A 111,656-nucleotide genomic window follows, 5' to 3' on the forward strand; every position below is an offset into this window, starting at 1 on the left:
CCGTTTCCTGATGGACAACGACCAGGTGCAGGCGGCCAAGCAGCAGATCGACATCGCCGAGAAGCTGGATCCGACGTCCTACGCGGTTCTGGCTGCAAAGGGGCGCTATCTGCTGCGGATGGGCAGGACCGCCGAGGGCGAGCAGGTGCTGCTGCAGGCTTCCGCCGTCAATCCGACCTATGGCGACGCGCTGATCGGCCAGGCGATCGCCTCCTATCAGCTCGGCTCCGAGGTCGAGGCCGCCCAGGCGCTCGACAATGCCGACCGCTTCGACCCGGAGAACCCGTCGATCCCGCTGATCCGCTCCGGCATTGCGCTGGACCAGTATCGCGCCGACGAAGCCATCATTGAGGCGCGCAAAGCGCTGCGGCGGCGCATGGCCCGCGGCGGCTACTACGCCGGCTACGATCCCAACCGCCAGACCTCCTCGTTCCTGGGGATCACCCTGGAAAACATCGGCCTGGACGACTGGGGACGCTACTACGCCGACCGCGGCGCCGATCCCTTCATGGCCTCGACCTATTTCGACGAAGCCGCGAGCGGCCGCCTGAGCCCCTTTGTCCGCGAACCGTTGAATGGTGTGGAGCATGTGCAGTTGGGCGCCACAGACCGATCCGCCGAGATCCAAGGCCTGCTGCTCGATCCACTGGCGGTCGCATCCGAGCAGAAGCGCAACTCGCTCGAACGGCGCAGCTTCTTTGAGACCGCGCTTGGCGCCGGGCTGCTCTCGGACAGCGGCAACACGGGTTGGAACGGCAACATCCTCGTCCAGGGGACCAGCTATACCGGCTTTCCGGTCAGCTACTTCCTGCAGGCGGACATCTCGCGTCCAGAATACGAACGCGAGCATGACCGCTTCGATTTCGAGGGGGGCACCTTTCAGATCGGCCTCCGTCCGACTCTGGCGGACGGCATCGTGCTGTTCGGCGACACTGTGAATGCCGATCGGGACTTCCCTGGACAGATTTCGTTCCCGACCCCGTTCGATGAAGAAACAAACCAGGTCAGAACCATCGGCGGCGCGTGGAGCCATACCATATCCGACCACAACATCCTGCAGGCCCTTGCCGTGGCGGCGAAAACGGAAACCGAAACACAGGTCGATCTGGAAGATGATTGGGGCCCCTTTCGGGTCAACCAGGAAGACGACAGCGACAGCTTTACGCTCGGTCTGAGCCACCTTGTGGGCCTGGGTCCGGTGACACTTCGCTACGGTGCGGAGGCGATTGCCAACCGCAGTGAGTTTACCAGCGTCAACTACGACCTGATCCGCGACTTTTTCTTCAACCCAATCAGCGAATCAGACGACTCCTGGGCCGGCCGGACCTATGCCGACGCGATCTGGGACGTATCCGGCAATCTCCAACTCCAAGGCGGCGTCTACGTCAATTTCGACGGCGGCCGCGACACGGCCTGGGGACCGGTCGACCCACGCCTCGGTGTCGCCTGGTCGCCGGTTGAGGACCACTGGCTGCGCGCCTACTTCCGCCAGGACACGCAGCTGGGCAGCAACTACACGCTGTCCCCGATCTCCACCGTCGGATTGACGCCTCTCGAACTGCCGCTTTTCCTCGGCGGGCAAAGCCAGACTGCCGCCGTGCGCTGGGATGCGGAATGGAACGAGCGCTTTTTTACAGCGGTCGAATACCAGCACCAGCGGTTCGACGGCCTCAATCTGCAAGTCCCGGACCTGCTCGGCAGCTTCGATACGTGGAGCGGGAACCTCGATCGCATCCGTCTGAGCGCCAATTACTGGGTCGGCGACGGACTTGGGCTCTTCGGCTCCTTCAGCTGGAACGAGAGCCAAGACACGACGCCGTTCATCGGCCAGGACGAAGACATTCCGCTGGTCCCCGATTACATCGGCCGCATCGGCCTGACCTATGTCAGCTCGTGGCGCATCCAGACGACGATCGCCCAGACGTTCGTCGGTTCGCGCGTCGGCGCCCAGGGCCTCGACAGGAGCGGTGAGCGGATCATTGTCGACCTCGACCCGTACACGACGACCGATGCCTCGATTTCCTGGAAGTCGCCGAGCGGCCAATTGGAACTCGGCTTCCTTGCGCAGAATATCTTCGACACGGACATCGAGATGGCGCTCGATATTCCTGCGCAGGGTCGAACCTTTCTGGCGACGATGCGCGCACGGTTCTGAGGCCGGCCGCTGCGAAGGCAATCCGGAAATGAAAAGGCCCGGTGTTTCGACCGGGCCCTTTATTCATGATTTGGCAATCGAGCGTCAGACGAGCCGCGACTGTTCCAGCGCCGCCTCGATGAAGCTTGCGAACAGCGGGTGCGGGTCGAGCGGCCGGCTCTTCAGTTCCGGATGATACTGGACGCCGATGAACCACGGATGGTCGGGGTACTCGATCGTTTCCGGCAGAACGCCGTCCGGCGACATGCCCGAGAAGACCAGACCGCAGCTCTCGAGCCGATCCTTGTAGTCGACGTTCACCTCGTAACGGTGGCGGTGGCGCTCGGATATTTCGGTAGAGCCATAGATGTCGGCAATCTTGGTGCCCGCCTTCAGCGACGCACGGTAGGCGCCGAGCCGCATCGTGCCGCCGAGATTGCCGGAAGCGGTACGCTTCTGCAACTCGTTGCCCTTCACCCACTCGGTCATCAACCCGACGACGGGCTCCTCGGTCTTGCCGAATTCCGTGGACGACGCCTTCTTGATGCCGGCCAGGTTGCGGGCCGCCTCGACCACCGCCATCTGCATACCGAAGCAGATGCCGAAATAGGGAACCTTGCGCTCGCGCGCGAACTTGACCGCCTGGATCTTGCCTTCCGAACCGCGCTCGCCGAAGCCGCCCGGAACGAGGATGCCATGCACTTTCTCAAGATACGGCGCCGGGTCTTCCTTCTCGAACACCTCGGACTCGATCCAGTCGAGCTTGACCTTCACGTGGTTGGCGATGCCGCCGTGGTACAGCGCCTCGATCAGCGACTTGTAGGCGTCCTTGAGCCCCGTGTATTTGCCGACGATCGCGATCGTCACTTCGCCTTCCGGCGTCTTGATGCGATCGGAAACGTTCTGCCAGGGTTCGAGACGGGGCTTCGGCGCCGGCTCGATGCCGAACGCGGCCAGCACCTCGTCGTCGAGGCCTTCCTTGTGATAGGCGAGCGGCACGTCGTAGATCGAGGAGACGTCCAGCGCCTGGATGACTGCAGAGGCACGCACGTTGCAGAACAGCGAGAGCTTCCTGCGCTCGGCCTCCGGGATCTCGCGATCGGCGCGGACCAGCAGAATGTCGGGGTGGATGCCGAGTGCCTGCAGTTCCTTGACCGAGTGCTGCGTCGGCTTGGTCTTGAGTTCGCCGGCAGCCGGAATGTAGGGCATCAGTGTCAGGTGGACGTAGACCGCGGTACCGCGCGGCAAGTCGTTGCCGAGCTGGCGGATCGCCTCCATGAACGGCATGGCCTCGATGTCGCCGACCGTCCCGCCGATCTCGCAGATGACGAAATCGTAGTCCTCGTTGCCATCGGTGACGAAGTCCTTGATCTCGTTCGTGACGTGCGGGATCACCTGAACGGTGGCGCCGAGATAGTCGCCGCGCCGTTCCTTGTCGATGATGTTCTTGTAGATACGACCGGTGGTGATGTTGTCGGTCTTGGTGGCCGAGCGGCCGGTAAAGCGTTCGTAGTGGCCGAGGTCCAGATCCGTCTCCGCGCCATCGTCGGTGACGAAAACCTCGCCGTGCTGCGTCGGGCTCATCGTGCCCGGGTCGACGTTGAGGTAGGGGTCCAGCTTGCGAAGCCTCACCCGGTAGCCACGGGCCTGAAGCAACGCTCCGAGAGCGGCGGCCGCAATTCCTTTTCCGAGGGAAGAAACCACGCCGCCTGTGATGAATACATATCGCGCCATGGGAGTCACCGGATACCTTTTCACTAATGATTCCGCCACCGAAAAATCACCTTAGGGAAATTTTTCGTGGGGAACGCCTGGTTTTCGCACAAGAAGACGGCCGGCGGGCGAAGGCGCCGGCCGGCCGGATCACATCGTTCGCTCTGTTACTGACCGGTTGGAACGTCGGTCGACTGGCTCGGAGCTGCAGGCGCCTGGCTGCCGCCCGTGGCCGGAGCGGTAGCCGCGCCGCTATCGGTCGGAACGGCGTTGTTGTTTGCCGGAGTAGCGGGAGCGGCCGGAGCCGGGGTTTCACCACCGAGCGAGTCCAGAACGCCCGCGCCGTTGCCAGACGTGCCTGGGATCCGGTCAAGGATGTCCGTCGGCTTCGACTCGTAGCGGGAGAGAATGCCCATGGCGAGCGCCAGCACGAAGAACAGCGTGGCAAGGATCGCCGTCGTGCGGGTCAGGGCGTTCGCGGCGCCACGGGCCGACATGAAGCCGGAGCCGCCGCCGATGCCGAGACCGCCGCCCTCGGACCGCTGGATCAGCACGATGCCGATCAGAGCCACGACGACCATGAGATAAATGACAAGCAAAACGGTCTGCATTTTGATATCCCGCCCGAAGGCACAAGAAAGGAGAATGCGGCTCAATATACCAAGCCGCCGGTCATTCCAAGCCCTTGCCCGGCAAAAGCCGGCGTCAGGCCGTCAACGCGTCGTATGCGCGGTAGATGGCGAGAAAGTCTTCCGCTTTCAAGCTCGCCCCACCGATCAGGGCACCGTCGACATTGGCAATGCCCATCAATTCCTTAGCATTGCCCGGCTTGACGGAGCCGCCATAGAGAAGCCGCATCGTCGCGCCCTCCCCGCCGAACCGTGCCTTCAGTTCGTCGCGCATGAAGGCATGGGCCTCGGCAACGTCTGTAGCCGTCGGCGTCAGGCCCGTACCGATGGCCCAGACCGGCTCATAGGCAATCACCGTATTCTCCGCCGTTGCGCCATCCGGCACGGAGCCGGCAAGCTGAGCCTTCAGCACGTCGAGCGTCTTGCCCTCCTTGCGCTCGTCGCCCGTCTCGCCGATGCAGATGATCGCAACCAGTTCGGCCTCGTGGGCCCGTTCGGCCTTCACGCGCACCAAGGCGTCTGTCTCGGCATGGCCGGTGCGGCGTTCCGAGTGTCCGACGATGACGTGTGTTCCAAAGCAATCGGCGATCATTTCGGCGGAAACGTCGCCGGTATGGGCGCCGGAGACCTTATGATGGCAGTCCTGCGCGCCGATCATCAACGGGCTGTCGTCGCAGAGCGCGGTCGCGACATAGAGCAGCGTCGCCGGCGGGCAGATCAGCGTCTCCACTTTGTCCGACAGCGGCCCCTTCACCCCTTCTGCCATCGCCTTGATCTGGTCGAGCGAGGCCCGAGTGCCATTCATCTTCCAGTTTCCGGCTACAAGCGGGGTCACGTCCGGGGTCATGCTGCCTCCAAGGGTATCGATCGTTTCGAGCGACCTAGCAAATCCGCGCGATCAATGTAAGGGCAAAGCGCAGCCGCCGCGCGCGCCGCACTCTGGGACCTTACTGCGCCAGGATCCAGTTCAGCGTCTCGCGCCAGTCCGTCATTCGAACCGGCGTGCCGTGCGATCCGGTTCGAAACAGAACGAACTGCGTGGGGATGCCGGCTTTCAGGAGCCCGCGGAACAGTGCGATCTGGTCGTCCGCAGCGTAAACCTTGTCGCGGTCGCCGTGGGTGAAATAGATCGGCAGCTTCGCATTGTAGGCGGCACTGTCGGCATAGTTCGGATCGGCAGCCCCACCCATGATGACCATACCGGCCAAGTCCTGCACCGCCTCGGCATCGCGCGCGATCTGCCAGCAGATGAAGCTGCCCATCGAGGCGCAGGATAGGACGACGGGCGCGCCGGGCGAGTTTCGCCGCGCTTCCGCGATGAGACCGGCAATGGGTGCGGCTCCTTTCTCGTCGAAGCTTTTGACGGTTGCGGAGTAGTAAACGCCACCATTGCGCATCGCGAGGTTCTTCAGCCTATTGAAGTTGCCGCCAAAGCTCCAGTCGTTGTTGCCGAGCCTTCGGTCCCCGCCGCGGCCGTGGATGAAGATCACGGTGAAGGCGGCTCCGTTCTGCCGTCCGGTCACCGCCACGTCGATCGGCCCGCCCGGCGTATCGAGCGTCAGGTTTTCCTGTTCGCGCTTAACGGCGGTGGAAACGTAAGGCGCCTTGGCGCGTCGCTCCGGCACCTGATCGCGACCGTTGATGTCGCGCATTTCCTGGTAGTCGATCACGCGCAACGCACCGCCATCGGAGGTTTCGAGTACCGCGGGATAAGAGAAAAGCTCGTCCTTCCAGGGCTGCAATGCTGCCGCCATCGCCGTGTACGGTAAGGCGGAAAGCAGGATTGCGGCCAGAACAAGCCGTGCGCGGCAATGAATTGTGGACTGAGGCATCAAGTCTGGCTCCCTTGGGCCGGCAAGTCTTGCCATTCCGGGCCTCGCGGCGCAATCCTCGCCGGAAATTTGATCGGCGCGCGGAAACCTCGAAAGAGAACGAATCGCGAAACCAGTCAAGTTCTGGCAGACTTGCAGTGATTCGCCGGACCGATGCGAAGCCTTGCAATTGCCAGCCAACTCGGCCTATTTCGAGGCCAACCCGGAACAAAGTCTGAACGCCCGATGGACGATAACAACGATCTTTTCGCAAACGTCGAAAGCACGCCCAAACCTGCGGCAGCTGCCGCAGCACCACGTCCCGAGAAGCCGACTGCGGCGGCAGCAGCGCCAGCGGCAACGCGTTCGGCTCCGGCATCAGGCGACGGCGGAAACTACGATGCATCAGCGATCCGCGTCCTCGAAGGGCTCGAACCGGTCCGCATGCGTCCTGGCATGTATATCGGCGGCACGGACGAGAAAGCGCTGCACCACCTCTTTGCCGAGGTGATCGACAACGCGATGGACGAGGCCGTCGCCGGCCATGCCAACTTCATTGAGGTGAACCTCGACGCCGACGGCTTCTTGACCGTCACGGACAATGGTCGCGGCATTCCGGTGGAAAACCATCCGCAGATGCCGGGCAAGTCCACGCTCGAGGTCATCCTGACGGTGCTACACGCCGGCGGCAAATTCGACGGCAAGGCCTACGAGACCTCGGGCGGTCTGCACGGCGTCGGCGTCTCCGTCGTCAATGCGCTTTCCGACCACCTCGAGGTCGAAGTCGCCCGCAACCGCAAGCTCTACCGCCAGCGCTTTTCGCGCGGCGTTGCGCAGGGGCCACTGGAAGAGGTCGGCGACGTGCAGAACCGTCGCGGCACGAAGGTGCGGTTCCATCCGGACCCGGAGATCTTCGGCCCGCACGCCCATTTTGACCCGGGGCGCGTGTTCCGCATGGCCCGCTCCAAGGCCTATCTCTTCGGCGGCGTCGAGATCCGCTGGAGTTGCGACCCGTCGCTCTTGCAGGAGGGCTCGGAGACGCCGGACAAGGCCGTCTTTCATTTTCCGGGCGGCCTGAAGGACTATCTGCAAGCCAACCTCGGCAAGGAATACACCGTCACGCGCGAGATCTTCGCCGGCAAGACGGAGAAATCCGGCGGCCACGGGGCGCTCGAATGGGCGGTCACCTGGTATGGCGGCGATTCGCTCATCCACTCCTATTGCAACACGATCCCGACCGGAGACGGCGGCACGCATGAGGCCGGCCTTCGCATCGCCCTGACCAAGGGTCTGAAGAACTACGCCGAGCTGACGCAGAACAAGCGTGCATCCGTCATCACCACTGACGACGTGATGATTTCGGCCGTCGGCATGCTGTCGGTGTTCATCCGCGAACCGGAATTCGTCGGCCAGACCAAGGACAAGCTTGCCACAGTCGAAGCCCAGCGCATCGTCGAGAACGCGCTGCGCGACCCGTTCGACCACTACCTCGCCGACAACCCCGCCGAAGCAGCCAAGCTGCTCGAATGGGTCATCGAACGCGCCGAAGAGCGCCTTCGCCGCCGCAAGGAAAAGGAAGTCAGCCGCAAGACGGCGGTGCGCAAGCTGCGCCTGCCCGGCAAGCTGGCCGACTGTTCGCAGAATTCCGCCGATGGCGCAGAGCTCTTCATCGTCGAGGGCGATTCGGCCGGTGGCTCCGCCAAGCAGGCCCGCAATCGCGCCAACCAGGCGATCCTGCCGCTGCGCGGCAAGATCTTGAACGTCGCCAGCGCCGGCCGCGAAAAGCTTGGCGCCAACCAGCAGATCGCCGACCTGATCCAGGCTCTGGGCTGCGGGACGCGGTCGAAGTATCGCGAAGAAGACCTGCGCTATGAGCGCGTCATCATCATGACCGACGCCGACGTCGACGGGGCGCACATAGCCACGCTGCTGATAACCTTTTTCTACCAGGAGATGCCGGACCTGATCCGCGGCGGGCACCTCTATCTCGCCGTGCCGCCGCTCTATCGCATCAGCCAGGGTGCCAAAGTGGGCTATGCCCGCGACGACGCCCATCGCGAGGAACTGATGCGCACGGTATTTGCCGGCCGCGGCAAGGTCGAGATCGGCCGCTTCAAAGGCCTCGGCGAGATGCTACCGGCGCAATTGAAGGAAACGACGATGGATCCGCGCAAGCGCACGCTTCTCAAGGTCGAGGTCGATGACGTCGATTTCGAGGGCACACGTGAGGCCGTGGACAACCTGATGGGAACGAAGGCCGACGCCCGCTTCCGCTTCATCCAGGAACGCGCCGCCTTCGCCGAAAACATCGACATCTGAGCTCGTCCACCGTCACAGCGCGGCCGACGCGGTTGATCGAATCGCAACCAGGCGAACGATCCAAGGGAAATATGATCACCGCGCCATAACGAGGCGGTATAAAAAACCGGCGGAAGTCAGGCGGCGACTTGCGCCTGCAAGGCAAAGGCCCGCGCGGATTGACGCTGTTCGGCGCGCGAAAATCCTTCGATCATCTCCAGCAACTCCCGCGAGGCGCCGCTGCCCGCCTCACCGGCGCGAGCCGCAAGCCGCGCGGACACGGTGGCCGGCGCCGCGCCACGCCTGGCGTCCTTGCGCCAGAGCAGCACCGCATCGGCAAACAGGGCGCTGACATCACGCCCCAGGCCCGAGGCCTCGAACAAGGCCCGAATGGCGGCCTGACGGCCGTCGGCCAGGATCGACCGGACGCGACGTTCCTGCTGACCGGACAGGTTGGCGATGGCGGAGGCAAAGAACTCGATGCGCCCCGCGCAAAGGGCCTGCATCAGGAACAGCGGGGTGAGACGACCGCAGACGCGAAGGTGCTCCACCAGTTGGTCGACTTCCCCGGCTTCGGCTTGGGCCGCCAAACCGATCGTCGCGACATCGCAAGCCTCGCGCGTGACGCGTTGCACGCGGCTCGTTCCGATCGCGGCCTGCACCAGAAAAGAACCAGCCAGCGCCGTTCCGACCTTCTCGACAAGCGCGTGCCGGGCGTCGCTGGGAAGATCTTCCCGCTCCAGGAGCAGGGCCCGGACCTCCGCATCGTCGCCGTGCCGCTCGCAAATCCGCTTCAGGCTCCGCTTCGACAGCGGGGCGCCGTCATTCGCCAGTAAGGTCAGCACGTCGAACACGCTGCCGACCTCGATCAGAGCCGCGCAGACTGCCCGCGACAGTTCGGGGCGGTGGGCAATCAGCGACCGCGTGACGTCGCCGCCCTTGGCGGCAAGATCGACAAAGTCGGCCTCCGTCAGCACCTGCGAACGCAGAATGACCTGTGCCGCGATCTCGGGCTGGTCCTCCGCCAGTGGCACGATCACCGTGCGGGGCGCGTCTGCGCAGTCGGCGAGCGCCTCGGCCAGCGCCAGCCGCACCTTCGGCGCGGGGTCGTCGAGCAGGAAAAGCATCGCCATCTCGGCGGCTTTGCGCTCGTCATGGCCGATGGATCCGCTGGCATAGGCCCTGGCGAGCGCACCTGCAGCCCTCGCCCGGTCGCTGGTCTTTGCGGTTTGAGCCCATCTGAGAAAGGCGTGGATGATCACGTGGCGCCCCAATGATTCAGAGTCTATCTGCGATGGGTCAAGGCTAGCCACAAATGGTTTACGATTGGTTCACCATGTTTATTAACCGCCATCCCGCCCGAAACGCGGCGCCGAAGAAGCTGGTTCTCCGTCCAGTCCGTTCCGGGAAAACTCCGGCACATTGCAGACGACGGCCAGCGGACCTAAAAGGAAACATGCCAAAATCGTTTCACTCGTTGCTGCTTGTCGACAAAGACGCCCCACCAGACGGCGGCGGTGCCGATGCGGTGCTGTGCAGTGCGTCGCTGGCACCGCGCTTGCCCCCCGGAATCGGCATCTTCTTCACGCTGCCGGACGAGGATGAGCGGACCCTTCGTTCGCTCATCCGGCTCGTTCCGACCGGTGTCGTCCTGACGAATTGCCATGCAGGCGCCGATGTCCAGAGGCTGGACGTGCTGCTGTCCGTCGCCGAAGCCGAGGAAGGGGTAACGGAAGGAACGACGCGCATCTTGGCCTTCACCGACGGCCTCCTGCCGCCGCCACTTTCAGAAGCCGGTTTCTGCCGAAAATCGCAGCGACTGCACGGCCTGGTCTGGGACTGGCGCGCGCTGGCGCAAACACTGGGGGCCGCACGGCATCAGGAGGCGGACGGCCGCTGGACAGATGCGTTCGCCCGGGCCCGCGCTGCCACCTTGATAGCGGCGAAGGCGGCCGGTGTTTGTGCCTATGACGTCACCCCGAATCCTGTCGGCTGGGACTTTTTAAGCCAATGCCAGGCGGCACGAGCCGACGGCTTCGATGGCCGCGTAACTGTTGAGCCTGGACAAATTGCGGCAATCAATGCGGCGTTCAAGGCCTAGGCCTGACGGGCCTCGGCGCAAAAGCGCTATCGGCGTGTTGGACGCATCATCTCGAACACGTCGCCGGCATCACAATAGTCCATGTAGCCCATGCGTCCGATCGGCCGGGCGACCGACATGTCGAAACGGCCGTCCCGCACGGCTTCGTCCTTGATGTGGATGCCGACCACCTGGCCGAAGACAACCCAGTTTTCCGACGGCAGCCCATCCAAACCGCGCGGCCGCATCACCTCGGTCATCCGGCATTCAAGCGCGGCGAAGGCTTCGGCGACCAGGGGCGCGTCAACGAGCCGCGCCGGCATCGGGGTCAATCCAGCGATCTCGAATTCGCTCTCGCCGTAGTCTGCGGGAATCGATGTCATGTTCATCTGGTCGGCCAGGCTGCGACTGGCGAAACTGCAGGTAAAGACTCCGGTCTCCTCGATATTCCGAACGCTGTGCTTGTGGCCGCTCGAAGAGAACATCACCAGCTTGGGCTTGTCGCTGATGGCGTTGAAAAAGGAATAGGGCGCGAGATTCAGACTTCCGTCCGCGCCCTTCGTGCCGATCCAGCCGATCGGCCGTGGCGACACGATCGCCTTGAACGGATCATGGCTCAAACCATGTGCGTTGGTCGCCGTGTCGTAAAACATATCCCCTTCCCTCAGTCAGGCTCCCCGACCCAGGACACGATCTCCTTGAGATCCGGACGCGGCCGCTCGGTCGGCGGAACCATCGCGGTGCCGATGTGAATGAAGCCGGCAATCTTCTCGCCCGGCTTGACGCCGAGCACCGGATAGGCGCGCTCGTCGAAAGCGTACCATTCCGTCAGCCAGTTGGAGGCGAACCCATGGGCGTTGGCCGCCATCAGCAGATTGAGGCACACGGCACCGGCCGACATCAGCTGTTCCCATTCGGGGATCTTCACGTGTGGTGCCGCGGTGCTGACGACAGCCACCACGACCGGGGCACGCGAAAGCCGCGTGTTTTCAACAGCAATCATTTCCGCCGAAAGATCAGGCTTGTCCGCAATGGCTATCTTGAAGAGTTCGGCGCTTATGCGTTCACGTTCGCTGCCGCGATAGACGATGAAGCGCCAGGGCGCCAGCTTGCCGTGGTCGGGCACGCGCGAGGCAAGGCGCAGCATCGATTCGACTTCCGCTTGGCCTGGTCCCGGCGATGCCATCTGAAAGGCCGGGATGGAGCGACGGTTGGAAAGATAGTCGAAAAGTCTGATATCGGTTTTCATCTAAGGGAAGTTCCACTAACGTGCGGCCGTCGGGCGGCCATCAAATTGCCATGTGCCGGGCATTCAAGTGGAGCCAACGAGTCAGGAAGTCAACCTTCGCCATGCCCACCCAACGCCTTTCCGCTTTTGCCGGAACACTCTCTCTTTGCGCCTGCATGGCAGTGGCCAGCGCCGCGCTCGCCCAGGATACGCTGGAGAGTTTTTCGCAGATCACGACACCGAAGAAGAGCGGCAAGCTGACGTCCTTCAATCCCCTCGTCACCGGCGAGTCCGAGCCGCAGAATCTGCGCGACGTCAACTGCGACGCCCTGCTGACCGAAGACGGCTCGCCGATGCAGCACGGTCTTAGCTGGCGCATTTTCTCGCCCATCCCGGGTGCCGACGGCAAACTGCCGCTGCTGGCAACGTCCGAGGGCGGTTCGGCGGCGTTCCGGCTGGTTCCTGGCGAATACTTCGTCAATGTCGCGTTCGGCCGTGCCGCGGCCACCAAGAAGCTGCTGGTGCCAGAATCAGGCTCCGTTGAGAAACAGGTCATGGTGCTGGATGCAGGCGGCATCACCCTGAACGCCGTCTCCGGCTCGGATGTGCGCATTCCGCCGAACGACCTCACCTTCTCGATCTACGCATCGGAGGTCGGCGAGGACGGCGAGCGCAGCCTCATCGCACCAGATGTAAAGCCGAACACGGTGGTTCGCCTCAACGCCGGCACCTATCACGTCGTCTCCGACTACGGCACCGTCAATGCGGTGATTCGCGCCGATATCCAGGTCGAGGCCGGCAAGCTGATCCAGGCGACCATCCAGCACCGGGCGGCGCAGCTGACACTCAAGCTCGTTTCCGAAGAAGGCGGCGAGGCGATCGCTGATACGGCCTGGTCGATCCTGACATCCTCCGGCGACGTGGTCAGCGAAAGTGTCGGGGCCTTTCCGACACTCGTGCTCGCCGAAGGTCAATATACGGCCGTGGCCCGCAACAAGAAGCAGATCTACCAGCGCGACTTTACGGTCACGGCCGGGCAGAACACCGACGTGGAGGTGCTCTTGACGGAGAACCCCGACCAGCAGGCGCAGGTAATAACTGACTGATTGAGTGCGTCATTTCCCGCCGGATCGGATGGCCACCCGCGTGAACGACGCGGTCGTTTCCCGGAACTCTTGATGGATGCTCGTGTCCGATCCAGATCCTGCGGAACGACCTGAAATCCCAATAACGGCTGTAATCAGGCTCCACCTTCGTGACGAAGGCGGAGCCTGTACGCGTTGCTTCAGGCAATAACGCGGGTTGCCTTCCGTTTCAGGTCCGGCGCCGTCGCCTCGTCCGTCAAGGCTGCGATCGCCTCGTCGAGCGACAGCGACGTCTGGTTCTGCGAGCCGAGCCGGCGGATGTTGACCGTCCGCTCCTCGGCTTCACGCTTGCCGCAGACGATGATGACCGGGACCTTGGTCACGGAGTGTTCGCGGACCTTGTAGTTGATCTTCTCGTTGCGAAGGTCGGTTTCGACCGCCAGGCCGGCGTCACGCAACTGCTCGGCCACGTCGCGGGCGTAGTCGTCCGCTTCCGAGGTGATCGTGGCGACCACCACCTGCAGCGGCGAGATCCACAGCGGCATGTGCCCGGCGAAGTTCTCGATCAGGATGCCGAGGAAGCGTTCCATCGATCCGCAGACGGCACGGTGAATCATCACCGGCTGGCGCTTCTCGGAAGCCTGGTCGATGTAGAACGCGCCGAAGCGCTCCGGCAGGTTGAAGTCGACCTGGGTCGTGCCGCACTGCCATTCGCGGCCGATCGCGTCCTTCAGCGTGTATTCGAACTTCGGGCCGTAGAACGCGCCCTCGCCCGGCAGGATGCCGGTCTTGATCTTGCCGCCGGACTGCGCCTCGATCTGCTTCAGCACGTCCATCATGACGGCCTCGGCGCGATCCCACAGCTCGTCGGAACCGACACGCTTCTCCGGCCGGGTCGACAGCTTGACCACCACCTCGGAGAAGCCGAAGTCCTCGTAGACCGACAGGATCAGGTCGTTGATGCGCAGGCACTCGGCCGCCATCTGCTCGTCGGTGCAGAAGACGTGCGCATCGTCCTGGGTGAAGCCGCGCACGCGCATCAAACCATGCAGCGCGCCGGACGGCTCGTAGCGGTGGACGTTGCCGAATTCCGCAAGCCGGACGGGAAGTTCGCGGTAGGATTTCAAGCCATGCTTGAAGATCTGTACGTGCCCCGGGCAGTTCATCGGCTTCAGCGCGAAGACGCGGTCGTCGTCGGTGTCGTCGCCGGCAACGGTCACCTTGAACATGTTGTCGCGGTACCAGCCCCAGTGGCCGGAGGTTTCCCAGAGCGACTTGTCCAGCACCTGCGGCGCATTCACTTCCTGATAGGTGTTGGCGAGACGACGGCGCATATAGGCGACCAGCGTCTGGAACATCCGCCAGCCCTTGCCGTGCCAGAAGACCACGCCCGGACCTTCCTCCTGGAAGTGGAACAGGTCCATCTCACGGCCGAGGCGGCGATGGTCGCGCTTCTCGGCCTCGGCAAGGATATGCAGGTAGTTGTCGAGTTCTTCCTGGGTATGCCAGGCAGTGCCGTAGATGCGGGTCAGCATCGGGTTGTTGCTGTCGCCGCGCCAGTAGGCGCCGGCCACCTTCATCAGCTTGAAGGCGGTGCCGATCTGGCCGGTCGAGGCCATGTGCGGGCCGCGGCAGAGGTCGAACCAGTCGCCCTGATAGTAGATCTTCAGGTCCTGGCCTTCGGGAATCGCGTCGACGAGCTCGACCTTGTAGGCCTCGCCCTTGGCGGCAAAGACTTCCTTCGCCTTCTCGCGCGACCAGATCTCCTTGGTGAACGGCTTGTTGCGGGCGATGATCTCCTTCATCCGCTTTTCGATCTTCGGCAGATCGTCGGGCGTGAAGGGCTCGTCCTTGGCGAAGTCGTAGTAGAAACCGTTCTCGATCACCGGACCGATGGTCACCTGCGTTCCCGGCCAAAGCTCCTGCACGGCTTCCGCCATCACGTGTGCGGCGTCGTGGCGGATCAGCTCGAGCGAGCGCGCGTCGTCGCGGGTGACTATCTCGATGCGGCCTTCAGCGACCGGATCGGACAAGTCGCGCAGCTCACCGTCGAGCGCAATCGCAACCGCCTTCTTGGCCAGTGACTTGGAGATCGACTCGGCCACGTCGCGGCCGGTCGCGCCCGCGGCGAATTCGCGGAAAGAGCCATCGGGAAATGTGAGAGAAACAGTATTCGACATCATGAACTCCTATCCAGTCCCGCCAACGAATGCGGGTGGTTTCTGCGGGTCGGATCAACCGACGGATTCCTCGTTTACCTATTGTCTAAGTGGGCACAATGCAATCGCTGAAGTCCAGCGAGGACGCGTGAAGTAGACAGAGCGGCTCCTTGCGCCCAGGCGCCATCCATGATTGCATGTCGCGAAAATCGCAATCTACGCAGAAATCGATACCGGTCATGTGGAACACGATACAGAACTTCGTCACCGACTATTTCGTGCCCATCATCAGCTTTATAGGCACGGTGGTAGGCTTGGCTCTCGCGTTTTCTCCGTGGCTGCGCAACAAGCTGAAACCCGGACCTGGTCGGGGGCAAACGAGAACCGCTGCTGCAATCGTTTATCGCGGTAACGAAGTCCTTATGGTCAAGCGAAGGGGGCGTGGCGAACCGCTAAAGTGGTATTTCCCCTCCGGTCATGTTAAAGGTGGAGAAGCTCCAGCGATCAGAGCATTGCAGGAGGTTCGGGATGAAACCGGCATCGAATGCCGCCACGAAAAGGATCTCGGAGAACGCAGCCACCCCGACACCGGCGTTTACATGTACTATTTTGCCTGCTCCTATAGCTCTGGCAAGGCAGCCAATCTGGACCCAAAGGAAAACGAGAGCGTGGCTTGGGTTCCCGCCAAAGAAGCAGCGCAACGCATCGAGACCGACGTTTTTGAGCCAGTGAGAGAATTCCTGCAGGAAGTGGCGAATGGCTGATAACAAGAACGATAAACTTCACCCTGACGTGGCGCTGGCCGTCGTTGTGGACGAAGACCGCGTACTCGTTCTGAAGCGGCGCAACGACGATGAACTATCTTGGGTTTTTCCGGGTGGAAAAGTTGCGCCGGGAGAGACGCCGGAGAACGCTGCAAAGCGGGAACTCTTTGAAGAGGCTGGTATCCGCTGTGATGTGAGCCACGCCATCGGTACAAGGGTACATCCCGACACAAAACGGGTCGTTGAATATTTCCTCTGCGTTCCGGAAGATCCCAAACCTCAATTGCGGGAACCTCGTTTGTTCTCCGATATGTCGTGGATGACGGTGAACGAACTGGAAGCGTCCATCGACACGAATCTGTACCCGCCAATCAAGACCGCTATAGCCTGCAACGCCCGCAAGCACGGGAAATCCGGGCTGTCTTAATGCCACAGCCGCCATGGCGCCCACCAGGAGAGCCGCGCGGCCAGGTGCTCCGGAACAGGATCGAAGCCCGAGGTGCCGCCCGGTCCGCAGCGGACAACGCGAAAAAGGGTCATCCACCCGCCGCGCCAAAGGCCATGGCGGGCGATCGCCTCGTAACCGTATTCCGAGCAGGTCGGCAGGTGCCGGCAGGAATTGCCGATGAAGCCGGACAGCGTCAGTTGATAGAGGCGGACAAAGCCCATGCCGAGCAATCGTCCCGGGGTTTTGGCGAAGGGTCCGGACCAGTTGCGGCCGCGATATCGTGGGCGGTCGGAGGTGTGGTCGCAGTCGGGGGCGTTACACATGCCGCGACACCTCCGTCATGCCGGCCTCGAGCCGGCATCCAGCAGCGCCGCGCCGGCGGCGCAAAGGTCTCGTCTGCTTTCAAGGGCGTGAGCGCGCCGGATCCCGGCGCTCCGGCCGGGATGACGGAAAGGCAGGCTTGCAAAGCCCCCCTTCACCCCACTGTCTCCAGCCGCTTTGCCTCGATCTGGCCGATCGCGTCGACGACGGCATCGAAGGTCAACATCGTCGAGGCGTGCCGGGCCTTGTAGTCGCGCACCGGACGCAGGAAGCGCATGTCCTCGAAGCGTCCGTTCGGCCCCTCGCCGTCGGCCTTGAGCATTGCCAGCATATCCTCGCGCGCCTGGCGCACCTCCCCAGCGGTCGCGCCGATCACGTGGCGGGCCATGATCGAAGACGAGGCCTGGCCGAGTGCGCACGCCTTCACGTCATGCGCGAAATCGCTGATCCGGTCGCCGTCCATCTTCAGCCAGATCCGCACCCGCGAACCACAGAGTTTCGAGTGCGCGGCGGCCTCCGCGTCGGCGTTGTCCAGCGTTCCGATCCGCGGAATATTGCCTGCAAAATCAAGAATGCGGCTGTTGTAGATATCGTCCATCGGACTTTGCTATTTCCCTGCCTCGGTTGCTGTCTTGCGCGATTTTGCTCCAGCCGGGCACAATTTTCCAGCGCGGCCGTTAAAAAAGCACTCGGTGTCGCCCCTGGCCTCTTCCACAGCCATCGGCCGATACTATATGCTATGTCGTGTTGGGGCGACCGTTTTGCAATGCCGAAAGGTCGCCTGTTGTTTGGGAAACCGTGCCGGACGATCGAGTGCACTGAGAAGCCGAGATCTGAAAGCCCCGGAGCCCGCCAACGGAACCCAAGCCTGCAGGGTTAGGCGAATGGCCAGTGGCGAGTCCGACATTGACGCGAGTCAACCTGCAGAAAGGCCATGGATACATGGACGCCGTAATAAAGAATTTTCCGGTCGGCGACGACAAGTCCGGCCGCCCCTCGCAGAAGGAGGCGGAGGAAGCCGTTCGCGTGCTGCTGCGCTGGGCCGGCGACGATCCGGAGCGCGAGGGCCTGCTGGACACGCCGTCCCGCGTGGCAAAGGCCTACCGCGAGCTATTTTCCGGCTATGACCTCGACCCCGAGGAAGTACTGGGTCGCACCTTCGAGGAAGTGGCGGGCTACGACGACATCGTGCTCGTCAAGGACATCCCGTTCTATTCGCACTGCGAGCACCATATGGTGCCGATCATCGGTCGCGCCCATGTCGCCTATCTGCCGGCCGGCCGCGTGCTGGGACTTTCCAAGATCGCGCGCGTGGTCGAGATCTATGGCCGCCGGCTGCAGACGCAGGAAACGATGACGGCACAGATCGCCAACGCCATCGACGAGACACTTCGTCCGCGCGGCGTCGCCGTCATGATCGAGGCCGAGCACATGTGCATGGCGATGCGCGGCATCCAGAAGCAGGGTTCGACGACGCTGACGACCACCTTCACCGGTGCCTTCAAGGGCGAGCCGGCCGAACAGGTTCGTTTCATGACCATGATCCGGGGTCGCGGCTGAGGCCGCCGGCCCGCTCAACCGTGAATGGCGATGCAGTTTCACACCCCCTCCACCGACAAGACCGAACTGGAAACCGGCAAGACCTTTACGCCGCGCTTCGATGAACACGGCCTCGTGACGGCCGTCGTCACCGACGCCCGCGACGGCGAGCTCCTGATGGTCGCGCACATGAATGCCGAGGCGCTCGCGCTCACGATCGAGACCGGCATTGCCCATTACTGGAGCCGTTCGCGCAAGGCACTGTGGAAGAAGGGCGAGACGTCCGGAAACCTGCAGACGGTCGTCGAGCTGCGCACCGACTGCGACCAGGATGCGGTTTGGCTGAAGGTCTCGGTGGCCGGGCACGACGCCACCTGCCACACGGGGCGGCGCTCCTGCTTCTATCGCACCGTCGCCCGCAGCGGTGGCGAAGCACAGCTCACCGTCGCCGACGATCGCATCCAGTTCGATCCGAACGATATCTACGGCAAGAAATAGCGCCAACGCTTAAACGCGTTCGCAATCCGGACGAGTTCATCAATTGGCAACGGATTGGGTTCGTAATGTCTCCGACGCGCCGGCGGCGCGGACACAATCAACCTGCGTGGTGCTTGTGAGCCGATTTCGGCCTCCGGCAACGCGCTGGACGGAAGACAGCCATGGCAGCCGATTTACATGACCACGCGCCGATATTTCCCGGTTGGTCTAATTCGATATTTTCCTGCGGATTATTGCCCGCTTGCCCTGACTACACCTTATTGATGAGCCAAAGCCAACTGTATTGCCTCAACGAGGCAGTTTGCGTTCATCCCGAGCCCGGTGCCACGACGCCCTCTTTGCATTATTCTTTGCAAAGAGGTGAGACGGCTGGGGAACTCATGCGCGTGTCAAATCTTCTCCACATCGGAGGGCCGTCATGTTGAACTGGAGTTTCAGCCGAAGCACGGCGGGTACGTCTGATCCGGGTGATCCGTCCGTCAACAGCCTGCCTCCGCCTGCCCCTACCGTCGACACCCGCGCACGGATCGCGCTGGCGCTCGGTGGTGGCGCGGCGCGTGGATGGGCGCATATCGGCGTGTTGCGCGCACTCGACGAGGAGAAGATCGACGTCAGCATGATCGCGGGCACCTCCATCGGGGCCCTGGTCGGCGGGTGCTACCTGGCCGGCAAGCTCGACGAGCTGGAAGGCTTCGCCCGGTCGCTCACCATGCGCCGGCTTGCCAGCCTGCTCGACTTCACGATCCGCGGCAGCGGCCTGTTCGGCGGCATGCGCCTGACACGGCGCATGCAGGAGCATCTGGAAAATCTCTCGATCGAGTCCCTCGGCCGACCCTTCGTCGCGGTGGCGACCGAGATCAACAGCGGCCACGAGGTCTGGATCGGTGGCGGCTCCCTCATCACGGCGATCCGTGCGTCCTACGCCCTGCCCGGCATTTTCGAGCCGATCAAGTGCAACGGCCGCACGCTGGTCGACGGGGCGCTGGTCAACCCGGTGCCCGTGTCCGTCTGCCGTGCCTATGAGCAGCCGCTCGTCGTTGCCGTGAACCTGAACTACGACCTCTACGGCCGCTCCGCGGTCATCAAGCATGTCGCGAGCGCGCAGCCAGTGGATACGGCTGCACGACAAGAGAGCGGTGCGGCGCGCCTCGGATTGACCGGCGTGATGGTGCAGTCGTTCAACATCATCCAGGACCGCATCGCCCGTGCACGCCTGGCCGGCGACCCGCCGGATCTGGCCCTGCATCCGCGCTTGAGCGACATCGGATTGTCCGAATTTCATCGCGCCGGAGAAGCCATCGACCGGGGCTATGTCGAGACCAAGTCGAAAATCGCCGAGATCAAGCGCATGCAGGAAGCGCTTGTACGATAGCCGTCCGCGCGCTGGCTTTCTCGCCGTCCAACACCATGCAACTCCGCCTGCCCCAGTCGGGCACGCCAGACGCTAATTGTTTTTCAGCCCGGCTCAGCGGGAAATGTAGGCTTTGATTTCTTCCGCTTCACGTTCGATCGAGCGAATATGGGCCTTGACGACGTCACCGATCGAAATGATCCCCACGAGGCGGCCGTCCATCTCCACCGGAATGTGACGTGCGCGCAGCCTGCTCATCATCTCCATGATCTCTTCCACGGTGGTGTTTTCTCCGCACCGATGGACGTTGCCCCACATCACCGAGGAAATAGGCCTATCCAGACAATCGGCCCCGCTCTTGGCGACTGCGGCGACGATGTCGCGCTCCGTCAGGATGCCTGCGATCCGATCATTTCGGTCGACGACAACGATGGCTCCGATGTGATTGTCTCGCAGATAGACGGCAGCTTGACGAACTGTAAGTTGCGGACCGGCGGTAACGACATTGCGGCCCTTTTCGTCAAGGATGGACTTTACATACATGCCTTCCTCCTGTGCAGCGTGATGCAGAGTGGCAGGAAATCCGACAGGAGTGCCCTGCCAGAAGAAGGTCCGCCAAAGGGGCCTCCCTTATGTTCCGGCCTGCACGCGCAAACCGGGAAGTCATGGTGCGCCACGAGACCAGCGAATGCAAGTCCGCCTATTGAACGGCCGTTAGCTCGGCTGGCGCGGCGCCTCACCTTCGGTCCGAAGACCATCGAACAGCGGAAAGCAGAAGAAACCGAACAGAAAACCGCCGATATGCGCTTCCCAGGCAATGGTTGCGCCGTCGGTGCCGCCAAAGAGCTGCCCGAACCCGATTGCGAAGTTGGTCAGAAACCAGATGGCCGAAAAAACCAGGACCGAACGATTCGACAGGGATTGGCGCACAGACAGCAAGCGGTTGTGGTGGGCGAACTGGCGGCTGATGCGACCGCTTGGCGAAAAGACGAAGCGCGCGGCGGCGCCCATCAGGCCGGAAACAACGCCTGATGCGCCGATGACGACAACCATCTCCCCCCAATGCAAGGCGCAATGGAGGGCAACCGACGCTGCGGCCGACAGACACCAGAAAAGGATGAAGCGCAGGGGACCGATGCGACGGACGACAGGTGCGCCGAAGGCCACCATCCAGAACCCGTTGAACAGCAGGTGCTCCCAACTGCCGTGCAGAAACGAATAGGTCACCGGTGTCCAGATCCACGCCCAATCCGCCGCCATCAGTTGGGGCACATATCGGGCAGAGATGAAGGCGAATTTCAGAAGCACCCACTCGTCCGCTTCAAGCGAAAGCAGATAGGTGCGGACAACATGGATGAATGTGAGGATCGACAGCGCAAGGACCAGGCTTCCGGGCAGATTGAATGCAGGTTCCCGCTTGCGGGCCGCTCCGGGCAAAACGTCCTTGCTGTCAGTATCCATCGTATCCGCCGCTTCCCGGAAGGTGAGAACTGCGGCGTTTATACAGATAAAAGACGGGCCGTACAGCTTTCGCCGTACGGCCCCGAGCCCCCAAAACCCCGGCCCGACAATTGTGCTGAAGGTTTCCCTTCGAGATGGGGATGGTGTGCCATGGCCCGCCGCCACGCACAATCGAAACCAATGATTAACCTTAACACCGCTGTTGGCACGATCTTCGCTACGAATCGTTCAGACGGAGACCGCCGGCACATGACGTGTCGCATCGGCACACCGCTGAATGGAAATGCAATGCAGACGACAACAGCACAAACGGTCTACGACTACTGGTCGCGGGTACGCGGAGGCCGGGACGTTCCCGATCGGCGCGACATCGAGCCCGCCGATCTCCGGCATTTTCTACCCGATCTCTTCATCCTGGAACAGGCCAACGATCCCGGCGCCCTCTTCCGGCTTGCGGGAACCCGCGTGTGCACCCTGTTCGGCCGCGAGCTTCGCACCACCAGCTTTCCGGGGCTGTTCGCGCCCGACGTCCGCACCCAGATTTCGCGGATCTGTGCCAACATCCTGGCTCAACGCACACCGGCAGCACTGAAGGCCAGCGCCTATGGGCGCGCAGCCCAACCGACCGCAATCGAGATCCTGCTCCTGCCGATGACCTCGCAATCGGCGCATGCGGATCGCATCTTCGGCGCCTTGTGTCCGGTCGGCCCCGTCCAGCCGCTGGACGTTCCGTTTCGGTACATGACGATCGATACGGTCGGCGTCATTGATCATGAACAGCAGAACGCATTCCTGCAGGCACGCCCGCCGATTCCCATGCCGCGATCATCGATGGCCGTTAGCAGGCACGACTTCGGCCAAGTGGTGCGCCGCGTCCTGCACCTGCGGGTCTTCGACGGTGGAAGATAGTACCGGCCAGCCGACATGGTCGTTCAGACTGCTAACAACGACAATGCCGCGGAACGAACTGTTAACCTCGAAAGGTTACAAGTTGGAAAGAGATTTCCATCAGGCCCTGTCTGCCCATGTATTCGTTTCAGCAAGCATCGCCGGCAGACCGCAGACCGCATCCCGAACAGCGGAACTTCCAGCGTGTTTCGGTGAATCTGCCGGGCCGCCTCATGCTGCCCAATCATGAGGAATACGACTGCGTCGCACTCTCCATGTCGCCGGGCGATGTCTTCTTCGCCTGCCACGCCCGTCCCCGCGCCGGCGAGCGGATCATCGCCTATGTCGACCACCTCGGCCGCATCGAGGGTATTGTCGAGAGGCTTACCGAAGATGGCTTCGTCATCACGGTCAACGCCACGGACCGCAAGCGGGAAAAGCTGGCGGCACAATTGACCTGGATTGCAAACAAGCACGAGCTGGGCCTTCCCGAAGACCGCCAGCACGATCGTTTGACGCCGCGCAACACCCGAACCGAACTAGCGCTCGACGACGGCCGCCACTACCCGTGCCGCATCATCGACCTGTCATTGTCGGGCGCCGCCGTCGATATCGAGGTTCGGCCGGCCGTCGGCACGCCGGTTCAGCTCGGCAACATGCGCGGACGCGTTGTTCGCCACTTCCAGGAAGGCGTGGCGATCGAGTTCTCCAGTGTGCAGCCGAAGGAAGCGCTCACCGAGTTCCTGTAAGCGCATTGGCGACGGCGTCTTGCATCCCGGGGGGCTTCACGCCCCTTTTTCTTTTTCCCGCATGATGCTGTGAATTTTCCCGCGTGGCCGGCGGCGACCGGATCCAGCACGGATTGACGCATCATTCCGAACAACTGCTGCCGACCGAAAGTCCCCGCCCGAACACCGACCCGTCGGGCACACCAGCCGAAAGCCTCAACTGGCGAAGCAGAAGTTGCCTACAAATCAAGCGATTTCAGCAGGTTATAGCCCCGCTCAAGCGAGCAACCGCGCCACGGCCAGCATATTGATCGTTACAATTTTAGGCAAATTTACTTCAATTTAAAATCAAAGTTGATTTTGATTTTATTCTTATTTGACTACAGATCAGCGAAATTTTGCACTTAATTATACTTCGGAACTTCGCGTGAGATAAAAAAATACCTGTCATTGTCCAACCAACACGGGGACAGGACAATGACAAAAAAAGCAACTTGGACAGGGATATTCGGGGTTCTCGCTTCGCTTGCATTCGGCTCGGCTGCCCAGGCGCTTCCGGCAAGCATGACGATCACCGGCCCGACCAACCAGCCGATCGGTCATTACGAATTCTGCAAGCAGTACGCCGACGAGTGCAGCGCCCAGTCCGCCGGCGATCCACTTGCGCTGGATGAGACGAACTGGAAGCAAATCCTCGAAGTCAACTACACCGTGAACAGCACAGTCGAGCCGCTCACCGATGACGAGATCTACGGCGTCGAAGAGCGCTGGACCTATCCGGGCGTCGCCGGCGACTGCGAAGACTACGTCCTGCTGAAGCGCAAGATGCTGATCGAAGCGGGCATTTCCCCGTCCGACCTGCTGATTACGGTCGTACTCCAGCCCAACGGCGAAGGCCACGCGGTCCTCACCGTGCGCACCGATCGCGGCGACTTCGTTCTCGACAACATGCGCGACAAGGTCCTGCTCTGGTCGGAGACCGAATACCGCTTCCTCAAGCGCCAGTCTGTGCGCAACGCCGGCAAGTGGGTCAAGCTCCAGGACGGACGCGCCACCGCGGTCGGCAGCGTCCGGCAATAACCCGCACCCTGCAAACCCGCCGACAGCTTGTACCGGCTGGATGGCAAAGGGCTGGCCAGATCGAAACAAAGAGCCCCGTGATTTCCCAGACCCGCCTCGACCAAGGTCGCCTGCGGCCGGCTGACCTGTCCCTGAGCCGGCCGCTTTTTCTTGACGGCCACATCTTTGGCTTTACGGCCGCCGGGCGCTCCTCCCGGTTACCGATTGTTAACCATGATCAGTGAAGCTCCCCGTCATCGAGCAAGCTCTGCGCCGGACCACCGCACTACTGAGCCTGATGTGCGCGAGGCTGCTACGGGAGAACCATGCACGCCAAATCCCATCTCCGCGAGACCGACGAAGCTGCACTGTTCTCGCCCCGCTTTCTGAAGCGCCTCACCATCGGCATCGCCGCGCTTGCAACACTGACGATCGCCATCAGTCTTGGCGGCCGCACCCTTGGCGAACACATCGCCCTGGCTGGCCACACCGAAAGCCGCGAGATGCACGAGATCCTGATCGGTCAGGATCGCCTTCGACTGCCCGCCAACGCTATCCGTTTCGAGGAGCAGCGCCACAGCGGACGGACGGACCGCGTCGACCTCTATCTCACATGGCCTGAAATGGAGGGCTACTCGAACGCAAATCGGCTGCGCTTCAACGATGTCGGACGTCCGGAGAGCCTTGTGTTCGTGCAACTCTCGCAAAGCACCATGTCCCGGGACATGTCCGGCCGGGTCGATCCAATTTTCTCGCACCTGCTCCAAGGCGAACCGGAAACCGGCCCTGGCGGCCTGACGCTGCGTCGCCTGAAGCAAGACTCCGGCTATGCCGACGAGGTCTTGCTGCTGGGGGACTTACCGGGCAGCGCGACCTACGCGGTACGCTGCGTCCTGCCCGAAGCGGGACAGCCGTCCACCGGCGCGGACTGTCAGAGGGATATCCACATCGGCGACGATCTGTCGCTGCTCTATCGGTTTTCGAGCAGACTTTTGCCGCAGTGGCAGGAGATGGAGCACGCCATCCGAAACTTTGCCCAAACCGCGCTCGCGGATCCCCCTCCCTGGGCAAAAGCAGCCGATAAAAACCGAACCAACCGCACAACGAATGATTCATCATAAACCGATTGGTAACCCTGCCCCGATAGTCTCTCTCCAATCGCCGCCCGCGACTCTCATCCGGCCGGCCCAACAATCCGAGACCTGAAGAGTAACAGCGTGTTCCGTTCCCTATCCTCTGTCATCTTTTCACGCGCGACCGGGATCGCAGCTGCCGCAGCCAAGGCTCTCCTCGTGGCTGGCGGCCTGGCCGTCGCCGCGTCTGCCGGCACCGCGTACGCAAACCCGAACTATGCCGGGATCGTGATCGACGCGAAGACCGGCAAGGTGCTCTATAGCGAAGCGCCGGACGAGCAGCGCTATCCCGCCTCGCTCACCAAGATGATGACGATCTATCTTACCTTCGAAGCACTCGAGGCTGGTAAGATTCGCAAGGACACACTCGTTCCGGTTTCAAAGAACGCGGCGCAGGAACCTCCGTCCAAGCTCGGGGTGCGCCCCGGCAGCAAGCTGACGGTCGAGCAGGCGATCCAGGCGCTGGTGACGCGGTCGGCCAACGATGTCGCAACAGCCCTTGGCGAGTTTTTGGGCGGCTCCGAAGAGCGCTTCGCTCGTCTGATGACGCAGAAGGCCCGCGCGCTCGGCATGACCCGCACCGTCTATCGCAACGCCCACGGCCTTCCGAACACCGCGCAGGTCACGACGGCCCGCGATCAGGCGCGCCTTGGGCTGGCGCTGCGCCAGCATTTTCCGCAGTACTACGGCTATTTCAATACCCGCAGCTTTAGCTACGGCAAGGCGACGATCGGCAACCACAACAGGCTGCTCGGGGTTGTTCGCGGGGTCGACGGCATCAAGACCGGTTACACCCGTGCCTCCGGCTTCAACCTGGTCACGTCCGCCCAGGCAGACGGCCGCAGCGTCGTCGGCGTCGTGCTCGGCGGTCGCTCGGGCGCCTCTCGCGACCAGCAGATGAAGCAACTCATTGCCCGCTACATGCCTACGGCCTCCCGCCGCGGCGGTGGCAATCTGATCGCTGAAACCGCCGATGCCCCGACGCTCACGGCAAGTGCGGCGGCAAACACCGTGCCCGCAAACGCAGGCGGCGCTGTAGAGACCGCCCGAACCCTTGAACTGCCCGAAAATGGCCCGGTACCGGCCTACCGCTACGAAGAATCGCGCATCGAGATGGCCTATGCCGCGACCACCGACACAAGCGCCGCTCGCGTCGTCGGCAAGGACGCGCTTGCGGCAACCCTTCGCGTCCAGCGTAACGTCGCCGCACCCACGCCAACCCCAGCAGAAGCGGTCGTGGAAGAAGGTGATATCGATCCGGCAGTTGACGCCTTGACGACCTCCTCCACTGCCGCTTCGAAAGACAAGTCCATTCCCTCCGGCTGGGTCATCCAGATCGGCGCCACCCCGGATCGCGATCAAGCGCAGGCACTCCTTAACAAGGCGCAGGATAGTGGCGGCAAGGCGTTGCGTGGTGCCCAACCCTTCACCGTCGCCTTCGGCAGCGGGAGCGAACAGCTCTACCGCGCCCGGTTTGGCGGCTTTTCCGGCCAGGACAGCGCAGTCAACGCCTGCAAAGTCCTGAAGAAGAAAGGCATTGCCTGCTGGGCGAGCCAGCAGTGACGAGCATGGCTGCCTGGGACGCTTTTTCATGAACCAGCGCAGCAAAGATATCAGCCTGGCCGCGACAGCCACCGGATGGGTCTGATTACCGGTGGCGGCGGCAAGGCCGGGGACGCCCGACAACGGCGTCCGCCGTCCTCGATAGAGTATTGCGTACGAGGCACGTTATGGCGATGAACGAGAATGTGATTGGCTCCCCGCCCGGATCGGGTGGCAAACGCGGCAGGAACGGTCTTCACCCTCTCCACGAGGCAGCGCTTCGGATCGCCGATATTGGCCTCGCGCGCTCGCGCAACAGGACCAAGGACCTGGTCGGCATGCTGTTGGCCCATGGCGCGCGCGCCTGGCGCACCGGTCAGCCACAGGCCGGAATTCACCTGCATGTGGGTCGTTCCGGCGGCTGCCATCCTGTCCGGATGCGCCTGCGTTGAATTAACATGCGGCTATCGTCTCTGGATGAGGCGCTTTAGCGCTCGGGGGCGATCCGGCCGGAGCGGCCGCGCCGGCGAAGCCAGCCTTTGCCACAGCAGGCCTTGTACTTGACCCCCGATCCGCATGGGCATGGGTCGTTGCCGCGACGCTGCAGTTTGCCGATCAACGGCAGCAAGATCGCCGTCGGCAGAATCGATGCGAAGAAAGCCGTCAGCTTCGCGGATACACCCGGCACCACCAGCCGGCGGCCGGCATTGAAGCCTCGCCAGGCGCTTTCGGCCACATCGACGGCGTCCGCTCTCGGCAGCACCTTGAACAACATTGCCCGGCCGGCCCCGGACCGATCGAGAAATTCTGTCTCCACCGGGCCGGGCGCCACGCAGGTCACGGTGACGCCGGTGTGGCGCAACTCTTCATACAGGGCTTCGGAGAAAGAGCGCACGAAGCTCTTGCTGGCATAATAGAGCGCCATGTTGGGGCCGGGGGTAAAGCCGGCAATCGAACCGAGGTTGATAACCCCTCCACGCCGGCGCGCAAGCATGCCCGGCAGGAAACGAAGCGTCAGCTCGCTGAGTGCCCGTATGTTGAGATCGACGATCCCCAGTTGCTCGCCGATCGGGAGGATTGTCGCTGCGCCGCGCAGGCCATAGCCGGCGCTATTGACGAGAATATCGCACGACAGTCGGTTTTCGGTGAGGAACTCCTCCAGACGCAGGGACGCATCGGCCGAAAACAGATCAAGTTCCAGGGTGAAGGCCTCGCCGCCTGCCGCTTGCACTTCGGTTGCGGCCGCCAGCAAGCTCTCGTGCGAGCGCGCGACAAGCACCACGGGACCGCCCTGCCGCGCCGCGACGGTCGCGATCGCCTTTCCGATGCCGCGGGAGCCCCCGACAACGACGACCGCCGGCCTCAATTGGGAAACGAGGCTCATCCGGCCGTCCTCGCCACCTGGGCAGCCCCCGCCCCGTCCTGGGCAAGGCCATTCACTTCCATGGCGATCTCACCGTTCAATATCTCCTCGAAACGCTCCAGCGCCCGCGCGACATTCGCGCCGTCCATGACCCTGTGGTCGTAGAGGATGCGGACATTGACCGTGCCGTCTTCGGCAATCGGACCGTAGTTGAGCAGGGTGGTCAGCGGCGTGAGCGGATTGAACGACTCCGCCCCGAGACCGGAATAGACGGAGAACTGAAACGTGCCGAAATGGCGGCCGCGCTGCCGGGCGATGTTCAGTCCCAGCCACATCAGCAGCCATCTGACCGGCCCCGGCAACCGGGCGAACTTCAGCGCGCGCCGGAATTCCTTGATCTCGAGGACCGGACGCGCGCGCGCAGCGGCGATCATCGCCTGCAGGTCGGGTATGGTGCGGCGCTCGGGCGCCTTGATGGTCGCCAAAAGGACGATTCGCTCCCCGTCATGCTCACGCTCATTCGCGACGGAGGCGACACTGACGGGATACTCGTAGAAGTGCGGGCGCGGGAGCTTGACGTAGGCTCGGCGCAGCTCAGGCGTTTCCTGCGAAAGCAGCCCGTAACCTTTCAGGAACAGGACGCTCCATGACGGCCGCTCCGGCTGCGCCGCCCTGGCGCTAACAAGCGGGCCGAGGTTCATTTGCCGCTGCACCGTGACACGCGGAATGCCGATCGAGAACCGCATGAGGTCGCCGACGAGGCGTCGCGGTGCCGAAATCTTCAAAGCGCGGCCGCGCATCATGCCACCTCTAGTATATGTAGGGGATAAGTCTCTTGGTCCGATCCATGTAATCGCGATAGCTGACACCGAAACTGTCCAGCATCATGCGCTCCTCTTTGTCGACCCTCAGGAAGAACAGGAACGCAAATCCGACAAAACCGGCCAGTGCGACGATCCAATTCGGCAGCAGGAAAGCCTGGCCGAGCGCCATCAGCAGAAACGACGTGTACATGGGGTGGCGAACCAGCGCGTACGGCCCGCCACTGACCAGTTGGTGCTTGTCGCGAATTTCCAGGGTGATCGACCAGTTCTTGCCGAGTTCCTTGTGGGTCCGGCGAAAAAGCCACATCGCGGAGAAGAACGACAGCGCTCCGATGGCAACCGCCCATATATGGGCGGGATAGTCGGCCGCCTCAGGAAAGCCGGTGGCGACGTAGATGCCGGGTATGACCGCGAGCCCCAGCGTGGCCGCGACCAGCCCGAACATGTCGACGAACGAACGGCGGTTCGTGACGATCCGAACGCGCTTGGCGCGGCGCTCGAACGGGTAGCGGATAACGTACCAGGCAATAACGCCGAGCACCCACAGTGTTTGACCGATTGCGGCAGCAGATAGGTTCATTTAGATTCAGGGCCTGCTAAATTTCGCTCATACTGCACAGCGGATTTTGTCTCTGACAAGACGAAAAGTGAATAGTCCGCAACGATATACAGATGTGGCCGGATGAAGTCCGCGACGAAACGATCCCCCAGCAGGGCTCCCTTCTTCCCATTCCAACGGCAGACAGAGCGCAGAACCAGGTGCAGTGCTGGGCCGGAGCGCGTCGCGGTTTTGAGATAAGCATGCCGTGCCACGGGGCTTGAATTTTCGCCGGTCTTTGCAAGATGCGTTTCCCGTCGATCCGAGGCAACCGAATCAGCCAGCATTCATTTCGCGAAGCTCTGTGATGTACTGCTGCGGCCGGAGCCAGATTGGCGGCGTCTTGTAGCCCATGGACTTGGCGATCTCCCCGGTCCAGGCGTTGCAGTTGTTGACGGTCGCCTGCCAGAACTTGGACTTGGCCTTCAATTGCCGAATGAACGCGACGGTCTTCTGGTATTCGGCCTCGGTCAACTTCACGCGCCAGCTTGCAGAGCGGTACTCCTCTTCGAGATCACCATCGCTCGCTCCGGTCTCAGCCGGCACTGGCAGGAAATGACCGAGGACATAGGGTGCCGCATCCTTGGAGGCCGGCGCGAGGCCCGCGACCTCGGGATTGATCATCCTGCCGGACTTGTCGGTGCGCCCGAAGATCACATAGGTGTGCCCGTAGCTTAGGGCGTAGCGCGAGCGGAATTCGATAAAATAGAGCTTCTCGCTGCGTTGCGTTGCCCCCTCGGGTGCCCCGGTATAGCCGCGGTAGTCCGAAACGTAACGGGGTTGCGGTGGCTTGTCCTCGGATTGGCAGGATGCAAGCACAAGCGCGAAGGCGGCTATAAGCGATGCATGGCTCTTTCCCAGCGTCATAGAACACGCTCCATTTACCGGTGCCACGGTCAGGGTAGCCTAAATTTGGCCGGAAAGCACCCTCGCCTGCTATCGGCAACAGCCGTTAGCGTCTTTGCCGGAGAGAGCGCACAGAAAGGGGAAGTGCCGCCAGGCACTTCCCCGATCCAAGGCTGGTTGTCACTTATATACGGGTGCCGGCTGTTCGACCGGTGGCGGGGCTTTGCCCTTGCCTTTGCCGACTGTGCCGCAGGCACTGAGACTGACAACGGAAAGTACTGCTACTGTCACGATTAGAAGTCTGCTCATCAACATGTCCTTTCCTTGGAACGGAATAGGTTTTAGAAGGCAACGCTACTACTAATAACCTCAAAAGCAACAAAGGCATAGTGCGTAATGGACACAAAGTTAATCACGGCAAAGAGCTGGCAAGATCAGATTTATCAACGAATTGTTTCAAGCCGTGATCAATGACTAACCTGCGCGCTCTTGCAGGCTGCGATTCCGCTTCCTGCGGCGGCTCTTGGCGAAAGGACCGTCGCTTCCGATTGTTCAGTAGACCGTGCGCCCCATCAACAAGGGGCCCCATAAGTGCCTGCATGACAGCGCCAAGTCGGAATAACCGTGGCGCAAAACTGGTGGAAGGCTTGGACTTTATGGCCTGAAACACAGGAAGCACATGGACCTGGGCCTATTCCTTCCGGATGTATTGTCAAATGACCTTCACTCGCGTTCCCACGGGCGCGCGGCTGTAGAGATCGACGATATCCTCATTCGTCAGGCGCACGCATCCGTTCGAGACCGCATGTCCGATCGACCACGGCTCATTTGTTCCATGCAGCCGGTACATGGTGTCCTGTTTGCCCTGGTAGAGATAGAGCGCGGCCGCTCCAAGGGGGTTGTGCGGTCCGCCTTCCACGCCGCCCGCATACTGCGCCAGCCGCGGTTTGCGCCGAATCATGTCGTCCGTCGGCCTCCAGGATGGCCATTCCGCCTTGCGACCCACGGTCGCCTCCCCCCTGAACGTCAGGCCCTCTTCGCCGACGGCAACGCCGTAGCGGATCGCACGGCCACCGCCCTCGACGAGATAAAGGTACCGTTCGTAGGTGTTGACGACAATTGTGCCAGGCGCCTCGTTTCCATCATACGCGACCTGACGACGCCGGTATTGGGAGGCTACGCGATAGGTCGACATGGAGGGATATCCCGCCGACCCGAAGGTCGAACTGCATCCAGAAGCCAGCAAACCCAGCCCCAGGAACACGAATCCCCGACGCGTCATGAAGTTCCTGTCCATTTGCACCTGCTAGCGATCAGACGAACCCCTGCCTTTTTTAGGCATACCATTGCGGCGCGCTCCGGCCAAGTCTCTCCCTTTGATTGAAGCCGGAAGAAAAAATGTGCCGACTAACCATGTCGACTCCGCTTCCGACGAATCCCCTTGCGTCGAAGGGCGGCCTCTGTTCGACTGGCCGTGGCAGTCAACAGGGATGAAATGCGATGGCGTTTGCCTTCGACGGAAAAGTCGCGATCGTGACGGGCGGTGGCTCGGGAATAGGCGCCGCCATATCGCGGCGCCTGGCCGCCGACGGCGCCGAGGTTGTCCTTGCTGACGTCGACCGTGACGCCGCAGAGGGCATTGCCGCCGAGATTCGTGGTGCGCACGGAGACAAGGCCCATGCGTTCGCGGTGGACGTCACCGACGCAGAAGCGGTCAGGAGGCTGGTCGAAACGACGGTGGAAAGATGCGGCGGCTTGCATCTGGCGGTTAACAATGCCGGCATCCACGGGCCGCGGCTCCCCAGTGGGGACTATCCCATAGACGGCTGGCAGAAGGTGATGGACGTCAACCTGAACGGTGTCTTCTACGGCATGAAGCATCAGATTTCCGCCATGATGGCATCCGGTGGCGGCGCGATTGTCAATGTCTCCTCCGTGCTCGGTTGCGTCGGGCTGCCATTTACGGTTGCCTATACCGCGGCAAAGCACGGCGTAACGGGACTGACCAAGGTCGCGGCAATCGAGTATGCCAAGTTCGGTATCCGCATCAACGCCGTCGGTCCCGGCTGGATCGAAACCCCGCTCCTGACGGGGCACCCGCAACTGGCGAGCAGCCGTCGGATGGAGTCGCTGCAGCCGATGGGGCGACGAGGGCGCCCGGAGGAAGTCGCCGCACTGGTCTGCTTCCTGCTTTCGGACGAGGCGAGCTTCATCACGGGCAGCTATCATCTCGTGGACGGTGCCTATAGCGCACACTAGCGTGTCGGCCGGCTGACCTGGCAGATCGAGGGGGGTACTGAACGAGGTCTTGCGGTCCGCATCGGACCCCGCGTAAAGTCTTGCCGACCAAGATCGGGAACTGTGGATGGTTAAAGCGGAACAAGGACAAATGACCGGACTGATAACCGCCGGCATACTCGTTCTTGCGCTGCTGCACGCCGCACAATCGGTCTTCGTTCCGTTCGCGTTTTCCATGCTGGTCATCGCGTTGATATGGCCGGTCCAGGCCGCCCTCCAGACGGTGATGCCGCGGCTGCTTGCGCTGCTCATAGCGCTGACCGTGACGATCATCGCAGTGGTCTCCGTGGGGTCATCGATTGCCTGGGGGCTGGGTGTCCTCGGGCATTGGCTGTTCCTCAACGCCGGCCGTTTTCAGACGATCTACCTTGATTGGGCCCAATGGCTGGAAGAGCATGGTGTGGCGGTCGCCGGCCCGTTGGCAGAGCGGTTCAACGTCGGCGCGCTCGTCGGATTGCTGCAAGGGGTCGCCGGACGCATGAACAGTTTCGCCGGTTTCACGCTGGTGATCTTCATATCCGTCATGCTCGGCCTTCTGGAAGTGGAGGACGTCAAGCGACGCCTGCTGTTGCCGAGCGTCCAACCGCACGGTGCGCGGATTCTGGCGGCGAACAGAAGGATCGGTGCCAAGCTTCGACGCTTCATGGCCGTGCGTACGTTTGCCAGTATCCTGACGGGGTTGGTCGTTTGGATATTCGCCCGGTTCGTTGGTCTTGAGTTGGCTGCGGCCTGGGGAGCGATCGCGTTCGCCCTCAATTACATTCCTTTCCTCGGGCCATTCGTGGCGACGGTCTTCCCCACCATGTTTGCGATTGCCCAGTTCGATTCGTGGCAATCCGCAGTGTTCGTCTTCGTCGGACTGAACCTTATCCAATTTGTCATCGGCAGCTACCTGGAGCCACGGCTGACCGGTGCTTCGCTCGCGATTTCACCGTTCGCCGTGATTTTCTCCGTGTTCTTTTGGAGTTTCATGTGGGGTCTTCCGGGTGCCTTCATTGGCGTTCCCATCCTGATTTGCCTCATCGAATACGCAGCACAGGTGCCGGCGACCCGCTGGATCGCCGTGCTCCTGTCCAGTACCGTGAATGATGAAGCTGTTGCCGCTTTGGACCGCCGCGACAGGACTTGAGCCGCCTGACCGGAATGGCAGCGGATACTAGCTCACCGCGGGAACTATAACGCCGATCAACAATCGTAGTGTCAGCACAAAATCGGAAAAGCGGGCTTTTTGCCCCGTACTTGCCGGCCGCCGGTTGAGAAGAGACAGCACCAATAGCCTGCCTGGGCCGCCGCGCCACGAGCGGTTGTACCTGGCCGAAAAACCGGATTACACTTGACCGTTCGTTCGGATGGACAAGACTACGACAGGCAAGAAAATCAACGAGAGAGGAAGGAATGGACATGACCAAGATTTCCCTAGTGCTCGTTCTGGCCGGGCTCGCAGCGGTCGGCTGCACGCCAACCGAGAGGGGCGCCGGCATCGGCGCAGCCACCGGCGCCGTGATCGGCGGCGCCATCACCAATGACGTCCGCGGCGCCGCCGTCGGAGCCGCCATCGGCGGTGTTTCCGGCGCCGTCATCGGCCATGTGGCCGGACAGCCTGGTCGTTGCTACTACCGCGACCGTTACGGCCGCCGCTACGTCGCCGCGTGCCCATAACAGCCTCACCGGCCCTGTCGCTGTTGAACTGGAAAAGACCTTGTCCTTCACGAGGTCTTTTCCCGAATAATGGAAGTTCCCGCCGGGATCACGGTTGGAAATCTCGAACGAGCGCCTGCACCCTTGATTGAAATTTGCCCCCTTGCGGAACACATATGGAACAGATAGTGTCTGTTCTGGATTTGTTTCACGATTCTGGGTGACGAGCCATGCTGACCCGCAAACAACAGGAACTGCTCCTGTTCATCCACGAGCGGATGAAGGAGACCGGCATTCCGCCGTCATTCGACGAGATGAAGGATGCGCTCGATCTCGCCTCGAAGTCGGGCATTCACCGGTTGATCACAGCCCTCGAGGAGCGCGGCTTTATCCGCCGGCTGCCCAATCGGGCACGCGCGCTCGAGGTGATCAAGCTGCCCGAGGCCTATTCGCCGAGCCTGAAGGCGCGGCGCGGCTTTTCCCCGTCCGTCATCGAAGGAAGCCTTGGCAAGCCGGCGACGGCGCCCTCCCCGGCCAAGCCCGCGGCCGCGGACGGGTCGGCTTCGGTTCCGGTCATGGGGCGCATCGCCGCCGGCGTGCCGATCTCGGCTATCCAGAACAACACCCATGACATCGCGGTTCCCATGGAGATGCTCGGCGCTGGCGAGCATTATGCGCTTGAAGTCAAGGGCGACTCGATGATCGAGGCCGGGATCCTCGACGGAGATACCGTCATCATCCGCAACACCAACTCCGCCAACCCGGGAGAGATCGTCGTGGCTCTCGTCGACGACGAGGAGGCGACGCTGAAGCGCTTCCGCCGCAAGGGCGCCTCCATCGCCTTGGAAGCCGCCAATCCCGCCTACGAGACCCGCATCTTCGGCCCCGACCGAGTGAAGATTCAAGGCAAACTGGTCGGCCTCATCCGCCGTTATCACTGACCGCGTCTTCTAGGTCGAGATATGTGTTTGTCCGCCAGTCGTACAGGCGGTGCCGGCTCCAGGGGCGGTGAAGTGTCGTGACCGCGTTGCGGACGCTGTAACTTGCGCGGCCAGTCGGATCGAATGTCTGCGGCGTTATTTCAAGGGCGCCGGTGCGGCGCAGGCTGCGCGCCGAAACGAGTTGGGCCCCGGAACGGCAGGTTTCCATTCGAAGGTCTCGTGGCACGACCACGAGATCGGCACTGTCGCAGGCCGTTCCGAGAAAGGCCGGGTCCTCGACCGCGAGGACACGCCAACCGGCCGGCGCAGCACCGGCGCACCACGCCCTGCGGCGGCAGACGAATCGCTTTTCGTTGGCGGCTGTGGCGAACGCTGTACGCATGTCATCGCGCGCACGCGCCATCGCAGCAGGGTCAAGCTCCCGTTCCGCGCTCCTGCGCTGTCGCGCATCCAGGCTCGCTACTGGTGCTGCTCGGTCCGCAGAGTCCTGCGCGCGATCGATACCCGCGGCACCTCCGACCGCGGGCGCCCGTTGCGCGGCATCTTCATCGGTCAGGTACAATGGCGAACGATGGCTTTCGATGCGAAGGGCGCGACGCCATTGATCGTAGATGAAATCGGGCGGTTTCGACCGATTCGTGGCGGCCTCCCCCGCGTGACGAGCGCCACCAGCCGGCCGTCCTCCGATACGAGAAGCTCGGGCGGCGCATCCGATGGACGGACGGCCACAATGGCCACACCGAAGACGAGTGGTAGAAGGCCGATGAGCGCGAGACGGGTGCGAAGCAGGCAGATGAACCCGCCACCTGCAGCAATGAGCGCGAATGCCAGCGGGGGGCAATCTGCCGGTGACCACCTCTCCGCCCCAGCCGGCAACCCAATTGGCCATGGCGATGATCCAGTCGACGCCCCGTCCCATGATCGCCAGCGGAATGCCGTCCAGTCCGAGCGGCATGAGCAGCATGGCGATGACGGCCATCGGCATGACGATGAACGAAATGATCGGCATCGCAAGAAGGTTTCCGGCAAGGCCATAGGCCGGGATGCGATGAAAATGTCCGATGGAGTAGACGAGCGTTGCGACCCCGCCGATCAGGGACGACAGCAGAATCCCACCGGCAAACGCAGATGCAACCGAAAGGATCCGTGACCGATCACCGATCCACCTGGAGCGCCGTACGGACCAATCACGCCAGGCAGCATAGCCCGCAACCAGACCGAGGGTTGCCGCATAGGACATCTGGAAGCCGGGACCAGTGACCGCGGAAGGCGTCACCGCCAGAATGATCAGTGCCGAGAGCGCGACATTGCGCAGGCTGATGGCGGTGCGGTCGAACAGGACAGCGAACAGCATGACGACGATCATCAGCCACGAGCGAATCGCCGACACCGCCCCGCCGGAGATCAGGATATAAAGGGTGACCGTGATCAACCCGCCGATGGCTGCGATTTTTTTGATCGGGAACTGTTCGGCTGCGCCCGGAACCAGCGCCAGCAGCAGTCGGGCGCCGACCAGAAAGGTGCCCGCCGCAAGTGCCATGTTGAGCCCTGAAATCGCCAGAACGTGCGCGAGGCCCGATTGTCGCAAGGCCTCCACCGTTTTCGGGCTGATGCCGCGCTGTTCGGCCGTGATCAAGGCGGCCGAAATTGCGCCGGCATCGCCGCCGATGCGGCCGCGAATGTGTTGCGTGATGGCACTCCGCCATTCGGCCACCATTCGGCTTGCTGCACCGTATGCGGTTTCAATTCGCGCCGGCAGGTTCAACTCCGTCGCCGCCGGTTTGCCGTAAAAGTATCCGATAGCCCCGGTTCCGGCGAAATAGGCGTCGAAGGCAAAGTCGTTGAGACCCGGCAACGCCGGTCCGGACGGCGGATTCAGGCGCGCGCGTCCGACGATCCCGCTGCCGATCGGCAGCGGCGGATGGGGACTGCGCGCAAGGAGACTGACGTGGTTGGGCGGACGCCGCAATGTCGGGCCGTCGGTCGACAGCAGCGCCACCCGGTACCGCAGGCGGCCGCGGTCATCGGCTTCGCGAGACAGCACCCTTCCTGTAATCGTCGTCGTCACCGGTTGATCGAGCATGACGGTGGAAAGCCGCCAGCTTTCGATCGCGGACAGCGCCATTCCGAGCAGCAGCAGGAATGCCGCGCGCGTGACAAAGGACAGGAGGGTCTGGCGATGCCGCAGGAACACCGCGATCAGCCCGAATCCAAGCAGTACGATCAGCAGCGGCACCAGCGGCGGATCGCGGGCGAGCGCGTACCAGGACCATGCCCCTGTGCCGATGAATACGGGAACGAACAGAAAGACGCTGCCATGGTCTCGCTCCCGCTTCCAGGCTGCCAACCCCGACGACAGGGCGCCAGCAAACCAGCGCTTTGCACCACCCCGCCGCCCCGCAAGCACGACCGTTCGGCCGCTCGCGATTACGACCGGCTGGCTCGCCGTCTGCCGGTCCTGCGGGGTCCGGACCGCGCTGGCGGCCGGGACTGCGACTTTGGTAGCGTTTCCCTCCCCCATGGCCTCCGCCCCAGCCACAACCAGCAGCATAATGCAACTTCAGATTTTGATTTGCAATTGCCAATTCGGCGCCAATGCGCTTGATCTCCGAGAAAGAATGCCCCCTCCACAATTCTCGAATCTCGCCCATAAGTTGCTTGCAACTGGCGAGGAAGAGTAGATATTGCGATGCCGGAATGTTTGTTTTTGCATTGCACAAATGCAGCCTTCGTCTTGCTTGGCACGTGAGGCAATTTGGGCTAGCAAAGCGGCACGCCCACGATCGGCACTGCCTGTGCCACACCAGCAGATGGAGATCCTCATGACGGGAAAGAGCGCGGAAGTCACTGTCAGTGACAAGAAGGTGGAGTTGCCATTGCGATCCGGATCAATCGGTCCGTCGGTGATCGACATCGGCACGCTCTACAAGCAGACCGGCACTTTCACCTATGACCCGGGCTTCACCTCGACGGCCTCGTGCGAGTCCAGAATCACCTACATCGACGGTGACGAAGGCGTTCTCCTGCATCGCGGCTATCCGATCGAGCAACTGGCGGAGCACGGCGATTTTCTGGAAGCGTGCTACCTGCTCCTCTACGGCGAGCTGCCGACCAAGGCGCAAAAGGACGACTTCGACTATCGCGTCACCCACCACACGATGGTGCACGAGCAGATGTCGAAGTTCTTCACCGGCTTCCGCCGCGACGCCCACCCGATGGCGGTGATGTGTGGCGTCGTCGGCGCGCTGTCGGCGTTCTACCACGACTCCACCGACATCACCGATCCGCACCAGCGCATGGTTGCATCGCTGCGCATGATCGCCAAGATGCCGACGATCGCGGCGATGGCCTACAAGTACCACATCGGCCAGCCGTTTGTTTACCCGAAGAACGATCTCGACTACGCGTCGAACTTCCTGCGCATGTGCTTTGCCGTGCCCTGCGAGGAGTACACCGTCAACCCGGTCCTGTCGCGGGCGATGGATCGCATCTTCATTCTCCACGCCGACCATGAGCAGAACGCGTCGACGTCGACGGTACGTCTCGCCGGCTCGTCGGGCGCCAACCCGTTTGCCTGCATCGCAGCCGGCATCGCCTGCCTCTGGGGTCCGGCTCACGGCGGCGCGAACGAGGCGGCGCTGAACATGCTGGCGGAGATCGGCACGGCTGATCGCATCCCGGAATTCGTTGCCCGCGCCAAGGACAAGAACGATCCGTTCCGCCTGATGGGCTTCGGCCATCGCGTCTACAAGAACTACGACCCGCGCGCCCGCATCATGCAGAAGACGACGCACGAGGTTCTTGGCGAACTCGGCATCAAAGACGATCCGATGCTGGAAGTCGCCATGGAACTGGAGCGCATCGCGCTCACCGATGAATACTTCATCGAAAAGAAGCTCTACCCGAACATCGACTTCTATTCCGGTATCACGCTCAAGGCGCTCGGCTTCCCCACCACGATGTTCACCGTGCTGTTCGCACTGGCCCGCACCGTCGGCTGGATCGCCCAGTGGAACGAGATGATCGAGGATCCGGAGCAGCGCATCGGCCGTCCGCGCCAGCTCTATATCGGCGCCCCCAAGCGCGACTACGTGCCCGTCTCGAAGCGCTGAGGCTGACATTGATGCGGTCCGGTCAACCAGACCGGACCTTGTCCACCGGCAAACCCGTCGATGTATTTCGGCGGGTTTTTGTTTGGCGTCCGCAAACGAGAATGGCTGCTCGCCCTCATAGCAACCGCTGGGCAGATCCAGGTGTTGGGGCGATTTTGAGAACGACAACGCAGCGACGGCTTCCATTTGCGGCACCAGAATCCGCTATGCGACAAAGGACGACAAATATTTGCTCCGCGGCGACGCAACGCTCTTGCCAAAATTGCGCCGACGCTCTTATGTGGCGATGACCTCGCTGGGAGAAACCGGCCGCCCGAAACGGGATGGCCGGTGCCGAAGGAGCAACCGCCCCGGAAACTCTCAGGCAAAAGGACCAGCAAGGTGCCGACAGGACTCTGGAGAGAGGCGTTCACACGCCCGCCGAAGGGATAACAATCTCAGGCGAAGGGACAGAGGGGGCTCATGAGAGCGGCGTGCAGACGCCGTAGGATGAGCCGGCGTGCGATGCACGCCCATAGACTGGAGGGCGCCTTTTGGACGGTACGTCTGAGCTAAAGAAAACCCCGTTGTACGACCTCAACGTCTCGCTTGGTGCCCGCATGGTGCCATATGCGGGCTATGAGATGCCGGTGCAGTTTCCCGCAGGTGTCATGAAGGAACACCTTCACACGCGCACTGCCGCGGGGCTTTTCGACGTCTCCCACATGGGACAGATCATCATTCGCGCTCGTTCCGGCAACAATGCCGACGCGGCGCGCGCGCTCGAGGCGCTCGTGCCGGTCGATGTGCTCGGCATTGCCGAAGGTCGTCAGCGCTATGCCCTTTTCACCAACGACGCCGGCGGCATCCTCGACGATCTGATGATCACCAATCGTGGCGATCATCTGTTCCTCGTCGCCAACGCCGCGTGCAAGGACGCCGATTTCGCACATTTGCAAAAGCATCTGGGGTCAACCTGCGAAGTCACGATGCTGACCGACCGGGCCCTCGTTGCCCTGCAGGGACCCCGGGCCGAAACGGTGCTCGCCGAATTCTGGGCGGACATCACCGAAATGCGCTTCATGGACGTGCGCAGCTGCGACCTTCACGACGCCGAATGCATCGTCTCCCGTTCCGGCTATACGGGTGAGGACGGCTTCGAGATTTCCATTCCGGCTGCGCAGGCGGAAATGGTCTGCCGCCGCCTGCTCGATCACCCGGACGTCGAGCCGATCGGTCTCGGCGCCCGCGACTCGCTGCGCCTCGAGGCTGGCCTCTGTCTCTACGGCAACGACATCGACACGGCGACGACACCGGCTGAGGCCGGGCTCGGATGGGCAATCCAGAAGGTGCGCCGCGGGGGCGGTGACCGTGCCGGCGGTTTTCCGGGGGCCGATGTCATCCTGGATCAGCTCGAAAAAGGTACCGCGCGTCGTCGCGTCGGCCTGAAGGTCGATGGCAAGGCTCCGGTCCGCGCGCCGGCAAAGCTGTACTCCGATGCCGAGGGCAAGACCGAAATTGGCCACGTCACCTCCGGCGGATTCGGCCCGACGGTCGAGAACCCCGTTGCCATGGGTTACGTCGCGGCCGCACTCGCAACACCCGACACTCACCTGTTTGCAGAAGTGCGCGGCAAATTCCTGCCCGTCACCGTAAGCGCCCTTCCCTTTGTTTCAAACACCTTCAAACGCTGATCAGAAAGGCCCACCCATGCTGAAATTTACCGCAGAACACGAGTGGCTGAAGATCGACGGCGACGTCGCCACCGTCGGCATCACCACCCACGCCGCCGAACAGCTCGGCGACCTCGTGTTCGTTGAACTGCCGGCCGTTGGAACGTCCTTCTCCAAGGGCGGCGACGCGGCGACAGTCGAATCCGTCAAGGCCGCATCCGACGTCTATGCCCCGCTTGACGGCGAATGCCTTGAGGTCAACCAGGCGATCGTCGACGACCCGTCTCTCGTCAACAGCGACCCACAGGGCGCCGGCTGGTTCTTCAAGATGAAGCTCGCCAACAAGGCCGATGCCGATGAACTTCTTGACGAGGCCGCCTACAAGGAGCTCGTCGGCTGATGAACCTGCCCAAGGACTTCACCTTCACCGATTACCAGCCTTACGACTTCGCCAACCGTCGCCATATCGGCCCCTCGCCGAAGGAGATGGAGGACATGCTGAAGGTCGTGGGCTACGCCAGCCTCGACGCACTGATCGACGACACGGTGCCGTCGTCGATCCGCCAGCAGAAGCCGCTCGAATGGGGCGCGCCGATGACCGAGCGCGAGGCGCTCGACAAGCTGCGCGAGACCGCGAACAAGAACCAGAAACTGGTATCCCTGATCGGCCAGGGCTACTACGGCACCATCACGCCGCCGGTGATCCAGCGCAACATCCTGGAAAACCCGGCCTGGTACACGGCCTACACGCCCTACCAGCCGGAAATCAGCCAGGGCCGGCTCGAGGCGCTGCTAAACTACCAGACCATGGTCTGCGACCTGACCGGCCTCGACATCGCCAATGCATCGCTGCTCGACGAGGCGACCGCGGCCGCTGAGGCCATGGCAATGGCGGAGCGCGTTTCGACCTCCAAGGCGACGACGTTCTTCGTCGACGAGAACTGCCACCCGCAGACGATTGCACTGCTGAAGACCCGTTCAGAGCCGCTCGGCTGGTCGATCAAGGTCGGCAACCCCTTCAAGGATCTGGTCCCGTCGGAAGTCTTCGGCGCGATCTTCCAGTATCCGGGCACCTATGGCCATGTGCACGACTTCACCGACGTGATCGCTTCGCTGCACGCGGCTGGCGCGATCGCCACCGTGGCGGCAGACCCGCTGGCGCTGGCGCTTCTGAAGTCGCCGGGCGACATGGATGCCGACATCGCTATCGGCACTACCCAGCGCTTCGGCGTTCCGGTCGGCTACGGCGGGCCGCATGCCGCCTACATGGCGGTCAAGGACGCCTACAAGCGCAACATGCCGGGCCGCCTCGTCGGCGTCTCCGTCGATGCCCGCGGCAACCGCGCCTATCGCCTGTCGCTACAGACGCGCGAGCAGCACATCCGCCGCGAAAAGGCGACGTCGAACATCTGCACCGCTCAGGTGCTGCTCGCCGTCATGGCCTCGATGTATGCAGTCTTCCACGGTCCGCAGGGCATCAAGGCGATCTCGCAGAGCGTCCATCAGAAGACCGTCCGCCTCGCCATGGGTCTGGAAAAGCTTGGCTACACGGTCGAGCCCGAGGTGTTCTTCGACACCATCACCGTCCATGTCGGCAAGCTGCAGGGCATCATCCTCAAGACGGCAGTCGCCGAGGAGGTGAACCTGCGCAAGATCGGCGACGACCGAATCGGCATCAGCCTCGACGAGCGCTCGCGGCCGGTGACGCTCGAAGCCGTCTGGCGGGCCTTCGGCGGCGATTTCGAGGTCTCGGATTTCGAGCCGGGTTATCGCCTGCCGTCGAACCTGCTGCGAACCAGCGCCTACCTCACCCACCCGATCTTCCACATGAACCGCGCCGAAAGCGAGATGACCCGCTACATCCGCCGGCTGTCGGACCGCGACCTGGCGCTCGACCGCTCGATGATCCCGCTCGGCTCCTGCACGATGAAGCTCAACGCGACGGCCGAGATGCTGCCGATCACCTGGCCGGAATTTTCCGAGATCCATCCCTTCGTGCCGGCCGAGCAGGCGGAAGGCTATCGCGAACTGATCGACGACCTGTCGCAGAAGCTCTGCGCCATTACCGGCTATGACGCGATCTCCATGCAGCCGAATTCCGGCGCGCAAGGGGAATATGCCGGCCTCCTGACGATCCGCGACTACCACATCGCCAACGGCGACGCCCATCGCGACGTCTGCCTGATCCCGACCTCGGCGCACGGCACCAACCCGGCCTCGGCGCAGATGGCCGGCATGAAGGTCGTCGTCGTCAAGGTGAGCGACAACGGCGATATCGACATGGAGGATTTCCGAGCGAAAGCAGAGAAATACGCGGAAAACCTCTCGTGCTGCATGATCACCTACCCCTCGACCCACGGCGTGTTCGAGGAGAACGTGCGCGAGGTCTGCGAGATCGTCCACAAACACGGTGGCCAGGTCTATCTCGACGGCGCCAACATGAACGCCATGGTCGGCCTCGCCCGCCCCGGTGACATCGGCTCCGACGTCAGCCACCTGAACCTACACAAAACCTTCTGCATTCCGCATGGCGGCGGCGGCCCGGGCATGGGACCGATCGGCGTGAAGGCGCACCTGGCGCCGTTCCTGCCGAAGGATCCGCGCACCGCCGAGGCCGGCGCGGTCTCCGCCGCTCCGTTCGGCTCGGCGTCGATCCTGCCGATTTCGTGGAGCTACTGCCTGATGATGGGCGGCGAAGGCCTGACGCAGGCGACGAAGGTGGCAATCCTCAATGCCAACTACATCGCCGCCCGGCTGAAGGGCGCCTATGACGTGCTCTACAAGTCGGCCAAGGGCCGGGTGGCGCACGAGTGCATCATCGACACGCGTCCGCTGGTCGACAGCGCCGGCGTCACCGTCGACGACGTCGCCAAGCGCCTCATCGACTGCGGCTTCCACGCCCCGACGATGAGCTGGCCGGTGGCCGGCACGCTGATGATCGAGCCGACCGAGTCCGAGACGAAGGCCGAGCTCGACCGCTTCTGCGATGCGATGCTGGCGATCCGCGAGGAAGCCCGCGCCATCGAAGAAGGCCGGATGGACAAGGTCAACAACCCGCTGAAGAACGCTCCCCACACGGTGGAGGACCTCGTCGGCGAGTGGGACCGGCCCTATACCCGCGAACAGGCCTGCTACCCGCCGGGCGCCTTCCGGGTGGACAAGTACTGGTCGCCGGTCAACCGCGTCGACAACGTCTACGGCGACCGGAACCTCATCTGCTCCTGCCCGCCGCTCGAGGACTATGCGGAAGCGGCCGAGTAACGACAGCCAACGACAGACCCCGGCCCGAAAAGGCCGGGGTTTTTCTTGCGTCGTGGCATCGTATGGCAACGCGCAAAGAGCTGCGCACCCGGACGCCGACTTGTATCTCATTTGTCCTTTCGACGCAGCGTAGCCTTGTCGGCCGAACCTCACTGCCCCGGAAGGGTTACGACAAACCGGGCGCCGTCGCGATAGTCCGGATCGAGCACAATCGCGCCGTGGTGGCTGTCGACGATGCGCTTGGCGAGCGCCAGCCCTATGCCCGTGCCGGCGAACTGGCTTTCGTCCCGATGCAGACGCTGGAACAGATCGAATATCCTGTCTGCATGTTTGGGATCGATCCCGATCCCCTCGTCCTCAACGACGATCCTCACTCCATCCTGCACGCGGTCGCCATAGACCCGTACCTTCGGCACGGTATCGGCATGGCGGTACTTGATAGCGTTGCCGATCAGGTTCTGCATCAACCTGCGGAGAAGCTCCGGATCACCGGTCACGGCGGGGAGCGGCCGCGTGTCCACTTCGGCGCCCGTTTCGCGGACGTGCCCCGCCAACATGGAAAGCGCGTCGGCAACGACCGCGTCTAGGGAAACCCTCTCGAAATGGCGAATCTGGTAGGCGATCTGCGAGTATTCGAGCAGACGTTCCACCAGTATCTGGAGGCGAGAGGCGGCCTGCTGCAGATAGCGGGCGTGAACCGCCAGTTCGTCAAGCCGTCCTTCATCGACTTCTTCGGTGATCAATTCAGCGAACGAGGCGATCTGTCGGATCGGCGCTTTCAGGTCATGCGAGACTGTTCCCGTGAACTGGTTCAGCGCCTCGTTCTTTCGCTGCAACTCCACCGCTTGCCTGGAAAGCTGCTCGTGTTGCAGCTTCGTTTCGGTGACGTCCCTGCCCACCGCCAGATAGTCAACCGGCTTGCCGTCCTCGAAACTTGCGATCGCGGTCCACAGCACCCAGGTCGGCAGTCCATCGGCGCCCGTATAGCAGACCTCGCGCGTGCGCAGCGGCGTCTTCGGCGTGTAGTCGCTTGACCTGCCGATGGCCTCGCGCTGATCTTCGGTTCGGGCCGATTCCCAGAAGCTGATTCCCACCAGCTTTTCCGCCGTCGACCCGAGAAACGCCGCACATTGATCATTGGCAAACCGGATCACCATCTCGCCGTCGGTGCGTACGAGCATGTCCGGAAAGATCTTCAGGAAACTCAACTGCTGCCTGTGCTTTTCGTGCAGAATTTGTTCGGCGCGCTTGAGCTCGGTCACATCGATGCGCAGAGCGACAATCTCGCCGCCATCGGCAACATAGCTCTCCGAGCGAATCCAACGCCCATCGCTGTACGGGATGACCTGCGGCGCGCCGCACTCGCGATGGTGGCGCAGACGCGACTGCACCCAGGCTTCGGCCTCCGGTGTTCCCTCCACAAGGCCCTGATAGAGGCCGCCGCGAAGATTGGCGCGAACGATGTCTTCCATCGTTGCCCCGACCTGCACTGCATCTCTTGCCGGATGGCAGCGATTGCGGAAAGCCCTGTTGAACGCCAGCAGTTGCTCATCGCGATCGAAGATAGCGATTCCTTCGGGAATCGCCTCGAGCGCTGCATAGATCCGGTTGCCCGGAAGGGCCCGCTCCTCGTGGCTGCCCGCGTCCACGAGGTCGCGCAGAACCAGCGCGTAGCCGGTCTCGCCGTCGTCCGCGGCAACGGCCAACACATGCGTCATAGCCGCGAACGGCGAACCGCTCGCCCTCAGAAATCGCAGGGGATGGACATCGGCACGCTCGCCGAGCGAAAGACGGTGGAGAAGAAGCGGAAGGTCCGGCTCATCGATCAGCGCTGCCAGCGGCTCGGGGCGAGCCCGAAGCTGATCGCGTCCCAACGCGCGCCTTGCCGCCTCGTTCAGGGTAAAACCACTCAGGTCTGCCGCTGTGACGATCACGGGCAGAGGCAACGATTCGTAGACCGACGTTGCAAAGCCCTCCAGCGCGTGCGTCCCTTTCAATGCCACCTCCCGGCTGCAAGATCGGCATCATACACGGTTGGTGGTGCTTTCGACATGGTGCCTAAGGCTCCGGGGGCGACACGCAAAGCAGCACGCGGGCAACGAAAAGCAGGCCGCGTCAGCGGTTGCCGCAGATCATGGGGAGACAGAACAGGCAGGCAGATTCCGCCAAGCAAACAGCTCACGTCAACGGTAAATGATCAACCGACCCGCACCGTCGCGTTGCCGGCGGCGGCCAGCGCCGCGAGATCGGCAGGCTTCAGTTCGACCGATTCGCCACAGCCGCAGGCAGACGTCTGATTCGGATTCCTGAAGGTGAAGCCGGACCGAAGCGTGGTGACCTCGAAATCCATCTCGGTGCCCAGCAGATAAAGCACGGCCTCCGGCGCGACCCATACGCTGGCGCCCGCGTGCTCGACGAGATCGTCCTTGGGGTTCGGGTCGGTCACGAGATCGACGGAATACTCCATCCCCGCGCAGCCGCCCTTCTTGACGCCGACCCGGATGCCCTTGGCATCGCCGCCGGCGTTGTCGACGATCGCCTTGACGCGATCGGCGGCGGCATCGGTCAGGGTCATTATTGCAAAGGCCATCAGCCATCTCCTTCGCCAGCCGGGTTCAAGGCCCGATGGGTCTGAATAGAATGTAGTGGGACCGGGTAAATGGATCAATACTCTCGTGCAGCAGGCCTTCTCCGAAGCCTGCGGCCTCTAGTACCAGCCGACCGCGACCTGTGCCTCTTCGGACATGCGGTCCGGGGTCCACGGCGGATCGAAGGTCATCTTCACCTCGACGCCGGAAACGCCTTCGACGGCGCTGACGGCATTTTCCACCCAGCCCGGCATTTCGCCGGCGACCGGGCAGCCGGGCGCGGTCAGCGTCATGTCGATCTTCACCATCCGATCGTCCTCGATGTCGATCTTGTAGATCAGGCCGAGTTCGAAGATGTCGGCAGGAATTTCCGGATCATAGACCGTCTTCAGAGCGGCGATGATGTCGTCGCTGAGGCGGGCCAACTCGTCCGCCGGAATAGCGGAGGTGACGATGCCCTCGCGGACGTCGGCTTTTTCTTCGGTGGCTTCGAGTGACATTTCCAACTCCTCAGGCGAAGAACTTTCGGGCGTATTCCAGGGCGTCGGCCAGGACATCCACCTCGGCACGCGTGTTGTACATGCCAAACGATGCCCGGCATGTGGAGGTTACGCCGAAACGCTTCAAGAGCGGCTGGGCGCAATGGGTACCGGCACGCACCGCGACGCCTGCCCGGTCGATCACCATCGAGACGTCGTGCGAATGAATGCCTTCAAGCTCGAAGGCGAAGATCGAGCCCTTGTCGGGCGCGGTCCCGAAGATCTTCAGCGAATTGACCCTGGACAGGCGCTCGAACGCATAGGCCGTCAGGTCCGCCTCGTGTGCGGCGATCGCCGCCCGGCCGACCTTCTCCATGTAGTCGAGCGCGTAGCCGAGCCCGATGGCCTGGACGATCGGCGGCGTGCCTGCCTCGAAGCGGTGCGGTGGGTCGTTGTAGGTGACGATGTCCTCGGTCACTTCCACGATCATTTCGCCGCCGCCTTGGAACGGACGCATCTCCTTCAGCCGTTCCGTCTTGCCATACAGCACGCCGATGCCGGAGGGGCCATAGAGCTTGTGGCCGGTCATTACGTACCAATCGCAATCGATGTCCTGCACGTCGACCGGCAGGTGGACCGCGCCTTGCGAGCCGTCAACCAGCACCGGAATGCCGCGTTCGCGGGCGATCTTGCAGATCTCCTTCACCGGAACGATCGTGCCGAGCGCGTTCGACATGTGCGTGATCGCGATCAGTTTCGTGCGCTCCGTCAGGCACTTGACGAAATCCTCGACGTGGAAGGCGCCCTGGTCATTCACAGGCGCCCAGACGAGCTTGGCGCCCTGCCGCTCGCGAATGAAATGCCAGGGGACGATGTTGGAGTGGTGCTCCATGATCGAGAGCACGATCTCGTCACCCTCGCCGAGCTTGGGCATGCCATAGCCATAGGCAACGGTGTTGATCGCCTCGGTCGACGACTTGGTGAAGATGACGTTGTCGACCGAAGGCGCGTTGAGGAAGCGCCTTACCTTCTCGCGCGCGCCCTCATAGGCGTCCGTCGCCGCATTGGAGAGGAAGTGCAGGCCGCGATGGACGTTGGCGTATTCGTTCGAATAGGCGTGGGCGATCGCGTCGATCACCGCCTTCGGCTTCTGCGCCGAAGCGCCGTTGTCGAGATAGACGAGCGGCTTGCCGTAGACCTCCCGCGACAGGATCGGAAAGTCCCGGCGGATAGCTTCGACGTCGTAGGTCGTGACAGGCTTGATCTCATTCATCTCGACAATCCGCTCCGGCCCATCAGGCGTGCTTCTCCAGCCACTCGGAAATGACGCCTTCCAGCGCCTCGACCAGCGGCTCGTCTTCCAGTTCCTCGACGATCTCGGCGACGAAGGCGTTGACCAGCATGGCGCGCGCCTTGTTTTCCGGGATCCCGCGCGCCATCAGATAGAACAGCTGCGTGTGATTGATGTCGATCACGGTGGCGCCGTGACCGCACTGCACGTCGTCGGCGAAGATTTCGAGTTCCGGCTTGGCCGAGAATTCCGCCTCGTCCGACAGAAGCAGCGTGTTGCACGACATCTTTGCGTCGGTCTTCTGGGCATCCGGCGCGACCCGGATCTGGCCCTGGAACACGCCCTTGGCACGGTCGAAGATGACGTTGCGGATGACTTCCGAAGACGTGGTATGCGGCACGTTGTGGCCGACGGTAAAGGTCACGTCCGTGTGGCTTTCCCCGCCGAGCAGGTTGATGCCGCGCAGCGTCAGGTCGGAGCCTTCGCCCGCCACCGTCACGTGGATCTCCTGCCGCACGAGCTTGCCGCCGGCATTGATCACATAGAGGCGAAGCTTGGCGTTCGTGCCAAGCGCAGCCTTGAACTGGCCAAGGTGCGCATCGGCTACGCCCTGCGACTGGAAGATGATCCAGGTGATCTCGGCGCCGTCCTCCAGCTTGACGTCGCTGACCGACGTGACGAACGAAGCCTCGTCGCCGACCGCCAGATGCCGCTCGATCACGGTCGCCTTGGCACCCTTGCCGAAGCGGACGGGAAAACGCGTGTTGACCTGACCGCAGTTATGCACCGACTGGATCTCGATCGGCGCCTCTGGTTCGATCCCGTCGGCGAAGTCGATCACAAAACCGTCGCGAACGAAGGAACCGTTGATCTGTGCGATCGTGTCGTCCCGATCCCGTTCGACCAGACGCTCGGCCGCCGTGCCGTCCTGCAGGGCGTCGGAATAGCTTTTCAGCGAGATTCCGCCCTGAAGGCTGCGCTCGTTTGCCTGGCCGTTCGTGACAGACAGAACGATCGAGCCCGGCACGATCGGATCGACCCGGTTGGCGGTTGCACCCTGCTCGAAGGCCGGCACGGCGCGCAACAGCGACTTCAGGTCGGTGTAATGCCAGGCCTCGACGCGGCGGGTCGGCAACCCTGCCGACTTGAACTCGCTGAGCAGCATGTCGCGGGCCGCAATGGTCGCACCGTCACCCGGGAGGTCGCCGATCTGCTCGTTATAGGCGTCGACCAACGCGGCTTCCGCGACGGTCAACTTGATCCCAGCTTGGATATTCATGGATCGTGTCCCTCCGGCTCAGGCAGCTGCCTCGATGATGTCGGCGTAGCCGTTCGCTTCGAGCTCGTGCGCCAGCGTCTTGTCGCCCGACTTGATCACCTGGCCCCTGTAAAGCACGTGGACCGAATCCGGCACGATGTAGTCGAGCAGGCGCTGGTAGTGGGTAATGACGACGACCGAGCGATCCGGCGCGCGCAGCGCATTGACGCCGTCGGCGACGATCTTGAGCGCGTCGATATCGAGGCCGGAGTCGGTCTCATCGAGCACGCACAGCTTCGGCTCCAGCAGCGCCATCTGCAGGATTTCGGCACGCTTCTTCTCACCGCCGGAGAAGCCGACGTTGAGCGGCCGGCGCAGCATTTCCGGCGAGATCTGCAATTCGCCGGCAGCTTCCTTGACGCGGCGCATGAAGTCCGGCGTCGTCAGCTCGTCCTCGCCGCGCGCCTTGCGCTGCTCGTTCATAGCGACCTTCAGGAACTGCATGGTGGCAACGCCCGGGATTTCGACCGGATACTGGAACGCCAGGAAGATGCCCTTCGCCGCGCGCTCGGACGGGTCGAGTTCGAGGATGCTCTCGCCGTTGTAGAGGATATCGCCCTCAGTCACTTCATAATCCTCGCGGCCGGCGAGGATGTAGGACAGCGTCGACTTGCCCGAGCCGTTCGGGCCCATGATCGCGGCGACCTCGCCGTCCTTGACGGTCAGGTTCAGGCCACGGATGATTTCGGTGCCGTCTTCGGCGATGCGTGCGTGCAGGTTCTTGATTTCAAGCATTACGTTTCATCCTCTACGGAATCCCATGGGAGATGGCGCGCAACGGGCGCGCCGAGCCAATTCAAGTAGATATCAGCCGACCGAGCCTTCGAGGCTGATGCTGATCAGCTTCTGCGCCTCGACCGCGAACTCCATCGGCAGTTCCTGGATCACTTCCTTGACGAAGCCGTTGACGATCAGTGCGATCGCCGCCTCTTCCGGAATGCCGCGCTGCAGGCAGTAGAACAGCTGGTCCTCGGAGATCTTCGAGGTGGTCGCCTCGTGCTCGAACTGGGTCGAGGAGTTCTTCGCCTCGATATAGGGCACGGTATGCGCGCCGCACTTGTCGCCGATCAGCAGCGAGTCGCACTGGGTGAAGTTGCGCGCGTTTTCCGCCTTGCGGTGGGTCGAGACCTGGCCGCGATAGGTGTTCTGCGAAACGCCGGCGGCAATGCCCTTGGAGATGATGCGGCTAGACGTGTTCTTGCCGAGGTGGATCATCTTGGTACCCGAGTCGATCTGCTGATGACCGTTCGAGACGGCGATCGAGTAGAACTCGCCGCGCGAATTGTCACCGCGCAGAATGCAGGACGGATACTTCCAGGTGATCGCCGAACCGGTCTCAACCTGCGTCCAGGAGATCTTGGAGTTCTTGCCGCGGCAATCGCCACGCTTGGTGACGAAGTTGTAGATGCCGCCCTTGCCTTCCTTGTCGCCCGGATACCAGTTCTGGACGGTGGAATACTTGATCTCGGCATCGTCGAGCGCCACGAGCTCGACCACGGCGGCATGCAACTGGTTCTCGTCGCGCTGCGGCGCGGTGCAGCCTTCGAGGTAGGAGACGTAAGCGCCCTCCTCGGCGATGATCAGCGTGCGCTCGAACTGGCCGGTGTTCTTCTCGTTGATGCGGAAGTAGGTCGACAGCTCCATCGGGCAACGCACGCCCTTCGGCACGAACACGAAGGAACCGTCGGTGAAGACCGCGGAATTCAGCGTTGCATAGTAGTTGTCGGTCGTCGGCACGACGGTGCCAAGATACTTCCTGACGAGGTCCGGGTGCTCGCGGATCGCCTCAGAGATCGACATGAAGATCACGCCGGCCTTCTTCAGCTCTTCCTTGAAGGTGGTGACGACGGAGACCGAATCGAACACCGCGTCGACGGCGATTTTCGAGGTCTGCACGCCGGCGAGAATCTCCTGCTCGCGCAGCGGGATGCCGAGCTTCTCATAGGTCTTGAGAATCTCCGGATCGACCTCGTCGATCGACTTGGGTCCGCTCTGGTTCTTCGGCGCCGCGTAGTAGTAGAGATCGTTGTAGTCGATCTTCGGATAGTTGACGCGCGCCCAGGTCGGCTCCTCGAGGGTCAGCCAGCGGCGATAGGCGCCAAGCCGCCACTCGAGCATCCAGTCGGGCTCGCTCTTCTTGGCCGAGATGAAGCGGATGATGTCTTCGTTAAGGCCCTTCGGTGCCTTTTCCACTTCGATCGTGGTCTCAAAACCGTACTTGTACTGGTCGACGTCAATCTGACGGACCTGATCGATCGTTTCCTGCACGGCAGGCATATCGTTCTCCAATCTCGCCGGATCCAAGGTCCGGCAGCTTGTCAACGTGTGGCGGGTATCCGCCGGTTATGTAAGGGCCAGAAGGGGCTTTTCACACCTTTTGGCAAGTAAAAACTTGCGTTTCCGCAACTTTCCGTCAGGCCGCCGCCACCCCCTGTCGCCGCCGCGCCGCAATGCGCGCAAACGCATCGACAAACCGCTCGACGTCGGCTTCCGTCGTCGTCGGACCGAGCGAGACGCGTAGGGCGCCAAGGCCGGCATCAAAACCCATCGCCGTCAACACATGACTGGCGCTGACCTTGCCCGACGAGCAGGCGGACCCGGCCGAAAGCGCAATTCCCTCCAGGTCGAAGGCGATCTGCCCCGTCTCGGATTTCAGGCCAGGCAAGCTGAAGAACGTTGTATTGGACAGGCGCGCCATATCGCGACCGTGGATGATGAGATCGCCGGCCAGCGCCCTCATCCGATCCTCCATGCGGTCGCGCAGGGCCGCCAGGCGGTCGTTACGCCCCGTGAAGTCCTCACTAGCCGCCCGCGCGGCAGCCGCAAAGCCTGCCAGGGCCGCAGGGTTCTCCGTGCCCGAGCGGTGCCCCTTTTCCTGCCCGCCGCCATGGATCAGCGGCCTCGGCATCAGCGCCTCGCCGCGCGACACCAGGGCGCCGGCGCCCTTGGCCCCACCGAGCTTGTGTGCCGAGAGGATCAGGAAATCCGCATCGATCTCGCCGATCGAGAGCGGGATCCGGCCGGCAGCCTGAACGGCGTCCACAACGAACAGGCCGCCGCGCTTGCGCACCATTGCCGCTGCCTCGCGCACCGGCTGCACGATCCCCGTCTCGTTGTTCGCCAGCATGATGGCAACCATGGGCAGGCCGCTCGACGCGTCATGGGCCTCCAACAGGGTCTCCAGTGCAGCAAGGTCCACGACGCCCGATGCCGTCACCGGTATCTCGGAAACCAGTTCCTTCTCGAACCGCCCCCCTTCGCGAACCGCCGGATGCTCGATCGCCGAGACATAAAGGTGGCCGACCTTCAGTGGCGTGCGGCCCATGCGGAAGTCGGGCGTCAGCACCATGTTGGCCGCCTCGGTGGCGCCGCTGGTAAAGATCACATGCGCCGCCTCGGTGCCGACAAGCGCCGCCACGTCGCGGCGCGCGCCGTCGATCACGGCGCGCACGGCCCTGCCCTCGCCATGCACGGACGACGGATTGCCGGAAAGGTCTAGCGCGGCAATCATCGCCTCACGGGCGTCTGCCGCAAGCGGCGCCGTCGCGTTCCAATCCAGATATGTCCTCAGCCGTCCTGGCATCGTTACAAAGGGCTCCGATCCTGCACCTGACATGGCAGCGTGCATTTTTCTTGAAATTTCCGCCGCGCTTGCCGTAAGAGACGAACCTCGATACGCGCTCAGCGCAGATTTAAGTTTCGAACGGTTCTAAACTGGTTCTAGAAAAGCTGACTGGTTTCGTCAAGACATCCAGGGCTGTCGAAACGGTTTTTGATCCAGAAACATGCCGGAGAACGAATGCCCGAAATCATCTTCAACGGACCTGCCGGTCGCCTCGAAGGCCGCTATCAGCCTTCCAAGCAGAAGAACGCCCCGATCGCCATCATCCTGCACCCGCATCCACAGTTCGGCGGCACGATGAACAACCAGATCGTTTACCAGCTCTTCTACATGTTCCAGAAGCGCGGCTTCACGACGCTCCGCTTCAATTTCCGCGGAATCGGCCGCAGCCAGGGCGAGTTCGACCATGGCGCGGGTGAACTGTCGGACGCGGCATCCGCGCTCGACTGGGTGCAGAGCCTGCATCCGGACTCGAAAAGCTGTTGGGTTGCTGGCTACTCCTTCGGCGCCTGGATCGGCATGCAGCTCCTGATGCGCCGGCCGGAAATCGAAGGCTTCATGTCGATCGCCCCGCAGCCGAACATCTACGACTTTTCCTTCCTCGCCCCCTGCCCATCCTCCGGCCTGATCATCAATGGTGACGCCGACAAAGTGGCGCCGGAGAAGGACGTCAACGGCCTAGTGGAGAAGCTGAAGGCGCAGAAGGGCATCCTGATCACCCACAAGACCGTCCCGGGCGCCAACCACTTCTTCAACGGCCAGCTCGAGACGTTGATGGCCGAGTGCGAGGACTATCTCGACCGCAGGCTTGCCGGTGAATTGGTACCGGAGCCGGCAGCCAAGCGCCTCCGATAGCCCCGAACGGCAAAGACCGCTCTCGATCCGCCGGCGAAATCCGGCGGATTTTTTCGTTCTATCTATGCTGCGGCGTGGACAGGATCCCGCCCGTAACCGGTATCCGGACCCCGGTCGTCCCCGGAAAGGTCAGCGGCAGCCCATCCAGCGACCTCACCGCAAGATAGGCCCAGGCCTCGGCCTCCATGCTGTCGCCGTTGAGGCCGACGGATTCCGCCGTCATGACCGCTGCGCCAGTGGCGCCGGCAAGCTCCGTCAGGTCACCCATGATGATCCGATTGAGGCGTCCACCGCCGCACACGACATAGGTTTTCGGCTCTTCCGGGAGATGGCCGGCCGACTTGAGAATTGCCGCGGCCGTCACGTGGGCCAAGGTGCGTGCGCCATCTTCAAGGGTCGCGTCCGATCCGGCCGGCGGCGCAAAGTCGTTGCGGTCGAGCGAGCGCCGCTCGTCCGAGACGAAGAATGGGCTGGAGAGGTAGCGTGCGACGAGATCGGGAAGAATCCGGCCCTCGCTCGCGATCATGCCGCCCTGGTCGAACGGAACTCCGGCATGGGCCTCGACCCATTGGTCGATCAGGGTGTTGCCCGGCCCGCTGTCGAAGGCGACGATCCGCCCATCCGCGCCGACATAGGTGAGGTTCGAGATGCCACCAATGTTCACGAAAACCGTGGGCAAGGCGCAGTCCGCCGGGAGCTTGCGCGCCAGCGCGGCATGGTAGACCGGAATCAGCGGGGCGCCCTGCCCGCCATGGACCATATCGTTCGCGCGCATGTCGAAAACGACCGGGATGCCGGTCTTCCGCGCCAGCAGGGCGCCGTCGCCAAGCTGCACGGTGAGCGCCTGTCCCGGCCGGTGCAGCACCGTCTGGCCATGGAAGCCCACGACATCGATATCGGCCGGCGCCATGTCGTTTTCATGCAGGAAGGCCTGCACGGCAGCGGCGTGGTGAAGGGTCAGTTCGCGTTCGACGTCCGCCAGATCCGCCGGCCGTTCCTTCCGCTTATCGATCGCCTTCGCTGTTTCCAGCGCGCCCTGCAGGCGGCGACGGAACACCGGGTCATAGTCAATGCCCATGGACGGCCCGCGTTCGACCTGTGCCTCGCCGTCCGTCCTCAGCAGCGCCACATCGATGCCGTCCATGCTGGTGCCGCTCATCAGGCCGATTGCGGTTCTCGTTTGTCCCATCGAAGAAATCCAGAATCACTTTTGAAGTGATTATGCGCAAAAACAGTGCTAAACGCCCGGCCGTTCACTTAAATAAACCTCCCCTACAGAGAGAAGACCAATGTCGGGTTTCAAGTCAGATTTCCTTCGCACGCTCAGCGAGCGCGGCTTCATCCACCAGATCTCGGATGAGACCGGCCTCGACGACCTGCTCGCCAAGGAAACCGTGACGGCCTATATCGGCTTCGATCCGACCGCGCCGAGCCTGCACGCCGGCGGCCTGATCCAGATCATGATGCTGCACTGGTTCCAGCAGACCGGCCACCGGCCGATCTCGCTGATGGGCGGCGGCACCGGCATGGTCGGCGATCCGTCGTTCAAGGACGAGGCGCGCCAGTTGATGACGCCGGCGACGATCGACTCGAACATCGCCTCGATCAAGAAGGTGTTTTCCAGCTACCTGACCTACGGCGACGGCCCCAAGGACGCGCTGATGATCAACAACGCCGATTGGCTGCTCGGCATCAACTACCTCGAGTTCCTGCGCGACGTCGGCCGGCACTTCTCGGTCAACCGCATGCTGTCCTTCGACAGCGTCAAGATGCGCCTCGACCGCGAGCAGTCGCTGTCCTTCCTCGAATTCAACTACATGATCCTGCAGGCCTACGACTTCGTCGAGCTCAACAAGCGCTACGGCACGCGGCTGCAGATGGGCGGCTCCGACCAGTGGGGCAACATCATCAACGGCCTCGACCTCGGCCACCGCATGGGCACGCCGCAGCTCTACGCGTTGACATCGCCGCTCCTGACCACTGCTTCCGGCGCCAAGATGGGCAAGTCGCTGTCCGGCGCCGTCTGGCTGAACCCGGAGATGCTGTCGGCCTATGACTTCTGGCAGTACTGGCGCAACACCGAGGATGCCGACGTCGGCCGCTTCCTCAAGCTCTACACGACGCTGCCGATGGACGAGATCGCCCGCCTCTCGGCGCTCGGTGGCTCGGAGATCAACGAGGTCAAGAAGATCCTCGCCACCGAAGTCACCGCCGTGCTGCACGGCCGCGAAAACGCCGAGCAGGCGGCCGAGACCGCCCGCAAAACCTTCGAGGAAGGCGCACTCGCCGAGAACCTGCCCTCGATCGAGGTACCGGCCGGCGAGCTCGAGGGGGGCATCGGCGTTCTCTCGCTGATCGTTCGCGCTGGCCTTGCTGCCTCCAACGGCGAGGCCCGCCGGCACGTGCAGGGCGGTGCGGTGCGCATCAACGACAACGCCGTCACCGACGAGCGCATGATGATCGGCGGCGGCGAAATCACCGCCGACGGTGTGATCAAGCTGTCGCTCGGCAAGAAGAAGCACATTCTGGTCCGACCCGCCTGATCGCAACCTATCCGACGAATGCATCAACCCGCGATCGATGGTCGCGGGTTTTTCTTGGCCGCCTGTCCACGAGCCGGCGGCGGTCAGAACTCGAAGATGTTGCGGAACACGCCCGGCGCGATGATCGACAGCGGGTTGACGAGCAGGCCCGGCCGGTCGAACGGGCCGCTGAGCTTGAAGGTGATGCCGATCAGGCCCCGGTCGCTGCCGTTGCCCAGGATGAAGCCGATCAGCGGCAATTCGGCAAACAGGCGGTTGAGGCCGTAAGCCGGCATGAAGGTGCCGGTCAGCTCCATCCGGTCGCTTGCGTCGCGAACCGTGCCCTGGAAGGTCGCGCCGACCGCCTCTCCACGCACCACGCCGTTCTCCACCCGCAATGTGCCGCCTTTCGACACGACGAAGGCAAAGCCGCGCGAAAAATGCATCGAGCTCGTATCGATCTCGCTGCGGACAGCCTCATTGAGGCTGCGGCCACCGGCCGGTGTCGAAACCATCGAGCGTAGCTTTTCTTCCCCCGTCAGCTTGAACTTGCGAACGTCGACAGGTCCCCGCCAGCTGCCGTCAGCGCCGACCTTGAGGCGGACGTTCAACAGCCCGCCCTCCATGTGCCTGTAGATGTTGGCCAGCCGGGCCAGCGCGCCCGCATCTCCGGTCGTCAGCTCGAGCGTTCCTGTGTCCTTGCCCAGCTTGGCCACCAGCGCCTGGCCGCTGCCGGTCAAGGCACTCAGGTCCACCCCCGAAAGCCGATCGCCGTTCGTTGCGTAGTCGAGGCTGACATTGCTGAGCGATTCGCCGTTGAAACCGATGACCTGGCCGAGATTGGCGCGGATGGAGATCGGCACCTGATCCTTCTCACCGCCTGCACCGGTGGGGTTTGTCTTGAGCCGGCCAAGCACGGGGCGCGCATCGGCGACGTCCCCTTTCACCTTCACGACAAATCCCGACTTGGCACGATCGATGGTTAGCGCATACCGGTCCTGCGCCGACAGCCGAACCTCGTCGAAACGCGCAGAATGTAACGATGCACCTTTGAGAACTGCGTCTCCAGAGACCGAGAAGCCGTCGCCGGAGAAACTAAAATCGGACAGACCGGTGGCGCCGTCCTCCTGCTTGTCGATGACGAAGCGTGCCTTCGCCGGCACCCCCGCCCCCTTGGTCCAGCCGACCCAGGGCAGCGACACGACGGTGCGCCGGAGATCAGCCTCGACCCGCTGGCGGTCATCGGATTCGGATGTGACCGACAGCGCGATCGGTCCCGAGAGAAGATCGTTCAAGCCCGGGACCAGACGGGCCCGATCCTTGTCCCCGACTGTGCCGGAGATCTTCAATTCCCGTTTCAAACCCGTGGATCGATCGACAGGCTCGACGAGAACGATGTCGAGAGGCACCTGATCGACACGAGCCTTGGCCTTTAAGTCCGCGCGAGTGGGGTTGACCAGCAACTTGCCCTCGACGTGCGTAATTTCCCGCCCGGTGATCGGCTTCTTCAGATCCACCTTGAGAAGACTGATGTCGGCGGACCATTCCGGTGGTGGCGGATTATGGTCGCGCACCAGGCCGAGACGTGCCTTGACATTCGCCTCGACCGGACCGGTGAAGTCGTCCGGCGTGAACTGGGTCCGCTTCAGCACGTCGATCGGCTTGTAGGTCACCAACTCGGCGACCGCGTCCGCAGCGCCTGCCAGGTTGATGTCCATTTCGGCCATCAATGGCCGTTCGTAAGTGTTGGGCAACCGGAACGTGCCGCCTTTCACCGCTACGGTTCGCCCCGACGGCATATAGGCGGCGCCGCCCTTGATGTTGATATCGACGCTCTCACCGTGAAGTTCGAAATGGCCGGTCGCGTCACGCACTGGCGGAATGGCACCCGCTACGTTGAGCCGTGTATCGGCGATGTCGAAGGCGATCGTCAGTTCATCCTTCTCGAGCAGGAGGCGCCCATCGGACCTGGCCTTGCGGTCGTCCGCCATCGACACTTCGATGCGGCCGTTTGTGACGGTACCGCCGAAGATGTTGGCCACGACCCACTGGCGCGCCTTCTTCCCCAGCCAGTATGGCCACAGCTGCTTGACCGCCACCGCCTGCAGGCGGTCGCTGACCATGGCGAAACTGACCTCGGGGGATTTTCCGCCAAAGGTCAGCCCGAGCGAACCTGCGAGCGATCCATGCGGGCTCGACACGCCGAGCTGGTCGAACAGCACCTGCTTCGTTTTCGGGATCAGCCGACCCGCGACCTTGGCGTCGAACTTGACCGGAGCTTCGCCCGTATCCTCTGGCGCACTCACCGCGTTATGGAGGACAAGATCGACGGCGAACCCCTTGTCGCGCTGGTTCGGCAGCCGGTCCAGATCGATCAGGCCGCCCGTGAACGGAAACGTGGACGAACCGACGCGAACCTGTGACGGGGAGATTTCGATCGAGCGGCGCGCATAGTCGTAGAAGGTGGCAAGCTTTGTCGGCTTGAGTGCCGCGCCAACGCTGTCAAAGTACAGAGAGCCGCCTTCTGTGGCCGCCGCCAATTCGAGCCGTGGCTCAGCGCCCTTGGCGCCGCGCGTCGCCGACAAGGTGACGTCGACCCGCGCATCAATACCCCAGCCGGGCTCCCCGTTTGGCGTCTGTCGCAGCGCAAACGCGTCAAGCGGGACACCGGAAATCAGGCCGCTGACCTCGCTGACGCCGCTCGCACCCTGCGCAACGAGTTCGATGTCACCCGATTGGCCGTCCAGTGCGTAACGCCCTTCGATCGACATGTCGTCGCTGGTCCGGGTGAAGGTCAGTTGCTCAACGTCCAACGAGTGAGACCGTCCTGCGGCGTCGGCTATCGGCAGGACAAGATTGGTGATCCGGACACGGGAAAGCCCGTTGCCCGCAATCATCGCCTTGATCGTCTCCAGGCGATTAAAGGCGAGCTCCTGATAGTCTGGGATCGCATCGATGCGAACCGTATAGAAGTCGATCGGCGGCCCCTTGGGCAGGAGGGCCGGATTGAACATCGCCTGATCGATATCCAGCCGCGACGGCGAGATACGCCCCGTCAGCAACGCCAACGGATCCAGTACGATCCCCACCGCGCTCGCATTGGCAACGTTTCCACCGCTCGACTTTTCCGCAAGGGCGACGTTCTCGGCCTTCAGCGCCAGACCGCCGAAGCTGGAAAACCGGAGAACGGTCTTCTCCACCGTGGCACTGTAGCCCGGCCCCACCGCACCATTCAGGGCTGCTAGCGCGCGCGCATTCAGCGGCGCATCCACCAGCCCGCTCTCGACCGTTGCAACGATCAGCAGCAGAATCAGGGCAGCCAACGCTCCAAGTCCACCGAGCACGCGCAGCAGAACAGCGAAGTGGCCCGGTCGCTCGGTACAATGCAGCACGATCGGCTCATGCGCTTGCGCCGACGGCAGAGCATGCAGGCAGACGATGTCACCCCTGCCGAACTTCACCTTCTCGCCGCGGATTTCGCTCATGTCGCGATTGTTCCGTTGTTCCTGCCTGCATGCCGGCCGACCTCAGCCGCCACATGGATCGACTGATTGCGACTGGACGATTCCACTTGAGACTATATACCGGGGATAGCGCCCGCATGACGGAAAAACCTGTCCAAAGAAAGGAAATCCCATGGCAGAATTGTCGCCAGGAGCCATGGCTCCAGATTTTTCGTTGCCAAGCGATGGCGGCGGCCAGATCGCCTTGAGCGATTTGCGCGGTAAGCCTGTAGTGCTGTTCTGCTATCCGAAGGACGACACCCACGGCTGCACCACCGAGAACATTGCGTTCTCGGCCCTTCTTGGCGAGTTCGAGAAAGCGGGCGTCGCGGTCCTCGGCCTCTCGCCCGACCTGGCAAAAAAGCACGACCGGTTCAAATCGAAGTATGACCTGAAGGTACGGCTGCTTTCCGATGAGGATCATCGTGTCCTCGAAGCCTACGGCGTCTGGAAGGAAAAAAGCATGTATGGCCGTCGCTACATGGGCGTGGAACGCACGACGTTCCTTATCGATGCAGGCGGAAAGATCGTGGAAATCTGGCCAAAGGTGAAGGTTGCCGGTCACGCCGATGCCGTTTTGGCGCGAGCGAAAGAACTTTAAGTCAATGCCGCATCAAATTGCCAATACACGTTTTTCCTCGATCAAAAGCCTGCGCGGCGGCGCGACCCAGGCGGTCCTTTCGGCCGACCTGGACCTGAAGACGGAACTCGCCCAGGAAACGGCGCGCCGCTGGTTTGCCCGCACCCTGTCGCTGCGCTCGCCGCTGGACCCACCGCTCCCCGACCGCCCCGGCCGCCCGGACAAGCCCGAGCTTGTGCCACCGAAGAACATGGAGAAGCGATCGCTGCACACGCTTAAGGGCCGGATCGCCCTGCTGCATGCGCTAGCCCATATCGAACTTAATGCCGTCGACCTGGCGCTCGACATTGTCGCCCGCTTTACGACGGAAGGTGTTCCGCATTCCTTTTTCGACGGCTGGATGCAGGTCGCCTTCGAGGAAGCGAAGCATTTCCGTATGATTCGCGTCCGTTTACGCGAACTCGGCGCAGAGTATGGGGATCTTCCGGCACATGACGGACTTTGGCAGGCAGCCCACAGCACGCGCAACGATCTCACCGCCCGCCTTGCGGTGGTGCCGCTGATTCTGGAGGCGCGCGGCCTCGACGTCACGCCTGTCCTTCAGGCCAAGATGCGCGAGACCGGCGACACGAAGAGCGCCGACATCCTCGACGTGATCTACAATGATGAGAAGGGCCATGTCGCGGTCGGGGCAAAATGGTTCCGCTTCCTCTGCGCACGCGAGAAGAAGGACCCGTCGGCGACATTCAAGGAGTTGGTTCGGGTCAATTTCCGCGGCCCGCTCAAGGCGCCGTTCAACGATGTGGCCCGCGCCGAGGCCGGACTGACCCCCTCTTTCTACCGCAGCCTGGTCTCCGTCAGTCAAAGCTGACACCCCCTCAAACGTTTATTAACCTTAACAGGGTGTAATCCCGACAACCCTGGGGCAGGGAGTCTTTCGATAGTCGGGAGTTGAGGGTGGCGGAGCGTCCTGAAAACCGCGTGTTCGGCAAGCGCGAGCAGCAGCACATCATCATTCTTGCCAGCGGCGACAAGATCCGTCACATGACCGTTCGCCCCTGGATGACGGCGGTGGCGCTGTGTTTTGCCGGCATGTTCACTGTCGGCTATCTCGCGGCCACATCCTATCTCGTCCTCCGCGACGGCCTGATCGGTGCCACCATGGCCCGCCAGGCCCGGATGCAACACGACTACGAGGATCGGATCTCCGCCCTGCGCGCCCAGGTCGATCGCGTCACCAGCCGCCAGCTCCTTGACCAGCAAGTCGTTGAAGACAAGGTGGAAAAGCTGCTTCAACAGCAACTCGCGCTGACGGAACGCAATGGCAAGCTCGACACATTGCTGAGCCGCGCGGGCAGCGCTGGAGTATCCGACACCTCGCTCGAAGAGCCGTCCGCCGAAGCCGAATCCCTTGCCTACGGACGGCGCGCCGATGCCGCACCCGCCCTGAAGGCCATCGACAATCTCCTCGGGCGCGAGACAGCGGAAACGGCGCGGAAGGCATCCGCCGCCCCGCTCGCCTATGCGGCGCCCGGCGAGTCAGTCGCGGACCGCACCGACCGGATGTTCTCCAGCGTGACCCTGTCACTGAAGGATGCCGAACGCGAACAGATGGCGCGAATCCGTGCGCTCACGGATGGTGCGGCCGAAATGGCGGACGCGATCCAATCCATCGTGAGTCACACCGGCATCGATCTCCAATCGCAACTTGCGGCCGACGATGCCAGCGCGATCGGCGGTCCCTTCGTCGAACCCCAGACCGGCGATGCATTTGTGTCTTCGCTCGGAGAGCTCGACATCGCATTGAACCGGCTCGACGCGGTGCGCAACACCGCACGCAAGCTGCCCTTCGCCACCCCCGTCCCCAGGGGCGACATTACGAGCCGTTTTGGCAATCGCACCGATCCCTTCCTCGGCCGCCTCGCCCTGCACGCCGGCATCGACTTCCGGCTGCCGACCGGCAGCGAGGTTCGCGCGACTGGCGCCGGCACAGTCCTTTCGGCCGGGCGCAGCGGCGGCTACGGCAATCTGGTCGAGATCGACCACGGCGATGGCCTTGTCACACGCTACGCACATCTCTCCAGAATCCTGACAAAGGTCGGCGAAACGGTCGAAAGCGGAGACCCCGTGGGACTGTCCGGATCGACCGGGCGCTCGACTGGACCGCACCTGCATTACGAGGTGCGCCGCGACGGCCGCGCGAGCGATCCGGCGCGCTTTATCGCCGCGGGGACAAAGCTGTCGGCCTACATGAACTGAAGGGCCATTCTCCGTGTGTTAACCGCATATCGCGTTCGCTTCGCTTGCGAATCCTCAAGAACCGCTCGTTTCCTTGACTTTCCGGCGCTTTCAGACTAAGTGCGCTCCATCCAGCGACCTTTACCAGAGCTGAAACCCAGGCGTTCGCGAGAACCGGAACGGAAACAGATTTCCCTTTGACCACTTTTTCTGACCTTGGCTTGAGCCAAAAAGTACTCTCCGCCGTCACGGACGCGGGCTACACCATTCCAACGCCGATCCAGGCGGGGGCGATACCGCCCGCGCTCCAACGTCGCGACATCCTGGGGATTGCTCAGACCGGCACGGGCAAGACCGCCTCCTTCGTTCTGCCGATGCTGACGCTTTTGGAAAAGGGGCGCGCCCGGGCACGGATGCCGCGCACGCTGATCCTTGAACCGACGCGGGAACTGGCCGCTCAGGTCGCCGAGAATTTCGAAAAATACGGCAAGAACCACAAGCTCAACATTGCCCTCCTGATCGGCGGCGTCTCGTTCGACGAACAGGATCGCAAGCTGGAGCGCGGCGCCGACGTGCTGATCGCCACGCCCGGCCGCCTGCTCGACCATTGCGAGCGTGGCAAGCTGCTGATGACCGGCGTCGAGGTTCTCGTCATCGACGAGGCCGACCGCATGCTCGACATGGGCTTCATTCCCGACATCGAGCGCATCGCCAAGCTCATTCCCTTCACCCGCCAGACGCTGTTCTTCTCGGCCACGATGCCGCCGGAAATCCAGAAGCTTGCGGACCGGTTCCTCCAGAACCCGGAGCGCATCGAGGTGGCCCCGCCCTCCTCCACCGCCAAGACGGTGACACAGCGCTTCGTCGCAACCCATTCCAAGGACTACGAGAAGCGCTCGGCGCTGCGCGACCTGATCCGCGCCCAGGAAGAGTTGAAGAACGCGATCATCTTCTGCAACCGCAAGAAGGACGTCGCCGACCTGTTCCGCTCGCTGGATCGCCACGGCTTCTCCGTCGGCGCCCTGCACGGCGACATGGACCAGCGCTCGCGCATGACGATGCTTGCGAACTTCAAGGACGGCAACATCAAGCTGCTCGTCGCCTCGGACGTCGCCGCCCGCGGCCTCGACATTCCGGACGTCAGCCACGTGTTCAATTTCGACGTGCCGATCCACGCCGAGGATTATGTCCACCGTATCGGCCGCACCGGTCGCGCGGGTCGCTCCGGCGCCGCGTTCACGCTGGTGACGAAGCGTGACACGAAGTTCTCCGATGCCATCGAAAAGCTCATCGGCCAGTCGGTCGAATGGCTGAATGGCGATCTTTCCTCACTTCCCGCCGTCGTCGAGAGCGACGAGCGTGAAAAGCCCCGCAAGGGACGTGAACGGGGCCGCGACCGCGGCAACAGTCACAAGGGTGACACGCGCAAGGACGATACTGCGCGCGAAACGAATGCGACGGAAAGAGGAAACGACAGCGTGAAGGCAGATCGTCACAACGACAGCAAACCCAGCCAGCCGGTGCGCAACCAGCGCCCAGCCAACGACGATCATCGTGACCGCCGCAGCCGCTATCGCCGCGACGAGGATGACGGTCCGACGCCGATCGGCTTCGGCGATGATATCCCCGCCTTCATGCTGATCGCCGGCAAGGCCTGATCCCAATTCCATGCCTGTTCCTGGGGTAGACATACCCGGTGTCGGCTGCGGACTTGCCATCATGCGTGACGGCAAGCTTCTGCTCTATCGCCGCACGCGCGCACCGGAAGCAGGCCACTGGAACATCGTCGGCGGCAAGGTCGACCACATGGAGCGATCGCTGGACGCCGCACGGCGCGAAGCCGAGGAGGAGTCCGGACTGGCTTTTGGTCGGATCGACTTTCTCTGTCTTTCGGAACAGGTCATCGCGGCCGACAACCAGCACTGGGTCTCGGTTATCTATGTGAGCGAGGATTTCACTGGAGAGGCGCGGGTAATGGAACCGCAAAAGCTGCCTGAATTCGGCTGGTTTTCACTGAATGACCTGCCACAGCCGCTTTCACGGTTTGCGACCGATGCAGTCGCCGCACTTCAGGCAAAAACACGCGTTAGCGCTTGAGCGGATTGGCGCGAAGCGCCGCATCAAGGGCCAACCGCACCCATTCTGCCATCAGATCCGGGTCATCGAAGGCATCTTCCGGGATGCTCCAGTAGGGCATCTTCAGCGGCGCACCGGACCTGCGCCCCTCATAGGTCCATTGCCGGCAGCCGGACATCTCGAATTCAGGGATCGTCACCTCGTCGGCCTTCAGCAAAATCTCGCCATCCACCTCTAGCGCGACGATCAAGTCGCCAACGTAGATGCCCTTCCCGCCAAACATCCGCCTGATCGTTACCGGCCCGAGCGACTGGAACATCTCCTCGATCGCGTCCTTGTCCATCGCTATTCCTTCAACGTGCCGCCGGCTGCCACCACCGCCTCCGGCGTATCGACGTCCAGGTGTGCGGCCGCGCCGATCTCGACGTCGATGATGTCGACCCCCGAAGTTTCGATGATCTGGCGCGCGCCGACATCGCCCTCGAGATGGCGGATTGCGGCTAAGGTGGAACGCGGCAGGATGACGGGATTGCCGCGCTTGCCGTTTGATACGGCCCGCACGACGGCGTTCCCGCCAGCCGATGCGAAGGCTGCCATCAATGTACGCAGATCCTCCGGCGTGACCCTCGGCATGTCGGCCAGATGGACGAGGACTCCGCTGCAATCATTTCCGGCGGCGTCGAGCCCGGCATTGAGCGAGGTCGACATTCCCTCCCGGTAGAGCGAATTGCGGACGATCTCCACGGGCAGCCCGTCCAAGGCCGCCTCGATCTCCTCTGCCCGATGCCCGGTTACAACCACGACCTTGCCGGGTTGGGCGGCAAGCGCCGCCGACACCGACATGCGCACCAGCGGGACCCCATCGAATTCGGCGAGCAGTTTGTGGCGCCCGGCACTGCCCATGCGGCGCGCCTGCCCCGCCGCAAGCACGATGACGACGATATCTTTTGCCTCGACAGCGTTTGCCCTGCGCTCGCCTTTCAGTTCCCGCGGCCGCGGCCGGGTCGGGATCTCCGCCAACAGACCGCCGACGCCCATGCCCGTGATGTCTTCGGCGCCGGGTGCCTCGCCGGCGAGGATGCGGGCGAGAACCCAGTCGAAGCCGTTCTCCTTCGGGCTTCGGGCGCAGCCGGGCGCACCGATCACCGGCGTATCGCCGATCTGGCCGAGCACGAGGAGGTTGCCGGGATCGACGGGCATGCCGACCTGCTCGACGCGCCCGCCTGCTTTTCGGATCGCCGCAGGGATCACATCTTCTGCATCGGAGACGGCCGACGCACCGAAAACGATGACAAGCTCGTTGTCGCGGGCTGCTGGCTCCAGGGCTCCTGCCAACGCCGCCGTCTCGTGCGCCACGCGCACTTCGCCGGTGAGCGTGCTTCCGGTGGGCGCGAGCCTGTGCTCCAGGAGAAGCCTTGTCTTGTCCATCACCGAGGGTTTTAGCGTGGGCAGAACGGTCGCAATCATCGCCACGCGGCGGGCCGTGAATGGCCGTACGAAGAGAGCGTCGGCACCGGCAAGGACGGCAGCCGCGCGATCAACGACGATGGCCGGGACGGCCAATGGAATGATCTTGATCGTGGCTACCATGTCGCCCGGCCGCACGGTCGCGCGGTCCGGCAGGGTGGCAACGGTGATCGCCGGATCGATGCGGTTGAAGCGATCGATCGTCACGCGATCGGCTCGAAACAGGCCATCGACGGCGGAATGCAGGTTGATGCGTCCCGTGGCGGGCGTGGTGAAGGTCAGGTTATCGGGCGCGATCGCTTCAGCAATGCGTGCGGCGGCCGCATCCTCGTCGATATCGCCGGGCTGCAACCGCACCGCGGTGACGCTTTCGACCCCCGCGGCCAGCAACTGCTGGCAATCCGCGTCCGACAGCAAATGGCCCTTGGAAAGGGAAACCCCTTCGGCGCGCACGCCATGTGCCAGGATTGTACCCGTTGCCTCAGTTACTGCCACGTCTCCGAAAATCATGGCGCAACTCCCGTCCGCAAGTCGCGCCGGCGAAAGGCCTGTATGATCTCGGCGAGGATCGCCACCGCGATTTCCGCAGGACTCGCCGCTCCGATATCGAGCCCGATCGGTGCTGAAATGCGAGCAAGGGCCTCTTGGTTGACGCCCTGTGCCGTCAGCCGTTCGATCCGCCTCGCATGCGTCTTTCGGCTGCCGAGCGCACCGACGTAGAAGCAGCCGGAATCAAGGGCTGCACGGATCGGAAAATCGTCGATCTTCGGATCGTGCGTGACGGCCACAAGCGCGCAATAGGCGTCGAGCGGCCGCGCCCTCAGCACGTCCTCCGGCCAGTCGGCGACCAGATCGACGCCGGCGAAGCGTTCCTCGGTGGCGAACGCCGTGCGCGGATCGATGATCGTCAGGTCGAATCCGGCGACCTTGGCGATTGCCGCCAGCGCCTGGCTGATATGCACCGCGCCGATCACGACAATCCGCGCCGGCGGCAGATGAACATTGAGGAAGTAGCTGCGCCCATCCGCCTCAACGACACCAGACTTGCCGGATCGAAACGCACTTGCGATCGTCTCGCCGAGCGGCCCAATGACGGCGTCGCCCTCGCGCACGAGGCGGTCGCGCCCGTCGCCGAGGTCCGTCACGTGCACCGCGGCGCGACGCGCGCGTCGTTCGGCATTCACTTTGCGCAAAATCAGAGGATCCATCAGCCCAGCCGCTCCACATAGACGCGGATCCGTCCGCCGCAGGACAATCCGACCCGCCAGGCGGTTTCGTCGGCGACGCCGAATTCCAGCATCTTCGGCTCTCCGCTCTCGATCACATCGAGTGCCTCGCTGATGACCGCGCCTTCCACGCAGCCACCTGACACCGATCCGTGGAAATTGCCTTCACCATCGATGACAAGGTGACTGCCCGTCGGCCGCGGGGCGGAGCCCCAGGTCTCGACCACGGTCGCGATCGCAACAGTGCGCCCATCGTCCATCCACCTTTCCGCTACCGCCAGCGGATCGAGCGTGTCCATCGCACCTTCCATTCCGGCCTCCTCATTTCAGCGCGGCTAGAAATCGTCGCGGATCGGCCCGGCTACCGCCATTGCCGGACAATGCGGCGACCAGATCCGATATGGCTTCAAGATTGTGCACCGCGCGCAATTCGTCAACGTGCGGGAGCATGGCGCGCACGCCCCTCGCCCGTGCCTCGAAACCCTCGAAACGCAGCAGCGGATTGAGCCAGATCAGCCGGCGGCAGGAGCGATGCAGCCGATCCATCTCCGTTTCGAGGCTTTCGATCCCCTCCCGTTCCAGACCGTCGGTGATCAACAACACGATTGCACCCTGCCCCAGTACCCGTCGCGACCAGAGCCGGTTGAACTCCCTTAGCGTCTCACCGATGCGCGTGCCACCCGACCAGTCTTCCACCGTGCGCGCGCACTCCTCGACCGCCTCATCCGGATCGCGATGGCGCATCTGCCGCGTCACATTGGTCAGCCGCGTACCGAACAGGAAAGTATGGACACGCCGGCGCCGGTCTGTGAGCGCATGGAGAAAATGCAGGAAGATGCGGGTGTACTGGCTCATCGAGCCTGAAATGTCGGCGAGCACCACCAGCGGCGGGTGCACCATCTTCGGTTCCCGATGCCGCGGCAGGATCAGCGCGCCGCCCGTGCGCATCGCCTGCCGCATCGTCGCCCGCGCATCCACCATCGCCTTTCGCGTGCTGCGGCGGAAGCGGCGCGTCTTGACCTCGTCCATCGGCAGCGTGAGGCTCGCGATGGCGCGCTTGGCTTCGCGCAGTTCCGCTGCCGTCATCTGGGCGAAATCGGTCTTGCGCAACGCCTCGCTGACAGAGGTCGTGAAACGCGCATCGATTTCGATCTCGGGCTCGTCGCGCGGACGTGTCGCATCCTGCCGGCCGGCAAAGAGCGCGTCTGACACCCGCTTTTCGCCCGCCCTCTTCTTTTCCCTTTCCGCATCCTTTCGGACGACGGGGGACATCATGGCGATCATCTTCTGGACGAGATCGCGCGAGCGCCAGAAGAGCCGGAACGCTTCATCGAAGATCGCCTGGTCTTCGTGGCGCGTGACCAGCGTGCAATGCAACGCGGTGTAGAACTCGTCCCGATCGCCGATACCGATCGCCTGCACGGCCTCGATCGCATCTGCAACCGCAGCCGGTCCGATCCTCAGGCCTGCCTTGCGCAACGCGCGGGCGAAATGAACGATATTGTCGGCAAAGCGGCCGTCGCCCGGCGGCATCGGCGGCATGACCAGCCCATCTGTCGCCGCCTCGATCATGGTCAGCCCGCCGCGCGAAGCTCGGACTTCACCTCGTCCAGAAGCTTCCGCCCCTCACCACCCTCGATCCGGGCGATGTCGTCCTGGTACTTCAGGAGCGTGCCAAGCGTGTCGGAGACCGTTTCCGGATCGAGCGCCGTGCGGTCGAGTTCGGTGAGCGCGGTCGCCCAGTCGATCGTCTCAGCGACGCCCGGGTTCTTGAAAAGGTCGAAGGTGCGAAGCTTCTGCACATAGGCGACGATCTGTGCCGACAGCGCTTCGTTGCAGTCCGGCACCTTGCGGCGAATGATCTCCAGTTCCTGTTCCGCCTTGGGATAGTCGACCCAGTGGTAGAGGCAGCGCCGCTTCAACGCGTCGTGCACCTCGCGCGTCCGGTTCGTCGTGATGATGACGATCGGCGGCTCGGCGGCGCGGATCGTGCCAAGCTCCGGCACCGTCACCTGGAAGTCGGAAAGCACCTCGAGCAGGAAGGCCTCGAAGGCCTCGTCCGTCCTGTCGAGTTCGTCGATCAGGAAGACGGGTGCGCGCCCGTCCGGAGAGGACAGCGCCTGCAGCACCGGACGGCGGATAAGATAGCGATCGGAAAAAATGTCGGGCTCGATGCGTTCGCGATCGGTTGTTCCGGCCGCTTCGGCAAGACGAATTTCCAGCATCTGCGCCGGATAATTCCATTCGTACACCGCAGAGGACACATCGAGCCCCTCGTAGCACTGCAGGCGGATCAGCGGGCGATCGAGCGCGCTGGCGAGTACCTTTGCGATCTCCGTCTTGCCGACACCCGCCTCGCCTTCCAGAAACAGCGGGCGCTTCATCTTCAGCGAAAGGAACAGGACTGTCGCCAGCGATCGCCCGGCCAGGTAGTTGCCTGCCGCAAGCATATCGAGCGTCTCTTCGATCGACTGGGGAATGGTCCCCTTCTTGTAGGCTGCCATGCTTCCTCCGCTCTGGAGGAGAACTTATAGCGTGCGGTAGTCCCGGTCCATATAGATCAACGCCGGTTTTTCCGGTCCGTATGCCAGCCCCAGCACCTCGCCGAAGAGAATCATGTGTGTCGCCATCACCTTGACCTCGAGCAGGCGGCAATCGAACGACGCCAGCGCGTCGATCAGCACCGGCGAACCGGTAACGAGTTCCGTCCATTGTCCCTGCGAGAAGCGGTCGCCGGGAATGCCAGGATCACGGCCGGAGAAGACATTGGCGAGCTCGACCTGGTCCGCCGCCAGCGCGTTGAGCGCGAAATGCCCGCTCTTGCGGAAGATCTCGTTGCGCGGATTGGACACGTTCAGGCAGGCGAGCACGATCGCCGGATTGTCGGAAACCGAGCAGGCCGCCGTGATGGTCACGCCGCGACGTTCTCCCTCAAAAGAGGTGGTCACGAGTTGGACGTGCCCGGCGTAGCGGCTCATGGCGTCGCGATACAGCGGCGGGTCCAGCATCAAACGATCCAACACGGCGATCTCCCTTCGTGGAAAGGGATACATGGAAATAATAAAGAAAAATGTAAGCCCAAAAACGACATTTTCCAGGGTTTTGCACGGTACTTACGACCGGGAACGCGGGCGACCGTACATCGCCGTCATCTTTTGCTTTGACCGACACCGTTCCCTTCGTACAAGGTTGCTCGTCACGACCCGGATTTTTTGATGTACCGTCGCCTCGCCATTACCCTCTCGTCCATCCTCGCGCTTGCCACGCACGCCGCCGCGGCAGGGCCGACGATTGCGGTCGTCGCCCCGGACACGGGAGCTTTCGCAATTCTCGGCGAGCAGATCCGCGATGGCACCCGCTTCGCCGCCGCGATGGACGGAAGCAAGATCGTCGAAATCGACGAGGCCTGCGACGAGCATGGCGACGAGGCGATCGCGAAAAGCATCCTTTCTGCGGGCGCAGACGCGGCCATCGGCTTCCTCTGCACCGAGGATTTGCAGGCAGCGTTGCCGACGCTGGCGGAGGCGGGCATTCCTGCCATCACGCTGTCGGCGCGCTCCGTCGTTCTGATGGAAGACGCGCTGAAGCGGAGCTGGCCGCTTTTCCGGCTGGCGCCGGCGCCTGGCATGGAGGCGCAGAAGGCCGCTGACGTCATCGCAACCGCCTGGGCGGCCGAGCCGTTCGCGCTGATCGACGACGGAACCATCCATGCGCGCGAACTGGTCGAGGCGATCCGCCTGAAGCTCGAGGAGAAGGGCATGAAGCCCGTCTTCGTCGATACCTTCCGCCCCGCGCAGGAGCAGCAGATCGGCCTGGTGCGCCGCCTCGCCAAGGCGGGTGCAGCCCGTGTCTTCGTCGGCGGGGACCGCGGCGACATGGCCGTCATCGTCCGCGACGCGCGCGCTGAAAACCTGCCGCTGGCGTTCATGGGGGGCGAATCCATGTTGGCGGCAGACGCGGCGACGCCGTTGCCTGACGGCACCCAGGCCATCGTCCTGCCGATCGACGGCGCGACACCGGAAAGCGCCGCGCTCGCCGCCACGATGAAGGACGCGGGGAGCGCCGCGGAAGGCTATGTCTTCTCCGCCCATGCCGCTGCGACGCTCGTCGGCAAGGCGGCCGCGGCAGCCATATCGGCCCAACAACCGCTGAGCGCTGCACTCGCGGCCGACACCTTTCCCACGGTGCTCGGACCGATCGGCTTCGGTGCGGATCATGAGTTGCGCGATAACCCCTACCGGCTGATGGAATGGAAGCAGGACCGCTTCACACCCGTAGAGATCCAGCTGGAAGGTGACTGATGAAGCCCGGACCGCGCAACCTGATCACGGACGTCGGTGGCCTTCGCGTCGGCAACGCCTCTGACGATCGGCTCAAATCCGGCGTCACCGTCGTCGTCTGCGAAAAGCCGTCCGTCGCCGCGGTACAGGTGCTCGGCGGCGCGCCCGGCACGCGCGAAACCGATCTTCTCGAGGTGCACAACACCGTCCAGACGATCGATGCCATCTGTCTTTCCGGCGGTTCCGCGTTTGGCCTCGATGCGGCATCCGGCGTACAGGCGGCATTGCGCGAACAGGGGCGCGGTTTTGCCGTTGGGCCCTTCCGGGTCCCGATCGTCCCCTGTGCGATCCTGTTCGACCTTGCCAATGGCGGCGACAAGGATTGGGGGCGCTATCCGCCCTATCGCGAACTCGGCTATGCGGCGACACAGGCCGCCGGATCTGAGTTTCCCACCGGCACGGCCGGCGCCGGCACCGGTGCGACGACCGCCACTTTCAAGGGCGGCCTGGGATCGGCTTCGACCATGCTTGTAAACGGCATCACGGTCGGCGCGCTCGTCGCCGTCAATGCGCTTGGCTCCGCGACAATGGGTTCCAGCCGGCATTTCTGGGCGGCGCCGCTGGAGGAAGACGGCGAATTCGGCGGCCTTGGATTCCCGGCGGTTTTTTCAGACGAGACGCGTCGGCCACGCACGAAACTCACCGCGGTCGCCGAGGCACCGACGAATACGACGATCGCGGTCATTGCGACGGACGCCGTCCTGACCAAGGCCGAGGCCAAGCGGCTCGCCGTTAGCGCACACGACGGTTTCGCCCGCGCGCTCTGGCCGGCGCACACGCCGCTCGATGGCGACCTCGTCTTTGCGATTGCGACCGGCACCAGCGGCAAGGCCGTTACGATCGAGGAGTTCATCCCGCTGTGTGCCGCCGCCGCATCCACCATGGCCCGTGCCATCGCCCGCGGCGTGCATGACGCCACGCCAATGCCGGGCGATTTCCTGCCCGCCTGGCGGGGAGCCTAAGGGCACCCGTCGCGAGCGCGCGTGATGCATCGTTGTCCGGCACCGTAAGCGATGATATGGGCACCCAACGTTATCGCCCTCGGAGCCCAAGCCATGCCCAGCCCCATCCGGATTGCCCCGTCCATCCTCGCCGCCGATTATGCCAAGCTTGGCCAGGAGGTGCGCGACGTCGTCGCCGCCGGCGCTGATTGGATCCATCTCGACATCATGGACGGCCATTTCGTGCCGAACATTTCGTACGGCCCGGATGTGATCAAGTCGCTTCGCCCGCACACCGATGCCTTCTTCGACTGCCATCTCATGATCGCTCCGGCGGACCCCTACCTGGAGGCCTTCGCCAAGGCCGGTTGCGATGGCATCACCGTCCATGCCGAAGCCGGCCCGCATCTCGACCGCTCCATCCAGGCCATCAAGGCGCTCGGCAAGAAGGCCGGCGTCTCGATCAATCCCGCCACGCCCGAAGCCGTCCTGGAATATCTCCTCGACAAGCTCGACCTGATCCTGGTGATGACCGTGAACCCCGGCTTCGGCGGCCAGAAGTTCATTCCGGAAATGGAACAGAAAATTGCCCGCATCCGGAAAATGATCGCCGACCGTCCGATCGAGCTTCAGGTCGACGGCGGCATTACCGTCGACACGATCGCCGGACCGGCTGCCGCCGGCGCAAACGTCTTCGTTGCCGGCTCGGCCATCTTCGGCGGCGGCCATGTTGACGCCTATCGCAAAACGATTGACACTCTGCGCGCGAATGCGGAGGGGGCACGCGGTTGAAACGATCCGGCAAGATCACCGCCCTGGCAGCCGGCGCCATGCTTGCGCCGGCCTGCGCATTGGCTGGTGATTTCGCGCAATTCCGTCCGATCGGCTTCTCCGCCGACGGCGCCGTCTTCGCCTACGAGGAATTCGGCATCCAGGACGGATCGGGATCAGCCTACTCGAATATCTATTTCATCGACACGGCAAAAGACACCTATCTCTCAGGCACGCCGATCCGCGTCCAGGCACCGGAAAATGATTCCAGCTTGCGGCGCGTGCGGACCGAAGCCGCAGCCAGAGCCAATCCCTTGGTGGCGCGCTATAGCCTGAACGACAATCCGGGCCAATTCGTCGCCTTCAATCCCTACAGCGAAGTCGGTCCGGCGCCGGATTCCATTCGCTACTACGAATTTCCCGCAGAACCGCGGGTCGGACAGCCGTACACGCTGAAGCTGACCGAGACCGAGGCTGCGATGCCGGACACCTGCAAGGGTCTCATCGAGCGCAGTGCAGGCTTTCAACTGGCCTTCACCGAAAAGGCAGGCAAACCGGTGAACGAAACGGTCTATCGCGATGACCGTGTCCCGCAGAGCCGGGGCTGCCCGACCGGATACCGCATCTCCGGCGTCGTCACCCATCAGGGTGGATCGCAGACGATCCACATGGCCCTTGTGATGCTGCTCCGCTTCGGTTTCGAGGGCCTCGACGGTCGATGGCTCGCCGTGCCGCTGAAGCCATGAACACGGACGCGACATCCGCAGGTTCTGCGTCCGGACAAGAGCCCGCGCGCGCCACCGCCATTCCGCTTGTCCCGCCTCTGCCGAGGCTTCTGGCGGGTGCGGTTGCCTGGGGTGTCCTGATGTCCCTTTCGGCAGTTGTGTCCCTTTACCTTCGAAACCATCTTGAGACGTTCCACTTGGCGGAATTGGCGATCCTCTTCTTTGCCGGCGGTCTGCTTTCCTGGCCGTTCGCCATCCCAATCGCCCGTCTTCTGAGCCGAAACGGCCGCACCGAGACGCGCTTTGCGGCCTGTTTTGCGCTTCTCGCATTGGGCACGATCGCAATGACCGCCTTCCTCTTCGCCATGGACTACCGGCTCTTCTACGCCCAGTGGCACCATCCGATCCTGTCGAGCATGGGGATCCGCCAGTTCGTCGGCACGTCCGCTTCCGGCGTCTATCAGTTTGCCGTCATGGGGCTTGGGCTGTACCTTCCGATCGGTCTGCCCGTTCTTGCAGGCGTGAGCCTGTGGCTTGCAAAAGCCATGCGTTGAGCTTGACCGCCTTTCTTGATACAGGGGCGCCTAAACTCCTCCCAGAGAAAGCTGAAAGCTGATGATCCCCCGCTATTCCCGCCCGGACATGGTCGCCATCTGGTCGCCCGAAACGAAATTCCGCATCTGGTTCGAGATCGAGGCGCACGCCTGCGACGCGCTCGCGGAACTCGGCGTCATTCCCAAGGAAGCGGCCAAGACGATCTGGGACAAGGGCGGCAAGGCCGTCTTCGACGTCGCCCGCATCGATGAGATCGAAGCCGTCACCAAGCACGACGTCATCGCCTTCCTCACGCATCTCGCCGAAATCGTCGGTCCCGACGCCCGTTTCGTCCACCAGGGCATGACGTCCTCGGACGTCCTCGACACCACGTTCAACATCCAGCTCGTTCGTGCCGCCGACATTCTTCTTGCCGGTCTCGACCGCGTCCTCGCGGCTCTGAAGACGCGGGCCTTCGAGCACAAGGATACCGTTCGCATCGGTCGCAGCCACGGCATCCATGCCGAGCCGACGACGATGGGGCTGACGCTTGCCCGCTTCTATGCCGAGATGGACCGCAACCGCGCGCGTCTCCTGGCCGCCCGGGTTGAAATCGCAACTGGTGCGGTCTCCGGAGCCGTGGGCACCTTCGCCAACATCGACCCACGGGTCGAGGAGCATGTCTGCGCCGCACTCGGCCTCCTGCCGGAGCCCATCTCGACGCAGGTCATTCCGCGTGATCGCCACGCGATGTTCTTCGCAACGCTCGGCGTCATCGCCTCATCGATCGAGAATGTCGCGATCGAAATCCGCCACATGCAGCGCACCGAGGTTCTGGAGGCCGAGGAGTTTTTCTCGCCCGGCCAGAAGGGCTCGTCGGCCATGCCGCACAAGCGCAACCCGGTGCTGACGGAAAACCTGACGGGCCTTGCCCGCCTCGTGCGCATGTCGGTCGTCCCCGCCATGGAGAACGTCGCCCTCTGGCACGAGCGCGACATCAGCCACTCGAGCGTCGAGCGCGCCATCGGTCCCGATACGACCGTAACCCTCGACTTCGCCCTGCACCGCCTGGCCGGGGTCATCGAGAAGCTCGTGATCTATCCCGAAAACATGATGAAGAACCTCAACAAGTTCCGCGGACTGGTTCACTCGCAGCGCGTTCTCCTCGCCCTCACCCAGGCCGGCGTCTCGCGCGAGGACAGCTATCGCCTCGTCCAGCGCAACGCCATGAAGGTCTGGGAAGAAGGCAAGGACTTTCTCCAGGAACTGCTGGCCGACCAGGAGGTGCGGGCCGCGCTGTCGGAAGAGGAACTCCGCGAAAAGTTCGATCTTGGCTACCACACCAAGCACGTCGACACGATCTTCAAGCGTGTCTTTGGCCAGGCCTGATCGCAGGCTCGGCAGCTAAACGAAAAAGGGCGCGGCCGAGGCCGCGCCCTTTTTCGTTGAACCGCTGTCGGGAAGAGCGCCGAAACGCCTCAACCTTAATCGTTCTGAAGCTGTTCGACCGCCACACCCAGAAGTTCGAGCATCTGGCGGCGGATTTCATCTTCGGTCTTTGCGATGCCGGCGGCATCGAAATCCGCCTTCAGCTTGCGCACCACATCCTCGTGGCCGATTTCCTCGAAATCGGCAGCCACGACTTCCTTCGCATATGCCTCAGGGTCGCTCTTGCCCAGCAAACCGGCGGCCCACAGGCCAACAAGCTTGTTGCGTCGCACTTCCGCCTTGAAGCGAAGCTCCTCGTCGAGCGCAAACTTGGCCTCAAAGCCTTTTTCGCGATCCTGCATGGTGGTCATATGGCGACTCCCTATATGTATAACAGACGCACTGTAGATGGGTTTCCCGGTCCATAAATCAAAACCGTGTCGAAAGTGCAAATGCGTTTCGTCAAGCACTGGCCGGAAAGCCTGGAATTAAGGGAATCGGAACACTGGCCGATTGTTAAAGCGGCCCAATTCGTTTAAGGACCCCGGAAAGAAACGATATCTGCGTCACCCAATGACGCCAACTGCAGAGACAAAATCAATGAACCGTCGCCGCCGTATCTACGAGGGCAAGGCCAAGATTCTCTATGAGGGTCCCGAGCCGGGCACGCTGATCCAGTTCTTCAAGGACGACGCCACCGCCTTCAACAAGAAGAAGCATGACGTCATCGACGGCAAGGGCGTGCTCAACAACCGGATCTCGGAATACCTGTTTACCCATCTCAACAGGATGGGCATCCCGACCCACTTCATCCGCCGCCTCAACATGCGTGAGCAACTGATCAAGGAAGTCGAGATCATTCCGCTCGAAGTCGTCGTGCGCAACGTCGCCGCAGGTTCGCTGTCCAAGCGCCTGGGGATCGAGGAAGGCACCGTCCTGCCGCGCTCGATCATCGAGTTCTACTTCAAGGCCGACAACCTTGAAGACCCGCTCGTCTCCGAGGAACACATCACCGCGTTCGGCTGGGCCAGCCCGCAGGAACTCGACGACATCATGGCGCTTGCCATCCGCGTCAACGACTTCCTCTCCGGTCTTTTCCTCGGCGTCGGCATCCAGCTCGTCGACTTCAAGATCGAATGCGGCCGCCTCTATGAAGGCGACATGATGCGCATCATCATCGCCGACGAGATCTCGCCCGACAGCTGCCGCCTCTGGGATACCAACACCCAGGAGCGGATGGACAAGGACCGCTTCCGCCGCGACATGGGCGGACTGCTGGAAGCCTACCAGGAAGTGGCTCGGCGTCTCGGCATTATCAACGAGAACGAGCCGATCCGCGGCACCGGTCCCGTGCTGGTCAAGTAATTTCGCGGGCGGCTTTGTTCCGCCCGGGCCGTATGGCGAAACGACACATCCGTCTGAAGAGGAACACATGATCAAGGCACGCGTAACGGTCACGCTGAAGAACGGCGTTCTCGACCCCCAGGGCAAGGCGATCGAGGGCGCGCTCGGCGCGCTCGGCTTCGATGGCGTCGGCCATGTCCGTCAGGGCAAGGTCTTCGACCTGGAACTCCAGACCGCCGACAAGGCCAAGGCCGAGGCCGAGCTGAAGGACATGTGCGAGAAACTCCTGGCGAACACGGTGATTGAGAACTACACTATCGCCCTCGCCTGATGGTTGAAGGAGGCGGCGGTGGCCGAGATCACCAACGAGTTGATGTTTGAATTGCTGAAGAAGATTCAGGCTGACACCAACAGCCTGAAGCAGGGACAGTCCGAGATCAGGGCAGAGCTAAACGCCCTTCGCGGTACAATGGTCTCGGTGCAGCAGGATATTCACAATATCTACAGCGTACTTAGCCGCCACGAAACCCGCCTCGACCGTATCGAAAACCGCCTCGAATTGCGTGAACTCGCAGAGGCCCAGGCAAAGTTTGAGCCACACCCATGAAATCAGCCGTCGTCCAGCTTCCAGGCCTCAACCGTGACCGCGACATGATCGCAGCGCTCACCAAGATTTCCGGCAAAGCCCCCCTCACCGTCTGGCAGACGGAGACCGAAATCCCGGACGGTATCGACCTCATCGTCATCCCGGGCGGTTTCTCCTACGGCGATTACCTGCGCTGTGGCGCGATTGCCGCCCGCATGCCGGTGATGCAGGCAATCAAGGCGAAGGCCGAGGCCGGCGTGAAAGTGCTTGGCGTCTGCAATGGCTTCCAGATCCTGCTTGAAGCGGGCCTGCTGCCAGGCGCGCTGATGCGCAATGCCTCGCTGAAGTTCGTCTGCAGGGAGATCAAGCTCGAAGTCGCCAACGCCGACACGGACTTCACCCGCGCCTACAGCCAGGGCCAGATCATCCGCTGCCCGGTCGCCCACCATGACGGCAATTTCTTCGCCGACGCCGAGACGCTGGCGAAGATCGAGGCCAACGGTCAGGTTGTCTTCCGCTATGCCGAAGGCACCAACCCGAATGGCGCGCTGAACGACATTGCGGGCGTGATCAACGAGAAGGGCAACGTTCTCGGCATGATGCCGCATCCGGAGAACCTGATCGAGGCTGCCCACGGCGGATCCGACGGTCGCGGCCTTTTCGCCTCGGCCCTCGACGTAATCGCTGCTTAACCCAAAGCGCGTATCAGGGGCGCCTGTCCCGTCTGAAAGGCTCGCCATGCGCCCCTTTGCCTCCTCCAAGGCCCTCATTCCGCTTGTTCTCGCTACAGCCGCGATCGTTTCCGCCTGTCAGTCGGCAACGCCGGCGCCGAAGACCAGCACCGCCGCCCTGCCGACGATGGAGCGGATTGCGCTCGGTGCCAACAGCTGCTGGTTTAAGTCGGGCGACGCCGCGTTCTCCGCCTATCGCCTCGCGCCTGAACTGAACTCGTTCTCCGGAAAGCCGCGCATCCTCGTGGTGCCGCGTCGTTCCCCGGAATCGCGGCCGCTGCTGGTCGTGCAGGCCGAGGGACAACCGGCCAAGCTCAGCGCCTTCGGGCCACTGATGGATGAGCCGGTCTCTTCGCGGATCGCCACGGACGTGAAGCGTTGGGCGGCAGGCGGCAAGGGCTGCCATTAGACCTCCGCAAACGCCCAGCGTAGAGTTACAAAAATAAGTGCGTCGGGATATCTTTTCCGGCGCCTGTTTTCTTTCCGAGGAAGCAATGACGATCCAGATCCTCCACAATCCCCGCTGCTCGACCTCACGCAAGGCGCTGGAGATGATCCGCGAGGCCGGGCACGAACCGGAGATCATCGAATATCTGAAGAACCCGCCGACGCGCGAGGAACTCGTCAGCATACTCGTCGCCATGGACGCCGCCCCGCGTGAGATCCTGCGCGCCAAGGAGCCACTCGCCAAGGAGCTCGGGCTTCTGGACCCTGCCCGCACCGATCGCGAGTTGATCGACGCCATGCTGGAGAACCCGATCCTGATCGAGCGGCCGATCGTGATCACCAAGAAGGGCGCCCGCCTGGGTCGCCCCGTCGAAAGAGTGACCGAACTCCTCTAAAACCGCGGCCCGCCTCCCTGTTGAGGCGGCCATTTTCCTGTCGCGCCGGTCTTCCGCATGCGCTAAAGAGACCGCAAAGCCCTCCTACGGACAAGACGAGAGACGATGACCATCTCCAACAGCCGCCCGATCACCCCGGAGCTTATCGCCGCCCACGGGCTGAAGCCGGATGAATATGAGCGCATCCTGTCGCTGATCGGTCGCGAACCGACCTTCACCGAGCTCGGCATTTTCTCGGCGATGTGGAACGAGCACTGCTCCTACAAGTCGTCCAAGCGCTGGCTGCGCACGCTGCCGACCAAGGGTCCGCGTGTGATCCAGGGACCCGGCGAGAATGCCGGCGTGGTCGACATCGATGACGGCGACTGCGTCGTCTTCAAGATGGAGAGCCACAACCATCCCTCCTACATCGAACCCTACCAGGGCGCGGCCACGGGCGTCGGCGGCATCCTGCGCGACGTCTTCACCATGGGGGCCCGTCCGATCGCGGCGATGAACGCGCTGCGCTTCGGCGAGCCGGATCATCCGAAGACGCGTCACCTCGTCTCCGGCGTCGTCTCCGGCGTGGGTGGCTACGGCAACTCCTTCGGCGTGCCGACCGTCGGCGGCGAAGTCGAGTTCGACCCGCGCTACAACGGCAACATCCTCGTCAATGCCTTTGCCGCCGGCCTCGCCAGGACCGACGGCATCTTCTATTCCAAGGCCGAGGGTGTTGGCCTTCCGGTCGTCTATCTCGGCGCCAAGACCGGCCGCGACGGCGTCGGCGGCGCGACGATGGCATCGGCCGAGTTCGACGAATCGATCGAGGAGAAGCGTCCGACCGTGCAGGTCGGCGACCCCTTCACCGAGAAGTGCCTGCTGGAAGCCTGCCTCGAGCTGATGCAGACCGGTGCCGTCATCGCCATCCAGGACATGGGTGCAGCCGGCTTGACCTGCTCGGCGGTCGAGATGGGCGCCAAGGGCGACCTCGGCATCGAGCTGAACCTCGACCTCGTGCCGGTTCGCGAAGAACACATGACCGCCTACGAGATGATGCTGTCGGAAAGCCAGGAGCGCATGCTCATGGTTCTTCGCCCCGAGAAGGAGCAGGAAGCCGAGGCGATCTTCCACAAGTGGGGCCTCGATTTCGCCATCGTCGGCCACACGACCGACGACCTGCGCTTCCGCATCATGCACCAGGGCGAGGAGGTCGCAAACCTGCCGATCAAGGAGTTGGGCGACGAAGCGCCGGAATACGACCGGCCGTGGCGGGAGCCCGGCAAGGCCTCGCCCCTGCCCGCCTCCCTGGTCGCCGAGCCCGACGACTATGGCCTGGCGCTGCTGAAGCTCGTCGGCTCGCCGAACCAGTCGAGCCGCCGCTGGGTCTACGAGCAGTACGACACGCTGATCCAGGGCAACTCGCTGCAGGTCCCCGGCGGCGACGCCGGCGTCGTGCGCGTCGAGGGCCATCCGACCAAGGCGCTCGCCTTCTCCTCCGACGTGACGCCGCGCTATGTCGAGGCCGATCCGTTTGAGGGCGGCAAGCAGGCGGTCGCCGAATGCTGGCGCAACATCACCGCGACGGGCGCCGAGCCGCTGGCTGCGACCGACAATCTGAACTTCGGCAACCCGGAGAAGCCCGACATCATGGGCCAGTTCGTCAAGGCGATCCAGGGCATCGGCGAGGCTTGCCGCGCGCTCGACTTCCCGATCGTCTCCGGCAACGTCTCGCTCTACAACGAGACGAACGGTGTCGCCATCCTGCCGACGCCCACCATTGCCGGTGTTGGCCTGCTGCCGGATTGGTCGATCATGGCCAAGGTCGGCAGCGCCAATGAGGGCGACCACGTCATCCTGATCGGCGGCGACGGCACGCATCTCGGCCAGTCGGTCTACCTGCGCGACGTGCTCGGCATCATCGACGGCCCGGCGCCGACAGTTGACCTTGCGGACGAGCGCCGCAACGGCGACTTCATCCGCTCGGCGATCCGCAACGGCCAGGTCAGCGCCTGTCACGACATTTCCTCGGGCGGCCTCGCCGTGGCGCTTGCCGAAATGGCCATGGCGTCCGGCAAGGGCATGAAGATCAGCCTGTCGGAAGCGAACGGCCCGGCGCACGCCCTGCTCTTCGGCGAAGACCAAGCGCGTTACGTCATCACCATCCCGGCAGACCTCGCCAACTTCCTCTGCGCCAACGCAGAAGGGGCCGGCGTACCGTTCCGCCGCCTCGGTACCGTTGATGGCACCAGCCTCGTTGTCGACGATCTGCTCGCGCTCCCGATTGACCGATTGCGCGATACCCATGAATCGTGGTTCCCTGACTTCATGGATGGCAGTTCGAATGCAGCGGCTGCCGCCGAATAGAAGATAAGGGAGTGCATCACATGCCCATGGCACCAGGTGAAATCGAAGACATGATCAAGGCCGGCATTCCAGGGGCCAAGGTCACGATCCGGGATCTCGCGGGCGATGGGGATCACTACGCCGCCGAAGTTGTCGCGGAAGCCTTCCGCGGCAAGACCCGCGTGCAGCAGCACCAGATGGTCTACAATGCATTGAAGGGCAACATGGGCGGGGTTCTCCACGCACTAGCCCTGCAGACATCGGCACCGGAGTGAGTTCGCCAAGATGGCGGGCGTGATCGAGGAATTCGTCTCCGGAGTCGTCAGCAGCGCCTTGAAGGAAGTGCTGAACAAATCCGGCGTACGAGGGACAAAGACGAGGCGAACCCGCCGTCGTACCAGCAAGACAAAGTCTGGCGGCATTCTAGCGGACATCGTCGAGGCCGCCCTGAAGCCGAGGCCTGCCCGCAAGCAGGTCAGCCGGCGCAGGACCGCCGCCGCCCGCAGCAAGCAGCGCAGCCGCGCTTAAGCCCTGGGCTCGTTCATCAGCAGATTTGATGGAACATATCGACGCGGGGTGATGGAAATTCATCCCGCGCATGCTATTTAAGTGGCAACTCAGCGGTTCGGGCCTTGAACCCGGATAGAAAAGGGATTCGAAATGAGTGGCATTCACGATTTCATCGACAACGAGGTCAAGAACAATGACGTCGTGCTCTTCATGAAGGGCACCCCGCAGTTTCCGCAGTGCGGTTTCTCCGGCCAGGTCGCGCAGATCCTCGACTATGTCGGCGTCGACTACAAGGGCATCAACGTGCTGGCCGACGCAGACCTCCGCCAGGGTATCAAGGATTACTCCAACTGGCCGACGATTCCGCAGCTCTACGTCAAGGGCGAGTTTGTTGGCGGCTGTGATATCGTCCGCGAAATGTTCCAGTCCGGTGAACTGAAGTCCCACCTCGAAGGACAGGGGATCGCAGTCAAGGGCGCCGCGTAAGGTACCTTCGGACCGCAGTCAGACCGGAAATCGATCGAGGCGCCGCTCCCAACGGCGCCTCCTCTCATTTATACATGGATTTTCAATATGAGCGCACTTTCGGCCGAAGCCATCCGGCGCCTGAACGGTATGGGAAAAATCGAATTCATCGCTCTGATGGCGATGCTGATGGCGCTGAACGCACTTGCCATCGACATCATGCTGCCGGGGCTCCAGCAGATCGGCGCTAGCCTCGGCGTGGAGAACGAGAACCACCGGCAATACGTCATTTCCGCCTATTTGATCGGGTTCGCAATTGCGCAGCTATTGTACGGGCCGATCTCCGACCGGTTCGGGCGCCGGGCTCCCATGTTTGTCGGCCTCGGCATCTATATCGTTTCTTCCTTTGTTGCCGTGCTCGTTCCGAGCTTTGCAGCCTTGCTGACGTTGCGCTTCGTGCAGGGCATCGGCTCCTCGGCCATGCGCGTGATCACCGTCTCGATCGTGCGCGACATCTTCGGCGGCCGGGCGATGGCGGAAATCATGTCGCTGATCATGATGGTCTTCATGATCGTCCCCGTGCTCGCTCCCGGCACCGGACAGGTCGTCATGCTGTTCGGCGACTGGCACCTGATCTTCATCTTCATGGGTGTGATCGGGACCCTGGTAGCCGCCTGGATGTACTTTCGTCTGCCGGAGACGCTCGCGCCGGACGACGTCCGCCCTTTTACGCCGGCCTCCGTCCTGGAAGGATTCCGGATCGTGCTGACGAACCGCGTGGCGCTCTGCTACACGCTCGCAAGCACCTTCATCTTCGGCGCGCTATTCGGCTTCATCAATTCCGCCCAGCAGATCTATGTCGGCATCTATGAACTCGGTGTGTGGTTCCCGGTCGCGTTCGCCGGCGTCGCCGCGTTCATGGCCCTCTCGTCCTTCGTCAATGCGAGGCTGGTCGGACGTTTCGGCATGCGACCTCTGTCACATGGGGCGCTGGTCGGCTTTCTGACCGTGAACACGATCTGGCTGGCCTGCACGCTGGCCTGGCCGGGGCATGTGCCCTTCCCGATCTTCATCGTCCTGTTCGCGCTGGCGATGTTCCAGTTCGGATGGATCGGCTCGAACTTCAACTCGCTGGCGATGGAGCCGCTCGGCCATGTGGCCGGCACCGCCTCGTCCGTCCTCGGCTTCATGGGCACGGCCGGTGGCGCCGTCATTGGCGGCGCCATTGGTCAGGCCTTCAACGGCACCGCGTTGCCGCTTGTACTCGGGTTCTTTTCGGTCGGCGTCATTGGTCTGGTCTTCGTGCTGATCGCAGAACGGGGAAAGCTGTTCCAGTCCCAGAGCCAGCCGGCCTGATCCGATCGGCAGCAACAAAAATGGCCCGGACAAACATCCGGGCCCTTCTTTTGCTTACCGGAAATCCGTCAGTCGACGAAAACGTCGCGACGCATCATTGCCCAGCTATCCCTATCGGGCGCGATCAGTAAACCTCCGTCGACATGGCGGGGCTCGTAGGGGGAACCGTCGAGGCGCGCAGCATAGGCGCCCGCCTCCTGGCTGATCAGCGTGCCGGCAAGATGATCCCAGGGCATCAGCTTGTTGTACATGAGATAATGCACGTGCCCCGCGGCAAAGGTCCGGTACTCGTGCGCCGCGCAACGGTAGTTCGACGCAAACGCCACCTTGGCAAGATTGGCCATCACCCGCGCCCGTTTTTCAGGAGGCAGAAAGCCGGTCGAAGCCATGCCGGTCATCTCGGCAAGCGGAACGGCACCAGCCGCCTTCAGTCGAACGGCAGGGCGATCCCCACCGGTCTGCCACGCGCCAGCACCCTTCTCCGCAAGGACGAAATCGTCGCCCATCGGATCGTAGATCACGCCGGCGATGGTTTCGCCGCCCGAGACGACGGCCGCCATGACGCCGAACAGTGGCACGCCGGCCGCGAAGTTGAAGGTTCCGTCGATCGGATCGATGATCACCGCCAGATCCGCCTGCGCAAGTTTCGGCAGCAGTTCCGGATCGGCGGCCACGCTTTCCTCGCCAATGAACAGCGCACCCGGCAGGACGGCCTCCATGCCGGCCTTGATGTAGCGCTCGGCGGCCTCATCGGCCTCCGTCACCAGATCGATCGCGCTCGTCTTGGTCCGCACGTCGCCTTCGGCCAGCGCGCGAAAACGCGGGCGGATCTCCACCTCCGCCGCTGTGCGGAGAAGGAGGGCGAGCGCATTGATGTCAATTTGTATCGTCATTCGCAGGTACCGCGGCAAGGGAGGAGAAATCGAAGAGCGTCGGGTCCAGAAGGTGCGACGGATTCACATGCGCGAGGGCGCGCAGCATCGTGTCCTTGCGGCCGGGCATGCGCGCCTCGATATCGGCCAGCATCGCCTTCATCGCATTTCGCTGCAGACCATCCTGCGAGCCGCAGAGGTCGCAAGGGATGATCGGAAACTGCATCGCCGTCGCGAACTTCGCCAGGTCGTCCTCCGCGGCATAGGCAAGCGGGCGAAGCACCAACAGGTCGCCATCATCGTTGAGAAGCTTCGCCGGCATCGACGCCAAGCGTCCGCCGTGGAAGAAATTCATGAAGAAGGTCTCGAGGATATCCTCGCGATGATGGCCGAGGACGAGCGCGTCGCATCCCTCCTCCCGTGCGATCCGGTAGAGGTTGCCGCGCCGCAGCCGCGAGCAGAGCGAGCAATAGGTCGCCCCCTCCGGCACTTTCTCCTTCACCACCGAATAGGTATCGCGATACTCGATCCGATGCTTGACGCCGATCGAGGCAAGGTAGTTTGGAAGGACGTGCTTGGGAAAGTTCGGCTGGCCCTGATCGAGGTTGCAGGCGACCAGCTCGACCGGCAGCAGGCCGCGCCATTGCAGATCCAGGAGCACCGCCAGCAGGCCATAACTGTCCTTGCCGCCGGAAAGTCCGATGAGCCAGCGCTTCTGCCCTTTGAGCATCGCGAAGTCGTCCATCGCCTGGCGAACCTGTCGCAGCAGCCGCTTGCGCAACTTGTTGAACGACACCGACGACGGCATCTGCGAGAAAAGCGGATGGTCAACGGCGATATCCGCCGTCTCGGCCACTTCGAATTCGCTGCTGTTGGTGCTTGCTGCGACGTTCATCTTCCGCTCCTGTTCGGTGCGCGGCCGAACGTAATCTTTTGCTGCGAGGAGGAATTGCCCGTCGAGGGCGCCAAGATCAAGCGGTTTCTGCGCGTCAGTCCTGCAGCGCTGACAATTGCCAAGTCGAAACGAAAAAAGCCGCCCGGTTGGGGCGGCTTTCGAAATCCAATGGCCGAGGCCAGGATTAACGCGAATAGAATTCGACGACCAGGTTCGGTTCCATGATGACCGGGTACGGTACGTCGGAAAGAGCCGGAACGCGTGCGTAGGTCGCAACCATCTTGTTGTGGTCCACTTCGATGTAGTCCGGAACGTCGCGCTCGGCGAGCTGCACCGATTCGAGAACCGTTACGAGCTGCTTGGACTTTTCCTTCACCTCGATCACGTCGCCGGGCTTGCAACGGTAGGAACCGATGTTGACGCGGACGCCATTGACCTTGACGTGGCCGTGGTTGATGAACTGACGCGAAGCGAAGACCGTCGGAACGAACTTGGCGCGGTAGACGATCGCGTCGAGACGCGACTCGAGCAGACCGATCAGGTTCTCCGAGGCGTCGCCCTTACGACGGTTGGCTTCGTCGTAGATGGCGCGGAACTGCTTCTCGCGGATGTCGCCGTAGTAGCCCTTCAGCTTCTGCTTGGCGCGCAGCTGCACGCCGAAGTCGGAGAGCTTGGACTTGCGGCGCTGGCCGTGCTGGCCCGGGCCGTATTCGCGGCGGTTCACCGGGGACTTCGGACGGCCCCAGATGTTTTCGCCTATGCGGCGGTCGATTTTGTACTTGGATGAAGCGCGCTTGCTCATCGCATTTCCTTTCAATCAGCTACACCGGTTTGCTTCCAAACCGGATCAAGGAAACACGCCCTCCTCTGAATGCCATGCTGGCCTTCTGACAGGTTTCTCACGATACGCGGACCGGAGAAGCCACGGGACATGTCAAATGAAACACCGGACATCTCTGCCCGGCGTCGGGGCGTCAGTATGTGAGTTTTACAAATTTGTCAAACCGAATATGGGCATCTGCAGCTTATTCCGCCGCGTGGCGCAACGTGTCCGTCAGATCCGGGCCATTGGCATCGCCCGGCTGCGTTTCGCAGGCCAGGTCGGGGAAAGCGACGATGCGCAGGCCGGCCAGATCGCTGTGGACGACGATCAGCCCCTGCTCCTCGAAATAGCCGAGCAGGCGACGTGCCCGGCGGGCCGAATGGGTGCCATAGGCCCGGGCAATCATCGCATCGGACGGACACGGCAACCCGCGCACGGCCGCCTGCGCGACAAGCAGGAAAACGCCCTGCAAATCCTCGGTCACCGCGCGTGACAGTTCGAGAGCGGTGGCCCAGAGTTCCGTTCCCGCCGTCTCCGCATCGACCCCTGAGCGAGCGACGGCCATCTTGCGGCGGAAGGCCGGCAGCGACAGCGGCGCGCCGGGAACGCGCCGGATTCGGCAACGCACGAGAAAATCCTGGAACAGCTCGGCATCGGCGCGAAAGGCCGCACCGGGATTGTCGAGGATTTCAGCCAGCACCTGATCGAGCAGTGCCTCGCGCTCCTCCGCCGGCATTTCCGGGGCTGCAGGCCGCGCCGCCTCGACGGCGACCGGTTCCGGACGGGCGCGTGAAAGTTCGGCGAGGATGTCGGTCGTCGGCCGCGGCTGCGGGGCGACGCGGCGCACCAGCGGGCGCGTGAATTCCTCGGGATCGGGCGTGAAGATCAGGTCCTCGACATCCTGCGGCGCCTCCGGCAGCGGCATCAGCTTCGGGCTTGTCGAGCGGGCGGACGTCTCGACCGACCCGATCGTGACCGACAGCGGGCGACGCGAGAGCGCCGGACCGAGCGCCACGAACGAGCCGCGCTTCAGGTCGCGGAACATTTCCGCCTGACGGCGGTCCATGCCGAGCAGGTCGGCGGCGCGGGCCATGTCGATATCGAGAAAGGTTCGCCCCATCAGGAAGTTGGAGGCTTCGGCGGCAACGTTCTTGGCAAGCTTCGCCAGCCGCTGCGTTGCGATCACGCCGGCAAGCCCGCGCTTGCGGCCGCGGCACATCAGGTTGGTCATCGCGCCGAGCGAAACCTTTCGGGCCTCCTCACCGACATCGCCGGCGACCGACGGCGCAAACATTTGCGCCTCGTCGACCACGACCAGGACCGGGTACCAGTAGTCGCGATCGGCATCGAACATCGCATTCAGGAAGATGCCGGCCGCGCGCATCTGCTGCTCGACCTCGAGGCCTTCAAGCGAGAGCACGCAGGAGACGCGGTGCTGGCGGATCCGCGTGGCAATGCCGATCAGTTCGGCATCGGTGCGCTCACCCTCGACCACCACATGGCCGAACTTGTCGGACAGGGTGACGAAATCGCCCTCGGGGTCGATGATGCACTGCTGCACCCAGGGCGCGGACTGTTCGAGCAGACGCCGGAGCAGGTGCGACTTGCCGGAACCGGAGTTGCCCTGCACGAGCAGACGGGTCGCGAGCAGTTCCTCGATATCGAGCGTGGCCGGCGCGCCGCCCTGCGCCGTTCCCATGTCGATGCCGACCTTCATTCAACCCTCGTGCTCATCGATTGACTCGGCCAGTCTGGTGCGGCCGGAAAAACGGGACAGGCCTAGCACGAAATCGGTTACTGCGGGCAAGTGATTGCAAAAACCCACAGGAAGGTGAGCTTCACCAGAGATTCTTGCCATCGATCACCGTTACCGGCGCCTCGGCTGCATCGAAGTCGTCGAACAGCCGGGCGTTAATGCCGATCCGGCGGCTCACCCCGTCCCAGCCGCCGCCGATCTCGAAGGCCGGACTGTCGGTGTAGGTGCCGCAGCCACAAGCGGCGCAGAAATGGTGAGCGACTAGCCCCGTGTTCCAGCGATAGATCGAATCGTGGCTCGGAACGCCGACGATCCGAAGCTGGCCGGGCTCGTAATAGGCATAGAGCTGGCCGCGCTTGGAGCAAAACGAGCAGGTGCAACGCGTCAGCGCCTGTGGCAGTTCACCATCGATCTCGAAAACCGTATCGCCGCAATGACATCGTCCGCGTAGCATCGGTGCCTCCCCGTCGCCTGGTGACAGACGAGAGAAGGTAAGGCGCTGCGTCAGACCTTCAAGCCGAACCCCTGCATCAGCCGTTGCGTGGCAAAATCCGGCCGACCGGAGGTGAAGATGGCGACATCTTCGCCGGGGGCCAGGACCTCGAGCGGCGGCACCAGCCGGCGCGCCTGGCGGGCGATTGCCTCCGCCGGATCGAGCCAGTCGACCGGCCAGGGCGCAAGGCGGCGGAAGACGTTCGCCATGAAGGGATAGTGCGTGCAGGCCAGCACGACGATATCGGTCTTGCGTCCGTCCCGCTCGACGAAGCACTGGTCGATCTCGGCCGTCACCGCCTCGTCCGACAGCGTTTCACCGCGGATATAGGCCTCCGCCATCCGCGCCAGGTTTTCCGAGCCGACAAGGCGCACATGGCATTGCGTCGCAAAGGATTGGATCAGGTCGCGCGTGTAGGCGCGCTTGACCGTTCCCGGCGTCGCCAGCACGGATACGAGCCCCGAGCGGGTGCGCTCGGCGGCCGGCTTGATCGCCGGAACGGTGCCAACGAAGCGCATTGTCGGAAAGGTGGCGCGCAGGTCGGCGCCAACGAGCGTAAAGGCGGTGTTGCATGCGATGACGCAGATCTCCGGGTCGTGCTGCGCCAGCAGTTTGTCAAAGAGCGCGATGATGTGTTTCTTCAGTGCAACCTCTTCCCAGCCGCCGTAGGGAAAGCCCGCATCGTCGGCGACATAGATGAAGTGCCGCTCCGGCATCAGCACGCGCGCCTCGCGCAGCACCGTCAGCCCGCCGATGCCGCTGTCGAACACGAGGATGGGTTTGGGGCTATTCGTCGCCACGGGCAGCCTTCGGTCTTCTGTTTCTGGTGCGGTTCAGCACTGGCGCGCCCGAGCCGCGCGGCGCGTCGCGAGTGAAACGATCGAGACAGGAAACGATGCCACGCAAGACCTGGATTTCCGAACCGGTGAATGATGGGCGTGTGAGTGCCGCCCGCAGATTCTCGATCAATTTCGGCTTCTTGGCGGCGGGACGGAAGTAGCCGCGCGCGTCGAGCGCTTCCTCGACATGGTCGAACAGGCCCTGTAGCTCGTCCTTCTTCGCTGGGCGCTGCGGCAGCGCGCTGAAGGCCGTTTCTTCGATCGACCCCATGCCGGTCTTCATCCACTCGTAGCTCATCAGCAGAACGGCCTGCGCCAAATTGAGCGATGCAAAGGCGGGATTGACCGGAAAGGTGACAAGTTCGTCGGCGAGCGCGATCTCCTCGTTGGTCAGCCCGGTGCGCTCACGACCGAACAGGATGCCGGTCCCCTCGCCCGCACGAAACCGCGCCCGCAGCGTCTCGGCCGCCACCACCGGTGAGCGCACCTCCTTGTAGCCGTAGCGGTCGCGCGCCGTCGTGGCATAGACGAAATTGAGGTCGGCGACTGCCTCCTCCAGCGACGAGAAGACCTTCGTTGCCGCGATGACATGATCCGCCTTGCTCGCTGCCGAAATCGCCTTCTCGCTCGGCCAGCCGTCCCGCGGGTTGACGAGGCGCAGCTCGGCCAGACCGAAATTGGCCATGGCGCGCGCCACCATGCCGATGTTTTCACCAAGCTGGGGGTGGACCAGAATAATCGCCGGCCCTTCCGCTATCAGTTGCCGCTCGCTATTCGTGCCCGCCATCCGCTCAACCGTCTTAATTTCCGTTGATGCCGTCATTGTCGGGGCGAAGTCGTCCCGGTCCTCCGGCCGCGCTCCCCTGCCACATCGCGCGGAAAAAGGAAAGAATGCCGCCCTACTCGGGCGAAATGCCCTCCTGGTCCGGCTGGGGATTGGCCCCCTCTTTCGCGATCTCCGTCAGTTCCGCCTTCAGCGAGCCCGGATCACCGTCCTGCGGCCGCAGGATGTCGTCGACAACGGGGCGGCCATCCTCCTCAACCACTTGGAAATCCACCTCCGCCGGCGTCCAATCCGCTGCCCGTTCGCCGAAACAATGGGTGTTGTCGAAGGTCGTCTTCACCGTCGTCACACCAGCGGCGGCCGGCGCCGCCTCGATCTTCAGGTCCTTGATCGAACAGCCGTCCTGGCCCATGGCAATCACGTCGTAGTCGAACGGCGATCCGCCGTCCTCGTAGGCCGGATACCTTGCCGCCTCGCGATATTTCGCGACGAAATCCTTGCTGTAGAGCCGCTTCAGGAACTCGTCATTGAAATAGTCGACGTAATCCGGTGGGTTGTCGTTGTCGTTGGCAAGATCGGCCCAGTTGTTCGTTGCCGTGGTCATGATTTCACGCACCGGTTCCGCAGCGTCTGCCGCAAAAGCAAGGGACGGCAACAGGACGAGTGCGGCGGCGAGGCATAGACGCATTGTGGTAATCTCCCCGGAAAGGATTGCATGGGGCCGAGCGGCCCTGGCTGATGCGCTACCAATTGGCCACCCTTTGCGGCATTTTGCGGGAACGACTCGCATCGGTCGACGACCCGGCATCTGAGTCGCGGAGCATATTCCTTGCCGGGCGAAAATAAAGTCTCTCAGTCCTTGGTCGGCTTTGCCTTCCCTGCCCCAAGTGGTATAGCCGCACGCGATCGCTACTTCACGAAACGGGGCATCCGGCCCCACTAGGCTACGAGGCAATCCATGAAAAAGATCAAGGTCGCCAATCCGGTCGTCGAACTCGACGGCGACGAGATGACGCGCATCATCTGGCAGTTCATCAAGGACAAGCTGATCCATCCGTACCTGGACATCGACCTGAAGTACTTCGACCTCGGCATGGAGAACCGCGACGCCACCGACGACCAGGTGACGGTCGATGCCGCCAACGCGATCAAGAAGCATGGCGTCGGCGTCAAGTGCGCCACCATCACCCCGGACGAAGCGCGCGTCGAGGAGTTCAAGCTGAAGAAGATGTGGAAGTCGCCGAACGGCACGATCCGCAACATCCTCGGCGGCGTCATCTTCCGCGAACCGATCATCTGCAAGAACGTGCCGCGCCTCGTTCCCGGCTGGACCAAGCCGATCATCGTCGGCCGCCACGCCTTCGGCGACCAGTACCGCGCCACCGACTTCAAGTTCCCCGGCAAGGGCAAGCTGACGATGAAGTTCGTCGGCGAGGACGGCAAGGAAATCGAATACGACGTCTTCGATGCGCCGTCCGCCGGTGTCGCCATGGGCATGTACAATCTCGATGACTCGATCACCGAATTCGCCCGCGCCTCGTTTAACTATGGCCTGCAGCGCAAGGTCCCGGTCTATCTCTCGACGAAGAACACCATCCTCAAGGTCTATGACGGCCGCTTCAAGGACATCTTCCAGGAGGTCTTCGACAAGGAGTTCGCCGACAAGTTCAAGGAAGCGAAACTCTGGTACGAGCACCGTCTGATCGACGACATGGTCGCCTCGGCGCTGAAGTGGTCCGGCGGCTACGTCTGGGCCTGCAAGAACTATGACGGCGACGTGCAGTCGGACATCGTCGCGCAGGGCTTCGGCTCGCTCGGCCTGATGACCTCGGTGCTGATGACGCCGGACGGCCAGACGGTCGAAGCCGAAGCCGCGCACGGCACCGTCACCCGCCACTACCGCCAGCACGAGAAGGGCGAAGAGACCTCGACCAACTCGATCGCCTCAATCTTCGCCTGGACCCGCGGCCTGGCGCACCGCGCCAAGCTCGACAGCAATGCCGAGCTGGCGAAGTTCGCCTCGACGCTCGAAAAGGTCTGCGTGGACACCGTCGAGGCCGGCTTCATGACCAAGGACCTGGCGCTCCTGATCGGCCCCGACCAGCCGTGGCTCTCCACCACCGGCTTCCTCGACAAGATCGACGAGAACCTGAAGAAGGCCATGGCCGCCTGAGCGGCACCCAACAGAAGATGATCACGACCCGGCCTCGCGCCGGGTCAAAGAAAAAAGCCCGTCACGAGAGATCACGTGACGGGCTTTTGCTTTAAACGACTTTTAGCGTCCTCGGCGACAACGGGAAATCGAAGACGTCAATGTTCACGGGCAGCCGCTGGCGACAAAACCCTACACATCGACGGAGCAGATCCTGTGAGGCTGCTCCATCGGCGTGGCGTCGATCACATCTCGGCGAGGCTGTCGCCGTCGTCCTCGGGCTTGCCGTCGAGCAACTTGTCGGCGATCAGGCCGGCGTTCTGGCGAAGCGCCATTTCGATCTCGCGCGCCGCATCCGGGTTGTCGCGCAGGAACTGCTTGGCGTTCTCGCGGCCCTGGCCGAGGCGCTGGCTGTTGTAGGAGAACCAGGAGCCGGACTTCTCGACAATGCCGGCCTTGACGCCGAGGTCGATCAGTTCGCCGGTCTTGGACACGCCCTCGCCATACATGATGTCGAACTCGACCTCCTTGAAGGGCGGTGCCATCTTGTTCTTGACGACCTTGATCTTCGTCTGGTTGCCGATGACCTCGTCGCGATCCTTGACCGCGCCGATGCGGCGGATGTCGAGGCGGACGGAAGCGTAGAACTTCAGCGCATTGCCGCCCGTCGTCGTTTCCGGCGAGCCGAACATGACGCCGATCTTCATGCGGATCTGGTTGATGAAGATGACCATGGTGTTGGAGCGCGAGATCGAGGCCGTCAGCTTGCGCAGCGCCTGGCTCATCAGCCGGGCCTGCAGGCCCGGCAGGCTGTCGCCCATCTCGCCTTCGATTTCGGCGCGCGGCGTGAGCGCGGCGACCGAGTCGATCACGAGCACGTCGATCGCCCCGGAACGCACGAGCGCATCGGTGATCTCGAGTGCCTGCTCGCCGTTGTCCGGCTGCGAGATCAGGAGGCTCTCCAGGTCGACGCCAAGCTTGCGGGCATAGACGGGATCGAGCGCGTGCTCGGCATCGACGAAGCCGCAGATGCCGCCCTTCTTCTGGGCTTCGGCGATCGTCTGCAACGCCATCGTGGTCTTGCCCGAGCTTTCCGGACCGTAGATCTCGATGATCCGCCCCTTCGGCAGGCCGCCGATCCCGAGCGCAATGTCGAGACCGAGCGAGCCGGTCGGGATGGTTTCGATCTCGACGACGCTGTCCTTCGAGCCGAGCTTCATGATCGAGCCCTTGCCGAACGACCTCTCAATCTGAGAAAGTGCCGCTTCGAGTGCCTTGCTTTTGTCCACCGATTTGTCCTCTACGAGCCGCAAAGTGTTTTGTGCCATTTGCTCCACCTTTAGGTTATTGGGGCCAGACAGGCAATGAAGCCGCCGATGGAAGCTTTGTACACTTTTTGTTCTCTTTTGGCAACAGCACACCATGCAGTTGATTTACTTCGATATTCGAGCGTATGTTCTCTTTTCGTTTCAAGAACCTAGGCACTCATTCTACCATCGTGGCGCCGATGGGTGCGAGGGGAAATGACACGCGAATCGGATCGGGCAGAAGGCAGGAAAATGACCGGTAGAAACATCCTCGTGCTTGGCGGCGCCCATGTCGATCGCCGCGGCCGCATCCATGGCGAGACGGCCCCCGGCGCCAGCAATCCCGGCAACTGGTTCGTCGAGGCCGGCGGCGGCGCCTTCAACGCGGCCCGCAACCTTTCGCGCCTCGGCCATGCCGTGCGCCTCATCGCCCCGCGCGGCGGAGACAGCGACGGCGAGCTCGTCGCCGCTGCTGCCCTGGCCGCCGGCGTCGAGGACATGCCCTTCATCTTTCTCGACCGCGCCACCCCGAGCTATACCGCGATCATCGAGCGCGACGGCAATCTGGTGATCGCGCTCGCCGACATGGAGCTCTACCGTCTCTTTTCGCCCCGGCGCCTGCAGCAGCGCGCGGTGCGCGACGCCATTGCTTGCGCCGATGCACTCGTGACCGACGCCAACCTGCCGGAGGAAACCGTCACGGCCATCGCCTACGCCGCACGCTCCGCCGGCAAGCCGGTCTGCGGCATCGCGATATCCCCCGCCAAGGTCATCAGATTCCAGAACGCCCTCCCCGCGCTCACCTGCCTGTTCATGAACGAGGCGGAGGCGCGCGCGCTGGCGGCGACCCGGCCCGATGATCCGTGGCAATGGCCAGACTTGTTGCGGCGTGCGGGGCTGTCATCCGGTGTCGTGACGCGGGGGCGCGACGCGGTGATCGCCTTCGACGCCACCGGCGTGGCGATGCTGGCGCCACCACTGCTCGAAGCGCTGGGCGACGTGACCGGCGCCGGCGACGCGCTGGCGTCCGGTTTTCTCTCGGCCCGGCTGGACGGCCAACCGCTCGCAACAGCGCTCCGGCAGGGCGTTGCCGCAGCGCTGATTGCGGTGCGCTCGCCGCTTGCCGTCGCCGAGGAACTCGAGCCCGACCTGCTCGCCCGCGTCATGGGTCTTGTATCCGAGGCGGAAGTTCTGTCATGAGACCACGATGACGGCATAAGATGCAGACAGCCAAACCGCTTTCACGTTGCGAGGAACCGAAGATGACAAGATCCGCCACCCCGCTCCTGCCGATCGCCTATTCCGACGAGGTGACGGCCGCTAAGGCACGCGGCGCCGCGATCGTGGCGCTCGAGTCCACCATCATCACCCACGGCATGCCCTATCCGGGCAATCTGGAGATGGCGCGAAGCGTCGAACGGATCATTCGCGAGGAAGGTGCGGTGCCCGCCACCATCGCCGTGATCGACGGCGTGCTGCACATCGGCCTCGACGACGCCGAACTGGAGGCGTTGGCGCAGACGAGCGGCGCGATGAAGGTTTCGCGTGCCGACCTCGCCTTCGCCATCGCCGAGCGCCGGACCGGCGCAACCACGGTCGCGGCAACGATGATCGGCGCCGCCCTCGCCGGCATCCGCGTCTTCGCCACCGGCGGCATCGGCGGCGTCCACCGCAAGGCCGAGGAGACGTTCGACATTTCCGCCGACCTGGAAGAACTGGCGCGTACCGGCGTCATCGTCGTCTGTGCCGGCGCCAAGGCGATCCTCGACATCCCAAAGACGCTCGAAGTGCTCGAGACGCGCGGCGTTCCCGTCGTCACCTATGACAGCCCGAATTTTCCCGCTTTCTGGTCGCGTGATTCCGGCCTGCCGAGCCCTCTGATGCTGAACAGCCCGGCCGCGATCGCCAATTTCCAGGCCGTGCGCGAGCAACTCGGCATCATGGGTGGCATGCTGGTCGCCAATCCGGTGCCCGCGGAGAACGAAATTCCGCGCCCCGAGATGGAGATCTACATCGAGCGCGCGCTGGACAATGCCGAGCGCGACGAGATCACCGGCAAGGACGTGACCCCCTATCTGCTCGATACGATCTTCCGCCTCACCGACGGCCGCAGCCTCGCGACCAATATCGCGCTTGTGGAGAACAACGCACGGCTTGCAGCGGAAATCGCCGTAGCGCTGGCGGTCTGAGCGGGCCACCGCAAAGCCCGGCGAGAGAGCGCCGAGGAATTTGCCATCGGCTCCGCACTGGATACCTCGGCGCCTCGTCGTTTTTATATCGGTCTAATCTAAGACGATTTTCGACCGCCCACCCTCACGGCGGGCGGGCGAAAGCCCGTTCGACGGACTGGACTGGCGCCTACCCGTCCAGCATCTCCCTTACGGCTTCCGCCAGCTGCTTGAGCGAGAACGGCTTAGGCAGGAAGCCGAACTTGGCCTCGGCGGGCAGGTTGCGGGCGAACGCGTCCTCCGCATAGCCGGAGACGAAGATGAATTTCAGGTCCGGGTATTTCTTGCGCAACTCGCGCAAGAGCGAGGGACCGTCCATTTCCGGCATGACCACGTCCGAAACGACGATGTCGACGGCACCGTCCAGTTCTTCCATGATGTCGAGCGCTTCGACGCCGGATCCCGCCTCGTGCACGGTATAACCGCGTGTCTCCAGCATGCGCTTGCCGCCGCGGCGTACCGCTTCCTCGTCCTCGACAAGAAGGACGACGGCCGAATCCCCGGTGAGGTCGCGAGGTTCCTTTGCTGCGGGCACAGCCGAGGTCGCGTGCTGCGCCGCGCTGTCGACGGCGATCTCGGTGGGTGCGGTGGCGGCCGGCGCTTCCTCGATGTGGCGCGGCATGAAGATGCGGAACGTCGTGCCCTTGCCCGTTTCGGAATCGACGAAGATGTAGCCGCCGCTCTGCTTGACGATGCCATAGACCATCGACAGGCCGAGCCCGGTTCCCTTGCCGACGTCCTTCGTCGTGAAGAACGGCTCGAAGATCTTGTCGCGGATCTCCGCCGGAATGCCGGTGCCCTGGTCGACGACATCGATCTCGACATAGTCCGCCGACGGCAACTCCCGATAGTTGAATGCCGCCACTTGCGACGCCGAGACATTGCGCGTGCGGAACGTGATCGTGCCGCCAACGGGCATCGCGTCGCGGGCATTGACGGCGAGGTTGATCAACACTTGTTCGAACTGGCCTAGATCGGACCGGACAGGCCACAGGTCACGCCCATAGTCGACCTCGATCTTGACCTTCGTGCCGGTCATGCGGTCGACTAGCATGCGCAGGTCGCCGATGACGTCGGTCATCTGCAGCACGGTCGGCCGCATCGTCTGCTTGCGCGAGAAGGCGAGAAGCTGACGCACCAGCACGGCCGCGCGGTTGGCGTTTCGCTTGATCTCCATCAGGTCCGCGAAACTCGGGTCCGACGGCCGCGCCGACAACAACAGATGGTCGGAGGAGAGCAGGATCGCCGTCAGCACGTTGTTGAAGTCATGCGCGATGCCGCCGGCAAGCGTGCCGACCGCATTCATCTTCTGGGTCTGCGCCATCTGCGTCTCGAGCGCCTTCTGCTCGGTGATCTCGACGGCGTAGACAATCGCCGCTTCTTCCGGCGCCTGATCGTTCTGGTCGATGACGGCGTTCACATAGAAGCGGAAGTGTCGCCCCTCATCGCCTGGATACAGCGAATCGATCGGCGGAATGTCGCCCTGGCGGTCACGGGCGGCATCCAGTGCAGCCTCCAACCGCGGGCGGTCGTTCTGGTGCACGATCGCTTCCAGCCTGGCCCCGTGGTCGATGTCGTCGCGGGACACGACCCCCGAGAACAGCTTCAGGAACGGGGCATTGGTGCGCAGGATGCGCCCGGCGCCGTCGACGGAGGCAATCGCCATCGGCGTGTTGTTGAAGAACCGGGTGAAGCGCATGGCCGCGTTGGAAGCGGACGCATCGCCGTCTTCTGTAACATCGCGGGCCAGCACGATCGTGCGGCTTTCACCCGGCGCTCCGTCGCGCGTCGCGCTGACGCGATGAACGAGACGGACCGGCAGGCTCTGCCCGTTGGATTTGCGCAGATCAAGCTCGAGCACTTTCGTGCGCATCGCCCCCGGTTCGGCCTGCACCGACTGCACCAGCGCCAGCCCCTCGCCGGCGACGAGGTCGCCGACCGAGAATGTGCCCGGATGAAATTTCGTCAGGTCGATACCGAGCCAATCCGCCAGCGTCGCGTTGAGATAGACGATCTCACCCTTGCGCCCGGCGGAGAAGAATCCGGCCGGCGCATGATCGAGGTAATCGATCGCGTTCTGCAGTTCCTTGAAGAAGCGCTCCTGGTCGTCGCGCTCCGAGGTAATGTCGGCAATCTGCCAGACGTAAAGCGATGGTCCGCCCCCTTCGCGGTTCGGAAGCACGCGCGCCTTCAGCCGATACCAGCGCGCGCCCGACCCAACACCGGTGCTCGGGTTGAGCGGCTTGAGCAGGCGGAACTCTTCGGCACCTTCCTGCCCTTCGTGCAGGCCGTTCATCAGCCGGTAGATCGACTCGCTCGCCTCGCGATCACGCGAAAAAAGTGTCTCGAGGGTCTGGGCGTCGCTCTCGCCGGTCGCCCCGGTCAGCGCCCCATAGGCGGCGTTGGCATAGACGATCCGCCCCTTTCGATCCGTCACCAGCGTTCCGTCCGGCTGGGTGTCGACGAAGGTCCGCGCCAGTTCGTCCGGGCGCGATTGCGGCATGATCTCGATGAAGCCGATCATGGCCGAGACGAAGAAGAAGATCCCCACCATTGCCAGCACGCCGAGGATGCCGAGCACGATCTCGTTGTCGAGCTGGTTCTTGAAGACGATGAAGGCGCCCGCCGACGCGGTCAGCACGATTGCAAGCAGCACGATCCGCAGGATCACGCCGGGGCGGCTGCCGCTCTCGACGACCGGCGCTTGATATTCGACCTCCTGGCGGATCTTAGACATCGCTCACTCTCTTGGCCCGAACTCCTGAAGGCCGCGCGGCGTGGGAGACAATTGCAGAATCACTTCTAGCTATTTGAGGGAAACCCAAAAAGCCAAGGAATGAAAGCGGCAAGCCTCTATACACAGGGATTATAGCCACCCTGTTTGCCGCCCGTCGCGGCCGATTGCGAATGGCCAGGCGACGCTTTAGAGGACAGGCCGCCGGCCGTTCTTGTGCAGGCCTGAAAAAAGTCGTCAAATGGATCAAACGTGTCGCCAAGGAGTAGCTCTTCATGTTCGAGGACATAATCGCCCAGTACGGCACGAAGTTTCTGGTTGCCGCGCTCGCCGTTCTGCTTGGTCTGGCTTGCCTGGCGCTTGTGCTCTGGATCGTTCGGCGCCGCCCGTCCTCGCCCTTCCTCCGTGGCGGGCGCAACCGCCAGCCGCGGCTTTCCGTCCTGGATGCGGCCGCAGTCGACACACGTCGCCGGCTCGTTTTGGTCCGCCGCGACGACGTCGAGCACCTCCTGATGATCGGCGGCCCGACGGACATCGTCATTGAAAGCCGGATCATGACCGCTGTTCCAGCGGCCGTCCCGGAGCAGAGTGGCGCTGCTGTCCAGGAGACGGCGGCGTACACGGACCAGCCTGCGGCGATGCCAGCACCTGCGCGCGCCGCGGCAGCGCCCTTGCCGCAACCCGCTCCGCGCGCCCAGCCGGCCGTGAAAGACCGGCAACCGGAGCCGGTCATGCCCCCGCCGTTGCCCTCCGACAGCATTTCATCCATGGGGCACGTGCTCTATGGAGACGACGACACTCCGGTGAACATGCTCCCGCCGATGCAGGCGGCACCGACCCGGCAAGCGCCCAGCCAGCCGGCCTCCCAGCCGCTACGCACCGGCAATGCCAGCACGCCGCCAGCGGTTTTGCAGCCTTCCGTCAGTCAGCCCGCCACGCCGGAGCAAAGCCTGGTCGATGCCCTCGACCGGGCGCGGGAGCGCGTCCTGACAAATCCTGTCGGCACCGGCAGCGACCGCCTCGACGGGCAACAGGCGCTTTCACCGATGCGCCCGGTCGCGCTTACACCTCCCGAGCACGCCGCAGACAACGCGGCGCTCGTCAGTGAGTTTGAGAAGATTCTGGAAGCGGAGATCGCAACGTCTCCCCACCGTCCGGCGGGTGGTCTTCCCACCGGTGCACGCGGCGAACCGGCGACGCTTGAAGCACAGCGCGAGCCGCCGAAGAGCCGCGAAGAAACCGAAGCGGAAATGGCTCGCCTCCTGGGAGAGCTCTCCGCCAGCCGCAAGTCATGACATGACAACGGATCGGTGCACGTCATCCACGGGCGCATTGTCATCGGCAAGACGCCTGCTGTCCCCGAAATGAAAAGATCCCGCCAGCGACGCTGGCGGGATCAATCATGCTATCACCTTGCAAAGTCGCAAAGCTTACTGCCCAAGCACTACGCTCGGCGATCATGGCCTCCTAACCACAATCCCTGCGGCGCTTACTCGTCGCGATAGACCTTCTCGCGGCGCTCGTGGCGCTCCTGCGCCTCGATCGACAGCGTCGCGATCGGACGGGCGTCGAGGCGCTTCAACCCGATCGGCTCGCCGGTCTCTTCGCAAAAGCCATAGGTGCCCTCGTCCAGCCGCTGCAAAGCGGCGTCGATCTTGGAAATCAACTTCCGCTGGCGGTCGCGGGCTCGAAGTTCGATGGCGCGGTCGGTTTCGGAAGATGCACGGTCGGCGAGGTCTGGATGATTGGCGCTTTCCTCGGCCAAGTGATCGAGGGTTTCGCGCGCTTCCCGCAGAATGTCGTTTTTCCAGGCATTCAGCTTTGCGCGAAAGTAAGCCCGCTGGCTGGCATTCATGAATTCTTCGTCTTCATTGAGGACAAAGGTACTAAGATCGATCTTCTCACTCAACGCGATTCTCCTGAAGAACATCTCAAGGGGCGCTGTATATCCCTGTGTTTGAACCGATTCAAGCCTGCCTGATCTTGCGCACCGAAATTTGAATCTGCCCAATTTGGAGACTATCCGGCTATTTTCTGAACAAGATAACGATCACGCGTCGGATACATCCTGCCGGTGCGGAAATTGCAGCACTTGATCGGGATGCCATCCGGCCGGCAGATCGCGCATCAGCCGGAATTTTCCTATGCTGAAAACGTCGGTCCGATCGCTTGGTTCCGCTTCGGATCAGGAAAGCAAAAGCAGTTGATCTTTTCGGCGCGGGGATGGAAAAACAAAGCTCGGGTGATGCGCATCGAGACGAAGGGAACAGCAGCTTGGCAACGGCAACTTCTGGGGTCTTTCGGCTCTATCTCCTGCGGCACGCCCGCGCTGGCTGGGCAGAACCGGGGAAGTCGGATTTCGACAGGTCCCTCGACGATCAGGGCTATGCGGAAGCCGAGATCCTGGCCGAAGAGATGGCAGACCAGGGATACCGGCCTCAAGTCGTCATCTCCTCGACGGCGATCCGCTGCAGGGAAACCGCCGAACCGCTGAAGCGGACGTTGGGAGAAGAACTGCCGATCGAGTATGTGGATACGCTCTATGGAGGGACCATCAACGCCTATGCCGAGGTCGCCTTTGCAGAAAGGGCGGAAAACTCCGTCATGATCGTTGGCCACAATCCAACGATGGAGGAGTTCTTTCGCCTCGTCGTCGGCTTGCCAGTCGCCGACACGGCGGCGCCGGCCGGGTTCCCCACTGCCGCGCTTGCGACCATCGACTTCGACCGCAGGCCGACCGACCGGGACTTCTCCGGCGGCCGGCTTTCCTGTTTCATCACGCCGCACTCGGGCTTGTGAATATTGATCCCATTGCCTTTTTTCGACGGGCGCCCTTACCTATATCGCCGAAGAACCTGATCACACCGGGGAACGCGATTGTCGAAACTTACAACTCTTGCAGACGATGCGCTGATCGCCCTCGACAATCTGACCGACCGCGCCGCAAGCCTCGTGAATCCGGCGATCCGCCTTGGCGTTACCGGTCTTTCCCGCGCCGGAAAGACGGTCTTCATCTCCTCGCTCGTCCACAATCTGTTGAACGGTGGCCGGCTGCCGCTGTTCGAGCCAAGCCGTTCGGGACGGATCTCGCGGGTCCGCCTGGAGCCACAACCGGACGATGTCGTGCCACGGTTCCAGTACGAGGAACATGTGCGCGCCCTCGTCGACGAGCGACTCTGGCCTGATTCGACCCGTGCGATCTCACAATTGCGCATCACCCTGGATTACGAAAGCGCCAGTGGTTGGGGGCGACTGTGGTCGCCCGGACGGCTTGCCATCGACATTGTGGATTATCCCGGTGAGTGGCTGCTCGACCTGCCTCTGCTCGGCCAGGATTTTCGGGCGTTCAGCGAAAGCACGATCGCGCTCGCCCACAACGGTGTCCGCCGCCTGCTTTCAACGGAATGGCTCGGTGCCACGGCATTGCTCGACCCGCGCGCCCCCGCCGACGAGACGACCGCACGTCGCCTCGCGGAAGCGTTCACGCTCTATCTCAGGGCCTGCAAATCGGACGAGCGCTCGCTTTCGACCCTTCCGCCCGGGCGCTTCCTGATGCCCGGCGACCTCGAAGGCTCCCCGGCGCTGACGTTTGCCCCGCTGCCGAACCTGCCCGCGGGCCCTGCGCCGAAGGGCTCGCTCTGGGCGATGATGGAGCGCCGTTACGAGGCCTACAAGACGCACGTGGTCAAGCCGTTCTTCCGCGAACATTTCGCGCGGCTGGATCGGCAGATCGTCCTTATCGACGCCCTGCAGGCCGTCAACCGCGGCGCAGAGGCGGTGCACGACCTCGAGCGGGCGCTGGGCGATGTCATGGCCTGCTTCCGTCCCGGCAGCGGCGGTTTCCTCAGTTCCTTGCTGTCCCGCCGCATCGACCGCATCGTCGTCGCCGCCACCAAGGCCGATCACCTTCATCACGAAAGCCATCCACACCTGGAAGCCTTGACCCGCCGCCTCGTCGAGCGCGCAATCAAGCGGATTGGCCTGAGCGGCGCAGGCGTCGAGGTGATGGCGATCGCTTCCGTCCGCGCTACGCGGGAAGCAACCGTCAGGCAGGAGGGCACTTTGCTGCCTGTGATCGTCGGCACCCCGATGGCCGGCGAGACCATCGACGGGGAAACCTTCGACGGCAACCGGAAGACAGCCATTTTTCCCGGAGACCTTCCGGAGAACCCGGAAGCCCTGTTCCAAGCCGTGGAATCGCATTCGCAGGAACCGCTCGCGCCGACGCTGAACTTTGTCCGCTTCCGCCCGCCGGAGATGGGTGCCCCCGGTGGGGAAATGAAGCTGTCCATCCCGCACATCCGGCTCGACCGTGCGCTGCAATACCTCATCGGAGACCGGCTGGCATGACCGACAAACCCTCCACCGGACGCCCCACCGGGCGACGCCCCGCCGCATTCGCCGTGCAGGAAGGACCGCCAAAGGCCAGCCGTCCGGAGCCATCGGCACCGCGCCTTCCATCGCAGCATTCGGAAGGCGTGATCATCACGCCGGATGCGGACGATCCTTTCGCCGAAACGACGCTCGATCTGGAGAAGCTTCCACCGCCCGAGGAAGCACTGCCCCGTCGTCGCCGCATCACGCTGGGCGGCATTGCCGCGGCGGCCTTCGGCACCTTGCTGTCGCTGGCCGTCGGACTCTGGATCGATCGCCTGATCCGCGACCTCTTCTCGCGCAGCGACTGGCTCGGCTACATCGCGATGGCAGCTGCCGGGCTTGGCGCGCTGGCGTTCCTGGCCATTGTCCTGCGGGAGCTTGCCGGCATGCGCCGGCTGGCCGCCGTACAGAATGTCAAGGAAGAGGTGATCGCAGCCACCGCGGCGCCGACCCCCGCCCCTGCGCGAAAGGCAATCCGCCGCCTGACGCATTTGCTTGCAAGCCGGCCGCAGACGGCGCGCGGCCGCAGCCGCCTTCAAGAGACGGAAGGCGATATCATCGACGGCCCGCATCTGCTCGACCTGGCCGAGCGCGAATTGCTTGCACCGCTCGACCGCGAAGCCCGTGTCCTGATCCTCGCCGCCGCCAAGCGCGTCTCCATCGTCACCGCCGTCTCGCCGCGGGCGCTCGTCGACCTCGGCTACGTGCTCTTCGAGAGCAGCCGCCTGATCCGCAGGATGGCCGAGCTTTACGGCGGCCGTCCCGGCAGCCTCGGCATGCTGCGCCTCATGCGCGACGTGATCGCCCATCTGGCCGTCACCGGCTCGATCGCGGTGGGCGACAGCCTGGTGCAACAAGTCCTCGGCCACGGCCTGGCCTCCAGGCTCTCGGCGCGTCTTGGCGAGGGCGTCGTAAACGGCCTGATGACGGCGCGCATCGGAATTGCGGCGATGGACCTCTGCCGCCCGATGCCATTCTCCGCACTGAAACGTCCGGGCATGGGCGATTTCATCGCCGATCTCGCGCCCGGCGCCCTCACCGGCCGCGGCAAGGATCAGGCGTAGCGCTGCTGTCACATCCCTGTGGACTTTGACTGTCCACCGCATCAAAATAGTGCGCTGCACAGGCCGTCGAAACGCTCCATTAACCATTTTCACGCAAGGCTGGACCCAACAAATCGACCAGCCCGTCAAGGATCGTTCATGTATTCGCGCACCTCTTTGATCGCCCGCGGCATCGCAGCGGCCCTTCTCGCCGTCTCTTCCGCCGCAAGCCCGGTCCAGGCTGCTTCGAGCGACAAGGCTTTCTTCGATCAGGTCACCGGCACGTGGCAGGGACCGGGCGAAATCGTCGCCGGCAAGTACAAGGGCACGAAGTTCACCTGCAATCTGAGCGGCGACAGCGCCACGATCGACGGGACCGGCATTCAGCTCGACGGCCATTGCCGCGTCGGCGTGTTCAAGCAGCCCATGTCCGCACTGATCACACGCGCCGGCGGCACCTACAAGGGCAAGTTCCTCGACGGCGCAGCCGGCAAGGGTCTCGACATTCTCTCGGGCAACGTCTCGGGCGACAAGGTCGTCGTCGCCATCAACCGCCAGAAACTGAATGGCGCCCTGATCGCCCGCCTGCAGGACGACAACACGATGAACATCACGATTTCGGTGAAGGTCGAGGACAAGATGATCCCGGTCATCGGCATGTCGCTGAACCGCAGGGTCGACACGATGGCCGTCGGCTCGATCAAGTAGGATCGGCCGATACCCGCCACCAATCGCGATCCTCGCCTGTTCGCTCGATGCCGGCCACGTCCGCCGCTGCGAGCCAATCGGCAACCGCCCTGCCCCTCACGATCTGGTCTGCGGCGATATCCGCCAGCGGCATCAGCACGAAGCCGCGCTCCGTCATGCGCGGATGCGGAATTTCCAGCCGCCCGCCGGACTGCGAAACGTCATCATAGGTCAGGATGTCGATGTCGATCGTCCGCGGCCCCCAGCGCTCGATGCGCTCCCGCTTCATCTCCCGCTCCACCGTGAGGCAGACCTCGAGCAGCAATTCCGGCGACAAGGTCGTCTCGATCAGCGCGCAGGAATTGACGAACCAGGCCTGATCGGTCTTCCCCCACGGCGGCGTCCGGTAGAGCCTTGAGACCTGAGACACCCGGCAGTCCGCGCGCGCGTCGAGCGCGAGCAATGCCGTGCGCATCGCCGCGACTGGATCGCCGATGTTGCCACCCAGCCCCAGCGTTGCCCGATGGCCGAGCCATTCAGACGACATGATCCACCGTCACCTGCACATAATCGAGAATGCCGGCGATCGGCGCACTCGGCTTGCGGACCGAAATCCTGGCGCGGCTGATCTGCGGGAACCGGGCGCAAAGCGCTGTTGCGATCTCCTGCGCCAGCGCCTCGATCAGGAACCGACGGCGGCCGGTGACGATAGCCTCGATTTCCTTGAACGCGATGCCGTAGTCGACCGTCGAATCGATGAGATCGTCGGAAAGCGGCTTGGAGGGCGTCACTTCCAGTTCAGCGTCAACGAAGAAGCGCTGGCCGAGAAACTCCTCGGCGTCGTGCAAACCGTGACGGGCAAAGAAGGCGCAATTCTTGAGGGTGATCGTGTATTTCGTGGTCATCTTGGAGTCTGTCTTTCAGTTGCCGGCGCGCGCGGCAAATTTGAACCGCGCTTCCAGCATAGCATCCGCCATTGCCAGCGCGTCCCTGTTGATTGCGACATCGTGCACCCGGAATACCGCCGCCCCGGCCTGACGCAAGAGCGCGGTGGTCGCCGCCGTTCCCGCATCGCGTTCGGCAGCCTCACGACCGGTGGCTGCGCCGACGAAGCGCTTGCGGGAAGTGCCCGCCAACATCGGTCGCTCGAGCCGCAGCAACTCCTCGAAACGGGCCATCAGTTCGAGATTCTCGCCGGTATCCTTGGCAAATCCGAACCCCGGATCGAGCACGATCGTTTCGCTCGCGACGCCAGCCTCGGCAGCGATTTCCAAGGACCGTCCCAGGAAGGCGAACTGGTCCTCGATCACGTCCGGCAGCTTCTCGCGGTCGCGCCCCGTGTGCATGATGCACAGGCCTGCTCCGGTCTGCGCCGCCACCTGTGCGATGGCCGGCTCCCGCTGCAGTCCATGGACGTCGTTGACAATATGGGCTCCCGCCAGCACCGCCAGCCGCGCGGTCTCGGCCCGATAGGTGTCTATCGAAATTACGGCCCGGCCGTCACGCGCCAGCTCCTCGATCACGGGCAACACCCGATCCTGTTCTTCCGTTGCGGAAACCACGGCACCGCCGGGTCGGGTCGATTCACCGCCAATGTCGATGATTTGCGCGCCCTCTGACAGACAGAAACGCGCATGTTCGATCGCCTTCTCTGTCGTGTCATGCAACCCGCCATCGGAAAAAGAATCCGGCGTGACGTTGACGATTGCCATGATCACGCCTTGTGGTCCGAGTAGCAGACTGCGGCCATGGGCGAGTGACCAGCGGAACGGGGCGAAGGCAGAAAACATGGGAACATCCATTAGCGATGGGCGGGCAGCACGAAAAGCTGTTGCGCCTGCAGAGGCTATGCCCCAAGGTCGGGGCGAGTTCAACCGGCTTCACAGGATTGCAGTGATACCGAACCTTTCAAGTCATTGAACCGGAAGCCGACAGACCTGCACCCTGCCCTTATCCGCACCGGACCTTGAGGAAATTCATGCCGGCAATCCCCAAGACGCTCCGACCACTCGTCCTTCTCCTGTCGATGACGGTCATGGCAGCGCCCTCTCACGGCGAAACCATCACGAACAAGACCTTCTCCTATTTCTCGGTCGGCGGACGTACCGCCTCGGAACTGGACGACGAGTTGAACAAGCGCGGCCCGCAGATGAAGAACACGGGATCCCGCCACCCGGGTGCAACCAAGATCCGGTTTGGTGGCTCTGTTTCCTACGTTCGGCGCGGCAACAAATGCTATGTGGGCAACGCGAAAGTCACCGTCTCGACCAACATCATCCTGCCGCGCTGGAAATACCGCCGCAGCGCCTCGAAATCGCTTGGCCTGATCTGGGACACACTCTCCGCCGACATCAAGCGGCACGAAGAACGCCACGCCGAGATTGCCAGAAATCACGCGCGCGAGCTGGAGCGCGAACTGAAGGCGCTGCGCCCCGACAATGATTGCGCAAAGCTGCAGGCGAAAGTCGATCGGACGACCGCAGCCGTCATCGAAGCACACGACAAGGACCAGGCCCGCTTCGATCGCGTGGAGTCCTACAATTTCAACGAACGGATGTTGCGTCTCCTCACATACCGGCTCGATCGCGCGAGATAGTTGCGCCGACAATCGTCACAACCAAGTATTTCCCTTACGTTACGACAGTAGAGCCTTTCACTCGAAAGTGATCAGTTCCCAGGGGCCAACAAATAACTGGCGAGTTCTAGCGATAGCGTCAGACCGGGAATCGCTCTATGTTCCGTTTAACAGTCGAACAGGACGTTCGACACTCGAATATCAAGGTTTGTGACAGGTTCTCCTGGCGCGTCTCTTTGTTTAGGCGGGTGTTACCTCCCTCTCCCGCCTACGATGCGCCCTCCTGGCCTCGCTCGTCCCCGGGACCGGCGAGGCACTTTTTTTGGCAGAACCGTAGCTTTTGGCACGCCGCCGTAACTGCCGTCACGATTGCCCGAGCTTTTCCCGAATGCGCCTCGAGGCGGTCGTGTACTCGACCGACGCCGCCTTGCCCCCTGCGATCCGACGTCGAATTCCCTGGGTGGCGAGGGCTGCCTCGTGGAAGGCGGAGAGAATGAGGCGCAGCTTTCCGGGATAGTCGCACGCATCACCGATCGCAAACAGCCCGGGCTCCGACGTCTCGAATGTTGCAGGATCGACGACAATGCCGCCGCGGCTGCGCTCAAGCGGCCAAGCCGCCGCCGGTCCCGGTTTGAGTTCTGCGTCGGCCACGCCTACGTCCGGTGGCGCGTTGAAGAGCCCGATTCCGCTCGCGATCACCACATGATCGGCCCGCACATGCGAACCATCGTCCAACTGCGCGAGCCATTTGCCACCCGGATCCCGGGCCAGGTCGACGACGGTCCGACCGAAAGTGAACCGAGGCTCGAAGGGGGCGGCCTGGCGCAGCAGTCGCTCGCAGAGCTCCTCACCATCGATTTCCGGAAAGCCGGGAACGTCGTAGATCGGCTTGTCGGGGTACAAGACGGCGCACTGTCCGCCCGGTTGACCGAGTCCGTCGATCACGTGGCAGCGCAAGCCGTACAGCCCCAACTGAAAGATGGCAAAGAGGGCGGCCGGCCCAGCCCCGACAATCAGAACATCGGCATTCCGGCTATCCGGCATATCTCCACCCTACCCGGCCGCGTGCCAGGACAATGTCAGCCTTGCCGCTCCGGCACGTGCACGACGAGGCCGTCGAGGGCATCGGACATCTTGATCTGACAGCTCAGCCGGGACGTCGGACGGACTTCGTAGGCAAAGTCGAGCATGTCTTCTTCCATCGCCTCCGGGGCCCCGACCGCCGCAGTCCAGGCCTCGTCGACATAGACGTGACAGGTGGCGCAGGCGCAGGCACCGCCGCATTCGGCCTCGATCCCCGGGATCGAGTTGCGCACGGCGTTCTCCATCACGGTCGAGCCATTGGCAACCTCCAACTCGTGGGACGTGCCATCGAATGAGACGATAGTAAGCTTGGTCATCATAAAATTCCGGATTGTTTGTTCAGTCTGGCGTTGAATGCAGGCAGTAGCGCCTGCAACTCCCCGCTAGGGGCGCCACGGGTTGCCGGTTACTTCCAACAATTCCAAACGCCAGTCAACATCGCCCGGCCGCATGCCTCCACTCCAGCTCTCGCAGCGGCATCCGTCGTTCCGGTTGCGTCAACCGTGCAACGAAGCAGCGACGTCGCGGCCAGTCATGCGCAGAGCCTCCGAATGACGTCTTCCACCTCCACCAAGGCAGCGCGGAACGCGGCCATATGCTCCTCGCTGGCCGGATCGTCTTCCAGCGCCTGCCCGGCCGCAGCAACCGCGAAGGCGCCGATGCTGCAAGCGGCCCCTTGCAGGCGATGGGCTATCGCTTTACGGCCGGCCTCGTCCGCCTCTCCAAGTTCTTCGTCGCATCGGCGCGCCTGTCCCGAAAAGAGCAGCAGGACCTCTCGCTCAACCGCCTTGTCGCCCATCGTCTGCCGGCCGAGGTGTTCCAGATCGAGCACCTGTCTCATCGGCAGGCCCAGGCGAGTTGACCAGCGTCGGACTGGGGATCGGGATGGACCATTTGCTGCCCTCTGGTTGCACCGTCTGTTCAGGCGTATATCGTCATGGATCAAACTTGCGCCACACCGCAAATGCGAGCGACAGCCCGCCGAGGAGACGACCGGTCCGCCGGACTGCATGCCCGGGGACGTACTCTGAGGCCACGGCTAAGCAATCCGGGTTAAAGGAGGGCCCGATCGGCGCACGGTTTCGCCAACTATGGTTAACGACGCCGAATATGTGCGAATACCCTGTCTTTCCGCTATGATAGGCCCAATTTTGCCGTTAACTTTCTGTTAGGAACGTTGTCGGCCGACCTACCTGTCAATTGTGTGGAACACGCTAATGTGTCACTACGATACGATTAGGGTCGGGTTTAGCCGAAAAGGCGAGACAGTCCCGGTGGATAACCGGATTCGGAAGGTGTCTGCCTTGCGGATTTGGAACTATCCAGCATGTTTGGAGTAAGAAGTGGCGACCCGCCATCGCAGCATTGACGAAAAGTCCCTGCGTTGCGCCCGCCACGATCGGAAAGAAAGATACGGTCCTTGTGCAGGCGGCAAGAACCCGGGATCTTTTCCGTACAAGAGTAACGAGGCGTATTCGCATGGCGACGAAGAAAACCAACGAGTCGATTGACGACACCGCTTTCCAGGCCCTGGAAGAAGCGCTGAAGATCGATTTCGACGACCTCGCACCGGCGACTCCAGCAAACCCGGCGAAGGACGCCGCCCCTACGGCCGAGACCACCAGGACTGCACCACGCGCCGCCGCGCAGCCTGAGACGGCGGAAAAGTACGACCGAAAGAGTGCCGCGCCGGAACCGGCGCCGAAGAGCCCGGCCTTCACGCCGGCGAACGACGCCTCGCGCAAGACACCGGCTGCGATCCTGCGCTCGATCGAGGTGCGTTCCGGGCGGTCCGCCATCCGCATGGCGACTGTCATCTCCGCGTTGTGGGTCGTCGGCGGCCTCGGCGTGGCCAACCTGCTTTATGCGCCGAAGATCTGGGAGATCCGCTCGGTCGCCGATCTCGTCGCGCTTCCGGGCGCCATTGGCATGTTCGTCGCGATCGT

The 111,656-nt window shown here is 63.0% G+C and carries 111 protein-coding genes and 2 riboswitches (2 of these 113 running past the window's edge); of the genes, 57 read left to right on the plus strand and 54 right to left on the minus strand.

From position 1 onward, the window contains the following. Positions 1–2,155: the 3' portion of a FecR domain-containing protein gene (locus J2Y48_RS17565; RefSeq protein WP_310420553.1), read on the plus strand. 1,451 nt of this gene lie to the left of the window's left edge; 2,155 of the gene's 3,606 nt are visible here — the last part of the coding sequence; its start codon lies beyond the left edge, outside the window; its stop codon occupies positions 2,153–2,155. Positions 2,156–2,239: 84 nt separating this feature from the next. On the opposite strand, the gene J2Y48_RS17570 is transcribed toward J2Y48_RS17565, so the two are convergent. The 4 genes from J2Y48_RS17570 to J2Y48_RS17585 form a co-directional block, all read right to left on the minus strand. Beyond that, positions 2,240–3,868, minus strand: coding sequence for a CTP synthase (locus J2Y48_RS17570; protein ID WP_310420555.1), 1,629 nt, complete (start codon positions 3,866–3,868; stop codon positions 2,240–2,242). A 146-nt stretch (positions 3,869–4,014) separates the two neighbouring features. Further along, positions 4,015–4,458, minus strand: coding sequence for a preprotein translocase subunit SecG (gene secG, locus J2Y48_RS17575; RefSeq protein WP_310420557.1), 444 nt, complete (start codon positions 4,456–4,458; stop codon positions 4,015–4,017). A 94-nt stretch (positions 4,459–4,552) separates the two neighbouring features. Beyond that, on the minus strand, positions 4,553–5,323 hold the full coding sequence (tpiA, locus tag J2Y48_RS17580) for a triose-phosphate isomerase (protein ID WP_310420559.1): 771 nt from the start codon (positions 5,321–5,323) through the stop codon (positions 4,553–4,555). A 100-nt stretch (positions 5,324–5,423) separates the two neighbouring features. Continuing rightward, positions 5,424–6,308 (minus strand): alpha/beta hydrolase, encoded by an 885-nt coding sequence (locus J2Y48_RS17585; protein WP_310420561.1) that lies wholly within the window; start codon positions 6,306–6,308, stop codon positions 5,424–5,426. 225 nt (positions 6,309–6,533) lie between these two features. Here J2Y48_RS17585 and parE point away from each other — a divergent pair, with 225 nt between their 5' ends. Beyond that, positions 6,534–8,606, plus strand: coding sequence for a DNA topoisomerase IV subunit B (gene parE / locus J2Y48_RS17590; RefSeq protein WP_310420563.1), 2,073 nt, complete (start codon positions 6,534–6,536; stop codon positions 8,604–8,606). Between the two features lie 116 nt (positions 8,607–8,722). Here the strand turns inward: parE and J2Y48_RS17595 are convergent, their stop codons facing one another. Then, on the minus strand, positions 8,723–9,847 hold the full coding sequence (locus J2Y48_RS17595; protein ID WP_310420565.1) for a DUF2336 domain-containing protein: 1,125 nt from the start codon (positions 9,845–9,847) through the stop codon (positions 8,723–8,725). Positions 9,848–9,900: 53 nt separating this feature from the next. Between J2Y48_RS17595 and J2Y48_RS17600 the strand changes: the two genes are divergently transcribed. Next, positions 9,901–10,686 carry a hypothetical protein gene (locus J2Y48_RS17600; RefSeq protein ID WP_310420567.1) on the plus strand — a complete coding sequence of 262 codons (786 nt, stop codon included), beginning with the start codon at positions 9,901–9,903 and terminating at the stop codon, positions 10,684–10,686. A gap of 26 nt (positions 10,687–10,712) precedes the next feature. On the opposite strand, the gene J2Y48_RS17605 is transcribed toward J2Y48_RS17600, so the two are convergent. Together J2Y48_RS17605 and J2Y48_RS17610 are read right to left on the minus strand one after the other, a co-directional pair. Then, positions 10,713–11,318: a flavin reductase family protein gene (locus J2Y48_RS17605; protein ID WP_310420569.1), complete on the minus strand. Its 606-nt coding sequence runs from the start codon at positions 11,316–11,318 to the stop codon at positions 10,713–10,715. 11 nt (positions 11,319–11,329) lie between these two features. Then, entirely contained in the window at positions 11,330–11,914 is a 585-nt protein-coding gene (locus tag J2Y48_RS17610) for a nitroreductase (protein ID WP_310420571.1), read from the minus strand. A gap of 155 nt (positions 11,915–12,069) precedes the next feature. Here J2Y48_RS17610 and J2Y48_RS17615 point away from each other — a divergent pair, with 155 nt between their 5' ends. Further along, positions 12,070–12,999: a hypothetical protein gene (locus tag J2Y48_RS17615; RefSeq protein WP_310420871.1), complete on the plus strand. Its 930-nt coding sequence runs from the start codon at positions 12,070–12,072 to the stop codon at positions 12,997–12,999. A 179-nt stretch (positions 13,000–13,178) separates the two neighbouring features. On the opposite strand, the gene thrS is transcribed toward J2Y48_RS17615, so the two are convergent. After that, positions 13,179–15,158 carry a threonine--tRNA ligase gene (gene thrS / locus J2Y48_RS17620; RefSeq protein ID WP_310420573.1) on the minus strand — a complete coding sequence of 660 codons (1,980 nt, stop codon included), beginning with the start codon at positions 15,156–15,158 and terminating at the stop codon, positions 13,179–13,181. Positions 15,159–15,376: 218 nt separating this feature from the next. Here thrS and J2Y48_RS17625 point away from each other — a divergent pair, with 218 nt between their 5' ends. Both J2Y48_RS17625 and J2Y48_RS17630 read left to right on the plus strand, forming a co-directional pair. Beyond that, positions 15,377–15,901, plus strand: a complete 525-nt coding sequence (locus J2Y48_RS17625; RefSeq protein WP_310420575.1) for an NUDIX hydrolase — start codon at positions 15,377–15,379, stop codon at positions 15,899–15,901. Continuing rightward, entirely contained in the window at positions 15,894–16,328 is a 435-nt protein-coding gene (locus J2Y48_RS17630) for an NUDIX hydrolase (protein ID WP_310420578.1), read from the plus strand. The genes J2Y48_RS17625 and J2Y48_RS17630 overlap by 8 nt, the downstream gene beginning before the upstream one ends. On the opposite strand, the gene yidD is transcribed toward J2Y48_RS17630, so the two are convergent. After that, on the minus strand, positions 16,325–16,672 hold the full coding sequence (gene yidD, locus J2Y48_RS17635) for a membrane protein insertion efficiency factor YidD (RefSeq protein WP_310420580.1): 348 nt from the start codon (positions 16,670–16,672) through the stop codon (positions 16,325–16,327). The two genes, J2Y48_RS17630 and yidD, sit on opposite strands and share 4 nt — an antisense overlap. A gap of 152 nt (positions 16,673–16,824) precedes the next feature. After that, positions 16,825–17,268 (minus strand): iron-sulfur cluster assembly scaffold protein, encoded by a 444-nt coding sequence (locus tag J2Y48_RS17640; RefSeq protein WP_310420582.1) that lies wholly within the window; start codon positions 17,266–17,268, stop codon positions 16,825–16,827. A gap of 344 nt (positions 17,269–17,612) precedes the next feature. Between J2Y48_RS17640 and folE the strand changes: the two genes are divergently transcribed. From folE to J2Y48_RS17655, 3 genes are all read left to right on the plus strand, one after another. Continuing rightward, the gene (gene folE / locus J2Y48_RS17645) at positions 17,613–18,230 is read left to right on the plus strand and encodes a GTP cyclohydrolase I FolE (protein WP_310420585.1); all 618 of its coding nucleotides are present in this window, start codon (positions 17,613–17,615) and stop codon (positions 18,228–18,230) included. Positions 18,231–18,254: 24 nt separating this feature from the next. After that, positions 18,255–18,707 (plus strand): phosphoribosyl-AMP cyclohydrolase, encoded by a 453-nt coding sequence (gene hisI / locus J2Y48_RS17650; protein ID WP_310420587.1) that lies wholly within the window; start codon positions 18,255–18,257, stop codon positions 18,705–18,707. Between the two features lie 418 nt (positions 18,708–19,125). Beyond that, positions 19,126–20,079: a patatin-like phospholipase family protein gene (locus tag J2Y48_RS17655; RefSeq protein WP_310420589.1), complete on the plus strand. Its 954-nt coding sequence runs from the start codon at positions 19,126–19,128 to the stop codon at positions 20,077–20,079. Positions 20,080–20,172: 93 nt separating this feature from the next. Here the strand turns inward: J2Y48_RS17655 and J2Y48_RS17660 are convergent, their stop codons facing one another. Together J2Y48_RS17660 and J2Y48_RS17665 are read right to left on the minus strand one after the other, a co-directional pair. Further along, positions 20,173–20,601 (minus strand): CBS domain-containing protein, encoded by a 429-nt coding sequence (locus J2Y48_RS17660; RefSeq protein ID WP_310420591.1) that lies wholly within the window; start codon positions 20,599–20,601, stop codon positions 20,173–20,175. 171 nt (positions 20,602–20,772) lie between these two features. Next, positions 20,773–21,519: a rhomboid family intramembrane serine protease gene (locus tag J2Y48_RS17665; RefSeq protein ID WP_310420593.1), complete on the minus strand. Its 747-nt coding sequence runs from the start codon at positions 21,517–21,519 to the stop codon at positions 20,773–20,775. A gap of 150 nt (positions 21,520–21,669) precedes the next feature. Here J2Y48_RS17665 and J2Y48_RS17670 point away from each other — a divergent pair, with 150 nt between their 5' ends. From J2Y48_RS17670 to J2Y48_RS17695, 6 genes are all read left to right on the plus strand, one after another. Beyond that, positions 21,670–22,428, plus strand: a complete 759-nt coding sequence (locus tag J2Y48_RS17670) for a PAS domain-containing protein (RefSeq protein WP_310420595.1) — start codon at positions 21,670–21,672, stop codon at positions 22,426–22,428. Positions 22,429–22,544: 116 nt separating this feature from the next. Next, complete coding sequence (locus J2Y48_RS17675) at positions 22,545–23,156, plus strand: PilZ domain-containing protein (protein WP_310420597.1); 612 nt, start codon at positions 22,545–22,547, stop codon at positions 23,154–23,156. A 456-nt stretch (positions 23,157–23,612) separates the two neighbouring features. Then, the gene (locus tag J2Y48_RS17680; RefSeq protein WP_310420599.1) at positions 23,613–24,215 is read left to right on the plus strand and encodes a transglutaminase-like cysteine peptidase; all 603 of its coding nucleotides are present in this window, start codon (positions 23,613–23,615) and stop codon (positions 24,213–24,215) included. 305 nt (positions 24,216–24,520) lie between these two features. Continuing rightward, a complete protein-coding gene (locus J2Y48_RS17685; protein WP_310420601.1) occupies positions 24,521–25,315 on the plus strand; it encodes a hypothetical protein in 795 nt (264 codons plus the stop codon). 96 nt (positions 25,316–25,411) lie between these two features. After that, a complete protein-coding gene (locus tag J2Y48_RS17690; RefSeq protein ID WP_310420603.1) occupies positions 25,412–26,890 on the plus strand; it encodes a D-alanyl-D-alanine carboxypeptidase in 1,479 nt (492 codons plus the stop codon). 167 nt (positions 26,891–27,057) lie between these two features. Continuing rightward, positions 27,058–27,321 carry a hypothetical protein gene (locus tag J2Y48_RS17695; RefSeq protein WP_405030249.1) on the plus strand — a complete coding sequence of 88 codons (264 nt, stop codon included), beginning with the start codon at positions 27,058–27,060 and terminating at the stop codon, positions 27,319–27,321. A 35-nt stretch (positions 27,322–27,356) separates the two neighbouring features. On the opposite strand, the gene J2Y48_RS17700 is transcribed toward J2Y48_RS17695, so the two are convergent. The 6 genes from J2Y48_RS17700 to J2Y48_RS17725 all read right to left on the minus strand — a co-directional run bounded on the left by J2Y48_RS17700 (position 27,357) and on the right by J2Y48_RS17725 (position 31,797). After that, complete coding sequence (locus J2Y48_RS17700; RefSeq protein WP_310420605.1) at positions 27,357–28,253, minus strand: SDR family NAD(P)-dependent oxidoreductase; 897 nt, start codon at positions 28,251–28,253, stop codon at positions 27,357–27,359. Then, complete coding sequence (locus tag J2Y48_RS17705) at positions 28,250–29,032, minus strand: hypothetical protein (protein WP_310420608.1); 783 nt, start codon at positions 29,030–29,032, stop codon at positions 28,250–28,252. Before J2Y48_RS17705 ends, J2Y48_RS17700 begins: the two co-directional genes overlap by 4 nt. Before the next feature lie 10 nt (positions 29,033–29,042). After that, on the minus strand, positions 29,043–29,636 hold the full coding sequence (locus J2Y48_RS17710; protein ID WP_310420610.1) for a protein-S-isoprenylcysteine O-methyltransferase: 594 nt from the start codon (positions 29,634–29,636) through the stop codon (positions 29,043–29,045). A gap of 294 nt (positions 29,637–29,930) precedes the next feature. Then, positions 29,931–30,521, minus strand: a complete 591-nt coding sequence (locus J2Y48_RS17715; protein ID WP_310420611.1) for a hypothetical protein — start codon at positions 30,519–30,521, stop codon at positions 29,931–29,933. Between the two features lie 159 nt (positions 30,522–30,680). After that, the gene (locus J2Y48_RS17720) at positions 30,681–30,809 is read right to left on the minus strand and encodes an ABC transporter (protein WP_310420613.1); all 129 of its coding nucleotides are present in this window, start codon (positions 30,807–30,809) and stop codon (positions 30,681–30,683) included. Between the two features lie 403 nt (positions 30,810–31,212). Beyond that, positions 31,213–31,797: a L,D-transpeptidase gene (locus J2Y48_RS17725; RefSeq protein WP_310420615.1), complete on the minus strand. Its 585-nt coding sequence runs from the start codon at positions 31,795–31,797 to the stop codon at positions 31,213–31,215. 203 nt (positions 31,798–32,000) lie between these two features. Between J2Y48_RS17725 and J2Y48_RS17730 the strand changes: the two genes are divergently transcribed. From J2Y48_RS17730 to lexA, 4 genes are all read left to right on the plus strand, one after another. After that, complete coding sequence (locus J2Y48_RS17730) at positions 32,001–32,759, plus strand: SDR family NAD(P)-dependent oxidoreductase (RefSeq protein ID WP_310420618.1); 759 nt, start codon at positions 32,001–32,003, stop codon at positions 32,757–32,759. Positions 32,760–32,889: 130 nt separating this feature from the next. Next, on the plus strand, positions 32,890–33,927 hold the full coding sequence (locus J2Y48_RS17735) for an AI-2E family transporter (protein WP_310420620.1): 1,038 nt from the start codon (positions 32,890–32,892) through the stop codon (positions 33,925–33,927). Positions 33,928–34,199: 272 nt separating this feature from the next. Next, the gene (locus tag J2Y48_RS17740) at positions 34,200–34,457 is read left to right on the plus strand and encodes a YMGG-like glycine zipper-containing protein (RefSeq protein ID WP_310420622.1); all 258 of its coding nucleotides are present in this window, start codon (positions 34,200–34,202) and stop codon (positions 34,455–34,457) included. A 209-nt stretch (positions 34,458–34,666) separates the two neighbouring features. After that, on the plus strand, positions 34,667–35,377 hold the full coding sequence (gene lexA, locus J2Y48_RS17745; protein WP_310420624.1) for a transcriptional repressor LexA: 711 nt from the start codon (positions 34,667–34,669) through the stop codon (positions 35,375–35,377). Here lexA and J2Y48_RS17750 read toward each other — a convergent pair. Then, a complete protein-coding gene (locus J2Y48_RS17750; protein ID WP_310420626.1) occupies positions 35,358–37,928 on the minus strand; it encodes a ComEC/Rec2 family competence protein in 2,571 nt (856 codons plus the stop codon). The two genes, lexA and J2Y48_RS17750, sit on opposite strands and share 20 nt — an antisense overlap. 271 nt (positions 37,929–38,199) lie before the next feature. Here J2Y48_RS17750 and gltA point away from each other — a divergent pair, with 271 nt between their 5' ends. The 4 genes from gltA (at position 38,200) to gcvP (ending at position 44,402) form a co-directional block, all read left to right on the plus strand. After that, entirely contained in the window at positions 38,200–39,489 is a 1,290-nt protein-coding gene (gene gltA / locus J2Y48_RS17755) for a citrate synthase (RefSeq protein WP_310420629.1), read from the plus strand. A gap of 286 nt (positions 39,490–39,775) precedes the next feature. After that, positions 39,776–39,871, plus strand: a riboswitch (glycine riboswitch). Between the two features lie 3 nt (positions 39,872–39,874). Further along, positions 39,875–39,952: riboswitch (glycine riboswitch) on the plus strand. A 70-nt stretch (positions 39,953–40,022) separates the two neighbouring features. Then, entirely contained in the window at positions 40,023–41,162 is a 1,140-nt protein-coding gene (gene gcvT, locus J2Y48_RS17760; protein ID WP_310420631.1) for a glycine cleavage system aminomethyltransferase GcvT, read from the plus strand. A gap of 16 nt (positions 41,163–41,178) precedes the next feature. Then, positions 41,179–41,541, plus strand: a complete 363-nt coding sequence (gcvH, locus tag J2Y48_RS17765) for a glycine cleavage system protein GcvH (RefSeq protein ID WP_310420633.1) — start codon at positions 41,179–41,181, stop codon at positions 41,539–41,541. After that, complete coding sequence (gene gcvP, locus J2Y48_RS17770; protein ID WP_310420635.1) at positions 41,541–44,402, plus strand: aminomethyl-transferring glycine dehydrogenase; 2,862 nt, start codon at positions 41,541–41,543, stop codon at positions 44,400–44,402. Before gcvH ends, gcvP begins: the two co-directional genes overlap by 1 nt. Positions 44,403–44,551: 149 nt before the next feature. On the opposite strand, the gene J2Y48_RS17775 is transcribed toward gcvP, so the two are convergent. From J2Y48_RS17775 to J2Y48_RS17810, 8 genes are all read right to left on the minus strand, one after another. Beyond that, positions 44,552–46,399, minus strand: coding sequence for an ATP-binding protein (locus J2Y48_RS17775; RefSeq protein ID WP_310420637.1), 1,848 nt, complete (start codon positions 46,397–46,399; stop codon positions 44,552–44,554). A 200-nt stretch (positions 46,400–46,599) separates the two neighbouring features. After that, positions 46,600–46,992 (minus strand): Fe-S cluster assembly scaffold SufA, encoded by a 393-nt coding sequence (gene sufA, locus J2Y48_RS17780; RefSeq protein ID WP_310420639.1) that lies wholly within the window; start codon positions 46,990–46,992, stop codon positions 46,600–46,602. Between the two features lie 117 nt (positions 46,993–47,109). Next, the gene (locus tag J2Y48_RS17785) at positions 47,110–47,490 is read right to left on the minus strand and encodes an SUF system Fe-S cluster assembly protein (protein ID WP_310420641.1); all 381 of its coding nucleotides are present in this window, start codon (positions 47,488–47,490) and stop codon (positions 47,110–47,112) included. A gap of 10 nt (positions 47,491–47,500) precedes the next feature. Then, positions 47,501–48,742, minus strand: coding sequence for a cysteine desulfurase (locus J2Y48_RS17790; protein WP_310420643.1), 1,242 nt, complete (start codon positions 48,740–48,742; stop codon positions 47,501–47,503). A gap of 22 nt (positions 48,743–48,764) precedes the next feature. After that, positions 48,765–50,039 (minus strand): Fe-S cluster assembly protein SufD, encoded by a 1,275-nt coding sequence (gene sufD, locus J2Y48_RS17795; protein ID WP_310420645.1) that lies wholly within the window; start codon positions 50,037–50,039, stop codon positions 48,765–48,767. A gap of 18 nt (positions 50,040–50,057) precedes the next feature. Continuing rightward, on the minus strand, positions 50,058–50,813 hold the full coding sequence (sufC, locus tag J2Y48_RS17800) for a Fe-S cluster assembly ATPase SufC (RefSeq protein ID WP_310420646.1): 756 nt from the start codon (positions 50,811–50,813) through the stop codon (positions 50,058–50,060). A 72-nt stretch (positions 50,814–50,885) separates the two neighbouring features. Beyond that, positions 50,886–52,355 (minus strand): Fe-S cluster assembly protein SufB, encoded by a 1,470-nt coding sequence (sufB, locus tag J2Y48_RS17805; RefSeq protein WP_310420648.1) that lies wholly within the window; start codon positions 52,353–52,355, stop codon positions 50,886–50,888. 136 nt (positions 52,356–52,491) lie between these two features. Then, the gene (locus J2Y48_RS17810) at positions 52,492–53,661 is read right to left on the minus strand and encodes a cysteine desulfurase family protein (protein ID WP_310420651.1); all 1,170 of its coding nucleotides are present in this window, start codon (positions 53,659–53,661) and stop codon (positions 52,492–52,494) included. 216 nt (positions 53,662–53,877) lie between these two features. On the opposite strand from J2Y48_RS17810, the gene J2Y48_RS17815 reads away from it, so the two are divergent. After that, positions 53,878–54,555, plus strand: coding sequence for an alpha/beta hydrolase (locus tag J2Y48_RS17815; protein ID WP_310420653.1), 678 nt, complete (start codon positions 53,878–53,880; stop codon positions 54,553–54,555). 58 nt (positions 54,556–54,613) lie between these two features. Here the strand turns inward: J2Y48_RS17815 and J2Y48_RS17820 are convergent, their stop codons facing one another. Continuing rightward, positions 54,614–55,744: an anhydro-N-acetylmuramic acid kinase gene (locus tag J2Y48_RS17820; RefSeq protein ID WP_310420655.1), complete on the minus strand. Its 1,131-nt coding sequence runs from the start codon at positions 55,742–55,744 to the stop codon at positions 54,614–54,616. A 100-nt stretch (positions 55,745–55,844) separates the two neighbouring features. Between J2Y48_RS17820 and tyrS the strand changes: the two genes are divergently transcribed. Further along, complete coding sequence (gene tyrS / locus J2Y48_RS17825) at positions 55,845–57,098, plus strand: tyrosine--tRNA ligase (RefSeq protein WP_310420657.1); 1,254 nt, start codon at positions 55,845–55,847, stop codon at positions 57,096–57,098. Positions 57,099–57,181: 83 nt separating this feature from the next. Here tyrS and J2Y48_RS17830 read toward each other — a convergent pair whose 3' ends face one another. Continuing rightward, positions 57,182–60,562, minus strand: coding sequence for a DUF3971 domain-containing protein (locus J2Y48_RS17830; RefSeq protein WP_310420659.1), 3,381 nt, complete (start codon positions 60,560–60,562; stop codon positions 57,182–57,184). Between the two features lie 151 nt (positions 60,563–60,713). On the opposite strand from J2Y48_RS17830, the gene J2Y48_RS17835 reads away from it, so the two are divergent. From J2Y48_RS17835 to J2Y48_RS17855, 5 genes are all read left to right on the plus strand, one after another. Further along, entirely contained in the window at positions 60,714–61,181 is a 468-nt protein-coding gene (locus J2Y48_RS17835; RefSeq protein WP_310420662.1) for a peroxiredoxin, read from the plus strand. A 4-nt stretch (positions 61,182–61,185) separates the two neighbouring features. Next, positions 61,186–62,031, plus strand: coding sequence for a ferritin-like domain-containing protein (locus J2Y48_RS17840; protein WP_310420664.1), 846 nt, complete (start codon positions 61,186–61,188; stop codon positions 62,029–62,031). A gap of 86 nt (positions 62,032–62,117) precedes the next feature. After that, a complete protein-coding gene (locus tag J2Y48_RS17845; RefSeq protein ID WP_310420666.1) occupies positions 62,118–63,419 on the plus strand; it encodes a M23 family metallopeptidase in 1,302 nt (433 codons plus the stop codon). A gap of 176 nt (positions 63,420–63,595) precedes the next feature. Beyond that, positions 63,596–65,056 carry a DEAD/DEAH box helicase gene (locus J2Y48_RS17850; protein ID WP_310420668.1) on the plus strand — a complete coding sequence of 487 codons (1,461 nt, stop codon included), beginning with the start codon at positions 63,596–63,598 and terminating at the stop codon, positions 65,054–65,056. A 10-nt stretch (positions 65,057–65,066) separates the two neighbouring features. Then, a complete protein-coding gene (locus J2Y48_RS17855) occupies positions 65,067–65,495 on the plus strand; it encodes an NUDIX domain-containing protein (RefSeq protein ID WP_310420670.1) in 429 nt (142 codons plus the stop codon). On the opposite strand, the gene J2Y48_RS17860 is transcribed toward J2Y48_RS17855, so the two are convergent. Genes J2Y48_RS17860 through J2Y48_RS17890 form a run of 7 tightly spaced genes read right to left on the minus strand, consistent with a single transcriptional unit; the run spans position 65,485 to position 71,175 of the window. After that, a complete protein-coding gene (locus J2Y48_RS17860; RefSeq protein WP_310420672.1) occupies positions 65,485–65,817 on the minus strand; it encodes a TfoX/Sxy family protein in 333 nt (110 codons plus the stop codon). The genes J2Y48_RS17855 and J2Y48_RS17860 overlap by 11 nt on opposite strands. A 2-nt stretch (positions 65,818–65,819) precedes the next feature. Further along, entirely contained in the window at positions 65,820–67,451 is a 1,632-nt protein-coding gene (locus J2Y48_RS17865; RefSeq protein WP_310420674.1) for a molybdopterin-binding/glycosyltransferase family 2 protein, read from the minus strand. Further along, positions 67,448–68,149 carry an XdhC family protein gene (locus J2Y48_RS17870; protein ID WP_310420677.1) on the minus strand — a complete coding sequence of 234 codons (702 nt, stop codon included), beginning with the start codon at positions 68,147–68,149 and terminating at the stop codon, positions 67,448–67,450. Before J2Y48_RS17870 ends, J2Y48_RS17865 begins: the two co-directional genes overlap by 4 nt. Beyond that, complete coding sequence (locus tag J2Y48_RS17875) at positions 68,149–68,478, minus strand: XdhC family protein (RefSeq protein ID WP_310420679.1); 330 nt, start codon at positions 68,476–68,478, stop codon at positions 68,149–68,151. The genes J2Y48_RS17870 and J2Y48_RS17875 overlap by 1 nt, the downstream gene beginning before the upstream one ends. 10 nt (positions 68,479–68,488) lie before the next feature. Beyond that, positions 68,489–69,739 carry a VWA domain-containing protein gene (locus tag J2Y48_RS17880; RefSeq protein ID WP_310420681.1) on the minus strand — a complete coding sequence of 417 codons (1,251 nt, stop codon included), beginning with the start codon at positions 69,737–69,739 and terminating at the stop codon, positions 68,489–68,491. A gap of 2 nt (positions 69,740–69,741) precedes the next feature. After that, positions 69,742–70,671, minus strand: coding sequence for a MoxR family ATPase (locus J2Y48_RS17885; RefSeq protein WP_310420683.1), 930 nt, complete (start codon positions 70,669–70,671; stop codon positions 69,742–69,744). Between the two features lie 24 nt (positions 70,672–70,695). Next, positions 70,696–71,175, minus strand: a complete 480-nt coding sequence (locus J2Y48_RS17890) for a flavin reductase (RefSeq protein WP_310420685.1) — start codon at positions 71,173–71,175, stop codon at positions 70,696–70,698. A gap of 207 nt (positions 71,176–71,382) precedes the next feature. On the opposite strand from J2Y48_RS17890, the gene J2Y48_RS17895 reads away from it, so the two are divergent. The 6 genes from J2Y48_RS17895 to purB all read left to right on the plus strand — a co-directional run bounded on the left by J2Y48_RS17895 (position 71,383) and on the right by purB (position 76,867). Next, the gene (locus J2Y48_RS17895) at positions 71,383–72,468 is read left to right on the plus strand and encodes a branched-chain amino acid ABC transporter substrate-binding protein (protein ID WP_310420687.1); all 1,086 of its coding nucleotides are present in this window, start codon (positions 71,383–71,385) and stop codon (positions 72,466–72,468) included. After that, complete coding sequence (locus J2Y48_RS17900; RefSeq protein ID WP_310420875.1) at positions 72,465–73,469, plus strand: P1 family peptidase; 1,005 nt, start codon at positions 72,465–72,467, stop codon at positions 73,467–73,469. The genes J2Y48_RS17895 and J2Y48_RS17900 overlap by 4 nt, the downstream gene beginning before the upstream one ends. 93 nt (positions 73,470–73,562) lie before the next feature. Next, on the plus strand, positions 73,563–74,240 hold the full coding sequence (gene rpe, locus J2Y48_RS17905) for a ribulose-phosphate 3-epimerase (RefSeq protein ID WP_310420689.1): 678 nt from the start codon (positions 73,563–73,565) through the stop codon (positions 74,238–74,240). Further along, positions 74,237–74,965, plus strand: a complete 729-nt coding sequence (locus tag J2Y48_RS17910; RefSeq protein ID WP_310420691.1) for a DUF2259 domain-containing protein — start codon at positions 74,237–74,239, stop codon at positions 74,963–74,965. Before rpe ends, J2Y48_RS17910 begins: the two co-directional genes overlap by 4 nt. Before the next feature lie 119 nt (positions 74,966–75,084). Continuing rightward, complete coding sequence (locus J2Y48_RS17915) at positions 75,085–75,498, plus strand: hypothetical protein (protein WP_310420693.1); 414 nt, start codon at positions 75,085–75,087, stop codon at positions 75,496–75,498. A 61-nt stretch (positions 75,499–75,559) separates the two neighbouring features. Further along, positions 75,560–76,867 carry an adenylosuccinate lyase gene (gene purB / locus J2Y48_RS17920; protein WP_310420695.1) on the plus strand — a complete coding sequence of 436 codons (1,308 nt, stop codon included), beginning with the start codon at positions 75,560–75,562 and terminating at the stop codon, positions 76,865–76,867. A 95-nt stretch (positions 76,868–76,962) separates the two neighbouring features. Here purB and J2Y48_RS17925 read toward each other — a convergent pair whose 3' ends face one another. Then, positions 76,963–77,277: a DUF1476 domain-containing protein gene (locus J2Y48_RS17925; RefSeq protein ID WP_310420697.1), complete on the minus strand. Its 315-nt coding sequence runs from the start codon at positions 77,275–77,277 to the stop codon at positions 76,963–76,965. Positions 77,278–77,506: 229 nt separating this feature from the next. Between J2Y48_RS17925 and purC the strand changes: the two genes are divergently transcribed. The 11 genes from purC (at position 77,507) to J2Y48_RS17980 (ending at position 85,062) form a co-directional block, all read left to right on the plus strand. Further along, complete coding sequence (gene purC, locus J2Y48_RS17930; RefSeq protein ID WP_310420699.1) at positions 77,507–78,271, plus strand: phosphoribosylaminoimidazolesuccinocarboxamide synthase; 765 nt, start codon at positions 77,507–77,509, stop codon at positions 78,269–78,271. Between the two features lie 67 nt (positions 78,272–78,338). Then, the gene (purS, locus tag J2Y48_RS17935; protein WP_310420702.1) at positions 78,339–78,581 is read left to right on the plus strand and encodes a phosphoribosylformylglycinamidine synthase subunit PurS; all 243 of its coding nucleotides are present in this window, start codon (positions 78,339–78,341) and stop codon (positions 78,579–78,581) included. 18 nt (positions 78,582–78,599) lie between these two features. Continuing rightward, a complete protein-coding gene (locus J2Y48_RS17940; protein WP_310420704.1) occupies positions 78,600–78,857 on the plus strand; it encodes a hypothetical protein in 258 nt (85 codons plus the stop codon). Next, positions 78,854–79,528 (plus strand): phosphoribosylformylglycinamidine synthase subunit PurQ, encoded by a 675-nt coding sequence (gene purQ / locus J2Y48_RS17945; RefSeq protein WP_310420706.1) that lies wholly within the window; start codon positions 78,854–78,856, stop codon positions 79,526–79,528. Before J2Y48_RS17940 ends, purQ begins: the two co-directional genes overlap by 4 nt. 46 nt (positions 79,529–79,574) lie before the next feature. Continuing rightward, a complete protein-coding gene (locus J2Y48_RS17950; RefSeq protein WP_310420708.1) occupies positions 79,575–79,976 on the plus strand; it encodes a hypothetical protein in 402 nt (133 codons plus the stop codon). An 85-nt stretch (positions 79,977–80,061) separates the two neighbouring features. Continuing rightward, on the plus strand, positions 80,062–80,409 hold the full coding sequence (gene arsC, locus J2Y48_RS17955) for an arsenate reductase (glutaredoxin) (RefSeq protein ID WP_310420710.1): 348 nt from the start codon (positions 80,062–80,064) through the stop codon (positions 80,407–80,409). A 105-nt stretch (positions 80,410–80,514) separates the two neighbouring features. Beyond that, complete coding sequence (purL, locus tag J2Y48_RS17960) at positions 80,515–82,752, plus strand: phosphoribosylformylglycinamidine synthase subunit PurL (protein WP_310420712.1); 2,238 nt, start codon at positions 80,515–80,517, stop codon at positions 82,750–82,752. A 20-nt stretch (positions 82,753–82,772) separates the two neighbouring features. Further along, on the plus strand, positions 82,773–83,006 hold the full coding sequence (locus tag J2Y48_RS17965; RefSeq protein WP_097140948.1) for a BolA/IbaG family iron-sulfur metabolism protein: 234 nt from the start codon (positions 82,773–82,775) through the stop codon (positions 83,004–83,006). Between the two features lie 10 nt (positions 83,007–83,016). Beyond that, entirely contained in the window at positions 83,017–83,259 is a 243-nt protein-coding gene (locus J2Y48_RS17970; protein WP_310420716.1) for a hypothetical protein, read from the plus strand. Between the two features lie 132 nt (positions 83,260–83,391). Continuing rightward, the gene (gene grxD, locus J2Y48_RS17975) at positions 83,392–83,727 is read left to right on the plus strand and encodes a Grx4 family monothiol glutaredoxin (protein WP_310420718.1); all 336 of its coding nucleotides are present in this window, start codon (positions 83,392–83,394) and stop codon (positions 83,725–83,727) included. Positions 83,728–83,856: 129 nt separating this feature from the next. Then, positions 83,857–85,062, plus strand: a complete 1,206-nt coding sequence (locus J2Y48_RS17980) for a multidrug effflux MFS transporter (RefSeq protein WP_310420877.1) — start codon at positions 83,857–83,859, stop codon at positions 85,060–85,062. 68 nt (positions 85,063–85,130) lie between these two features. Here J2Y48_RS17980 and J2Y48_RS17985 read toward each other — a convergent pair whose 3' ends face one another. The 8 genes from J2Y48_RS17985 to J2Y48_RS18020 all read right to left on the minus strand — a co-directional run bounded on the left by J2Y48_RS17985 (position 85,131) and on the right by J2Y48_RS18020 (position 92,212). Further along, complete coding sequence (locus tag J2Y48_RS17985; RefSeq protein ID WP_310420720.1) at positions 85,131–85,955, minus strand: inositol monophosphatase family protein; 825 nt, start codon at positions 85,953–85,955, stop codon at positions 85,131–85,133. Further along, complete coding sequence (gene ttcA, locus J2Y48_RS17990; protein WP_310420722.1) at positions 85,939–86,829, minus strand: tRNA 2-thiocytidine(32) synthetase TtcA; 891 nt, start codon at positions 86,827–86,829, stop codon at positions 85,939–85,941. The genes J2Y48_RS17985 and ttcA overlap by 17 nt, the downstream gene beginning before the upstream one ends. A 184-nt stretch (positions 86,830–87,013) precedes the next feature. Further along, a complete protein-coding gene (gene rpsD / locus J2Y48_RS17995; RefSeq protein WP_310420724.1) occupies positions 87,014–87,631 on the minus strand; it encodes a 30S ribosomal protein S4 in 618 nt (205 codons plus the stop codon). 223 nt (positions 87,632–87,854) lie between these two features. Beyond that, positions 87,855–89,369 (minus strand): ATP-binding protein, encoded by a 1,515-nt coding sequence (locus tag J2Y48_RS18000; RefSeq protein ID WP_310420726.1) that lies wholly within the window; start codon positions 89,367–89,369, stop codon positions 87,855–87,857. A 121-nt stretch (positions 89,370–89,490) separates the two neighbouring features. Continuing rightward, positions 89,491–89,862: a GFA family protein gene (locus tag J2Y48_RS18005; protein ID WP_310420728.1), complete on the minus strand. Its 372-nt coding sequence runs from the start codon at positions 89,860–89,862 to the stop codon at positions 89,491–89,493. 50 nt (positions 89,863–89,912) lie between these two features. Continuing rightward, positions 89,913–90,701 (minus strand): glutamate racemase, encoded by a 789-nt coding sequence (gene murI / locus J2Y48_RS18010; RefSeq protein ID WP_310420730.1) that lies wholly within the window; start codon positions 90,699–90,701, stop codon positions 89,913–89,915. Then, positions 90,688–91,527: an RNA methyltransferase gene (locus tag J2Y48_RS18015; RefSeq protein WP_310420732.1), complete on the minus strand. Its 840-nt coding sequence runs from the start codon at positions 91,525–91,527 to the stop codon at positions 90,688–90,690. The genes murI and J2Y48_RS18015 overlap by 14 nt, the downstream gene beginning before the upstream one ends. Positions 91,528–91,639: 112 nt before the next feature. Next, entirely contained in the window at positions 91,640–92,212 is a 573-nt protein-coding gene (locus tag J2Y48_RS18020; protein ID WP_310420734.1) for a hypothetical protein, read from the minus strand. A 270-nt stretch (positions 92,213–92,482) separates the two neighbouring features. Between J2Y48_RS18020 and J2Y48_RS18025 the strand changes: the two genes are divergently transcribed. After that, positions 92,483–93,697, plus strand: coding sequence for an NADP-dependent isocitrate dehydrogenase (locus tag J2Y48_RS18025; RefSeq protein WP_310420736.1), 1,215 nt, complete (start codon positions 92,483–92,485; stop codon positions 93,695–93,697). A gap of 224 nt (positions 93,698–93,921) precedes the next feature. Here the strand turns inward: J2Y48_RS18025 and recA are convergent, their stop codons facing one another. Further along, positions 93,922–95,004 carry a recombinase RecA gene (recA, locus tag J2Y48_RS18030; protein ID WP_310420737.1) on the minus strand — a complete coding sequence of 361 codons (1,083 nt, stop codon included), beginning with the start codon at positions 95,002–95,004 and terminating at the stop codon, positions 93,922–93,924. Positions 95,005–95,235: 231 nt separating this feature from the next. On the opposite strand from recA, the gene J2Y48_RS18035 reads away from it, so the two are divergent. Then, positions 95,236–96,183, plus strand: coding sequence for a carbohydrate kinase family protein (locus J2Y48_RS18035; RefSeq protein ID WP_310420739.1), 948 nt, complete (start codon positions 95,236–95,238; stop codon positions 96,181–96,183). Positions 96,184–96,245: 62 nt separating this feature from the next. After that, a complete protein-coding gene (locus tag J2Y48_RS18040) occupies positions 96,246–97,172 on the plus strand; it encodes a pseudouridine-5'-phosphate glycosidase (RefSeq protein WP_310420741.1) in 927 nt (308 codons plus the stop codon). Positions 97,173–97,341: 169 nt separating this feature from the next. Here J2Y48_RS18040 and cckA read toward each other — a convergent pair whose 3' ends face one another. After that, complete coding sequence (gene cckA, locus J2Y48_RS18045; protein WP_310420743.1) at positions 97,342–99,948, minus strand: cell cycle histidine kinase CckA; 2,607 nt, start codon at positions 99,946–99,948, stop codon at positions 97,342–97,344. A gap of 272 nt (positions 99,949–100,220) precedes the next feature. Here cckA and J2Y48_RS18050 point away from each other — a divergent pair, with 272 nt between their 5' ends. Then, a complete protein-coding gene (locus J2Y48_RS18050) occupies positions 100,221–101,240 on the plus strand; it encodes a flagellar biosynthetic protein FliO (protein WP_310420745.1) in 1,020 nt (339 codons plus the stop codon). A 194-nt stretch (positions 101,241–101,434) separates the two neighbouring features. On the opposite strand, the gene dksA is transcribed toward J2Y48_RS18050, so the two are convergent. Then, the gene (dksA, locus tag J2Y48_RS18055; RefSeq protein ID WP_310420746.1) at positions 101,435–101,854 is read right to left on the minus strand and encodes an RNA polymerase-binding protein DksA; all 420 of its coding nucleotides are present in this window, start codon (positions 101,852–101,854) and stop codon (positions 101,435–101,437) included. Between the two features lie 365 nt (positions 101,855–102,219). On the opposite strand from dksA, the gene J2Y48_RS18060 reads away from it, so the two are divergent. The 4 genes from J2Y48_RS18060 (at position 102,220) to J2Y48_RS18075 (ending at position 106,073) form a co-directional block, all read left to right on the plus strand. After that, on the plus strand, positions 102,220–102,744 hold the full coding sequence (locus tag J2Y48_RS18060; protein ID WP_310420748.1) for a histidine phosphatase family protein: 525 nt from the start codon (positions 102,220–102,222) through the stop codon (positions 102,742–102,744). A gap of 78 nt (positions 102,745–102,822) precedes the next feature. After that, positions 102,823–104,295 carry a YcjX family protein gene (locus tag J2Y48_RS18065; RefSeq protein ID WP_310420750.1) on the plus strand — a complete coding sequence of 491 codons (1,473 nt, stop codon included), beginning with the start codon at positions 102,823–102,825 and terminating at the stop codon, positions 104,293–104,295. After that, a complete protein-coding gene (locus tag J2Y48_RS18070; protein WP_310420752.1) occupies positions 104,292–105,386 on the plus strand; it encodes a TIGR01620 family protein in 1,095 nt (364 codons plus the stop codon). Before J2Y48_RS18065 ends, J2Y48_RS18070 begins: the two co-directional genes overlap by 4 nt. Before the next feature lie 138 nt (positions 105,387–105,524). Then, positions 105,525–106,073: a hypothetical protein gene (locus J2Y48_RS18075; protein ID WP_310420754.1), complete on the plus strand. Its 549-nt coding sequence runs from the start codon at positions 105,525–105,527 to the stop codon at positions 106,071–106,073. Here J2Y48_RS18075 and folK read toward each other — a convergent pair. The 3 genes from folK to folP are packed head-to-tail and all read right to left on the minus strand — an operon-like array spanning position 106,066 to position 107,842. Beyond that, positions 106,066–106,599 carry a 2-amino-4-hydroxy-6-hydroxymethyldihydropteridine diphosphokinase gene (gene folK, locus J2Y48_RS18080; protein WP_310420756.1) on the minus strand — a complete coding sequence of 178 codons (534 nt, stop codon included), beginning with the start codon at positions 106,597–106,599 and terminating at the stop codon, positions 106,066–106,068. The two genes, J2Y48_RS18075 and folK, sit on opposite strands and share 8 nt — an antisense overlap. Beyond that, positions 106,589–106,957 carry a dihydroneopterin aldolase gene (folB, locus tag J2Y48_RS18085; protein WP_310420758.1) on the minus strand — a complete coding sequence of 123 codons (369 nt, stop codon included), beginning with the start codon at positions 106,955–106,957 and terminating at the stop codon, positions 106,589–106,591. Before folB ends, folK begins: the two co-directional genes overlap by 11 nt. Before the next feature lie 15 nt (positions 106,958–106,972). Beyond that, a complete protein-coding gene (gene folP, locus J2Y48_RS18090) occupies positions 106,973–107,842 on the minus strand; it encodes a dihydropteroate synthase (RefSeq protein WP_310420760.1) in 870 nt (289 codons plus the stop codon). 188 nt (positions 107,843–108,030) lie between these two features. On the opposite strand from folP, the gene J2Y48_RS18095 reads away from it, so the two are divergent. Further along, a complete protein-coding gene (locus J2Y48_RS18095) occupies positions 108,031–108,648 on the plus strand; it encodes a DUF922 domain-containing Zn-dependent protease (protein ID WP_405030250.1) in 618 nt (205 codons plus the stop codon). Positions 108,649–108,990: 342 nt separating this feature from the next. Here J2Y48_RS18095 and J2Y48_RS18100 read toward each other — a convergent pair whose 3' ends face one another. The 3 genes from J2Y48_RS18100 to J2Y48_RS25400 all read right to left on the minus strand — a co-directional run bounded on the left by J2Y48_RS18100 (position 108,991) and on the right by J2Y48_RS25400 (position 110,722). Then, on the minus strand, positions 108,991–109,671 hold the full coding sequence (locus J2Y48_RS18100; RefSeq protein WP_310420762.1) for an NAD(P)/FAD-dependent oxidoreductase: 681 nt from the start codon (positions 109,669–109,671) through the stop codon (positions 108,991–108,993). Positions 109,672–109,706: 35 nt separating this feature from the next. Next, complete coding sequence (locus tag J2Y48_RS18105) at positions 109,707–110,027, minus strand: 2Fe-2S iron-sulfur cluster-binding protein (protein ID WP_310420764.1); 321 nt, start codon at positions 110,025–110,027, stop codon at positions 109,707–109,709. A 215-nt stretch (positions 110,028–110,242) separates the two neighbouring features. Further along, positions 110,243–110,722: an Hpt domain-containing protein gene (locus J2Y48_RS25400; protein ID WP_405030251.1), complete on the minus strand. Its 480-nt coding sequence runs from the start codon at positions 110,720–110,722 to the stop codon at positions 110,243–110,245. A 467-nt stretch (positions 110,723–111,189) separates the two neighbouring features. On the opposite strand from J2Y48_RS25400, the gene J2Y48_RS18115 reads away from it, so the two are divergent. Continuing rightward, positions 111,190–111,656, plus strand: partial view of a hypothetical protein gene (locus J2Y48_RS18115; RefSeq protein WP_310420768.1) — the 5' end (the start) only. It continues 5,167 nt past the right edge of the window; 467 of the gene's 5,634 nt are visible here — the first part of the coding sequence; it begins with the start codon at positions 111,190–111,192; the stop codon falls past the right edge of the window.

This window comes from Mycoplana sp. BE70 (assembly GCF_031455855.1).
Taxonomy (GTDB): Bacteria; Pseudomonadota; Alphaproteobacteria; order Rhizobiales; family Rhizobiaceae; genus Mycoplana.

What these genes read in the sequence shown, in the direction of transcription:
- secG (WP_310420557.1), bottom strand. Translation starts at nt 4,458, where the DNA reads ATGCAGACCGTTTTGCTTGTCATTTATCTCATGGTCGTCGTGGCTCTG.
- J2Y48_RS17710 (WP_310420610.1), bottom strand. Translation starts at nt 29,636, where the DNA reads ATGAACCTATCTGCTGCCGCAATCGGTCAAACACTGTGGGTGCTCGGC.
- J2Y48_RS17695 (WP_405030249.1), top strand. Translation starts at nt 27,058, where the DNA reads ATGGCGATGAACGAGAATGTGATTGGCTCCCCGCCCGGATCGGGTGGC.
- J2Y48_RS17860 (WP_310420672.1), bottom strand. Translation starts at nt 65,817, where the DNA reads ATGGACAAGGACGCGATCGAGGAGATGTTCCAGTCGCTCGGGCCGGTA.
- sufC (WP_310420646.1), bottom strand. Translation starts at nt 50,813, where the DNA reads ATGCTTGAAATCAAGAACCTGCACGCACGCATCGCCGAAGACGGCACC.
- tpiA (WP_310420559.1), bottom strand. Translation starts at nt 5,323, where the DNA reads ATGACCCCGGACGTGACCCCGCTTGTAGCCGGAAACTGGAAGATGAAT.
- J2Y48_RS17705 (WP_310420608.1), bottom strand. Translation starts at nt 29,032, where the DNA reads ATGCGCGGCCGCGCTTTGAAGATTTCGGCACCGCGACGCCTCGTCGGC.
- J2Y48_RS17625 (WP_310420575.1), top strand. Translation starts at nt 15,377, where the DNA reads ATGTGGAACACGATACAGAACTTCGTCACCGACTATTTCGTGCCCATC.
- J2Y48_RS18025 (WP_310420736.1), top strand. Translation starts at nt 92,483, where the DNA reads ATGAAAAAGATCAAGGTCGCCAATCCGGTCGTCGAACTCGACGGCGAC.
- sufD (WP_310420645.1), bottom strand. Translation starts at nt 50,039, where the DNA reads ATGAATATCCAAGCTGGGATCAAGTTGACCGTCGCGGAAGCCGCGTTG.
- J2Y48_RS17685 (WP_310420601.1), top strand. Translation starts at nt 24,521, where the DNA reads ATGCACGCCAAATCCCATCTCCGCGAGACCGACGAAGCTGCACTGTTC.
- J2Y48_RS17680 (WP_310420599.1), top strand. Translation starts at nt 23,613, where the DNA reads ATGACAAAAAAAGCAACTTGGACAGGGATATTCGGGGTTCTCGCTTCG.
- J2Y48_RS17985 (WP_310420720.1), bottom strand. Translation starts at nt 85,955, where the DNA reads ATGACGATACAAATTGACATCAATGCGCTCGCCCTCCTTCTCCGCACA.
- J2Y48_RS17740 (WP_310420622.1), top strand. Translation starts at nt 34,200, where the DNA reads ATGACCAAGATTTCCCTAGTGCTCGTTCTGGCCGGGCTCGCAGCGGTC.
- rpsD (WP_310420724.1), bottom strand. Translation starts at nt 87,631, where the DNA reads ATGAGCAAGCGCGCTTCATCCAAGTACAAAATCGACCGCCGCATAGGC.
- parE (WP_310420563.1), top strand. Translation starts at nt 6,534, where the DNA reads ATGGACGATAACAACGATCTTTTCGCAAACGTCGAAAGCACGCCCAAA.
- J2Y48_RS18105 (WP_310420764.1), bottom strand. Translation starts at nt 110,027, where the DNA reads ATGACCAAGCTTACTATCGTCTCATTCGATGGCACGTCCCACGAGTTG.
- J2Y48_RS17725 (WP_310420615.1), bottom strand. Translation starts at nt 31,797, where the DNA reads ATGGACAGGAACTTCATGACGCGTCGGGGATTCGTGTTCCTGGGGCTG.
- rpe (WP_310420689.1), top strand. Translation starts at nt 73,563, where the DNA reads ATGCCCAGCCCCATCCGGATTGCCCCGTCCATCCTCGCCGCCGATTAT.
- J2Y48_RS18015 (WP_310420732.1), bottom strand. Translation starts at nt 91,527, where the DNA reads ATGGCGGGCACGAATAGCGAGCGGCAACTGATAGCGGAAGGGCCGGCG.
- J2Y48_RS17615 (WP_310420871.1), top strand. Translation starts at nt 12,070, where the DNA reads ATGGCAGTGGCCAGCGCCGCGCTCGCCCAGGATACGCTGGAGAGTTTT.
- purS (WP_310420702.1), top strand. Translation starts at nt 78,339, where the DNA reads ATGATCAAGGCACGCGTAACGGTCACGCTGAAGAACGGCGTTCTCGAC.
- J2Y48_RS17835 (WP_310420662.1), top strand. Translation starts at nt 60,714, where the DNA reads ATGGCAGAATTGTCGCCAGGAGCCATGGCTCCAGATTTTTCGTTGCCA.
- J2Y48_RS17865 (WP_310420674.1), bottom strand. Translation starts at nt 67,451, where the DNA reads ATGATTTTCGGAGACGTGGCAGTAACTGAGGCAACGGGTACAATCCTG.
- J2Y48_RS17870 (WP_310420677.1), bottom strand. Translation starts at nt 68,149, where the DNA reads ATGGATCCTCTGATTTTGCGCAAAGTGAATGCCGAACGACGCGCGCGT.
- recA (WP_310420737.1), bottom strand. Translation starts at nt 95,004, where the DNA reads ATGGCACAAAACACTTTGCGGCTCGTAGAGGACAAATCGGTGGACAAA.
- J2Y48_RS17880 (WP_310420681.1), bottom strand. Translation starts at nt 69,739, where the DNA reads ATGATCGAGGCGGCGACAGATGGGCTGGTCATGCCGCCGATGCCGCCG.
- J2Y48_RS17730 (WP_310420618.1), top strand. Translation starts at nt 32,001, where the DNA reads ATGGCGTTTGCCTTCGACGGAAAAGTCGCGATCGTGACGGGCGGTGGC.
- J2Y48_RS18100 (WP_310420762.1), bottom strand. Translation starts at nt 109,671, where the DNA reads ATGCCGGATAGCCGGAATGCCGATGTTCTGATTGTCGGGGCTGGGCCG.
- J2Y48_RS18050 (WP_310420745.1), top strand. Translation starts at nt 100,221, where the DNA reads ATGTTCGAGGACATAATCGCCCAGTACGGCACGAAGTTTCTGGTTGCC.
- J2Y48_RS17830 (WP_310420659.1), bottom strand. Translation starts at nt 60,562, where the DNA reads ATGAGCGAAATCCGCGGCGAGAAGGTGAAGTTCGGCAGGGGTGACATC.
- J2Y48_RS17980 (WP_310420877.1), top strand. Translation starts at nt 83,857, where the DNA reads ATGGGAAAAATCGAATTCATCGCTCTGATGGCGATGCTGATGGCGCTG.
- J2Y48_RS17890 (WP_310420685.1), bottom strand. Translation starts at nt 71,175, where the DNA reads ATGCTGGACCCGCCGCTGTATCGCGACGCCATGAGCCGCTACGCCGGG.
- folK (WP_310420756.1), bottom strand. Translation starts at nt 106,599, where the DNA reads ATGTCGTCTGAATGGCTCGGCCATCGGGCAACGCTGGGGCTGGGTGGC.
- grxD (WP_310420718.1), top strand. Translation starts at nt 83,392, where the DNA reads ATGAGTGGCATTCACGATTTCATCGACAACGAGGTCAAGAACAATGAC.
- J2Y48_RS17915 (WP_310420693.1), top strand. Translation starts at nt 75,085, where the DNA reads ATGTCCCTTTCGGCAGTTGTGTCCCTTTACCTTCGAAACCATCTTGAG.
- gltA (WP_310420629.1), top strand. Translation starts at nt 38,200, where the DNA reads ATGACGGGAAAGAGCGCGGAAGTCACTGTCAGTGACAAGAAGGTGGAG.
- J2Y48_RS18005 (WP_310420728.1), bottom strand. Translation starts at nt 89,862, where the DNA reads ATGCTACGCGGACGATGTCATTGCGGCGATACGGTTTTCGAGATCGAT.
- J2Y48_RS17570 (WP_310420555.1), bottom strand. Translation starts at nt 3,868, where the DNA reads ATGGCGCGATATGTATTCATCACAGGCGGCGTGGTTTCTTCCCTCGGA.
- J2Y48_RS17810 (WP_310420651.1), bottom strand. Translation starts at nt 53,661, where the DNA reads ATGCCAGGACGGCTGAGGACATATCTGGATTGGAACGCGACGGCGCCG.
- purC (WP_310420699.1), top strand. Translation starts at nt 77,507, where the DNA reads ATGAACCGTCGCCGCCGTATCTACGAGGGCAAGGCCAAGATTCTCTAT.
- J2Y48_RS17660 (WP_310420591.1), bottom strand. Translation starts at nt 20,601, where the DNA reads ATGTATGTAAAGTCCATCCTTGACGAAAAGGGCCGCAATGTCGTTACC.
- J2Y48_RS17720 (WP_310420613.1), bottom strand. Translation starts at nt 30,809, where the DNA reads ATGAGCAGACTTCTAATCGTGACAGTAGCAGTACTTTCCGTTGTCAGT.
- purB (WP_310420695.1), top strand. Translation starts at nt 75,560, where the DNA reads ATGATCCCCCGCTATTCCCGCCCGGACATGGTCGCCATCTGGTCGCCC.
- J2Y48_RS17715 (WP_310420611.1), bottom strand. Translation starts at nt 30,521, where the DNA reads ATGACGCTGGGAAAGAGCCATGCATCGCTTATAGCCGCCTTCGCGCTT.
- J2Y48_RS17885 (WP_310420683.1), bottom strand. Translation starts at nt 70,671, where the DNA reads ATGGCAGCCTACAAGAAGGGGACCATTCCCCAGTCGATCGAAGAGACG.
- J2Y48_RS17630 (WP_310420578.1), top strand. Translation starts at nt 15,894, where the DNA reads ATGGCTGATAACAAGAACGATAAACTTCACCCTGACGTGGCGCTGGCC.
- J2Y48_RS17785 (WP_310420641.1), bottom strand. Translation starts at nt 47,490, where the DNA reads ATGTCACTCGAAGCCACCGAAGAAAAAGCCGACGTCCGCGAGGGCATC.
- J2Y48_RS18035 (WP_310420739.1), top strand. Translation starts at nt 95,236, where the DNA reads ATGACCGGTAGAAACATCCTCGTGCTTGGCGGCGCCCATGTCGATCGC.
- J2Y48_RS17840 (WP_310420664.1), top strand. Translation starts at nt 61,186, where the DNA reads ATGCCGCATCAAATTGCCAATACACGTTTTTCCTCGATCAAAAGCCTG.
- J2Y48_RS17815 (WP_310420653.1), top strand. Translation starts at nt 53,878, where the DNA reads ATGCCCGAAATCATCTTCAACGGACCTGCCGGTCGCCTCGAAGGCCGC.
- J2Y48_RS18075 (WP_310420754.1), top strand. Translation starts at nt 105,525, where the DNA reads ATGTATTCGCGCACCTCTTTGATCGCCCGCGGCATCGCAGCGGCCCTT.
- J2Y48_RS18040 (WP_310420741.1), top strand. Translation starts at nt 96,246, where the DNA reads ATGACAAGATCCGCCACCCCGCTCCTGCCGATCGCCTATTCCGACGAG.
- cckA (WP_310420743.1), bottom strand. Translation starts at nt 99,948, where the DNA reads ATGTCTAAGATCCGCCAGGAGGTCGAATATCAAGCGCCGGTCGTCGAG.
- J2Y48_RS17640 (WP_310420582.1), bottom strand. Translation starts at nt 17,268, where the DNA reads ATGGACGATATCTACAACAGCCGCATTCTTGATTTTGCAGGCAATATT.
- lexA (WP_310420624.1), top strand. Translation starts at nt 34,667, where the DNA reads ATGCTGACCCGCAAACAACAGGAACTGCTCCTGTTCATCCACGAGCGG.
- J2Y48_RS17585 (WP_310420561.1), bottom strand. Translation starts at nt 6,308, where the DNA reads ATGCCTCAGTCCACAATTCATTGCCGCGCACGGCTTGTTCTGGCCGCA.
- thrS (WP_310420573.1), bottom strand. Translation starts at nt 15,158, where the DNA reads ATGTCGAATACTGTTTCTCTCACATTTCCCGATGGCTCTTTCCGCGAA.
- J2Y48_RS17790 (WP_310420643.1), bottom strand. Translation starts at nt 48,742, where the DNA reads ATGAATGAGATCAAGCCTGTCACGACCTACGACGTCGAAGCTATCCGC.
- gcvP (WP_310420635.1), top strand. Translation starts at nt 41,541, where the DNA reads ATGAACCTGCCCAAGGACTTCACCTTCACCGATTACCAGCCTTACGAC.
- J2Y48_RS25400 (WP_405030251.1), bottom strand. Translation starts at nt 110,722, where the DNA reads ATGCAGTCCGGCGGACCGGTCGTCTCCTCGGCGGGCTGTCGCTCGCAT.
- sufB (WP_310420648.1), bottom strand. Translation starts at nt 52,355, where the DNA reads ATGCCTGCCGTGCAGGAAACGATCGATCAGGTCCGTCAGATTGACGTC.
- purQ (WP_310420706.1), top strand. Translation starts at nt 78,854, where the DNA reads ATGAAATCAGCCGTCGTCCAGCTTCCAGGCCTCAACCGTGACCGCGAC.
- J2Y48_RS17675 (WP_310420597.1), top strand. Translation starts at nt 22,545, where the DNA reads ATGTATTCGTTTCAGCAAGCATCGCCGGCAGACCGCAGACCGCATCCC.
- J2Y48_RS18095 (WP_405030250.1), top strand. Translation starts at nt 108,031, where the DNA reads ATGCCGGCAATCCCCAAGACGCTCCGACCACTCGTCCTTCTCCTGTCG.
- J2Y48_RS17735 (WP_310420620.1), top strand. Translation starts at nt 32,890, where the DNA reads ATGACCGGACTGATAACCGCCGGCATACTCGTTCTTGCGCTGCTGCAC.
- ttcA (WP_310420722.1), bottom strand. Translation starts at nt 86,829, where the DNA reads ATGAACGTCGCAGCAAGCACCAACAGCAGCGAATTCGAAGTGGCCGAG.
- J2Y48_RS17605 (WP_310420569.1), bottom strand. Translation starts at nt 11,318, where the DNA reads ATGTTTTACGACACGGCGACCAACGCACATGGTTTGAGCCATGATCCG.
- J2Y48_RS17655 (WP_310420589.1), top strand. Translation starts at nt 19,126, where the DNA reads ATGTTGAACTGGAGTTTCAGCCGAAGCACGGCGGGTACGTCTGATCCG.
- J2Y48_RS18020 (WP_310420734.1), bottom strand. Translation starts at nt 92,212, where the DNA reads ATGCGTCTATGCCTCGCCGCCGCACTCGTCCTGTTGCCGTCCCTTGCT.
- gcvH (WP_310420633.1), top strand. Translation starts at nt 41,179, where the DNA reads ATGCTGAAATTTACCGCAGAACACGAGTGGCTGAAGATCGACGGCGAC.
- sufA (WP_310420639.1), bottom strand. Translation starts at nt 46,992, where the DNA reads ATGGCCTTTGCAATAATGACCCTGACCGATGCCGCCGCCGATCGCGTC.
- J2Y48_RS17970 (WP_310420716.1), top strand. Translation starts at nt 83,017, where the DNA reads ATGGCGGGCGTGATCGAGGAATTCGTCTCCGGAGTCGTCAGCAGCGCC.
- yidD (WP_310420580.1), bottom strand. Translation starts at nt 16,672, where the DNA reads ATGTGTAACGCCCCCGACTGCGACCACACCTCCGACCGCCCACGATAT.
- J2Y48_RS17965 (WP_097140948.1), top strand. Translation starts at nt 82,773, where the DNA reads ATGCCCATGGCACCAGGTGAAATCGAAGACATGATCAAGGCCGGCATT.
- J2Y48_RS18000 (WP_310420726.1), bottom strand. Translation starts at nt 89,369, where the DNA reads ATGAAGGTCGGCATCGACATGGGAACGGCGCAGGGCGGCGCGCCGGCC.
- folE (WP_310420585.1), top strand. Translation starts at nt 17,613, where the DNA reads ATGGACGCCGTAATAAAGAATTTTCCGGTCGGCGACGACAAGTCCGGC.
- J2Y48_RS18070 (WP_310420752.1), top strand. Translation starts at nt 104,292, where the DNA reads ATGACCGACAAACCCTCCACCGGACGCCCCACCGGGCGACGCCCCGCC.
- J2Y48_RS17950 (WP_310420708.1), top strand. Translation starts at nt 79,575, where the DNA reads ATGCGCCCCTTTGCCTCCTCCAAGGCCCTCATTCCGCTTGTTCTCGCT.
- J2Y48_RS17750 (WP_310420626.1), bottom strand. Translation starts at nt 37,928, where the DNA reads ATGCTGCTGGTTGTGGCTGGGGCGGAGGCCATGGGGGAGGGAAACGCT.
- J2Y48_RS17665 (WP_310420593.1), bottom strand. Translation starts at nt 21,519, where the DNA reads ATGGATACTGACAGCAAGGACGTTTTGCCCGGAGCGGCCCGCAAGCGG.
- hisI (WP_310420587.1), top strand. Translation starts at nt 18,255, where the DNA reads ATGGCGATGCAGTTTCACACCCCCTCCACCGACAAGACCGAACTGGAA.
- J2Y48_RS17875 (WP_310420679.1), bottom strand. Translation starts at nt 68,478, where the DNA reads ATGGAAGGTGCGATGGACACGCTCGATCCGCTGGCGGTAGCGGAAAGG.
- folP (WP_310420760.1), bottom strand. Translation starts at nt 107,842, where the DNA reads ATGTTTTCTGCCTTCGCCCCGTTCCGCTGGTCACTCGCCCATGGCCGC.
- J2Y48_RS17700 (WP_310420605.1), bottom strand. Translation starts at nt 28,253, where the DNA reads ATGAGCCTCGTTTCCCAATTGAGGCCGGCGGTCGTCGTTGTCGGGGGC.
- J2Y48_RS17600 (WP_310420567.1), top strand. Translation starts at nt 9,901, where the DNA reads ATGGTTTACGATTGGTTCACCATGTTTATTAACCGCCATCCCGCCCGA.
- J2Y48_RS17610 (WP_310420571.1), bottom strand. Translation starts at nt 11,914, where the DNA reads ATGAAAACCGATATCAGACTTTTCGACTATCTTTCCAACCGTCGCTCC.
- J2Y48_RS17895 (WP_310420687.1), top strand. Translation starts at nt 71,383, where the DNA reads ATGTACCGTCGCCTCGCCATTACCCTCTCGTCCATCCTCGCGCTTGCC.
- arsC (WP_310420710.1), top strand. Translation starts at nt 80,062, where the DNA reads ATGACGATCCAGATCCTCCACAATCCCCGCTGCTCGACCTCACGCAAG.
- tyrS (WP_310420657.1), top strand. Translation starts at nt 55,845, where the DNA reads ATGTCGGGTTTCAAGTCAGATTTCCTTCGCACGCTCAGCGAGCGCGGC.
- folB (WP_310420758.1), bottom strand. Translation starts at nt 106,957, where the DNA reads ATGACCACGAAATACACGATCACCCTCAAGAATTGCGCCTTCTTTGCC.
- purL (WP_310420712.1), top strand. Translation starts at nt 80,515, where the DNA reads ATGACCATCTCCAACAGCCGCCCGATCACCCCGGAGCTTATCGCCGCC.
- J2Y48_RS17820 (WP_310420655.1), bottom strand. Translation starts at nt 55,744, where the DNA reads ATGGGACAAACGAGAACCGCAATCGGCCTGATGAGCGGCACCAGCATG.
- J2Y48_RS17925 (WP_310420697.1), bottom strand. Translation starts at nt 77,277, where the DNA reads ATGACCACCATGCAGGATCGCGAAAAAGGCTTTGAGGCCAAGTTTGCG.
- J2Y48_RS17855 (WP_310420670.1), top strand. Translation starts at nt 65,067, where the DNA reads ATGCCTGTTCCTGGGGTAGACATACCCGGTGTCGGCTGCGGACTTGCC.
- J2Y48_RS17670 (WP_310420595.1), top strand. Translation starts at nt 21,670, where the DNA reads ATGGCCCGCCGCCACGCACAATCGAAACCAATGATTAACCTTAACACC.